The organism is Clostridium sp. BJN0013 (assembly GCF_040939125.1).
Lineage (GTDB): Bacteria > Bacillota > Clostridia > Clostridiales > Clostridiaceae > Clostridium_B.
Genome location: NZ_CP162495.1, coordinates 3,279,954 through 3,395,296 on the forward strand (window position 1 = coordinate 3,279,954; position 115,343 = coordinate 3,395,296).

Here is a 115,343-nt window from a genome sequence, read left to right on the forward strand (position 1 = left end):
TGACTACAGAACTACTTTGTCCGTTGTTCTAATTTCTCATTACTTGCACTATAAATTGATCTCAAAGGTATAACTTTATAGAATCTTGAAGCGTTACACCCAATTATTCTATACCTACTTTATTCTTTCATAAATATCTAGAGTCCTTTATTAATAAGAGGGTGATTTTCTTTAAGTTTATAGCGATGAAGTACTGCTCCTATCGTTTTCAATCGCACTAGCTGTCTCCATTATAGATTTTTTCTGAAGCTTTACAGGCAAACTTATCTATTTTATTATAACCAAAAGCTACATTTTTAAATTGACATTATGCTACAACTTACCTCACTATATCTGGTATTTAAAATTTAAACACTCTCTTAAAATCTACAATTTTATCATATTCCTTTTTTCATATGATTCAATCGCTTCCCTAACAAGCTCAGCATTTAATTTAGCATTATACTTACTTTCAAGTTCGTCTGCTATTTCAATTAATTGCTGTTTTGTAGATTTATGAGGTTTTAAAGCATTATAAATTTCTACCACCCTATCATCTGGAACTACGGTAAGTTCAGCTGCTCTCATAAGATTTGCTGCAAGTTGAATATTACCTACAGATTCCGCTATTTGAGCCTGATATAAAAGTGTTTTTTTATTTATCTTAACATCATCTAAAGTTATTTTTCCACTTAACACATTTTCTAAGCTTATATCATTTATAGCTTTACCTGTACTTGTCTTTATAAGATCCGGTCTCTTTTTACCTAGGGGATAATCTTTTTTATTTACAACTTCACAAGATTTTCTACCACCATGAATTTCTTCAGATTTATATTTCTGTTGATTATTTTGAATAGATTCCATACTTTTCAAAACTTCTTTAACTATTTGTTCTATTAAATCATTACTGCTCATAGCTCCACTCCTATTCAAAATTTACTCATAATGTTTTTCAATCTGAAAATTTTTGTATACTTAATGGCTACTTGTGAAAATAGTTTTAAAACTATAACATAAATTAAGATAAATAATTAATATTTTTAAATCTTATGGGGTTCTAAAGCAAAATTTACATTCTTCAATTCATCCCATTTTTTTGCTTCTACCCTATAACCAGTTCCAGGTCCCATATAATCGTTTCTATCATTTATTGCACTTATAACATTATATTGTTCATCAAATATCGAAGACTGATGCAAATAATCTCCTATCAATCTCTGTTTAAACATGTTAAGTATACTTTCAGCAACATCAGCAAAGCCTCCATTATAAAGTCCCTTAACTATATCTAATATTGTAACGCCTTTATCTAACAATTTTTCAATTGCCTTCAAATCTTCTTCTACATTTCTAGCTGGCATATCTCTACTACCATGAGCATAAGTTGCAGCTTCCACTTCTTCATCAGTTATAGATGGCAATCCTAATTCCTTGAACAAAGCCTGAATTGCTCTAGCAGACTTATTCCTAACTGCTATAACTTCTTCTTCCTTAACAGGCTTAAGTCCCCCATCAATTCTTAAATCTCTTTGCAAAATTAACCAGTCATCATAATTTTCTGCATTCCAATTTGAATGTGTAAACACATTATCGTAACTTGGAGTAGAATTATACCCCGGAGATACAAAATCAGCTCCAGGTAGAAATTGCAACATAGCTTTTGAAGTTTTTCTGATTTCAGAATTTGTAAAAACTTGCTCATTACCTGATACAACCTCTAAACCAAGCATTTCAGTTATAAGGCTCTTTCCTAGAATTGCTTTTATACCTTCTGGTACTGCTGCTGAAACACCAGCAGCATTCACTAACCCATTTTGCAATCCTTGAACTCCTGTACCTTTAGCCATCATTATACACCTTGCTTCTAAATAAAGCATTGATTTTCCCTCTGAATATCCCATTTGAACTTCAGAACCAATGCTTGAAGAAAATCTCATTTTAAATCCTCTCGAAGTATATGCTGAAGCTAAGAAAGAATTAGACCAAGGAGTATCATCACCCTCTACAAATGCACTTTCTGTACCATATACAGATATAGTTTCTACATAAGAAGCAAAACCAAGCATACCTAATTTAATTTTCGTAGCATCTTCCAGTAAACATTGCGTTAATACCCCAGGCCTTCCTATCTGAGAACCTATTAAGATTGAAATCGCATTAAAAAGGGTATATCTTAACATTCCTGCTCTTGTTTCCATTTCTGCAAAACCTCTAAGGGCTCCCTCCGCTGAATCTGCTGCAATTTGAACAGGATTATCCCGCAAATTAGTCACACATGCTTGGTTTGCAGGTGTCCTTCTGGCCTTCATTTTCTGAAGAGCCATCATCATTTCCACTACATTTAAGTTACTAATTACTTCTACCAATTTTGCTGCTGTAAGTGAATTAGTTATATTCATAATTTCATCTCTGGAAATATTTATATCCACCAACATTCTAGCAATATCCAGTGAATCCATTGCCATAGCTTTTTCTGTATTTTTTACATTGATTGAATGATCTGCAAGAAAGATATCTATAAAATCAAACTCTTCTCTCCTCTTTCCATCCATCTCAATTATTTTTCCATCTTCCACTTTAACACTTGGAATAGGATCATTAGGACTTTCTATGGCCACAAGTCCTATTTCGGGCCATTCTTTCACAAAGCCATCCTTATGAATTGACCTTTGCTCTAATACCTCAAATCTTTCAGATCTCCTCATTAACTTACACCACCCTCTTAGATATAAAAGTTAGTAGTAGAAACAGAACTTTGTCCCAATAACTTTAAAACATACCACATCTGTCTCTTACTTCTTGGGCGGCAATTACTGATTGTGTAACAGTACTTAAAATTCCACTCAACACTATACTTTTAATTCTTGTTCAAGTGGTTCTTCTACTGCCCTTTTTCATCAGATACATCTTTAGCAGTTACTTATAAATGATTAACAACCTCATGTTTAGCTTTAACCTCTGTAATTTTTCATATTCAACACCTACAGCTTTTTCTGCAAATCCAATTATTATTAACGGAGCCCTTATAAACTAAATTCATTTCTTTAATGTATCACTCAAATTTCATAGGTCAAAATTTTTCAAATTATGCTTTCATTAAACTGACTTAAAACCTTTTCGATTAAATCATCACCTAGTATAACTGCCTTTATTAATAATCAGACTTGATTTATTAACCAATTTTAGGTAATATTTTTTCAACATCTGTATGAGGTCTTGGAATAACATGTACTGATACAAGTTCTCCTACTCTCTGAGCTGAAGCAGCTCCTGCATCTGTAGCAGCTTTTACTGCACCTACATCTCCTCTTACCATAACGGTTACAAGTCCTGAACCTATTTGTTCTTTTCCTATTAATTGAACATTTGCTGCCTTTACCATTGAATCAGCTGCCTCAATAGCTCCAACTAATCCTTTTGTTTCAATCATACCTAATGCTTCTTGTCCCATAAGAACACCTCCATGAAATTTAAAATTATTTTATTAATATTTTTACATTTTCTATTGTATATTATTTTTACATACTTATCTTGCAAAATATTGTTTAGTTTAATACCTATATTAACTATTTAAAATTGTATTTTTTATATATATTTATGTACTTTCTTTACATCTTCATATACTAACATAATAATGAAGAAATTTTGGAAAATACATAAACAACTTTAGTAATACAACAGCAACAACATAAAGTAAATTAAAGATTGTATCTGATAAATAAAATTATACATCATTTTATAAATAAAATCATTAAATTTTTATAGATTATTTACTAATATCATTAACAAATAAAAAAGACTTTTCCACATTTGTTTAAAAATTAAAAAATTAATTATAATACACATATGCATTTATTTATCCTTTATTTTATGTGAATTTTTATTAATTTGAATCTTAAATATTATAAAGTAGTGTTTTTTCTGGATTTATATTTTGTATGCAACAACTCATGAGATTTATGTCCTAAAGGTTCCCCTAAAAATTCACTATATAATTTTTGTATACTTGGATTCTCATGAGACTTTCTATAAGAAAGATTAGAATCATGATTATAAAGTCCTTTTTTCCTAGCATCATAGGCTACAGACTTATCTGCTTCAAATATAATTTTAGGCTGCCCTCCTCCACTTACACAACCTTCAGGACATGTCATAACTTCTATAAAATGCATATCGCATTTTCCCTTTTTTATCGCATCCAATACCTTTTTTACATGCTTCAACCCTGAAACTACTCCTACCTTTAATTTAAAATCTGCTAATTTCACTTCTGCAGTCCTAAATCCCTCTCCCCCTCTGATATCAGTAAGTTCTATGCTAGGAATGGGCTTCTTAGTATATAATTCATATCCTGTTCTAAGGACCGCTTCCATTACTCCCCCAGTAGAGCCGAATATGGTTCCTGCTCCAGTATACATTCCTAGTATATCATCAAATTTATCATTGGAAAGAGTACTGAAGTCAATACCAGCATCTTTTATTAAATGTGCTAACTCTCTTGTAGTTATAACTACATCTACATTCTTATATTCATGATAATTCATCTCCTCTCTTTCACTTTCAAATTCCTTACAGGTACAGGGCATAACAGCTACATTATATATCTTAGCTGGATTTACTTTATTTATCTCAGCTCCATAGCTCTTAAAAATAGCACCAGCCATCTGTTGCGGAGATTTACAACTGGAAAGATGATCTAAAAGTTCTGGATAAGTTTGCTCCATATATTTTACCCATGCAGGACAACAGGAAGTAAACATAGGTAAGGTTCCTCCTTTTGTTATCCTATCTAATAGTTCACTACCCTCTTCCATTATAGTAAGATCTGCGCCAAAATTTGTATCATACACCTTATCAAATCCAATTTTTTTAAGCATAGCTGCCATTTTTCCCTCACTTAAAATTCCAAATGGCAATCCAAATTCCTCTCCTATAGCAACTCTTACAGCAGGTGCACACTGTACAATTTTGAATACATCTGTGTTCCCTAGTATTTCCTTAACATTTTTAATTTTGCTTGTACTATATGCTGCAAAAAGAGGTTCATCTACATTGTCCAGTAATCCCCTATCAAATAGTTTTTTACTCATAGGGGTAGCAACATCGTCATATATAGAATAATATCCTTTACATATTTGAATACATTGTCCGCACATAATACATTTTTCTACATCTATCACTTGTGGTTCACCTTGTTTGCCTTCTATAGCATCCACCGGACATACATTAGCACATCGCCTACAACCTGTACATAATTCTCTATCTATATTTATCATGGAAGTATTAGTCCACATATCTAACATTCCTTTCTTTATCAAATTTTTATAACCTATAAATTAAATCTTTTTATTTCATTTGCTTATGAGGTTTTTTAATATTGCAATCTCCATTATAGTCCTTATTTTCTTCCCATTTTACTAATTTCAAAGCTTCCTCTAGACATTCTTCAATGCAGGTAGGTTTTTTGCCTTCTTCTATGCATAAGTCACATTTATAAGCTACAGCACTAACTTTAGGTTTAATCCTTCCTTTAGTCACCTGACTTTCAATTCTTGGTAATAAATTCACAGCCCCTACTGTACACACCAACATACAATTTTTACATCCTATACATTTGTCTTCTTGCACAAATATAATTCCATCATTTTCAACTATAGCCTTTACAGGACAAACATTCACACAAAGAGCTTCTGTGCAATGTCTACATTGTACAGGCATTGTAAAATGCTCCCCTTTCACAAGAAATAATCTTGGAACTACCTCATTATTCATAGTTCCAATAGTACCTCCTGAATTATTTTTTCTATGCTTTGCAGCACAAGCAATTTCACAGGCTCTACATCCTATACATTTATCTGGGTCTGCAATTACAAAAGAATTTATATACTCTTTCACTCAACTTACCACCTTTCCTATTTTAAGACATATAACTTTAAATACTTTCAAATACATTGTTTATAGACCTAACTGCATGTTTTCTTTTACACTTACTGCAATAAATTTTTTCCGGTTGCCCTATTCCTAACTTATCGTAGGCATATTTAATATGATCCTCCGTGGCAAAATATTCTCCACAGCAATCACATTTAACCATTTTAAACTTATTGCCCCATATTTTTCTTTGTTCATTTTTATCTATAATTTTTATGGCATTAGTTGGACATACATTAGCACAGGAACCACACCCTATACACTTTTGGGAAGCTTTATCCAAAATATTCAATTTCTTATATATACCCTTATTAACTAAAGAAAGTACTCCTATCCCCACTGCTTTACAGGCCTTTACACAAAGTCCACACAAAACGCAGTCTTCTCCTTTGCTTAACTTAAATCTATTTACTTTTCTCTTCTCCACTTTAAAAGCTTTAGCAAACTTTTCTATTTCCTTATTATCAGGACATCTAGCTTGAAGTAACATAGCTATAGTTCTCCTCATCCTCTTTATCTTATTTGAATCAGTCATAACTTCTATTTCTTTATTTGCAGGATTTGCAGGAGATATACAAGAAGCTACAATTTTAGATTCTTCTCCATCCACGATCTCTACTATACAGAGTCTGCAGCTTGCTAAGCCTGGCAAAGCATCACTGTGGCATAAGGTAGGTATATATATGTTATTTCTTCTAGCTACTTTTAATATAGTATCTCCTTTTTCAGTTTCATAATCTTTACCATTTATTACAATTTTCATTTTAAATTCACCTCTTTATAAAATCTTAATAGCATCGAACCTACATATATCTATGCAGTTACCACATCTAATACATTTACTCTCATCTATTTCATGAGGCCTTTTAAATTCTCCTACAATACAATTATTATCACAGTTTTTTTTACACAAGTTACAACCCATACACTTGTCTTTATCTATATAAAAAGTAGTAAGATTTTTACATATTCCTTGTCTACATCTTTTATTTTTTAAATGTTCTTCAAATTCGTCTCTAAAATATCTAATAGCAATCATTATCGGATTTTGTGCACGTTTACCAAGATTACATAAAGAAGCTTGACTAATAACATAAGACATTTGAAGCATATTCTCTATATCTCTTTCCTTTGCAGTGCCTTCACAAATATCAGTAGCCATCTCCAGCATCCTCTTTACCCCTTCTCTACAGGGCATACATTTTCCACAAAACTCTTTACTTAAAAAACTTAAGTAATCTTTAACCACATCTACCATACAATTTCTATCACCCATAACAATTTCTGGTTTCATTTCAAGTATTACTTCCTTTAAAGCTTCATATCCACCTTTTTCAATATATTGATCTATAGTAGTTGGATCTATATCATCTACATTTTTAAGTGCTACTTTATACTGTCTTTTATAAAATCCACTTTCATGATAATCTTTTAGTTTTTCCTTCATAGACGGAGTAGCTTTTATCAATCTGCTAACAATTTCATCATTTATAACTGTCCTTTGAATTATTTCTTCAACATCTTTAATCTTAACTCCATAGTAGGTTATATTAGGATAGATTTTAACCACAGGGCCCTTATCACATATTCCACTGCATACACTAGATGTCAGTTTAGCTGACACCTCAGCATCAATTTCCATCTGTTGTATTCTATCTCTGAATTCTTCAAAAATTGACATGCTATTTTTAGCTATACATCCTGTTCCACAGCATACATAAATTTTCTTTTTATTGCCCATAATTTTTCACCTCTATAATTTATCAATATTATTAATTAATTCCACTTAATACTCTCACTGATATACTCAATTAGCTATCTGTAAGTTTTAGTTTATATTATTTTAAAACTAGCATCACTATTTGTAAACGACTTCATTTTTATAACAATTACCACACTTAATAAAAATTAAAATATTAACAATAGATATAATTTTTATATAGTATATATGAAAATTATCCCTATTATACCTACTAAATTTATACCTATTAATATACTCCCCTTTCACATATTAAATTTTTTGTAAATACCTGATTTTTATATTTATATACTTATATACATTGTTAATATGTAAACAATCTATTCGACTTCAGTATAACATGTTTTAAAACCAAATAAAAGAATAATCAAGTAATTCAGAGGTTCAGATGAAATTTATTATCAGAAATATCTCTTCTCTATCTGGATCTAAAAAGAACTTATAAAAGGACGTATATCAGTACTTATCCCCATTTCAAAAAAGATAGATAATAGATTCCAGACAAATAAAAAAGCTTGATACAGAATCCTACATCAAACTTAAATTTCATATTACTAAATTACTATTCTTAATATGGTATATAAGACATACACTTTTACATTAATCCTCTGAAAATTGCACAGTAAATATTATTTGGTCAAGCCCTCGACCTATTAGTATCAGTCAGCTTAACATGTTGCCATGCTTACACCCCTGACCTATCTCCTCCTCTTCTCGGAGGGGTCTTACTGGCTTTCGCCATGGGAAATCTCGTCTTGGGGTGGGCTTCACACTTAGATGCTTTCAGCGTTTATCCCTTCCCGACTTAGCTACCCAGCTGTGCTCCTGGCGGAACAACTGGTTCACCAGCGGTCAGTCCATCCCGGTCCTCTCGTACTAGGGACAGCTCCCCTCAAATTTCCTACGCCCGCGACGGATAGGGACCGAACTGTCTCACGACGTTCTGAACCCAGCTCGCGTGCCGCTTTAATGGGCGAACAGCCCAACCCTTGGGACCTACTCCAGCCCCAGGATGCGACGAGCCGACATCGAGGTGCCAAACCTCCCCGTCGATGTGAACTCTTGGGGGAGATCAGCCTGTTATCCCCGAGGTAGCTTTTATCCGTTGAGCGATGGCCCTCCCACGAGGTACCACCGGATCACTAAGCCCGACTTTCGTCCCTGCTCCACCTGTTTGTGTCGCAGTCAAGCTCCCTTTTGCCTTTGCACTCTCCGAAGAATTTCCAACCCTTCTGAGGGAACCTTTGTACGCCTCCGTTACTCTTTTGGAGGCGACCGCCCCAGTCAAACTGCCCGCCTATCATTGTCCCGTGTCCAGTTTCATGCACTCCGGTTAGAATTTCAGTACTGCCAGGGTGGTATCCCAACGTTGGCTCCACAAATGCTGGCGCACTTCTTTCCCTGCCTCCCACCTATCCTGTACAGGCAATACCAAAATTCAGTGATAAACTGCAGTAAAGCTCTACGGGGTCTTTCCGTCCAATCGCGGGTAGCAAGCATCTTCACTTGCACTTCAATTTCGCCGGATTTGTTGTTGAGACAGTGCCCAAATCATTACGCCATTCGTGCGGGTCGGAACTTACCCGACAAGGAATTTCGCTACCTTAGGACCGTTATAGTTACGGCCGCCGTTTACTGGGGCTTAAGTTCTTGCCTTCGCTTTCGCTGAGCAGTCCCCTTAACCTTCCAGCACCGGGCAGGCGTCAGCCCCTATACTTCAGCTTTCGCTTTAGCAGAGACCTGTGTTTTTGATAAACAGTTGCTTGGGCCTTTTCTCTGCGGCCACTTCCGTGGCACTCCTTTTCCCTAAGTTACGGAGTCAATTTGCCGAGTTCCTTAACAACAATTCTTCCGATGGTCTTAGGATTCTCTCCTCACCTACCTGTGTCGGTTTGCGGTACGGGCACATTCCTGCTCCATAGAGACTTTTCTTGGCAGTGTGAAATCAGATACTCGCCCTTGCGGACTCCCCTTCAAAGCTCAGGATTACCGGACATATGGTTTTTCCTCTATCTCCTCCCTCACTCCTTGGACACACATCCATTCGTGTGCACATCCTATCCTTCTGCGTCATCCCTTCTGTTCTTTTTCGCAAAAATGTGGTACCGGAATTTCAACCGGTTGTCCATCGCCTACGCCTCTCGGCCTCGGCTTAGGTCCCGACTTACCCCGGGCGGACGAACCTTCCCCGGGAACCCTTAGGTTTTCGACCAATAAGATTCTCACTTATTTCTCGCTACTTATGCCAGCATTCTCTCTCCTGCACCGTCCACCACTCCTTCCGGTATGGCTTCTGCCTGTGCAGCATGCTCCCCTACCGCCCTTTCAGGCCCATAGCTTCGGTGGTAAGTTTTAGCCCCGGACATCTTCGGCGCATGACCTCTTGACTAGTGAGCTATTACGCACTCTTTAAATGTATGGCTGCTTCTAAGCCAACATCCTAGTTGTCTTCGATATCACACATCCTTTTCCACTTAACTTACACTTCGGGACCTTAGCTGGTGGTCTGGGCTTTTTCCCTTTTGACTACGGATCTTATCATTCGCAGTCTGACTGCCGGGATTCAAGTATATGGCATTCGGAGTTTGATAAGGTTCGGTAACTGTTGTCAGCCCCTACCCCATTCAGTGCTCTACCTCCATTACTCACTCCCGACGCTAGCCCTAAAGCTATTTCGGGGAGAACCAGCTATCTCCGAGTTCGATTGGAATTTCTCCGCTATCCACAGCTCATCCCATGGTTTTTCAACACCAACGTGGTTCGGTCCTCCACGGAATTTTACTTCCGCTTCAACCTGGCCATGGATAGGTCACCCGGTTTCGGGTCTACAGCATACAACTCCCCGCCCTTTTCAGACTCGGTTTCCCTTCGGCTCCATACCTTAAGTATTTAACCTTGCTGCATGCCGTAACTCGCTGGCTCGTTCTACAAAAAGCACGCCGTCGTACTTTAACGTACTTCGACTGTTTGTGGACACACGGTTTCAGGTTCTCTTTCACTCCCCTCCCGGGGTTCTTTTCACCTTTCCCTCACGGTACTCCTCCTCTATCGGTCACCAGGTAGTATTTAGCCTTGGGAGGTGGTCCTCCCTGCTTCCCACAAGGTTTCTCGTGTCTCGTGGTACTCCGGTACAGGTTATTTCGTTTCTGCTTTTCACTTACAGGGCTTTTACCTTCTGCGGCTCATCTTTCCAGTTGTATTCAGTTAAGCTTCCACAATTTTTTTTACCTGACCTCTACCCCGGAAACAAGTTTCCGGTTTGGGCTCTTTCCCTTTCGCTCGCCGCTACTTAGAAAATCGATTTTTCTTTCTCTTCCTCCGGGTACTTAGATGTTTCAGTTCCCCGGGTTTCCCTCTGCAGACCTATATATTCACCCTGCAGTACCTATTGTTTTTTAGGTGGGTTTCCCCATTCGGATATCTCTGGTTCTCTGGCTATTTGCGCCTACCCAGAGCTTTTCGCAGCTTATCACGTCCTTCTTCGGCTCCTGGTGCCAAGGCATCCTCCATGCGCCCTTTGTAGCTTGACCTGATAATTTAGTCCAAATCTTTGATTTGGTTCCTAAATTGCACTCCTCAGCCTTAGCTGAGTGAGTTTCATTAAAAAATTGCTACTAACTTCGTACAGCTGCGTCAAATGCCTCACTGCGGTGCTCATTTACATAAGTAAATTCCGCTCCTCATTCGGCCTTTTCCTTGCTGCACTCGTTATTACCAATTTTTATCCTTAGTTATTTATTACAATGTAAACATAACTTTAATTATACTTACTACTACAAAGGTTATTTCTAACCTTAGTTTTACTTCTTTTATTTACTGTGCAATTTTCAAAGGACAAAATTCTTTCAATTCACAGTGCACAATTTACTATTACTGCTTACACCGTACAATTGGAATGGGAATCTAACTGTCAATTGTCAACTCTTAATTGTCAACTGACTATGATCCCTCAAAATTAAACAGAATAAATGGTAACTTACTTATCTATATTCCCCAGCTTTTAAGACAAGCTTTCCCTGCCTTTCGACTCCTTAGAAAGGAGGTGATCCAGCCGCAGGTTCTCCTACGGCTACCTTGTTACGACTTCACCCCAATCACTAACCCCACCTTCGGCCGCGTCCTCCTTGGTTAGACTACGGACTTCGGGTGTTGCCAGCTCTCATGGTGTGACGGGCGGTGTGTACAAGACCCGGGAACGTATTCACCGCGACATGCTGATTCGCGATTACTAGCAACTCCAACTTCATGCAGGCGGGTTTCAGCCTGCAATCCGAACTGGGAGCAGTTTTTGAGATTTGCTCCTCCTCGCGGTATTGCTTCTCTCTGTTCTGCCCATTGTAGCACGTGTGTCGCCCTGGACATTAGGGGCATGATGATTTGACGTCATCCCCACCTTCCTCCACGTTAACCGCGGCAGTCTTGTTAGAGTGCCCACCTTTCTGTGATGGCAACTAACAACAGGGGTTGCGCTCGTTGCAGGACTTAACCTAACATCTCACGACACGAGCTGACGACAACCATGCACCACCTGTCTCCCTGCCCCAAAGGGCTTCCTCCATTACAAGTTATTCAGGGGATGTCAAGTCCAGGTAAGGTTCTTCGCGTTGCTTCGAATTAAACCACATGCTCCGCTGCTTGTGCGGGTCCCCGTCAATTCCTTTGAGTTTTAATCTTGCGATCGTACTTCCCAGGCGGAGTACTTATTGTGTTTACTGCGGCACAGGAGGGGTCGATACCCCCTACACCTAGTACTCATCGTTTACGGCGTGGACTACCAGGGTATCTAATCCTGTTTGCTACCCACGCTTTCGTGCCTCAGCGTCAGTTACAGTCCAGAGAACCGCCTTCGCCACTGGTGTTCTTCCTAATCTCTACGCATTTCACCGCTACACTAGGAATTCCGTTCTCCTCTCCTGCACTCTAGATATCCAGTTTGAAATGCACTGCCCGGGTTAAGCCCGGGTCTTTCACATCTCACTTAAATATCCGCCTGCACACCCTTTACGCCCAGTAATTCCGGACAACGCTCGCCACCTACGTATTACCGCGGCTGCTGGCACGTAGTTAGCCGTGGCTTCCTCTTCCGGTACCGTCATTATCGTCCCGGATGACAGAGCTTTACGATCCGAAAACCTTCTTCACTCACGCGGCGTTGCTGCATCAGGCTTTCGCCCATTGTGCAATATTCCCCACTGCTGCCTCCCGTAGGAGTCTGGACCGTTTCTCAGTTCCAATGTGGCCGTTCACCCTCTCAGGTCGGCTACGCATCGTCGCCTTGGGGGGCTTTTATCCCTCCAACTAGCTAATGCGACGCGGGCCCATCTCAAAGCGGATTTCTCCTTTAAGGTATCCTCCATGCGGTTTTTACCTTCTATGCGGTATTAATCTCCCTTTCGGGAGGCTATCCCCCTCTTTGAGGCAGGTTACCCACGTGTTACTCACCCGTCCGCCGCTATTCCACCCCCGAAAGGGCTTCCTCGCTCGACTTGCATGTGTTAGGCACGCCGCCAGCGTTCGTCCTGAGCCAGGATCAAACTCTTATTTTAAAAGTTTTATTGACTCTGTTAAAAAATTAATACTAACTTCATATTTCTGCGTCAAGCCTTTCGCTGCGGTACTCATTTACCTAAAGTAAACTCTGTTCCTCACTCAAGTCTTTCCTTGAACTATTCATCATTATTAATTTTTTGAAAATTACTATTAGCTTCGCCCAGCTTCGTCAAATGCCTCATTCCGGTGCTCAATTACACAAGTAAGTTCCGCTCCTCATTCAGCCTTTTCCTCGCTGTACTCGCTACTAGTAATTTTAGTATATCTCTTTCAGCAAAATACTAAGTAAATATACTTAATTACGAAATTACTTCCTCTACTGCTCTCGCAGCTCAAAAGAATTGCTGGTTTATTCTTAATAAATAAGTTTACCTATGTTCTTCATTCTGTTTAATTTTCAAGGATCACATCTAATCTTTACTGCCGCCTGTTTTCCCAGACAGCTTTTATAGTATATCATCTCATTTTCCCTTTGTCAACATCTTCTGTGACTTTTTTGTTTTATAAAATTTATCCATTTAATTTTATCCAAAGGCGGTAATTAGTCAAAGCCTCTAATTTTCTTCAAAATGAAGGATGAGTATTGCTACATACCCGGATAAATTCCTCTAAGATTCAGATGGAGAAAAGCATTTTTCATAAGTAAATTTCACCTGATCCTTAGAATCACTTAATAATCTATAATAAAAAATCATTGCACTAATATGTCCTTGATTATATATTATGTACTTTTATATAAATTTATATGCATAGCTTCTACTTTCAATATATATAAATAAACTTTACATTTAAAAGTACTGTTTACATATCATATTGAAAACTATCATCATGTTCTTTACTCTTATTATATTGAATATATATCAACTCATCTAATTCCTGACTTAACTTCAACACTTCTCCTCTATATAATATATCACTTTTAGCAACTAGTTCATTCAACTTTTCTCTAAGCTGCTCTATTTGTTTCATAAATTCCTCACTCCATTTATTAATTTTTTACAACCTTTTTTATTGTATTACTTTATTCTGTACATTGCAATAATTAACATAATACATTTATTTACTTTAAAATATAAATTATACTATGAAGTATTACATTTAGACAAATAATATATCAATATAAATTAAGCCCTGTTTATTCAAACATTGAAATTAGCTAACGCCTGAACCTCTAAATCACTTGATTGTAAATGTATACTAATAATGGTACTATATTATCAAGTTCTTCTAAAAAACTATTAGATAAAATTTATATTAATAAAATATTTTTATCACATTAAATGAGGAGTGATATAATGGATTTTAATAAAATACTCAAGCTTATTCCTAAGACAGATCTGCACTGTCACCTAGATGGTAGTTTAAGACCAGAAACTATTTTAGATATTGCCTGTAAGGAGAACATACCTCTTCCAAATAAAAAACTAGCTAACTTCCAAGAGGAAATTAAAGTTATTGGAAAATGTACTTCTTTAAAAGAATACTTAAATAAGTTCAACCTTCCCATACAAATCATGCAGAAGGAAGAACATATATATAGGGTAACTTTAGAACTATTAGAAGATGCTTTAAAACAAAATATAAAATATATAGAAATACGTTTTGCTCCTTTTAATCATTTAAAAGATGGGTTAACCTTAGATCAAGTTATAAATACTGTACTAACTGCTATGAATTACGGAAGAATTCATTTAAATATTATGTCTAACTTAATTTTATGTATACTGAGACAAGAACCTATAGAAAAAGGAATAGAGCTTGTAAATACAGCCCAAAAATATATTGGCAAAGGCGTAGTTGCTATAGATCTTGCGGGAAATGAATCGGACTTCCCTCCTGAAATTCATGAAGAAGCTTTTACACTAGCCAGAGAATACGGGCTTCATCGAACAGTACACGCTGGAGAAACAGGTTTACCAGAAAATATAATAAAATCTATAAATATTTTAGGTGCGGAAAGAATAGGACACGGCACTTATGCATACAAAGACAGAGAAATAACAAACTACCTAAAAGAAAATAGAATTCCCCTAGAAGTATGTATAACCAGTAATGTAAATACTTCAGCTGTAACTTCTTACCAAGAACATCCTATAAAAAAATATTTAGATGAAGATCTAGTCATTACAGTAAATACCGATAATACAACTGTATCAAATACCAATTTAATTGAGGAATTCAATTATCTTATAAAATATCAAAACTTTAACTTCAATGATATGAAAAAAGTTATAAAAAATGGAATAGAATCTTCCTTTGCATCAAAAGAAGATATAAATAAACTGCGTGAAGAATATCTATCCACCATAAATGTGATAGAGTTAGCCAATCCTATTTTATAGTTCACTTTTACTTAAAAATCTCCTGCCTAAGATACTTACTTTGGGTAGGAGATTTATTTTCTAAACTACTTTTCTATTTTTTATAGCTTCTTCTAAAGTATGCCATGCAAGCACTGCACATTTTACCCTACCAGGCAAGGTAGATATATTTTTAAGGGCAATGGCATCTTCTAGTTTTTCTAATTCTTTCTCATCAGTAACTTCTTTCTTTATCATTCCTATAAAGAGATTTACATAATCTATGGCTTCATCAATAGTTTTACCTTTTACCAAATCTATCATCATAGATGTAGAAGCCTGAGATATGGCACATCCACTACCTTCATAAGCCAAATCACTTATTACATCTCCATTAAATTTTAATAAAAGAGTTATATCATCTCCACAACTGGGATTATGTCCTCTCTCTTTTACATCTGCATCTTTTATATATCTTTTATTTGTAGTATCTTGATTATGTTCTGTTATTATTTCCGAGTATATCATACTAAGATCGTCCATATCCTAACCACTTCCTTACCTGCCTAAGACCCTCTATAAATTTATCTATTTCTTCATAGGTATTATAGAAATAAAAACTAGCTCTTGAAGATGACTGTATACCTAAATATTCCATAAGGGGCTGTGCACAGTGATGCCCTGCTCTTATTGCCACTCCATAAGTATTTAATATTGTTGACACATCATGAGGATGCACATCTTTTACATTGAAGGAAATAATTCCTCCCCTATGTTCTGTATCTTTAGCTCCGTATACTGTAACATATTCTATTTCACTAATTTTTTTAAGTACATATTCTGTAAGTTCCCTTTCATATACTTCAATCTTATCAAGTCCTATTGAATTTAAATAATCAATAGCTGCTCCAATAGACACAGCTCCTTCTACATTTTGAGTCCCTGCTTCAAATTTATATGGAAGTTCTGCAAAAGTAGATTCCTGTTCTGTGACATATTCTATCATATCTCCTCCTCTTAAAAAAGGCGGCATTTTTAACAGAAGTTCTTCTTTTCCATAAAGCACTCCAATTCCCATGGAAGACAGCATTTTGTGACCTGAAAATACAAAAAAATCCGCATCAATATCACACACATCTACTTTCATATGGGGGACACTCTGGGCTCCATCCACTATAACTACAGCTCCTTTTTTATGAGCATATTTTGCGATTTCTTTAACTGGATATTTTGTTCCAAGTACATTGGACATCTGCGCAATAGAAACTAGCTTTGTTCTATCTGTAATCTTACTTTTATATTCCTCTTCATTTAATCTTCCATTTTTATCAGTATACATATATTTAAGTACTGCACCTTTGGCTTTTGATATCATTTGCCAGGGGAGTATGTTACTATGATGTTCTGATATAGGAATTACTATTTCATCTCCTTTATTTATAAAATTTACACCATAGGTATAAGCTATTAAATTAAGAGACTCTGTAGCATTTCTTGTAAATATTATTTCAGAGCACTTTTTTGCTCCTATAAATTCTCTTACTTTTTCACGAGCTCCCTCATAAGCCTCTGTAGATGTAATTCCTAAATAATGAGCACCTCTGTGAGGATTTCCATTATAATTTTCATTATAATTTTGCACTGCCTTTATAACAGATATTGGTTTTTGAGTTGTGGCGCCATTATCTAGATATACTAAATCATTTCCATTTACTTTTATAGATAGTATAGGAAAGTCTTTCCTTATTTTTTTTACATTTATATTTGTTATTTTGGCATCTAAACCATTCATCATATAATCCTCCTATTAAGTTCTTCAGATAAAAGTTCTCTCAAATCCTCTGCAGGAATTCTATCAAAAATAGGATTGAATCTGGCTTCTATTACAAGTTTTTGTGCTTCACTATAATTAAAACCTCTGCTCATTAAATAAAAAAGTTCATCTTCGTCTATTTTACCAATACTGGCTGCATGTGCTCCATCTACATTCTCTTCTCTGCAAAGAAGCATTGGAACAGAATCTGTTTTCACTTCAGGATCTAAAAGAAGTACTTCTTCCATCTGAGATCCTTTAGATTCATAACATCCTTTTTTAAAATCTATGTTGCCTTTAAATACCTTTTTAGCTCTATCTTTTAATACCCCTTCTACCCACATATTGCTGATACTCTTTTTACCAAAATGATTATTAGTATAGTAAATATCCTGTTTTCTATCTCCATCTACCATATATGCTGAATAAATATTAACCTCACTATGTTCTCCTATTAAATCAGAATTATAATTTGTAACACTTATACTACTTCCAATTTCTATAGTTATCCAATTTATCTTGGCACTTCTCTCTACAAGTGCCATATTCCAATCAAAATGAAACGATTTATCATTCATCCTTTGAATTTTTACAACATTTACCTCGGACCCATCTTTTGCAATTATTTTAGTTATCCCATTATGAAAAGCATTTATCTCCTCATTATCTGTATGATAATCTACTATAAAAGTAATTTTGCTGTTAGCCTCAGCCACAATTATATTATGATCTATAACCATAGTATTATCTTTATCCAAATTAAAATTAAGCCTTATATTTGAGTTCACAATCTTATTCGGAGGAACTTTTACAAATACACCTGAATTAAATCCTTCTTCTCCAAGTTTTACAAAATCTCCACACACAAAAGATGCTTCTTTAAAATTAGGGTAATTATAGAAATACTCACTTTTTCTTTCTTTGTTTATAGGCACTACCTCCGCCTCTTTAAAATCTTCAACTTTAAAATTTATATAATCCTTATCATAAGGATTTATTTTTGAAAGTCTACAGTCTTTAATAGGAAAATTATTTAATCCCAAACATTTCCATGTGGGAACATAGGTTGAGTTTACTTTAAAGTCCCTTTTACTTTCAAATATAACTTTCATATCTTTATTTTCATTGAAATTTTCTTCATTTAACATTATGCTATCCTACCTCCTTATCCTATAGTTCCCTTCAGCTCTAATTTAATCAAGTTATTCATCTCCACAGCATATTCAAGTGGAAGCTCTTTTGCTATAGGTTCTACAAAACCTGTAACTATCATACCTTTTGCTTCTTCCTCTGTAAGTCCTCTGCTCATAAGATAAAAAATGGCATCCTCGCTTATTCTGCCTATCTTAGCTTCATGTCCTATATCTACATTGTTATTACATACACTTATAACAGGTATGGTATCTGATCTGGATTCGTTATCCAACATAAGTGATTCACAGGACACACTTGATTTTGAGTGAACTGCATTCTTTGTGGAACTTAAAAGTCCTCTATAAATAGCAACTCCTCCATCTTTAGATATTGATTTTGAATTTACAGTAGATGTAGTATTTGGTGCTGCATGAATTACTTTTGAACCTGTATCTAAATACTGATTGGCACCTGCAAAAGTTACCCCTGTAAAATCACATTTTGCTCCTTCCCCTTTTAATATACTCATGGGGTACAGCATTGATACTTTAGAGCCAAAAGACCCTGTTACCCATTCTATATGACCATTTTTATCTACAACTGCTCTCTTTGTATTTAAATTATACATATTTCTAGACCAATTCTCTATAGTACTGTATTTTAATGAAGCTCCTTCTCTTATATAAACTTCCACACAACCTGCATGCAAGTTATTTACATAATATTTAGGTGCAGAACATCCCTCTATATAATGAATTTTTGCTCCTTTTTCAACTATTATAAGGGTATGTTCAAATTGTCCCGCTCCTGGAGCATTTAATCTAAAATAAGATTGAATTGGAATATCAACCTGAACTCCCTCTGGAACATATACAAAGGATCCTCCAGACCATACTGCTCCATGAAGTGCAGCAAATTTATGATCCGTTGGAGGTACAAGTTTCATAAAATGAGGTCTCACTAATTCTTCATAGTCCCTTATGGCCGTTTCCATATCCATATATAGTACACCCTGTTTTTTCAGATCTTCACTTACATTATGGTAAACAACTTCAGAATCATATTGAGCACCTACTCCTGCTAGTGATTTTTGCTCTGCTTTAGGTATACCCAACAAATCAAAAGTATTTTTTATATCTTTAGGAACATCTCTCCAATTATGTTTTATGTCAGTATCTGGTCTTACATAGGTCACTATATTATCCATATTTAGATCTGTTAAATCAGGTCCCCATGAAGGCATTGGCATATTATCATATATTTCTAAGGCCTTAAGCCTAAACTCTTTCATCCAGGCCGGATCATTTTTTTCATAAGATATTTCCTCTATTATTTCTTTTGTAAGTCCTCTATCAGTTTTATAAATAGATTCATCTTTATTTTTTACATCATAAATACTTCTTATTATATCTTTTATATAAGTTTTATTTTTTTTCAACAGGAACACCTCTCTTATTAAACAGTATATTATACCAGAGCCTTAAATTTATCATATCCGCTTTTCTCTATTTCTTCAGCTAAAGATGCATCCCCAGTCTCAACTATTTTTCCATCTACAAGTATATGGACATAATCCGGTTTTAAATACTCTAAAATACTATTATGATGGGTAATTATAAGTATAGAATTCTCCTTTGTTCTAAGCTTGCTTACTCCTTCTGATACTATTTTAACTGCATCTATATCAAGTCCTGAATCTGTCTCATCTAGCATAGCAAGTTTTGGTTCAAGCACCGCCATCTGAAGTATTTCATTTTTTTTCTTTTCTCCACCAGAAAACCCCACATTTAAGTACCTTTTAGTATAGCTTTCATCTATTTTTAGAAGTTCTAATTTTTCTTTTAAAATTTTTCTAAATGCCAAAATACCTATTTTCTTTTTAGAAACTGAAATTTTTGCGCTTCTTAAGAAATTTTCCACAGTTATACCTGGTATCTCCTGTGGATATTGAAAAGACATAAAGATTCCACATCTGGCCCTTTCATTTACTTTTAAGTCACTGACAGACTTTCCTTCAAATATTATATCTCCTGCTGTCATATTATATTTAGGGTGCCCCATAATAGTATTTACAAGTGTAGATTTTCCTGCACCATTTGGTCCCATTATGGCATGAACTTCACCTTTACCAACTTCCAAATTCACTCCTTTTAATATTTCTTTATCGCCAACTTTTGCTATTAAATTGTTTATTTTTAATAATTTATTTGACATCGTATCTCTCCTTTAAATCCGAGTATTTAACTCATATTTAAATATAAAAAAAATCAGCTACAAAGTTACTTCAATAATTAAGCAGGATGATATCCGACTTAAACACTCAACATTGTCTCTGATTATATTTTACTCTTTATTTAAAAGATAATCAATAATAAACTCTCTATTTAAGTCTTATTTTTTCATTAGTTTCCACTTGAATTACTATTCCATCTTGAATTACCAAAGTTATTGATCCGTAGCTTATATTCTTTAATGATTCAACTATTTTTTTTATATATTCTTCTGAAATCTGATTTTTTCTTTCAATTCTTCTCTCCATTTTTATATTATACCCCCTTTTATAAAATCTTACTAATATAAAAATTAAAAACCCTCTTCCAAACAAGAAGAGGGTTTTATATCATTCCTAAGATACAAAAGAATCAACCTTAAAGGTATTTTCTTTACCTCATCTTCCAGAACTATGTTCTGATGGACTTAGCACCTTACATAAAATTTAAATGTGGTTGCTGAAACTTCATCGGGCCATTCCCTAAGTTTCTCTTGATAAGGATATTCATTAAATTTTTGAATTATTACTTTTATTAAGTTTCATTATATTATATTAAACTTTACAATGTCAATAAAATTGAAATAATTTTTTAATAAATCATATTTGTGCTACAGAAATTTTTATATACTATTATTTATAAGTCTCCAGTATATTACTATATATATCTTCTGTCAAAGTTAGCCCGCCATTATATCCCACATAAGTTCTATTGAGCACTAACCTGTGTTTGACCGGTAGTGATATATTTATTCCAAATCCATTTAATTCTGACACTATATCTCTATCCCATGAACTTCCCAAAATCAGAGGAGTATGATTGCCATGTCCATATTTTCTCAAGCTTTGATGTATTTTTCCTCCATCTATTTCAAATATTACTTTAGCAGAAGTGCTATTTGAGAGATGTTCAAATTCATACTCTATGCTTTTTCTATATTGTTCAGGAGTATCATCTGTAATATATTGTTCTCCTGGAACAATCCCCAGTTCATTGGTTAAAAACTTACTAATCCCAAGGGCATAAAAAGAATCTGTTATATTAAAAAATCTATCTGCCACACTATATCTGAATTCTATAAAAAAGTCTATTGATCTATCAATATAATAATAAAATCTCTCTTCTTCTTCATTTATAAAAGTTTCCACCTTTTCTTTATTAAGCTTAGCAAAATCCCCCACAGTTCTTAAAAATTTACTGGTTTCTTTTGCACCTATGGGCAAAATTGGATAATGCAAATAAGGAGTACCATACTTTTTCTTCAATAATTCAGCAGTACTTAAACCTACCCAAGGTGATAAAACTAAATTAAATTGTGCTTGTGGAATTGTTTTCCATTCATCAGCACCACCAGATTCTGTACCAAAAAGTATATTCACTTTTAATCCTATTCCTTCAAGTAACTTTTTTATCTCACCTAAATTCCCAGACCAAAATGTATCCTGATAGGGAATCACAGACCATACATTTACCAATCCCACTTCTTTTTTTATTGATTTTTCACTTACAAACTGATTTATAATAGCTTCAATAACTAATTCATGACCTTTAAAATTGCTTCCTTTAAAACCTGCTGTCTCTGCATAAACTATGGGAATGCCTTTATCTTTATATTCACTTACTACTTGCCCTACATCATCCCCTATTATATCAGAAGTACATCCTGTTAAAACTACAAATAAATCTCCTTTTAAAACCTTAAGGGTTCCATCTATCACCTGTTTTAATCTCTGCTCTCCCCCAAATACTACTTCTCTTTCTGTAGTATTGGTACATGGTACAGAACTTCCACCAGAATAACCTACTCCTTGATATCCTGAATCAACACTAAGCCCATCAAAAAGTTTAATTCCGCAGCCTGGTCCTGAATGAAGTATAGGAATAGCTCCTTTTATAGCTAATACTGATTGTTGTGCACCTAATGCACAATAATGTCTAGGTTGCTCTATTATTTCATCCATCAAATATCACCTCCTAGAAAAGTATAAGGATCCTGTTTAAGCCACCAATCAGTATATGGCAGCTTGGAGTGTGCTGCAATATTAGTTACAAACTCTTTAGTTAAAAGTACATCTATGATTTTATCACCATAATTAAGCAATCCTTGATATCCTAATCCAAATTGTTCATCTCCCATTAAAAACGTAGGTATTCCAAGCTTTGGACCCCATGCAGACATACCTCCATGCCTTGCTATAAACAGATCTGGTTTCAGCTTGTTTAGTACATTTACTAACTCAAAAGGTTGTTTATTGCAGACGTTAAAATTCTTAACATCTCCATAATTCTTCACTACATGAGGCAGACTTTCACTTCTAGGATCTTTATTATCACAGCAAGGATCATGATGAAATATTGCTGCACCTACCACTTCCATATGAAGTTCCTTTAAAAGTGCTATTAAACTATGTCCATGAGCTGCACCTGCAGTAATATATACTCTTTTTCCCTTTAATTTACTTCTCAGTTCCTTAAGCTTAGGGGCAATTCTTTCTCTTTCAGATTTTATCAATTCTTCAACTTCCTTTTCTTTTCCCGTTACTCTGCCAAGTTCCCTAAACCAGAGATCTGTACCTTTAAGTCCATAAGCAGGTGGTGCTTTTACTTCTGGTACTCCGTACTCCTGCTCCAATCCTGCTGCTAAATATGTTCCCAGTGTAGGACATATTTGTACTGTAGCTGCAGCTTCAGATATCTTTTCCAACTGCCCTATAGTAGAAAATGGCACAATATAATTAGGCTTTAACCCAATTCGTCCAAATAATTCTGTAAATATATCAGTTCCCCAAAAATTGATTACATTTACTAAATCTTTTCTTTTATTAACAGGAGGTTTAACAATTTTTTTTAAAATAGCATGATATGCTGCATCAAAACCTGTTGTCCAAATTCTTGATCTAAAACCTTCACAAGCTACAAAAACTATAGGTATTCCCAATTCCTTTTCTGCTTCATTAGTTACTACTTCTACATCATCTCCTATAATTCCCGAGGCACAGGAAGTAGTTACAAAAATTGCTTTAGGCTTAAACCTTTCATAAGCCTCTTTTATAGTTTTTCTTAGTTTTTCTTCTCCTCCGTATATAGTATCCTTTTCCTTTAAATTTGTGTTCAATAGTCTTGCATTCCTTAATGGAAGATTTCTCTTAATCTGTCCTACTCTGTTGGTAAAATTAAAATCAGGTAAATCCGCACAACACCCTATGGGAGCATGATTTATTACCACAGAATCCTGTATCATAATAAGCTGACACAGTGAATAACCTGAATTACATCCTAAACATTGACTAAAAGAGCGCCTTCTTTCACATAATCTTTTCCCCTTAGATTTATTACAAAGCTCTCTAGCAGTTCCTGCAAAGCCAGTAATAGAACCTAATCTAGATTCTCTAATTTCAACTTCCGGGGACTTTATATTAATACCCAAAAATATACCTCCTTTATAATTATCATTTAACTTTTTATCAACTATACAATATGAAACTTTTTATATAAATCCAGATATAATGAGGTGATTTTACTTTGCAAAACATAAAGTTTAGTCTCCAGTATACTGGTCAACTAAACATTTAAATTATACATACTCTTTAAACAATATATTCTCTACTCATAAATTGCATTGATACATAGAATATGAAAAAATATAAATTCTTTTCAAGCTACATCTCCCTTTCTAATTATTCTAAAAAGCCGGTACTACTGCAACTCCATATTTGCTCTTTATAAAGTTTTTTACATCCTCTGAATTCAGCTTTGCCACTATGGTCTTAATTTCTTTTTTATTTTCATCACCCTTTCTTACAACAATTACATTTGCATAAGGTGAATTGCTGTCTTCTCTAAATAGTGCTTTATTTGGATCCATTTTAGCTTCTAATACAAGATTTGTATTTATTATGGAGCCATCTACATCCGGCAATACCCTTGGAAGCTGAGCTGCATCAACTTCTACAAATTGAAGATTTTTAGGATTATCTGCAATATCTGAAGGCGTAGCATTATAATTAGATATTCCAGATTTTAATTTAATAAGTTTTTGGGCTTCAAGAAGAGCTAAAGCTCTGTATTCATTTGAAGGATTATTGGGTATAGCAATCTTGGCGCCATCTTTAAGTTCATCTTTAGATTTAATTTTATCAGAATAAAAACCTATGGGTTCCACATGAACTTTTCCAGCCACTGCAAAATTATATCCTTTTTCTTTAGTTACAGACTCTAAATAAGGTACATGTTGAAAATAATTGGCATCTATTTGTTTTTCCTGTAAAGCTGGATTTAACTCATCTTCGCTATCTAAAACAATAACTTGTAAATCTATCCCCTCTTTTGCCAGTGCAGGTTTTATATGATTCAATATTTCTGCATGTGGCACTGCCGCTGCTCCTATTTTCACCACAACCTTGTCATTTTTACTGTCTGCACTTTTTGAGTCATTCCCATTGCTGCAACCTGAAAATAATCCTACAACCAACGCCAAAACTAAAAATATTATACTTTTTCTCTTCATATTGATTTATCCCCCTTAAAAATAATCAATCAAATTTATATCTCTTTTTATTTACATGTTTAGAAATGCGATCTCCTGAAAACTGTATAAACTGTACTAAAAAAATTAATAATATTACTGTAGCTATCATTATATCCTCACGAAATCTCTGATAACCAAAACGTATTGCCAGACTTCCTAATCCCCCTGCACCTATGACCCCAGCTATAGTGGTAAATTCAATAATAGATATAATTGAAATTGTAATTCCCTTTATAAGGGAAGGAAGTGCCTCCGGTATTAAGACCTTTGATATAATCTGAAATGGTTTTGCTCCCATAGATAATGCTGCTTCAATTTTTCCCCATTCTACTTGTTCTATGGATGTCTCAATAATTCTAGCCAAAAGAGGTGATATTCCTATGGATATAGGTACAATAGCCGCCTTCATACCAAGTGTAGTCCCTACAATTGACCTAGATAAGGGCAGTAAAACTACAATTAATATTATAGAAGGAAGAGATCTTATTGCATTTACTATAGTAGCTAATATCTTATTTAACCTTTCATTCTCCAAAATATGTCCTTTTTTAGTAACAACAAGAATAATTCCAAGTGGCATCCCTATAAGTAAAGCTATACTGCCAGCTATAATCACCATTTCTATAGTTTCTGATAATCCCTTTAGAACAAATATTTTAAAATCATCAGTCATATTACCTCCCCTCCAACACATTCCGAATTCACACTGAGATTTGCCATTATTTTAACAAATTTTTTTGCAGTGTTACTTTTAGGATTTAAAAATACTGAATTTGTGCTTCCTGCTTCTACGATACTACCATCTTCAATTACTGCCATATTATTGCATATATATTTAATAACATCTAATTCATGAGTTATAAGTAATATAGTTAAATTCAGTTTCTTATTTATATCTCTTAAAAGTTCCAATATAGAATAAGTGGTTTGTGGATCTAGGGCAGAAGTAGCTTCATCACTTAACAAAACATCTGGTTCATTGGCTAGAGCCCTTGCTATACCTACTCTTTGCTTTTGACCTCCACTTAGTTGTGCAGGATAAAAGTCCACTTTATCACTTAGTTCCACTAAATTCAATATTTCATACACTCTATTTTTTATTTTTTCTTCAGAATAACCAGCTATTTTTAAAGGAAAAGCTACATTTTTATATACATTCATTGAATCAAATAAATTAAAATCTTGAAATATCATTCCAATTTTTTTTCTGGCTTCTCTAAGCTCAGCTTTATTCATAGCTGTAATATCATTATTTCCAATAAATATACTTCCAGAAGTAGGTTCTTCAAGTCTGTTCAAATATCGTATCATAGTAGACTTTCCAGCTCCGCTAAATCCTATGATGCCAAAAATATCTCCTTTTTCAACTTTAAGATTTATATCCTTCAAAACTTCAACTTTACCCCTAGGTGTATTAAATGTTTTATTTAAATTTCTTATATCTATCATATAATTGGTCTTTACCCCCTTACCCAGCATTTACCTATATACTTCTTATTTTAATTTAAATAAATATATCAAAACAAAAAAGACTAAATCTTATACTTATAAAGTTAAGATTTAGTCTCCAGTTTTTCTGGTCAACTTTTAGATTGATTAAATTATAAAAACTCAGGGGGGTAAATCCCTGAGTTTACATCCTCAATGATTACCTCATCTTTCAGCTACAATGCTGCAGGATTTAGCACCAATGCATTACATAATGCTGGTTGCCGGGCTTCATAGGGCCTTTCCCTCCGCCTCTCTTAATAAGTTATGATATTTAATTATTTAATATTGTAGTAATTAGTATATCAGTGCTCAGGTATATTGTCAATATTTTTATAATATAAAATTTAACAACTTTTAATTTACTGAAAATAGAATAATTTTATTTATCTTTGGGCAGAAAAAATTAAATTCAATACATTAAAATCGCTAACTGCAATCCATCTGCATTGGGGCTATTTGGACTTGCTGTTGTAACTTTAGTAGCTTCCTCTCAGAAACTTGGCATCACTGAAGGCACTTCTTTCGTAATTCCCTGAGCAATATTTTTAGGTGGTTTTGCTCAACTATTTGCTTGTATTAATGATTCTAAAAGACAAAATACATCCCTTTTAAATATATTCTTCTATTTTCTCTGTTTCCAAATTGAATCCATCTATAATCATATCCTCTTTAAGTTCTATCAGCAAACACTTCTTTCCAAATTTGTTAACTACCTGCTTTACAGCACTTAAATCTTTTGGACTTATGGTTATATTGGTATTTTCATTTTCTATCTTTATAGATTTACTCTTAAAATCTGGCATTACATTTCTAACCTTAAATTCATAATCTCCTCCACACACTTCCTCAAAAGCACTCTTAACTACTCCTGTATTTTCCACTCCGCTTTCCTCTAATACTCTAGTTACTTCATTTATATCTAAAATAAGTTCTTCTTCCTTCTGACTTTCAAATTTTTCGTTTATTCTTTCATATATATCCTGAACTATGTCAGGTTTTATTTTTCCTCCCAATGCAGTTCCTAAAATAACATTAAAGTTTTCCTTTTCTTCTAAAGCTGTAGGTTTAATATTACACTCTAATATCTCTTCTACAAAAATATTATTTATGTTCTTTGATTTTGAAGAATAATAAATTATCTTATTTACATCTACATACTGAAATGTAAAACTTGGAAACATAAATCCCTCTAAGGGCGAATTTAAATTTATAACCATGTCTAATGCAGAATTAGGTTTAAATTTCATTTCCGTATAATCAAATTTTAACATCTTCTTAGGTATTTCAACCTTATTTACACTACATAATATAATTTCTATAGTTCGTATATATTCATCTAAAGATTCCTTTTTCCCTTTATCAGAACTGTAGTATTCTGCTTTTGCAAAACTTATAACTATATCTGTATCATAAGTATAGTTTTCAGAAATTTTATTTACTATTTTATCCGCATATTCATTTATTCTTTCCTTTGAATTTAAAGCTTCATATAATATATGCTGTGTATTTTTCTCTAATTTTTCCTCACCTACATTTTTAAAATCCAATTCAAATATTTTAGAATCCAAAGTTCCCGTAAGCACTTTCTTGAAATTATTTAAATAAAGTTCTCTCTTTTCCACTTCCATCATTTCAAAATATTCCAGTTCTCCTGTTATTATTTCTCCAATATCCTTTTTTAAATAAACACTATAAATTTCTTTAATCTTAAGCATATAACTTCCTAACTTAAATTCTTTTCTTATGTCTGATAAATCTTTTTTATTCATAAACTATCTCCCCACTCTACTTAAATAAAATAATATCTATTTTAACCTTTGTATTTTTATACATATTTTACTATATAACAATTTATTTTACCAATACATTTTATCATAATATTACATTAAAAATACAATATAATAAACATTATTGTAAAGAATTACTATAGTCCAAACATAGAATTTTTGGTACAATATACATACACTAGATAAAATTTTATATATTAATACAAAATTTAAGGAGAATAATACTATGTTTTGTTATAATTGTAAAATGGAGGTATCTGATAACGCTATTTTTTGTGAAAAATGCGGTGCTAAATTAAAAAAAGAAGATTCTATAGGAAATTCAGACAGTGATACCATTCAAGTTTATAAAATTAATCAAATTTTAAAAAATACCGTAGAAAAGGACCAAGTAAAAACTTTAACCCCTGCTAAAACTACTTTGAAAAAAACTGACTCTAAAAATGGTAATAAAACATATACCAAATTTTCTTTTTATAAAAACCGAAATATAATGATTCCTCTTGTATCAACAATACTTACGATATTTATAACTATAGGTTATTATCTCTATGAAATAACTGTTTCAAAGAATACAGAAAAAAATAGAGTAAATGCCGAAAATATGGCTCTTCAAGGTAATATATCAGAAGCCTATGCCAAAGTAGACAAAGCTTTGAGTTTACGCCCAAATAATAAGACTTTACAGGCAGATAAAAAAATTTTACAAGATGGTGAAAATGTAAATTTACATATAAGTATAGTGGACAACTATATTAAAAAGAAAAACTACATACAAGCTTTTAATGAATTAGATAAAGCTAACGATTTAATATATAATAAACAGGGAGCTTTTTACTCTCTATTAAACAAAACTATAGAAAATAAAAGAATGGCTGTAACTGTAATTCAAATAAAAAGTGAGATGAATAATAAAAGCAGTATAGACGATTTGGCAAATCTGCTTACTAAAATATCAAATTACACTATAGAAGAAGCAAAAGATACTGCAAAAGAACTGAGAAATAGAATAAGTAGTGTAGCTTATGATACTGCAAATGAATATCTTAAAAAAAATAATTTTACTTCTGCTCTTGATACCGTAAACAAGGGAATAACCTATAATCCAAAAGATGAAAAATTACTTAATTTTAAAGAAACCATAGTGGCTAAAAAAAATTCCTTTGAAAAAGCTGAGCAAAATAGAATCCAACAAGCACTGACTTCAGCTGCTACGGAAGATAAAAATAATAAAACCAATGCCGTAGAAGTAACTTCTACCTCTAACAATATAAATAAGTATGGTGATTTTGTTATCAAAGGAACTGTTAAAAATATAGCTACCAGACCTATAAGTTCCATAAAAATATACTACAACATATTTGATTCAAATAACAAAAATCTTGGCAGCGGTTCTACTTATGTATACCCTAATTATTTGGATATAGGTGCCACAGGAAAATTTGAAAATACAGAATATGATATGTTAAAAGGACATCATATTAAAATTACAAATATAGCCTGGTTTTTACAATAGGAGGTTAACATGAAAAAAGATAAAAACTTTGTAATCTCTCTCATTATAACAATTATTGTTATATGTTGCGGGATAACATTATGTTTTTTAATACATAAAAATATAAGTCTTAAAACATCTTCAAATCCTTCTAAACTGGCAGATATACAAGATGTTGTAAGTATCCCTAAATCTAAAGACTTAAAGACAACAATACATGAAAATCAAAAACTGGTTGTATCTCTTGAAATAGAAAAAAGTGCTGGAAAAGTTGCAGGTTCTGGATTTTTATATAATACTAAAGGAGATATAATAACCAATGCCCATGTAGTAGAAGGAGCTTCTTCTATAACAGTAAAAATGTCTGATACTACTACCTATAAAGGTATTCTTATAGGTAAAAGTAACGTTACAGATGTGGCTTTGGTCCGAGTTGACAAATTAAAAGGAAAAACTCCTATGAAAATTTCAAAAACCGGCAATGTAGATATAGGAGATGAAATAATAGCGCTAGGAAGTCCTTTAGGTCTTCAAAACACAGCTACCATAGGTATAATAAGTGGTCTAAACAGAGATTTTAATATAGAAAATTATGAATATAAAGGAGCATATCAAATTTCTGCTCCTATATCCTCTGGCAACAGTGGTGGCCCTCTTTTAAATAAAGCTACAGGTGAAGTCATAGGTATAAATTCTGCAAAATCAGGAAATGAATCCATAGGTTTTAGTATACCAATAACTCAAGTTCTTCCTCTTGTAAATACTTGGGCTAATAATCCTATTACATATACAACTTCCTCCGATAATACAGATGACTCTTATACCGATGAACACTTAAACTTATCTACAGAAGATGCAGCTTACTTAATTTCCTATTTCTACAACAATATTAATTCACAAGATTATGTAACTGCCTATTCACTGCTGAGTTCCAGTTGGCAGGAAAGTATACCATATGATAATTTCAGAAAAGATTATATAGAAACCATATCTGTAAAAATAGATACTATGACCTGCGGTAAGCTAGATAATGGAAATATACAGGTATCTACCATAATACAGGCCACCCAGGGAACCAAATCAAGTCCCAATGTAAATACCTACAATATTACCTATACTGTAGGATATGAAAATAACATACTTAAAATTTTAAGTGGAAAAACCAATAACACTGAATGACAAGTGTTTAAATGCTTAAAAATGCAGCTATAAATAGGCTGCATTTTCTTATTGAAATTTATATTAATAAAAATTCAGTACTACTAATGGCTTCTTCTACCAAAGTGTTTATATCTAAGATCTCTTCCGATTTTTTTATTTCCTGAGGTCTTGGTTTAGTTTTAGGATGTTTTGGAACAAATATAGTGCAGCAATCTTCATAAGGCAATATGGAAGTTTCATATGTACCAATTTCTCTTGCAATTTCCATTATATCTGTTTTATCCATGGCAATTAAAGGCCTAAACACAGGTCTATCTGCTACCTGATTACTTACAATTAAACCCTCCATAGTTTGACTTGCAACTTGCCCTATACTTTCACCTGTAGTTACAGAATTTATATTATATTTATCAGCTATGCTGCAGGATATTCTCATCATAAATCTTCTCATTATTATGGTTAATTCATCTTTTCTGCATTTCTCAATTATCTGCATCTGTATTTCTGTAAAAGGTGTTATATAAAGATTTATATTCCCTGTATATCCTTTTAATATTCTGGCTAATTCTTTAACTTTTTCTTTCGCCCTTTCACTAGTATAGGGATGACTGTGAAAATATATACAATTTAATTGAACTCCCCTCCTTGCCATCATATATCCTGCCACCGGTGAATCTATTCCTCCTGAGAGCATAAGCATGGTATTTCCATTAGTACCATAGGGCATTCCTCCTACTGCTTTTATTTTTTTTGAATATATATAGGCCCTATTTCTTATTTCTATATTGATAAAAAAATCCGGATTTTTTATATCTACAGTTAAATTTTCAGTATTTTGTAAAATATAAGCCCCTATTTCTCTACTTATATCCATGGATGTTCCTGGAAAACTTTTATCAGCCCTTTTAGTAAGTACCTTAAAAGTGCTGCCCTTACTTTCAAAGACACTTTTAAGTGCCTGCTCCTTTATTTTTTCCATATCAGCTTCCACTTCATCTACTATACAAATTTCTGATACTCCAAATACTGATTTTAATTTTTGTATACCTTTTTCAATATCATCACATTCTATAAACCATCTACCTTGATCCACTACAAAATTATACTGTATACCTTTTAGAACAGTTTTTATATTATCTTTTAACTTCTTTTCAAATTTACCTTTATTTAGTCCCTTTAAAAATATTTCTGATGCATACTTTACCAGCAACAATCTTCTCATTTATCAACTCTCCTCAAAAATTTAAAAGATCTAATTAATACATCTAAAGTATAATCTATCTCCTCTAGTGAATTATCTTCTGTAAAACTAAACCTTATAGTTCCATCTAGTTCTTCTTTTTTCAATCCTATAGCCTTCAATACATGACTATCTTTATTACTTCTTGCAGAACATGCAGATCCTGTAGAAACATATATATTTTCTTCTTCTAACAGATGAAGCAGTACCTCTCCCTTAATTCCTATAAAAGATACACTAAGCACATAAGGAGAATAGTTATCTCCTTCACTATTTATCTTAACTTTAGGCATATCCTTTAGCTTATCTATAAAATATTTTTTCAAATTATTTACTTTATTGAAATTTTTTTCTCTATTCTTATATACTTTTTCAGCTGCTTTTGTAAATCCTACAATAGATGCCAGATTTTCAGTACCTGATCTAAAACCTTTTTCCTGTCCCCCTCCACATATTAAAGGCACCGGAACAAGTCCTTTTCTAACATAAGCAATGCCAATTCCCCGGGGACCATGTATTTTATGTCCACTGGCAGATAACAAATCTATATTGCTTTTTTTTACATCTATATTATACTTTCCATATCCTTGAACTGCATCTACATGGAACTTTATTCTACTATTTCTTTCTTTTATATACTTGCCTATATATTCAATATCTTGAACAATTCCAATTTCATTATTAGTATGCATTATACTTACTATTTGAGTTTCCCTGGTAATACTTGCAGCCAGTTCTTCCAAATTTATTTCTCCCCTGTTATTTACATTTAAATAGGTAACCTTTACCCCTTGATTTTCTAACTGTCTACAGGTATTTAAAAGGCTGGGATGCTCTATTTTAGTTGTTATAAGGTGTTTACCAGGTTTTATAAAACCTTTTATTAAAAAATTATTACTTTCACTTCCTCCAGAAGTAAATATTATTTCATCCCTGCTGCAATTTATAGTACGAGCTATTATATCTCTACTCTCATTCATCTTTAATTCTGCCTTTAAACCTAAAGAATATGCAGAAGAAGGGTTACCATAATATTTCCTCATAGTATCCGCTATAGAATCTATAACTTCATCATAAGGCTTAGTAGTAGCACTGTTGTCAAGATAAACTTCCACTGTTTTCACTCCCTTTTTATATGCCAAAATAATTAAACAATATAACATATATTATCATACTTATATAAAACATAGCAAAACCTATTTTTAAAGGTTTTTATTTAGACACTTATAAATTAAATATAAAAGTAAATACTAATAGGGACAAAATCCTAAAAGCAAAGGAGATATCTTTAAATGAAGATTAAACATTTTTTATTAACTACAATATGTATTTTTTTATACATTATGATATATTATACCTCTCCTGCAAAAGCCTTTTCAGAAGACTTATTATATACAGAAAATATAAACTCCACTTCCCCTAATAAAGTAATATATCTTACCTTTGATGATGGCCCCAGTAGTACAGTTACAGGTAAAATATTGGATATCTTGAAGGAACAAAATGTAAAAGCCTCTTTTTTTATAATAGGTTATAAAATTCAAGGTAGAGAAGATTTATTACAAAGAATGTATAATGAAGGTCACAGCATAGGCCTACATACATACACCCATAAATGTAATGTAATATATTCCAGTGAAAATTCTTTTTTAGATGAGATGATAAGAACTGAAAATGAAGTAAAAAATGTTTTAGGATTTTCTCCTAAAATAATACGCTTTCCCACAGGAAGCAAAAATCATCTTACTACTTCTCTTTTAGAAAAACTACACACTGAAGGATATAAAATATATGACTGGAATCTTTCTTTGTCAGATGGTATAAACTATAGGACATCAGTTGATAAACTTTACAATGAAGCTACAAAAAAATGTGTTAATCCTGGAAAAATATTTCTATTGGCACACTGTGATGGCACTAATGAAAATACCTGCAAGGTACTTCCTAAAATAATCAAATATTATAAAAATTGCGGTTATGAATTTAAAACAATTACAAAAAATACCCCAGAATATTATTTTAGAGTGTCAAAATAAGAAGAAATTTATTTCATATTTAAAGGTTTATCTATACATTCATTTATATAGCATTAGATAAACCTTTAGATCTGTAAATGCACAAGAGTTATAAAATTAATTAATAAAATAATAGCTCAATTATTACAAAAGTCAGCGTCATGCTCTTCCTTTTCATATCCTCATATGCATTTAATTATAGTCTTCTTTTTTAAATATACCGAATGGTTTTCCTATAGGTAAAAATTCTCTTTCAAAGTGAGGATTTAATACAGTAGCCGCAGAACCATAAAAGGCTACAAGAGATGCTATTAATTCAGAAAATCCTGCTAATTTAATAGAAAATTGAGGCGCAACTCCAAAAGAATTAAGCATCAATCCAATAAACAGAAAGTTTAAAAAGAAAAAAACCGCAAATAATACTCTGTTAGCTTCAGCCGCTCCTATTGTCATAAACACAGTAAATATTAAGTATGCTAGAAATGCCACTCCTAGCTGTTTTTGATCTACTGCTCCTGCAAGACCTTGTCCAAATGTACCTGCGTCAATCATCCATGATACACCTACTGCGAACCAGAAAAATGCAAATCCACCAAATGCTGTTGCACCAAAAGTATTCTGTCTTTTAGTATCATTGATACAAGCAAATAATTGAGCAAAACCTCCTAAAAATATTGCCCAGGGAAGCACAAAAGAAGTTCCTTCAGTGATACCAAGCTTCTGCGAAGAAGCTACCAACGTTACAACAGCAAGTCCAAATAATCCTATCGCAGACGGATCACAATTGGCAATTTTAATGCTTTGTGTTTCATTTGAATTCATGATAAGTCCTCCTTATAAGTTATATTTGTAAACCGGTTACATGTTATTACCATACCATAAAATATTAAATTTGTAAAGTAATTTAGACAATTTTCAGAAATTTAGCATATAAATTTCAATAAATTCTATTTAAGCCTGTAAAAAGTTTTATGTTATGTAAAGTGAACAAAAAGTTTAAAACCCGTGATGAAATTTTAGCACTATGAAGTAAACGTTTAAAGATATATTTTAAAAAGCATTAGAATTAGAAATGAACTCAACTTGGATATGACAAAAATGAAATCTCAAATATTACAAACTATGCTTTGCAGTCATACAGGATTGTAGATAGTATTCCCATACCTGTATGCAAGTTTGGGAGGGCACATTTTCATAAAACCCTTAGAGGTTTTGGAGCTGCTTATGGTAAATATGCTTCTAAAAAGGAAACCCATCTTGGCTACAAGCTGCACATGCTGACTACACTAAATGGATTGATTTATAACCGATTTTGTTCTTACTCCTGCCAATATAGATGTGATGGTATTTGGGACCTTTTAGATCCATTCTATCAGATTGCTTTAATTAGAGATAAAGAATTAAAGAACTGGTATTTGGTTAATTAATCCAAGTATATTTTATGCCAAGGATACTCTGAACATTTTCGTTACCATAATATCCCTGATAGCTAAAATTTTTATTTAGCACAACGGGTTAAGCTAAATATTATCATTATAATAACTTACTAATTCACTGGAATAAGTTTATTCTCTCCTAAATCCCACTCATATACCTGACCACTTTTCTTATTAACATAATACCATCCTGCTGTAGCAGAATGATCTTCCATACTGTCAAATACTTGTATAACATAATAAGTTTCGTTATCCCGTATATCTTCATGATCAAATACAAATTTAGTATTTTCATTTTTAGTCTTATAATATTTAGCTGTTAACTCCACTGCTTTTTCTTTAGTAATAGTGTTGCTTTCACTATTTAAATAATCACTATTTTTACGTTCAGTATTTTTCTTATCTGCAGTATCTTCTTCTTTATCCTTAAGCTGACTTTTCAAACTTTCATCTAGTTTTTTCCTAGCCTGTTTTATATTTTTTTTTACATTATCATTATTTTTATACTTAAGAGCTTCCTCATAGGTATCTACAGCTTTTTTATACTCACTGTTTTTCATATAGCTGTTAGCTTTATCTACAAGCCTATTATATATCTTATTATGATAATATCTATAGCCACCATAGCCTATAGAACATACCAAAATAAATAAAACAATCACACATATCTTAATATATTTTCTATTCAAAATATCATCTTCCCCTAAGTATTGCATTTTATCTGAAGACTATAAGTAACTAATACTCCCATCTCCTTCAAAATGGGAGATACGTACTCCTATGCCCCTAAATAAGTTCTTCTAAGGTTCAGAAAAAGCATTCCTCATGTGCAAACTCCACCTGAACCTAAGAATCACTTGATTAAAATATTATCAGACATAAAGCTTATTTACAATCATATTATTGAATATTTCAAAATTAAAAAGTGCTAAATTTTACTTTAATCTAACACTTTTCAATTCCTTACAAAGTGAGCTAAATAATTTTTCATTCTTATTATCCAAAGCTCCATCTATAAGAGTATATAAAATTTCAGTATAAAGTTTTTCCCTTTCTTTTTTCATTAAAGGCTCTATTATATAATTCATATAATAAATGGATGACTTGCCCACATTATCTAAATTCATATTTTTTAACATACCTATATAAAATTCCAATTCTGTTATTGATATACTGAAAAACAATCTAGTTGAATCTTTTTCCACAGATATTTTTATCATTTCTTTATTAAGAAAAGTCAATTCTATACTGTTAAAGTTTTCTACTTGAAATTTTTCACTTTTATTATTTGAAGTTTTAAAGTTAGTTAAAAACTTTATATAATTTAAAAAATCTTTCTCCTCAAGTTCAAAATCATTTAATATGGTTTTAAAACCACATCTCTTTTTAAAAGAAATTTTATATTTACTATGTCCATTTATATTTTTTCTAGCTAAAATTAAAATGCTGTCTACAAACTTATCCATGGCTCTTTTAGGAATCAGCTTTATTCCATACTTAAATCCATTATGCTCTTTTCTATCAGAAACAATAAAATCACTTATATCCATAAATTTATCTCCTTTTTAAGTAATATCCGTATTTTAAATCATACTTTTCTATTATAAACGAAAAAAATCGCTTTTTGCGTTTATGCACAATATTAAAAAAGTTTAAAAAATAATCCCTTAAAACTATATTATTCTACTTATATACTTTTTTTATATTCTTTTATATTATATAATTTACTTGTAAACTTTAAGTTAATAATATTTTAAATATAAGAAGGTGGCATTTTGAAAATAACTACTTTAATAGAAGATTCTTTAGAACATAATAAAAACTTGACAAGAGAACATGGACTTTCATTTTTTATACAATATTCAAAACTCAATATACTATTTGATACAGGTAAAAGTGAAAATTTTATAAAAAACGCTAAAGATATGGATATTGATTTAAATAAAACAAATTACATTATAATAAGTCACGCCCATTATGATCATGGTAATGGATTAAAAAGTTTCACCCAAAATTTTACTATAAGGCCTAAAATAATATTAAGCAAATATTTTTTCTCCAACGGCAAAAAATACTATTATAATAAAGATAGTGTTAAAAGTGATAAAAAACTTCACTATATAGGAGTAAATTTTGATGAAAAATTTTTAAAAGAAAATTCCTTTAAAGTACAATATATAACTTCAGATGAAACAGAAATAGAAAAAGGTATTTATGTGTTTACAAATTTTAAGTCCTACTATGATTTTGAAAAACTAAATTCCAATATGAGAGTAAAGACAGATGAAAATTTTCAGATTGATAACTTTAAAGATGAAATATGTATAGGGATGGATACTCCAAAAGGACTTTTAATACTTTTAGGCTGTTCTCACCCTGGAATATTAAATATGATAAAATCCATTGAAATTAAGTCAAATAAAAATATATTTGGAATAATTGGAGGAACTCATTTAATGGAAGCTTCCAGGGATAGAATAGAAAAAACTATAGAAGAATTTAAAAAAATGAATATAGAAATATTAGGAGCTTCCCACTGTACAGGTGCTGTTGCATATTCGCAATTAAAAACCTCATGTGACAACTTTTTTGTAAATTCTACCGGTTCTTCTCTATCAATTCCTTAATCACTTATGGAATTTACTATTTACATTCCAATTAAAAAAATCAAGGTATCTGCCTTGATTTTTTAACATAACTAACCTTCATATAAATAATCTCTAGTCATAGGGATATCATTATTAAGTCCCTTTGTAAATAAAAACTGATGTATATCCATTACTCCATAATGAAAAGAAGCGGAACAAGCATTCAGATAAAGTCTCCACATTCTTATGAAACTATCGTCTTTAAGTTTTTTAATTTCCTCTACCTTATTCTCAAAATTTTCAGCCCAACATTTTAATGTCTTAAAATAATGTAATCTTAAACTCTCTGCATCTATGAGATGTAGATCATTATCTGCCATTAAACTTACTAATTGTCTTATAGATGGTATATAACCCCCCGGAAATATGTATTTCTTAATCCATTGATTTACTTCTCCCTCTTTTTGTGCTGTAATACAGTGAAGAAGTGATATACCTCTTTCTTTTAACATGGCTTTTACATCTTCCATATAAGAAGATAAATTCTGCCTCCCTACATGTTCAATCATTCCTACACTAACTATTCTGTCAAATTTACATTTTTCTTTAACTAATTCTCTATAATCCACTAATTTTACTTGAACTTTTCTCTGCAAATTATTTTCTAATATTTCCTTATTTGTCTTTTCAAATTGTTTTTTACTTAAAGTTATACCTAACGCATCTACTCCATATTTTAGGGCAGCTGTAATAATTAATTTTCCCCAACCACAGCCTATATCTAAAAGCTTTTGACCTGGTTTCAATTGAAGTTTTTTCAATATATAATTTACCTTATTTACTTGAGCCTGATGAAGTGAATCTTCTTCACTCTTAAAATATGCACAGGAATAAGTCATGGTTTCATCTAGCCAGAGACTGTAAAAATCATCACCTAAATCATAATGATATTGTACATCTTCTTTGCTTTTTTTAACATTATTTGGAAGTACTTTGTAAAGCTTTGAAAATATTTCAGCTTTATGTAAGAAACTATCTTTATTCTTATATACCGATTCTATTACTTCTCTAATATTTCCTTCAAAATCAATTAGATTATTCATATAGGCTTCTCCTATTGCAAGGAAAGGATCCGTCAAAATATCTTTTTTAGAAATATGTCCATTTATATATATCTTAAATTTTGCTTTTCCATCTCCATATTTGTCTTCCGTACCATCCCAATACCTGACCTCTACTGTATCTGAAAAAGCATTTTGTAGAAATTTCTTGAAAAATACTTTGTCTAATGCCATATTACTCCTCCTATTCTAAATACGAACATGAAAATAAATCCAATATATTTATGATAAGTTATCTGAAAATTTATATCAATTTACAAAAACTCTTAAATTTCAAGAAAAATTAAATTATACTATAAAAATACGCCTATATACCACTTATATCTTACATAACCGTAAAAATTTAATTTTATTCATCTAATTCCTGGTTTTTCTTCCTATCAGATATGTATATTTTCAAAACTTCTATTCTCTTTTCATCTATCTTTTCTACTTTGAAAATTATATTTTCATACTCTACAGTATTCTCCTCACCTTCCTTTGGAATACTTCCCAGAAGCTCTATTACAAAACCACCTATAGTATCTGAATTATCTGATTTTAATTCTAAATCTAAGAACTCATTTACCTCATATATGGATAGAAGTCCACTAACCAAATAAGTATTTTCATCCAGCTTACTTATATACTGTTCATTATCATCATATTCGTCAAATATATTACCCATTACTTCCTCAATTAAATCTTCTATGGTTACAATACCTGAAAATCCGCCATATTCATCAATTAAAATTGCCATGTGATTTTTAGTACTTTGAAGTTCCTTAAAAAGTACACCTATATTTTTATTTTCCGGCACAAAATAAGGTGTTCTAAGCAAAGGTCTTATATCTATATTATCTATAGAAGTCTTCATAATCTCCACAAATAAGTCTTTAATATAAAGTATACCTATTATATTATCTGTATCATCTTTATAGACAGGTATTCTAGAATATTTTTCTTCCATTATATCTTTAACACTATGAGAAAACACATTATCTATATCCATGCCAAATACCTCTGTTCTGGGAGTCATCACTTCCTTAGCCACTTTATCATCAAATTCAAATATCCTTTCTATCATACGCAGCTCGGACTGATTAAAAATTCCATTTTCCTGTCCAAGTTCTATAATGGATCTTATTTCTTCTTCAGATACCTTATTTTCTACATTCTCTGTACTTAAACTAAATAATTTCATAATTAAATTGGTAGAACCTGAAAGTAATTTTACAAAAGGAATCATAATCTTGTTTACAAATAAAATAGGTTTTATGAATGCCATTGCTATTATTTCTGAATGCTGCAGTGCAATCCTTTTTGGAAATAATTCTCCAAGCACAAGAGTAATATAGGATAACAATATAGTTATGACAATTACAGCTACTTTACTGCTGTATGGAATATTTATCTTATCTAAATAAACTGCAAATCTTGTTGACAGGGTAGTAGCTGCATATGCACTGGCAAAAAATCCTGCGAGAGTTATACCCACTTGTATTGTGGCTAAAAAATTACTAGGGTCATCCAATAGATTCAATATTATACGTGCCTTCTTATTTCCTTCCTCTGCCAGATAGGAAATTCTTCTTTTATTTAAAGCAACTATAGCCATTTCTACTGCTGAAAAAAATGCATTGATTACTGTAAGAATTAATATTAAAATAAGTTCTAATATTACGTTATTTTGCCAGCTCATACCCATAAACTAATGTATAACTCCCTTCATTTATTTTTAAAGGTTACATTCTTCTATTATGCCTGTTAAGCTGTAAGTTATTCTTATAATTTTATAGATTTTCAATTCACACTGCTATCTACCAATCTCCACCTTCCAGCCCTGTTCTGTTCTTCCCAAAGATAGGCATACAGTTATGTTCCGCTGATAATGCTTTTGCCACGGTAGCAGCCAAAGCCCCGTTATTTCCGGTAAGAGAATAAGTAACAACTGCAATATTCATGGTAACCTCCAAATCGTTTAATCACTTAACTTCTGCCTGCTCCAGAGCGTTTTCCACCGCCTTAAGATGTGCATTGGATGTCAGGGTCGCACCGCTGATTACGTCCACTTTTAAAGACTGGGATTTAATTACTCTGTTAAACAAATCATTAATGGAAAGCCCGTTTCTTACCTCAGATGTCTGTTTTTCATCGGCCAATGCGCCCTCAGTTACCTTGATTTTCGTAACAGCTCCCGAGGCTACGGTTACCTCAACCGCGGCGTTTCTGAAGCTGTCTTTCGTTCCGTGGTAAGCACCCGTATAGACACCGTCGCGCAGCTTTTTAAAATCTACATCAGTGATGGCCATATTTTGAAGCTCATTGCGCCCTGGAGCCGTCAAGACAACTGCTGCACCCAGTCCCAATGCAATCACACCGACAATTGACAGTATTACAATCCACACTCTAATCTTCCCCTTTCTCTTTTTGACAGTTTTCATGATATAATCTTTCCTTTCCTAAATATAGTTTACATTAATTTCGACAGAAGCCTGGAAACGCTGCCGCAATCCCTGCGTGACATATACTCTCAGCTTTTCGTCCACTAAAACTGCCTCTGCTCCCGAATATTTTTTTATCAGGGCAGTCCCTCTCTCCAGGCCGGCAACAAAGATGGCAGTGGACAATGCATCGGCGGTCATAGCACTGTTTGCCACTACTGTTACACTGACAAGTCCGGACTCTGCCGGATACCCGGTAATCGGATTCAAGATATGATGGAACCGTCTGCCTTCCTTGTCGATAAAATACCGTTCATAGTCTCCAGAAGTAACCACAGCCTTTTCGGTTACTTCGACCGCACCGAGCAGACCATTCAAACGAGGATGCCGAATACCAACAAGCCATGGCGAACCGTCAGGCTTATTGCCTAATGTTGAAACATTCCCTCCGATATTGGAAAAGGCAGATGTGACGCCATATTCTTTGAATATCTCCATGAAACGATCGCTGGCAAAGCCTTTGCCGATACCGCCCAAATCAACAGACTGTCCGGACTTTTTCAACCCTGTCGTTTTTTGAACAGTATTTAATTCCAAATCTTTGTAATTGACAAGGGGGAGAGCCATCTCTATCTTATTATTTGCAGGAGGCTCCAACGCATGCTTATAGTCCCACAAGTCCACCAGCGGGCCGACGGTAACATCGAATAACCCCTGAGAAATAACAGAACATTCAATTGCATGTAAAAGAATTTCATAAGTTTCAGGGCTGACATTTTCACATTTTATGCCTGCAGAACGGTTGATGCGGCTGATATCGCTTTCCTGCTGAAAACGGCTGAGCAAACGTTCCAGCCTTTGAGACTCATTTTGGACAGCTTTTAATGCTTCAATTGCATGCCTACCAAAAGCCTTGTGAGCCATTTCCGTGCCCATGCCTGTATGCGCGGCTTCAACCGCAGCACTTTTATCCACGAACTATCCCTCCTTCTTAAGGCTGTTACTTTCACATGTAAAGCTCAGCTTTTTGTTTATGACAATCGATAAGCTTTCTTGAAATACAAATAAGAAAGTACACATACAGGAGTAAAATAGGCACACCAAATTTCTAATACCATAACACCTAATAAATCACCGCCTGTCATATCTGCATTAAACAACCCCAGTATTGGAATTATCACGCAAGATACTGCAAAAATACCATGAATCATTAAAAGTGCTTTTAACCATTTATCCATTTTTGTTGTTACACGAATAGTAAATGCAATAAAAAATGTAGCCAAAGCCATAAAAACGTATCCTAACAAATCATAACTGAAAAACAGCCCGAAATTCTTATAATCCAATATTTGAGATGCCTGTTGGCTAAGCTGTGAAAGACGAACAGCAGTCAGCTGTGCAAAATACACCACCATGATCAATACAGCATAAACGGAAGCAAAAGCGATTGCTGAATAACTCAAGGCTTTTGTTTTTTTCTCACTATATGAGGCAAAGGAGCAGATCATCGGTACAAATCCCCAAGCTATAAACATGCTTGAAATATAGCTGCCGAAATCGCTACCGATCATCATTGACAGCGCAAATCCAAGCACAGCAGCTAACGTAATAATGGACGAGTATAGTCCTAATTTCCTGTTCAAAGATTATCTCCCTTCATATTACAAAATGAATTATTCTACTTTTAAATCACTGCATTATTTTTTACAATCGGTCAGACTTCTAATTGTAAACTCCGTGAGGTAATCCAAAACCTGCGGAAAATACTGCAGTCCGATTTCCTCTTTATGGGTTTCAACAGTAATGATTGCCGTGAAAATGGCCATAATCAACTCACAGTCAATATCACTCCTCATTTTTCCTTCAGCCTGCCATTTTTTTATTATCTCCAAAAAATCGCTATACATGAAATCAAGACGCTCCAGCCCTTTTTCTTCACGGAAATGCTGCTCTATTTTACTGAACACGTCCTTGTTATACCATTCCTTCAGGATCGGATTTGAATTCATGCCTTGTAAATTCAATGACATTATTTCTTTCACTAAACTCAGCGGATCTTGATTTAGATTAATTGATTTTAAAATACTTTTCTTAAGCTTTTCGTTTTCTTCCATGTATATCGCCATGAATAATTCCTCTTTAGAGGAGTAGTAATTATAAAACGTGCCTGTACCTATTCCCGCAGCTTTTGTAATATCGGATACATTGGTATCCTTGAAGCCTTTTGTACTGAACAGTTTCTTCCCACAATCAAATAAATCCTTTTTCGTATTTTTCAATGAATAATCCTCCAGTATGTTCTTCTATTAGTTAACGCCATTTTGCTAATTCTGTCTGGACATCAAGCGCCCCAAAAAGTCAAAAATCCGGCCTGCCAGCTTTTTAACGGGGTTCAGGGATACATTGTAATAATAATGGGACTCAAACCAGCCTTTTTCTTCGTAATGCCGATAGTCGCAATATTCATCATTGAGCATTGCTTTCATGCTTGTCCGGGACATTCTGAACATCATCAGTCTGAAAAAAGAAGGGGATGGAGGGGCTGTACGCATAAGCTCTCTGTAAAACCTTGCGGCGGTCTTTTTGATTTCATGTGAATTCTTTTCCTGCGCAGCTTTTGTGATCGGTTCCAACGTCTTTAGAACGCAGCCTTTCGTAACGCTGAATCCAAAATTTTCTCCCATACTGTCAAGGTACTTCACAATAGAGCTTCCACCGAAAATACCCTGAGTGACAATGGACGTGAAAGCCTTGCCGAAAAAACGCGGCCGATGAAAAACAAACGCAAGCCGGTCTAACAGGTTCTTCATTGACGCTGAAATATGAAAGGAATAATTAGGGGTGGCGAAAATGACTCCGTCGGAATTAGTAATTTTATCAATCAGCAAATCCCGGTCGTCCTGTATAGGACAAAATTCTTCTCCTTTATCAAAACACAGCTTGCAGCCCCTGCAGTAATCAAGCCGACAGTCCTTTAAGAAAACATACTCGAAGTTGATTTCCATGTACGCTTTCAAATTTTTCTCAAATTCACATACTGCTTCGTAAGTTGCCTGCTTACGAGCACTTCCGATAAATGCGGTAACCTTTCTCATCGCAGGCCTCCTTCCTAATCAGCAATAAGATAAACGAATATTTTATTATTCATTCATATTTTAGCATCACCTTGTTTGCCCGTCAAGCTCTATTAGGAGTTTTTAAATAACACAATTATTGATGAAAGAAGTAGACTAACATAGCTTGTATAACGTTGTTCAGAGAACTTAAAGCGTTACAAGTAGTTATACTCAAAAGAGATAGATCCAGAATGGTCAATCAGGATTTGGTTCAGCGAATTTCTAACATGCTTTACATCAAAAGTATTCATGCCAAGCTTTTTGCAAATCAACTGAATCATATCATGCTCAGTAACCGATGGAGAATGTGCACAGATTCCGTGCTCCACTCTGTTTGCGCAGCGCCACACTACTTCACCGGTTGGCCGCGTAATTCTACGATAATTGGCACCGCACCCCGCACAAACCAAAAGGCCGCTTAGTACATTTTGGAAATTGTACCGGGCAGCCTTTCTCTGTGTGGTTCCGTCGTTATTCAGTTGTTGATTTGAGCGCGCTGCTTTTTCAAACTGGACATCGGTATATTGCTCCAAGCTAATGATGTATGGAACATACTTTGAACGAGACAATATCTTGTCAATCGCTGAGCACCCCCATTTAGCATTTCCTGTTGGGGAGGATATCTGCTTGCTTTCCAGCATTTTTGCCAGCCCTCCTAAACTATTACCAGCGAGATATTCACTGAAAATCATTTGGATAACATTGGCTTGGACATTTTCTATAATAATCCTACCAGAGCTATCTGCTATATAACCATAAGGAATTTTCATTGATGATATCCTCCTTTTAAATATTATCTGTGGGATTATAATTGTTAAATTTTTGCTTGGTAGGCCAAACTCCTACGGTAAAGCAAATTCTAAACTGAATTTTCAAAGTTTAATTTTTATCTATAGTTCTCTGTAAGAGTTATACATTATAGGCGTAAAAAAGACAAACCTACTTTTAACTATGCTAAAAATAGGTTTGTCTACTATGGTGCAGGTGAAGGGAGTCGAACCCCCACGCCATAGGCGCTAGATCCTAAGTCTAGTGCGTCTGCCAATTCCGCCACACCTGCATATATAAAAACAAATATTAGCCTTTCTAATTTATTATACACCATAGTTCATTAAAAATCTACAATATTCTTTCAAATTGGTGGCTTACCGGGGAATCGAACCCCGGACACCATGATTAAAAGTCATGTGCTCTACCAACTGAGCTAGTAAACCATTATCTTGGCTGGGATGGCAGGATTTGAACCTACGAATGGTGGAGTCAAAGTTCACTGCCTTACCACTTGGCTACACCCCAATATAAATACTATCAACTATAAATGTAACCTTTTTATTTAAACAAATTATCCCCTACCTATAAAAAATAGGGGACTTTTACAACTGTAAAATAAATTATAGGACAGAACACTTATAATGTCAACATTTCCTTTCATTTTAAGAATTATATTACAGATTGTTTTTTAAATAAAGTTTCTATATGTTCTGAAGGCATAGGTTTTCCAAAGTAATATCCTTGAATTTTATTACAATTTTTCCCTTGTAAAGATTGTATTTGTTCCTCTCCCTCTACACCTTCTGCTACTACTTCTAGCTCCATCCTATGGGCTAATTTTATTATTTCTTCGGTTATAATATCTTTATAAGAATCTTTACATATTCCATCTATAAACGTTTTATCAATCTTAAGAGTATTTATGGGAATACTCTTTAAATAATTTAAAGAAGAATATCCACTTCCAAAATCATCTAGTGCTACTCTTATGCCCATACTTTTAAGTTCATTTATAACTTTTAAATTTACCTCAAGAGATTCCATCATAACACTTTCAGTTATCTCTATTTCCAAATGTTGTGACTCTAACTGAGTCTCTTCTAGAATCTTCTTTACTATACTTAAAAAATTTTTATCCTTCAATTGTATAGGAGAAACATTTATGGATATAAAATCATAGGGGTATCCTTTACTCTTCCACACTTTATTTTGTATACATGCAGTTTTAAGAACCCATTCTCCTATAGGTACTATAAGTCCTGTTTCTTCAGCTAGACTTATAAAGTCTAAGGGCATAACCCATCCTAACTTTGGATTTTTCCACCTGATTAAAGCTTCAAAGCTTACGGCCTTTCTGGTCTTTAAGTCTACCTGGGGTTGATAGTATAAAATAAATTCATTATTCTGTACTGCTTTTCTTAATTCTTTTTCCATTTCTGCCTTTTTTAAAATTTCATCATACATGGATTTTTCAAATAGCTTATATGAATTTTTCCCTAGTAATTTAGTTTTATTTAAAGCTATATCTGTATTTCTAATCAATGTAGTAAACTTATCTCCATGCTTGGGATAAACTGTTATACCTATACTAACTGATATCAATACTTCATTTCCATCTAAATTCCAAAATCCACTTATGGCGTTCAAAATATACTGGGCTGTATTATTTAAACTCTCTACACTTTCACGTCTATCCTTTAAAATCAAAAATTCATTTCCAGAGGATCTTGAAACTATTCCCATATGTAATGAATTTAAAGTATTTCCTATTTCCCTTAGTAATTTATCTCCACATTCATATCCAAATATATCATTTACATTTTTAAAATTATCTAAATCTATTTGAAATATAGAGAAGCCTTTCTTAGGATTTTCTTTAATTCTATTTTCAACTTCTATACCGAAAAAATTCCAATTTGGTAGTCCTGTTAACTGATCATAATAGGCTATCTTTTCAATTTCGTCATATTGAGATCTTAATTCATTTTGTGCTATACTCAACCGTTTATATACATTTGAAAGCTTTCTATAACTTTGATTTAGCATTTCATTTTTATCTAAATCCTTAATAAGCCTATCTCCTATTTTGCCTAATATTAAAGAAGAACTGCAAAAAAATTTAATAATTTTTTTTAACTTTCTCCATCCTATAACAGGTATTTTTTCTATATTCACTAGATACTCTTGTTTACTAAAATTATTGAGTTTTAGTTGTTTTTTAAAAGATTTTTTATGACTTTCTTTAAAAAATACGGGACTTAAAAATATGGTTCCAACGTGTTTTTTTATCATAAATATAGGTATGCCTATATAGACTAATCCATTATTACATTTATAAACTGCTACCTTTTTTCCCATACTAATTTGTTCAAGTATATTTAAATGACACTTATTACTTTCTAAGTTATCAAACATATCATACTGGGAGACCACATTTATTATTTCTCCTTGAAGGTCTTTAATAACACATGCTACCCCTGTTATGTCATAGATACTTTCCATAAAATCTTTAAGTTCAGATATATTTAGCATATCTGAAACTCTATAATCCATATTAACACCAACTTTCATCTATCACTACACTTTTTTCTATTCAATAATACATATAAAACTATATATCTTACAACATTTTATTACATAATTATTCACTTATTATTCATCTATTCTAAATTTTTTATTCTAAACTTTAAGCATTAATATTTATCATAGATTATATAATTAATTTGAAAAAGTCAAGTATCCTTTTAATTAAATTTCATATCTTTTAATTTATCTTTAAATAAATCCCCTAATGTAATTTTATCATCATCTTTATCTAAATATTCTTTATATTCTTTAGAATTTTTGAGGAATTTATCTTTAGCTTCTTTTATGCTCAATGATATTCTATTAGCTTTTGCATCTATACTAAGTATTTTAACCTTTACCTTATCTCCTACTTTTAATACTTCTTCAGGTGTAGTAACATGTTCTCGTGATATTTCAGATATGTGGACCAAACCCTCAAGTCCTGGTTCAATTTCTACAAAAGCACCTATATTTATAATTTTACTTACTATTCCATCTACTATATTATTTAATTTATACTTTTCACCTATGTTTTTCCAAGGACTATTTAAAATTCTCTTTATGGAAAGAGAAATTCTGTTTCTATCTTGATTTAAATTTAATACATAAACCTTTACTTTGTCTCCTACAGCCACAACTTCTGAAGGATTTTTTATTCTTTTCCAGGACAATTCAGATATATGCACAAGCCCTTCTACACCACCCAAATCTACAAAAACTCCAAAATTTGCTATTCTACTTACTATACCTTCTATTTTATCTCCTTTTGATATAGTGCTCCAAAATTTTTTAGACATTTGTTCAAGTTCTAATTTTTCCACCTCTTTTGCTGATAATACAATTTTGTTTTTACCTTTATCTAACTGTATCAACTTCACCCTTAAAGTTTTACCAATAAATTTTTGCAAGTCATCTGTATATTTTACCGAAATATGAGAAGCAGGTATAAAAGCCTTAAAACCATATAAATCTGTTATAACGCCTCCTTTAACTACCTCTTTTATAATTACTTCAAAAATACCTTCATTTTTAAATTCATTTTCAAGTTTACTCCATACAGACTTTGTATCAGTTTCATTTATTATTCCATCTACTGAATTTATCTGATCATTATTTATCAAAAATCCCATCTCCTTTTATCTATATTAATGCAATTATAAGTTATATTTTATCATAAATATAGGGTTTCCTGTTCAAAAGTTAACTTATATACATTTTTTGTTTTCCATCAGCAATATTTAGCTAAAAAGTTACAATTAAAAGTTACAAAATATAGTACAAATTAAATATCTTTACAACTTTTATAACCTAAAATAGATTCAGAATTTTTTACAGCATTTATAATAGCTGTTTCCATAACTTGTGCAGATAAAAAACCCACCACACTCAAATCTGCTTCTATTTTTCCTGTAGACATAGAAAAAATAGTATCTCCGTCAAATATAGAATGGGCAGGTCTCATGGCTCTCGCATAGCCGTTATGTGCCATGGAGGCAATTTTATTCATTTCTGATTTTGTAAATTTTCCGTTATTTACAATAATTCCAATAGTAGTATTTCTGTTAAATAAATTTTTCTTTTCATAATACGTTTCAAGCATTATATTTTCTGTATTTGCAAAAGATTTTCCATCTTCATTTAAAACTCCTGCTATTATATTTCCAGTTTTACTATCTACCACATCTCCAAGACAATTTACCGCCACCACAGCTCCAACTTTCAAATCTCCTACTTGAACTGCGAAGGATCCAAGTCCTCCTTTCATTGAATATTTACTCCCCTTTATTTTCCCCACAGTTGCTCCAGCACCAGCTCCAATATTACCATTTTCACACAAATTTAATTCAGAATTCTTACAAGCTTCATATCCCATAATTTTATCTGGTCTTATAGTAAAATCTCCTATAGTAAGATCAAATAAAACAGCTCCACAAACTATGGGAACTTTTGTAACCGTTACATCAAATCCTATATTTCTTTCTTCTAAATACTGCATTACACCACTTGATGCATCCAACCCAAAGGCACTTCCTCCCGCAAGAACTACTGCATGAATTTTATCCACTAGATTTACCGGATTTAAAAGATCTGTTTCTCTGGTGCCTGGCGAACCTCCTCTTACATCAACTCCAGCTGTTGCCCCCTCTTCGCATATAACCACAGTGCATCCTGTAGGTCCATCTAAATTTTGTGCATTACCCATTTTAATTCCTTCTATACTGTTAAATAAAATATTCTTCATTTTTACCTCCTACTATTAAAACCCTAAGCCTATTCAGACTTAGGGTAATTTTTTTTAACCTAACTTTCAATTTAATCATAAACTACTTAATTATTTATGTCTAATCTTATTGACTGCAGTAATAACGGATACCGTAATAATTACAGATAAGATCATCTCCGGTATACCATTAGTAAAAGCTACCGCCAATATACCTTTTTTGGCAGCACTTAAACTTATATTTAAAGCCTTGGAATAAGGTTCTAAATATATAAGGTATATCATTCCTAAAACCCCTACAGTATTTACTAGGGAACCAACTGCCGCAGCTATTCCCATAGGTATAATTCTTCTATTTTTACTGCTAATAGCCTTATATAAATAATAAGATACTAGTCCTATTAATATCCTTGGTAAAACTGATACCAATGGATTTATAAAGACAAAAGAAACTGGTGTTGGTGCTGTTATAGACTGAATTATACTAAATATACCAAAAATAAGTCCAACCATAGCCCCTACTAAAGGGCCTTCTAAAATAGCTCCTATTATTACAGGAACATGCATTATAGTAGCCTTAATTGGAGGAATAGGTATAAAACCCAATCCAGTTAACCCAAGTACAATAGAAATTGAAGACAACATACCAATTACTGTAATCTGCTTAATATTAAACTTTAATCTTGTTCTTATTTGTCTTTCCATCAGTTTTCTCCGTTGTTATTCTCTTTGAGATACAACACGGAACCTCCTTCATAAATTTAGTTCAGTTTTTCTAGAAATACTGACAATTTTATTTTATCACTTTTAAAAAAAAGTTCAATATATTAGTTAAAAAAAACACAATTATTTTATATGTAAAGTCATAATTATCTATATTTTTTACTTTATTAGGGAGTGAAATCGTTATTATTTTTTAATTAAAGCATTACATATTATTGATGGAAACAATATATTTGTGTATTAATTAACAATTTCCTTTAAGTATCAATCTAATCCATATCATCTAATCTCTTTTTATGGGAAATCCTTCCTTAAAATAATCTTTAGGATATAGTACTTCTATTACTTTCTCCCTGCTTACCTTTCCATCTTTCATAAATATATCTGGTATTCCTTTAAGGCATACTCTTATATTTTTTTCTGAAAATATGTCAAATACATTCTTTATACATTCTACTACAGAGTTATTTCTTGATCTTCTCATGTATTTATATATATTTTGTCCTATCAGCCAGTCTTCTCCTTTATATTTTTCATCATAATTTATTACAGTACATTTTAATTTGTTTTTGTCATTTCCAGATATGGAAGACATAAAAAATGTTTTAACCATTATATCATCCAAAGGTAAACTATATCCTGCAAATACTATATGTTTTGCATTTTTCATAAGTAGTCCCATCTCAGTTTTTAATTCTTCCAAAGCCGCCACATTTCTTTGCCTTGAGAGACTCTGTATTATAAGTGTCATATCATAGGGATAAGTTATCTGTCCACAATAAGGGCATTCTATGGCACCTTTCCTATATTTATTCTCCTTATATGTCTTATATTTCCAATTTTTCTGTAAATCTTGTAGAATAGAAGGTCCAAAAATTTCTGTGGATAACCTATCCCATTTTTCTTCAAAGGTGATTATAGATTTACCGCACTCCGGGCAAATTCTAGAGCCAAACATACCATGTGGAAATAATACTTTGCCTATTCTGGCTATTCTAGACGGATAATTATAATCATTAATACTTCTACATTGAGATTCATCTGAAGTATACCATATCTCAGATTCATCTCCATCTAAATAGTTCGAGGCTACTTTCGTGCCAAAATCATCATATAATTGTAGTTCCAACCCATCTTTAAGACATATAGGATTTTTATTTTTTTCTTTATGTACATTAAATATATTCCAGAGTATCAAAGGATCCCAGTTAAATGATATTATGGCATAGGAATAAAGATAAAATCTTCTGGTATCTCTTTTATATCCCCTATCTTCAAAAGCCCTTGCTTCTTCCACCATAAGTTCTGTGAGAATTTTAGCAAATTCATAATAAGGTTCTATTTTATTTTTGTCTACATATCCTGGTATTTTCTGTATACTTAATCTTTCCAATTCTTCAATAAGCAATATAAGACATCTCTTCGCAGCTTTTACCCTTTCTACCCTTAAAAATTGTCTCTTACCATTACAAAATGCATTGAATCCCATATTATTCTCAATAAGTTGATCTAACATAGTAAAAAGATCATGCATATTAAATTTATCATTAGTACTTATTATAATATCAAGTGCCTTTAAATCGTATATTCTAGAAAGCATTGGATCTTTTATTAAGTCTTCTGTTACCAATCTTTTAAATGCATCAGCTAATTTTTTATCTTTATCTTTTAAAAATGAAAAATCATTATTGCTAATATTTAAAATTAATTTTATCAATTCTTTTGTTGCATGAAGTCCTAAATTTTTAGTAGCACCAGCTCCCCAAAGTATAACTGTTTCAGGCCAATATTTTTCAGGCATAATCATATTCTCCTTCCAATAATAAAGTTTGTATCTATTTAATATATAATAAATATATTTTATATATATGTAAATATATATATATATAAATTAAGACCAGGTGTTAAATTCCACCCAGCCATTTTTATCATAATAATTATATTACTTTAAATCACGTTCATAAGCCTCTATCATCTTTTTACCATCTGTCCTCGGAGTCTGCTTCCTTTGATGTAATATCTCCATTATAGCCCTCTTTTAAGTTTACTCCAACTTTTTGCTGATTTCATTTTAGATCTATCTATAGTTACTTTTAATCCTGGAACTAATACTCTATTTCTTCCTCTTGCCATTATTAATCACTCTTAATAATTAGATAGATTTTGTTTAATTATTTGTACTTGTACAAATAAAGTTTATGCAGTTTGAAAATTAATACTCTATAAAATTAATGCCAGAAAAATTAACATAAATCGAATAAATTATAATTATACCTGTTTAATAGCTCCTCTTTTTAAAGCTAAATTTATAATGTTAAATAAAATTGAACCTACTATAGTATTTATAACTGCTGCTGGTAAAACCACCGAGAAAAACATTACACTAAAGCCAGCGCTAAGTCCTACTGTAAGTAGAACTACCGTTAAAAATACAGAGCCGCTAATTATAGTTCCAAGGGCAGTAACTATTATAATATTTATTTGATTGTTCAATTTATCTCTAAATGGTTTAAAAAGCAGAAACATTACATTTATAGTTATAATTTTATCTATTACATTGGCAAATTGTCCACCTGGAAGAGTTGTTGTTGCTGCAGCTAAAATGCCAGCTACAATACCCGCGGCAAGGCAAGTTTTATATTCTTTATTAAATATAAGTATTACAAAAAGCATTGCCAATGAAATATCTGGTTTCATTCCTAGTACAATAGGTGGCACAATCTGATGTAATATAGCCCCTATAGCAAGTAATATAGAATTTATAATCATCCTTTTTAAATTCATAAATAACACTCTCCTTAAATTATAATCTTAAATACAAATTTTCTTAAATCAATATGATTATTTATATTATAGCTACCATGATGCTTTCATAACATAATGGGCACCCCCCTATATACTGCTTTTTAATAGTGAAAGAGATTAAGCTAAAGTTTTTTTTATTAAACCACAGATTAAATTTAAATAAAATAAAAAATCCCCATCCTAAAAACTAGGACGGAGACATTACCCGCGGTACCACCTAAATTGTGTTCTTTAAAACACCTCTTTTTCAGACACTAACATGTCCTATCCGTTATAACATACGGCTAACGTTAACCACTACTCTCTATATACATAGATTTCAATTTACTCCTCTTAGGCCCATTCACTACATGCTGTAATATTGAGATTCCACCATCCTCAACTCTCTAAAACTCAACAACATAGCTACTATTCCTCGTCAAAGGATTTACTAATTAAATTATTTACATAATATCACTTAAATATCATGCTGTCAATAAATATAACTGATTAAATTAAAAATATTTATCTTACATTTCCAATAAAATTACAATTTTTATTAAACAACTCCCTGTAACAATAATTTATTATATCACTTCGTTTGATAATTCCTATGAAAACATCATTGTCATCTATCACTGGTACAAAATTTTGATTCACAGCTAAAGATACCAAGTCCTCCATGTTGGAATTAATTCTGACAGGTTTGTTATTCATATGCCTCGGTATTTCTTTTAACAATATCTTACTTGTATTTTTAAAATTAAACTCTGGAGTATTTTTTAGCTTCCACAATAAATCTCCTTCTGTGAGAGTCCCCACATACTTACCTTTATTATCAATAAGCGGAATAGCTGTATATCTGTACTTCTCCATCCTCTCAAGTGCTTGTCTCATGGATGAATTAGGAGTTTCACAAACTACATCCTCTTTAGGTGTGAGAAAAAATGCTATATTCATATATTTTCTACTCCTTAATATTACATAATTTTATATATTTAAGGCTAAATATTTTATTTAACCTATCTCAACAAATAAAATATACCCTTAAAATTAGAAAATTATTCATTAAATACATAACTTAAGCTCCATCAACCAGACCAATTATTTACTTTAAATTATAAATCAAGAACTTTAATTAACCCAGTCCTCAATATTACCTGGAGCATTCAGCCTCTACTTGAAGTAATTTTCTAAGTACGTCTTCTATATTATCTTCCAATTCTTCATCAATGTTTAAATTGTCTTCATTGACAGCCTCTATTGCAAGTTTTAAACCCTTAGTTATATTACTTATTTCCTCTAGTGTTAACAACATAAGTATATTCTCTTTCATGTTAATAACCCCCTTATCTAACTTAATCTTTTAGAAAGTGACCTGTATTCATTATCCCTTTTATTACATTTCGTAAAATTTAAGTTAATATAGAGTGCCTATTCAGAGATAATTTTATTAAATAGTACTGATAGTCATAAATTTTATAATAACCAACCCCTCTAAAAGGGATTATTTGTTATTTATATTCAAGCTCTACTTAATAATAATATAACAATTTATAAAATAAATTTTCAAAGAACTGTTTAAAAATTAGCTGTAAAATCATAATATTCTTCCATCATATATTCTGCGTATGTCTTATTACCCATAAGCCTATATATAACATCAATACTTTTATATCCTTCTTTATACAGCTTATAATCCTTTAAAAGCTTTTTTAACATTCTTTTATTAATTTGGAGAAGGGTAGTTAACTCATCCAGCCTGTAAAACTTCTTACAAAGTAATTTTTGAAGCTGCTTTTGCATTTCTAGCTTATATTCCAAATCTATTTTTTTATTTTTATGAGGTCCGTTTTTCCCTCTATGGTGTTCTGAACAAAGATATTTAAAATTCAAAGGAAAATCTAACCCTCCCTGACTTCTATAAACTATATGATGTTTGTCTGCCGGTTTCCCACATGTTTGGCATTTTAGCAATTTTTCCCCTCCCAATTTATATTGGATTTTCATTATAATTTATATTATTATTATATCACAGCTTTTGCTCTATTACACTTATAAAAAATCATGAATTTTATTTAAATTTTTATAAAAATTTATGATAATTTTACACTTTATAGCAATTATTTTTCACTAACATTATATTATAAAGTTTATATCTCTAATATTTCATTAAAACTACTATTAATTTTATATTAATAGTGTATATTATTAATTAGATGACAATATATTAAATTCTTAATATATTATAAATACAATCAAGTAATTTTTAGATTTAGATGGATTTTACTATAATTAACACTTTAATACTTTTCTTCACCTAAATCTTAGAAGAACTTATCTAGGCTCATAGCAGTTCTTATCCCCTATTTTAAAAAAGCTGGGATATTAGCAGAGTGATAGCCTTTGGATAAAAACCAATATAGATATTTTTTTATAGTATTTATTCAAATTTAAAATAGCCTGTTTTCTAGAAAGAGGTGATAAAAATATGAGAAATATCTTCTATTTTGTAATTATAATAAATGCCCTATTGTCTGTAACAGTTATAATTTTAGAGAGAAAAAATCCTGAAAAAACAATTGCATGGTTGTCGGTTTTTATAGTACTGCCAGTTTTGGGATTAATAATTTATATATTTTTAGGTCGTAATTGGAAAAAACATAAACTCCATGAAGAAACAAATATAAATATAGAAGAATTAATATATGAAGCCATAAAAGACATAAAGGACAACACCTACACTCCTTTAATTGAACTTCTTTCTAAAAATAGCGAATCTCCTTTATTTACAAATAATTCTATAAAAATATTCAAAAATGGAATAGAAAAATTCAAATACCTGAAAGAAGAACTTTTAAAGGCACAGCATCATATTCATATAGAATACTTTATAATTAAAAATGATAATATAGGAAATGAAATAAAAGATATTTTAATAGAAAAGTCTTTAGGTGGTGTAAGTATAAGACTTATTTTGGACAGAGTAGGTTGTATAAGATTAGGTAGAAAATATATAAAGGATTTAAAAGACGCAGGGGTAGACGTAGTTCAATATTCCTACTTTTTAGCTCCAATTTTAAGACATATAAATACCCAAATAAATTATAGAAATCATAGAAAAACAGTAGTAATTGACGGTAAAATAGGATTTGTTGGAGGAATAAACATAGGAGATGAATACCTTGGTCATAGCAAATATGGATACTGGCGTGATACACATATAATGGTAGAAGGTGATTTTGTCTTTGGACTGCAGGCAGTTTTTATAGATGACTTTGCCACTATAAAATCCGCCAATAAAGACTACTTCTTCTATGATGGAAATTTTGAGGAGTTTTTTCCTCAACTATCAAATAATACTACAGGAAATAAATTAATGCAGCTTGTAAAAAGCGGCCCTGATTCTCAATTTCCTGCTATTGAACAGGCAGTTTTAAAAATGATAAGTATGGCAAAAGACCATATTTATATAACAACACCTTATTTTGTACCTACGGAAAGTATATTAAATGCACTTAAAATTTCATCTTTAAGCGGCGTGGATGTGCGTATTATATTTCCTGGCAGATTTGACCACATACTGGTATATTATGCTTCCCGAACTTATTTAGAAGAGGTACTCAAAAATGGAGTAAAAGTTTACTTTTATGATAAAAATTGCTTTATACATTCTAAAACCACCTCCATAGATGGTAAGGTGTGTACCATTGGTACCGCCAACATGGATATAAGAAGCTATGAATTAAATTATGAAATAAATGCAATGATTTATGATGAAGAAACTACAGAAGAACTTGAAAATTTATTTTTTGAGGATATTCGAAACAGCAAAAGAATTACTCAGGAATATTTTGATAATTTATCACCTTTTGTTAAATTCTTTGAAGCTTTTTGCAGGATATTTTCTTCACTACTATAATAGATCAAAAGTGGTAAAATTATTCTTTTTGAAAAATTATAATTTTACCACTGACTACAGGATCATATTTTATAACTTTTTATTCCGATTCATTATTGTCTTCCTTAATTAATCCCTTTCTATAGGCAATTAAAAGTTTTTCAAGATCAGCTACCTGTCTTCTGATTTTCGCCCCCACATCTGTATCCATTACCCTCTTTCTTCTGGCAGCATGTTCTAAAATTATTGTAGAAGATAATATATCCTTGTCCTCCTCTATAGCATTTTTTATAGCAGAAAAAGGTTCATGGGAGGTAAGTAGCAATCCATAGGAATTATATATAAGAGTATATCCCGCAATACCCGTTTCAGGTTGATATGCCTTACAAAATCCTCCATCTATTACAAGCAGCCTTCCATTTGCTTTTATAGGACTTTCTCCCTCTTTAGTCTTTACAGGAATATGACCATTTATAATATGGGAACTATCTGGAGATAGATTGAATTCTTTTAATATATTTCTGCAAACTTTTTCATCATCTCTATATTTATAATAATAATTTTTTTGTTCATAATGTGAGGCTTTGTCACTAATAAAATACCTTTCAAAAGTTGTCATTCTTATTTTGCCAAATACAGGTGAGTCTTCTCCACACCACATATACCACATCATATCCATTCCATATTTCTTATTATAGGTATTATGTTTAAAGAAAAATGCGTCTCTAGCCACACGATCATATCTATCAAGAAGTTCTTTTCCGCTATAATTTATTTTTCCTATTTTAACTTCTTTAAGACTTCCATCTTCATTTAATGGTATACAGCCATGATATAAAAGATTGGAATTATAGACCAAATACATACTTCCTTTACTATATAAAAATCTAATATGTCTTTGAAGCTTTTCACTGTTTACAAAAGAATTAGTCAACTTATCAATAATCTCTTCTTCCCTAGCTGTAAGTTTGTAAGGATCATTCCAATCTATTGTAGGAAAATTGATATCATTCAATTTATAAGTATTTCCATATACATTTATTTCCCACTTTTCCACATCTATTTTATCTAATAAAAGCCTGTCTTCCATTTTAAATTCAGGTCGTCTTTTTATTATCTGACCCTCTAATTTAAATTGAATTATAGCTATAGCCTTGTGCATTTTTGCCAGTAGATACAGTTCATTTTCATTTACTTCTTTATCTAAGGTTTTAGGAATAAATCTTTTACAAGGATCATCCTGATAAAATTCTAAAGCAAAAGTTGCGAGAGGCAACAAATTTATTCCATACCCATCTTCAATAGTCTTTAAATTAGCATATCTTAATGATATTCTCAGTACATTAGCCACACAAGCTTCACATCCAGAAGCTGCTCCCATCCAGAGCACATCATGGTTTCCCCATTGTATATCTACAGAATGATGTTTCATAAGGGCATCCATTATAATTTCCGCACCTGGTCCCCTGTCATATATATCTCCAATAATATGAAGTCTGTCTACCACCAACCTTCGTATTACATTTGACATAGCTATAATAACTTCAGGTGCCCTATCTATCTCTATTATAGTTTTTATTATTCCACTATAATAGGCTTGTTTATCTGATCTATCATCCTGTTTATTGAGCAGTTCTTCTATTATATAAGAAAAGTCCTTTGGAAAAGCTTTTCTCACTTTAGATCTAGTATATTTAGATGCTACATCTCTACATACTTCAATTAACTGATACAAAGTTATCCTATACCAATCCTCTAAATTTTCTTCTTTTTCTTTAATAATTTCTATTTTTTTCTCTGGATAATATATTAATGTAGCTAAAGCAGCCTTTTGTTCTTCTCTAAGTGAATCTCCAAATACATCATCTATTTTTCTTTTTATCACTCCAGATGCATTTCTTAACATATGGGTAAAAGATCCATATTCCCCATGAACATCACTTATGAAATGTTCCGTAGCCTTAGGTAAATTTAATATAGCCTGAAGATTTATAATTTCCGTACTTGCACTAGATATTGTAGAATATTCTTTAGATAATAATTTAAGATATCTCAAATCTTTTTCTATTACATCTAAATTATTCTCATCATAGAAAATCATTCTCATTTTCTCCTTTTTATTTTTATAAATATAAGTGATATACTATAATATATTATAGTATATCATTATTAGCCTGTATAGTATAATATGTATAAATTAATATACCATGTATCTACATAATAAAACAATTTTATTCTTCAATGAACTTAGATATATATACAAATGTTCTACTTGATTTCAATGGGTCTTAAACCTGTAATATCAAGCTCTTTATAATCTATTAAAAAAGATTTTAACTTATCTATAACTATATTTGAAGAACCTGATAAATCACATTCGATATTTAAACACAGCACAGGTTCATGAAGAGATAACCTAAGTAAAAACCAACCGGCTCCTCTGGATTCACAGCAATTTACCCTGACATAATTACGAGATGCTATAGACCATCCTTCAACTTTTTTTATATATAATTTTAATTCTTCCAATATTTTATTCCCATACTCTTTAAAGTTTCCATTTAAAATATTGAATCTAAATTCCAAACTTTCAACAGGTGTTTTCATATTTTGTATTAGATTTTCTATACTTTTGCCTTCTAAATTCAGCCTAGCCATTTTTATTAACACCTTAGCTATTAAATAAGCTCCATCATCTAAGAAATAATTTTCTTTAAAGGCTGCATGTCCCGAAGTTTCCATTGCCAAATAACATTCTTCATTTTGATTATTTAATCTTATTCCTTCATTTATTACATTTCTATATCCTCTTTTAAATCTATGATGTTTTCCTCCCAATTCTTCAATAAATTCACTTAATCCATTAGAAGTTACTGAATCCGTTACTATAGTAGTATTTGGATGTTCTTCTAAAACTATTGCAGAAATTAAGGCTATCAGTGCATTTCTATTTATTTCTCTTCCTCTGCCATCTACAATAGCTGCCCTATCTACATCCGCATCAAATATTATGCCAAGATCAGCTTTATTTTTAACAACCGCCTCTTTAATAGAATACATAGCTTCTTTAGCTTCAGGATTTGGAACATGATTTGGAAATCTGCCATCAGGAACAATAAACTGACTTCCCTCAGTTTCTGCTCCTAAAGGTTCTAAAACCTTATTTGTAAAGAAATCTCCCACTCCATTTCCTGCATCTACAATAATCTTAAACCCTAAAAACGGTTTATTGTAATTTACCTTGGAATTTATACCTTCTCTAATTTTTTTAACCAATATACCAGAGTATTCATCAATAAAATCTATCTTATAAATATTTCCTCTACTATGTGCGCTTTCATCCCATTTATCCAAAGCTCCATTTAATATATATTTTATATCTTCTTTTTCACATCCCCCACTTTCAGTAAAAAACTTTAATCCATTATAGTAATAAGGCAAGTGACTACCTGTTACCATAATAGCTCCATGACACCTGTAATTCCCGGTCACTGTAGTCATAAACATAGCTGGAGTTGTGCAAAGCCCACAATCGTATACATAACATCCTAAATTTAAAAGTTCCTCACAAATACATTGCTTGAATTCAGGCCCTGATAACCTAGAATCCATGCCTATGGCAATTTTTATTTTGTTGTTTTCCAAATTTTTTTTATTCTTAATCTATTTTATAAAACCTCTAGTTATAAGCCTTACTCTTTCCACGGTTAAATTAACCTCTTTTTCTGGATTTTTAGTTGCAACTCCCCTTATATCCGTACCATTTTGTAATTTATATAATTGCTCTACCATATTATCTTCTCCTATATTTTAATTTTCATATATATTATACACCTAAATAAAAATTAGGCCGGTAATAAATTACCGACCCAATTCCATTCATTAAAACTCTACATCTGCCTGGCAAGTACCGGCTAAACACATATTAGGCTTTTTCTATGCCTTTCACTTCATACCCTGCTTCTTTAATAACTTCTTCTATATTGGAATCAGAAATTTCAGTAGAAGATTTTATTACAGCAGTGTTACTATCTAAATTCACATTAACATTTGAAACTCCCTTTATAGACTCCAAAGCTGACTTAACATGGCTAACACAATGCTGGCAAGTCATTCCCTCTACATGTATTACTTTTTTTATTTTTCCTTTGAATAACATGTTCAATACACTCCTTATATTTTATTTAAAATTGATTTAAAACAATTTAGTAATCAATTATTACCCCTTAATCACTTGATATGCTGGGCTTGAATCTTTTTAATCTAAGTGCATTTAAAAGAACTGACACTGAACTAAAACTCATAGCAAGAGCCGCCAGCATAGGATTTAGAAGAGGGCCTCCAAATATGAAAAGTACTCCCATAGCCACTGGTATACCAAGTGAATTATATCCAAAAGCCCAGAAAAGATTTTCTTTTATATTCTTTATTGTTTTCCTGCTTAAATCTATTGCGGTAACCACATCCATCAAATCACTTTTCATAAGTACAATATCTGCTGACTCCATGGCCACATCTGTTCCAGACCCTATTGCAATTCCAACATCTGCCTGTGCCAGGGCCGGTGCATCATTTATTCCATCCCCTACCATGGCAACTTTTTTATTTTCCCCTTGAAGCTTTTTTATTTCATTGGCTTTATCCTGTGGAAGAACTTCCGCAAGTACTCTATGAATTCCCACCTGAGATGCTATAGCCTCAGCTGTGTTTTTATTATCGCCAGTTATCATGGCCACTTCTATGCCTAAAGAATTAAGTCTTCTTATAGCTTTTTTGCTGCTTTCTTTCACTGTATCCGCCACAGCTATTATACCTATCAATTTATTCTGAAGTGCTATATACATAGGAGTTTTACCTTCATTAGAAAGCGTATGTGATATATCCTCCACACTTTTCAAGGAAATATTTTTTTCAATCATTAATTTTTTATTTCCTAAAAACACTTTACTATCTTTTATAGATACTTCAATACCCTGTCCTGGTATAGCCATGAAGGAGTCTATCTTTAAAAACTGAATACTCTTATTTTCAGCTTCTCTTACAATAGCTTCTCCCAATGAATGTTCTGAGGATTTTTCTGCAGATGCAGCTATTTGAAGTAAATAGTTTTCTTCTATATCCCCTGATACTATTATGTCCGTAACCTTAGGTTTTCCTTCAGTTATAGTACCCGTCTTATCGAAAACTATAGTTTGTATCTTATGGGAAATTTCTAAAGCTACTCCACTTTTTATAAGAACACCATATTCCGCTCCTTTTCCAGTACCTACCATTATAGCAGTAGGTGTAGCCAGTCCCAATGCACATGGGCAGGCTATCACAAGTACGGATATAAATATGGTCACTGCAAATACCAAGGATTGACCAGACACATACCATCCCACTGATGCTATTAAAGCCAATATTATAACTACAGGTACAAAATACCCTGCTATTATATCTGCCATCTTTGCTATAGGAGCCTTTGAACCTTGAGCTTCTTCAACTAATTTTATTATACGTGAAAGTACAGTATCTTTTCCTACTTTAGTAGCTTTATATTTTATAGAACCATTCTTATTTATAGTAGCACCAATAATTTTACTGCCAACAGTCTTTTCCACAGGTATGCTTTCTCCTGTAAGCATGGATTCGTCCACAGAAGTAAGTCCTTCTATAACTTCTCCATCTACAGGAATTTTTTCTCCAGGCTTTACTACAACCACATCTCCTACTTCCACTTCATCGATTGCGATTTCAACCTGTTTTCCATTCTTTACTATGTTGGCAGTTTTAGGTGTAAGATTCATAAGCTTTTTTATGGCTTCACAGGTCTTTCCTTTAGCTATACTCTCAAGATATTTACCTAAAGTTATAAGAGTAAGTATAACTCCCGCAGATTCAAAATATAGATGATAATGATAATGGCTTTCATTATAGAACATACTTACTATGGAAGAAAAACTGTACAAAAATGCTGCAGAGGTTCCTATGGCTATAAGAGAATCCATATTAGGATTTTTTCTAAATAAAGATTTGAAACCTATTATAAAATAACTTCTTCCTATTATCATTACAGGTAGTACCAACAACAACTGAATTATTGCAAATATTTTTTGATGTACCATGGGATCTATAATAGAAGGAGGCATTGTATTCAACTGCTGAGCTATCATAGGTCCCATGGCTACGATAAGCAGTGGAACTGTAAATACAGCAGATATTACAACTCGCTGTTTTAATTTCTGAATTTCTTTCTGTTTACTTTCCTCATGAACATCCAAACTTTCAATTTCACCCAATGCTTTATATCCTGCCTTTTCTACGGCAGTTTTTATATCTGAAAGTGTGGTTTTTGATTGATCAAAACTTACAGTTAACTTTTCAGTAGCAAAGTTAACACCTGCACTTTCAACTCCATCCACTTTTTTTACTGCCCTTTCTACCGCTCTTACACAAGCCGCACAGCTCATTCCTTCTATCTTTAATATTTCATCCTTCATTCTTTACCCTCCTATCCATTTTTATCTAATAATTTTCCTAATAAGTCAACTATTTCTTCCACTTTTTCTTCTCCAGTATTTTGTAGAAAAGCTTCTTTTACGCAGTGATTTAAATGTTGTTTTAATATAAGCAAATTAGCTCTTTTTAAAAGCGCCTGAGCCGCTATTATTTGATTTGATATGTCAATACAGTACCTTCCATTTTCTATCATTTTCATTATGCCTTCAATCTGACCTTTTGAAGTCTTTAATGCCTGAAATGCTTTCTTTTTTTCTTCATTCATATTTACCTCCCCCCACCCTGGTGGGGTGGGTATTTTATAAAAATATAAAATTTAAACATTTAATATTACGTTTAAATTTTATTGTATCTTTTATTACTATACATTCATTATAAACCCTATAAGAAACTTTTCATAGTATTTTTTAAAAATTAAACTGGAAAAATATTTAATTACAAATACTTGTTGGACTATTATGCAAACTTACTTTTTGAATATCTTCTGTATGAGGATTTATGAGAGCTACGGACTTCTCCTTACTTAAAGTTACCATTATATTTCCATTATCCTTGTTTAATAAAATATCTGTAGGATACCTTCCTACCCTTATTTTTTTTATACTTTTAAATATTGTCATATCCAATACACTTACAGTATCTTCCCCAGTATTTGCCACATAGCAATAATTACCATCTTTTGATATACAAAATCCCTGTGGTTCTCTCCCCACTGCTATAGACTGCAGTATTGTATAATTTTTACCATCAATTAAAGATATATTATTACTTTCAGTATTACTCACCATTATATATTTTTTATTAGTAGTGAATGCAACCCGAGATGGATGTTTCCCAACCTGGATTTTTCTTATAAATTTGCTGTCTTTGATATTATAAAATAGAATATACCCTTCATCATTTTCATCTTTAGCATTTAACACAATTACCACTAATGTACTTCCATCTGCTGAAACTTTTATATCCTGTGGCTGACCTTCTACTTTGATTTCATTTACAATTTGATTGGTAACTGAATCCATCTTATAAATAGTATCTTTTCCTCCTATTATAAAATAATAGCTTCTGGAATCATTTGCATCTTTAGCCAGTGATCTAGTTCTATATTCCATAGTTATAAATGCTCCGCTGAAAAATAGTATAAATAAAACCAATATAAATGAGACTCTATATAATTTATGCTTTATCATAAGCACCACCTTTTTTAAATATTCTTCTTTTTTTATTTTGTGCCTTTTTTACCGTATATATTCTTATTTTCATACATAAATAAAAAATTTTACAAATCAAAATTACTTATATATTTGTACAAGAGTCTTAACAAAGACATACTGTTTTAATATATCCATATCATTATCTGATAGGGCAATACAGCCATAGGTCCAATTATATTCTGCACCCCCTCCATGTATACCTATGGTTCCTCCAAGAGGAGTATTCCAGGGTGGTTGCTCCTTATTCTCTATAGCCTTTTTAATTCTTTCAAAGGTATTTTTATCTATGATACCTTCATTTAACCCCCTTCGTGCATCCTCAATATTAGGATAACTTATTCCTAAAAAATAATTATACTTAGTTTCGGAATTTATATAGCATATGTAATAATTCCCTTCAGGAGTCTTATTATCTCCTTCTTTTTGCTTTTTACCTTCAGGAACCCTTCCCAATGCCATTTTAAATCTCCCTATTAACTCATTATCACCGTAAAGTTCCATTACTCTTCTCTCTTTATATATTTTTATTGAAGTTGTACCTGGAAACTTTTCAGGTTTTTTAAAAAATAACTTTTTCTCATCATTATTTTCTTCTGCTTTTTCCTTTAAAAGAACATTTTTAAAATTATTTTCACTTTTACTCTGTTTAATATATCTTTTTACAGATACTAAAGATATAGTTAATATTAGAATTATACCAAAAATTAAAAATACAAAAGGAAAAAATCTGTTTTTATCTTTCATATGCCCACTTCACTTTTTATTTATATTTTTATCAATCTATTCCAATTAGTGTTTTAAACCATTTTATTATATTTTCATTTTTTTGTTTCATTTTCTCATACTGCTCATGTCCTTCATCATACTTTTTTACTTTTTCACTATATTCATTTATTTTCTTATTATATTCATTTAATTTACTATTATATTCTATCACCAAATCATTCCATTCATCTCCTCCACTTGACTTTACATTATTCATTTTATACTTTAAATTTTTTAGCTCCTCACCCTTCTTTTTTATATCATCCCCTAAATAAGTTATTTCTTTTTTTTGCTGTTCAAGGCTAGTATACATATCTCCTACTGCCTCTGAAGTTGAATTAGAATCTTTTAACCTAAAATCCACAAGAGCTGCTATAGATATAATAAATAATATGACAATTATAACTACAATCTCAGTTAAAATACCCTTTAACTTTTCCATAAATATCCTCTCCTAGTTCAAACCCTTAACTGTTCAAGTGACTTTTATCCTCCTCATAACAATATTATATATTATCATATTACTCTTTTTATAAAAATTATGATAAAAAGCCAACAACAAAATTTATTGTCATTAGCTTTTATCTATACCTACATACAATTTTTATAAATTTCCACTATATCATCTGCAACTTTTTCAATATCACATATATTATCTACTGAAAAGTCACAGCAACTATTGTATATTTCATATCTATCTTTAAAAAGTTTTTCTATTTCCCCCGTACCATTTTTCAAGAGAGGTCTAGTTGAAATATCCACATCATTAACTATATTTTCTAAAGGCCTATCCACAAAAAACACAACCCCATTTTTTTTAAGATTTACAATATTTTTCTGCCTTTTTATTACTCCTCCACCGGTAGATATTACCATATCCTCTTCCATGCTGACTTCTCCTACCACTTCCGATTCTATATTTCTAAAATGTTCTTCTCCCTTTTGAAAAATTTCTGGAATAGTACATTCTGCCTTATCTACTATATAATCATCTAAATCTACAAACTTTTTATTTAACTTAGATGATATCAACTTTCCAATTGTGGTTTTGCCACAACCTGGCATCCCTATAATAACTATATTTTTAATTTGTTTTTTCATAAAATAAGCTCCTCCTCAATTCTAAATCATAAAATTTATCGAATTTTCAAAAACAAGTTAATTATTTTAATATTCTGATTCATCACTGTATATTTAATAATTTATAATATATCTCGTCTAAAGTTTCCAGGGATACCTCTCTACCCTGCCAAATCTGTTGGGCAGCCACTGCCTGAGCTACCAGCATATATAATCCATTGGCTGCCTTCAGACCTAACTTTTTTCCTATTTTCAAAAACATAGTTTCCTGTGGATTGTACACTAAATCCACAGCTGTATTAAACTTACTTAAAATTTCTCTATCTACAGCACAAGTATCTATCTGGGGATACATTCCACAGGGAGTAGAATTTATTATAATGTCTCCATCTTTTATGTGATGCAACTGTTCATAAGAAATAACATCTACTTCAGCATTGGATATATTCTTAGGTTTTCTGCTTACATATATAATAGATTTTGCACCCTTATCCATGCTATATCTTAGTACAGCTTTAGAAGCCCCACCCGTTCCCAATATCACTACATCTTTATTAAACACATTTATTTTATATCTTTTTAAAGTCATTCCAAATCCATAATAATCTGTATTGTATGCCTTTAACTTATTATCTACAAATTGTACAGTGTTTACTGATCCTATCTTTAATGCTTCTTCAGATACATAATCCATGTACTTCATAATTTTAATTTTATAAGGTATAGTTATATTTATACCCCTGCATCCCAGAATCTTTAGTGCTGCAATTGCTCCTCCTAAATTCTGTGATTCTATTTCGAACAAATTATATTTACCCTGTAAATTTATTTTATTTAATATCATTTCGTGTATTAACGGAGAGAAACTATGCCCTAACTTGGCACCTATAAGTCCATAAAAATTACTCATATTAAAACACCGCCTAATTTAAAATACAATATTAGATTATACAATCTCCTTTATACTTACCCAATAATTTAAAATAAACACTTTCATTTTCTATTCCTCTTAAAGCTTCTTGAGTATTTTGCTCTAAAATATTGCCATAGAAATCAATATAGAAAAAATACTGCCATGATCTATCTACCATAGGTCTAGACTCAATTTTAGTCATGTTCAGATTGTTTTCTTCAAAATATTTAAGCACTTTATATAGACTTCCAGGTTCATGAGGCAAAGTAATCAATATACTAATTTTGTTTTCATTCTTATTACATTCTTCATTTCTACTTATTATTATGAATCTGGTATAATTGTTAGTATTATAATTTATATTTTCACTTAATATTTCTAAGCCATAAAGTTCAGCTGCTTTCTTACTGGCTATAGATGCCCTACTTTTATCATTTTCTTCACTTACATATTTAGCACTTCTAGCTGTATTAAGATAAGGTATGAGACGCCAGTTTTTATGTTTATCCAAAAATCTACTGCTTTGCATAAAAGCTTGACTATGGGAATAAACCTCTTTTATATCATTAAGAGAAGCTCCTTTTACTCCCAATAAATTATGATTAACCTTAATACATTTTTCTCCTACTATATAAAATCCATAATCACGGAGTAAATCATATACCTCTAAAATTCCTCCCGTAGAAGAATTCTCGATAGGTAGCACACCATAATTTATTTTTCCATCCTTTAATCCTTGAAATACATCTTTAAAGGTGTCAAAATTTAAAGCTTCAGCTTCATGTCCGAAATAGTCAATTAGAGCCTCATGACTAAATGAAGCCAATACCCCTTGAAATCCTACTTTACATGATTTATCATATTTTTTTACATTTAAACATTCCTTATTTGTATAACATGAACTTCCAAAACTTTTCTTTTGAAAATTTCTACTTATTTTCATAATTTCTTTTAGAAAAATTTTCGTTTCTTTTTCTATGGATTTATTCTCAAGCCTTTTTAATTGAGTTTGTATTACATTTTCTTCCCGACTTTTGTCCATTATATCCATATCATTCTTTTTTTTATACTCTGCTACTTTACAGACTATATCCATTCTTTCCTGAAAAAGCTTAATCATTTCACCATCAATCTTATCTATTTTATCTCTCAAATAATCTAAACTTTCCAAAATACTACCTCCATAAATAATGTAAAATTCAATATTCCATTAAACTCAATATTCCTATAGCCGCCACTGCTTCAACCACAGGTACAGCCCTAGGTACAATACATGGATCATGCCTTCCTTCTATTTTTAGAAATGTATTTTGTTTTTTATTTATATCTACAGTTTTTTGGGTTTTTGATATAGAAGGAGTGGGCTTTATAGCTGTTCTAAATATAACAGGCATTCCATTTGTAATTCCCCCTAAAATTCCCCCGTTATTATTTGTGTAAGTTTTCATTATATCATCTTCTGACAGGTAATATTCATCATTAGCTTCAGAACCTTTCATAGTAGTTATGTTAAAACCCTCACCAAATTCTACCCCTTTAACTGCAGGAACAGAAAATAACAAATGTGCAATACTGCTCTCTACAGAATCGAAAAAGGGCTCTCCTATACCTGCTGGTAAATTTACTACTGCAGTTTCTATAACTCCTCCTACAGAATCTCCTTCCTCTTTTACTTTTAAAATGCACTTTTCCATCTCTTTGCCTTTTACTCCATCCAATACAGGAAATTTACTCTTTGAAAGTTTAACAATGCTCTCCTCACTTATAGAAACAGGATTAAAATAACTTCCATCTTCAATTGTACCTATGCTTTTTATATGGCTCCCTATTAATATTCCCTTATCTTCCAGTATTTTTTTACATATGGCACCTGCAAAAACCAAAGGTGCTGTTATTCTTCCTGAAAAATGTCCTCCACCTCTATAGTCATTAAACCCTCTATACCTTACATTACCAGTAAAATCTGCATGACCAGGTCTTAAAAGACTTGCAGTTTTTTCATAATCACGAGAGCGGGTATTATTATTTAATATAATTGCTGAAAGTGGTGTACCTGTAGTTCTTCCATTAAAATAGCCACTTAAGATATCAAATTTATCCGTTTCTCTTCTCGGGGTAGAAAGAGGACTATCTCCTGGAGCTCTTCTCTTCATTTCATTTTTTATATATTCCATATCAATTTCAATTCCTGGTTTTAGTCCATCTATAACTATTCCTATAGCTTTTCCATGTGATTCTCCAAAAATAGATAATTTTATTTTACTTCCCCACACTCCACTCATCTATTTCCCCTCCTAAACTTCTAAAATCTTCCCAAAAACCCGGATAGGACTTTTTCACACATTCAGCTCCCTCTATTACTAAAGGCTCTGTACATTTTGATGACACCGCTGCCAGTGCCATGGCTATCCTATGATCTTTCCAGCTGTTAACATTTCCCCCTTTAAGCTTTTCTTTTCCATGTATTATAAGGCAATCCTCTTCTTCTATTACTTCTGCCCCAATTTTATTCAATTCAGAAGTTATTGCCTTTAGTCTATCTGATTCTTTAATCCTAAGTCTTGCTGCATTTATAATTTCAGTAGTTCCATGGCTTACAGAAGCTAATGCTGCAAGAACAGGTACAAGATCCGGACATTGGGAAACATCAATAACAACACCTGAAGTCTTAGAAGGTTTAACCTCTATACAATTTTCCTTTTCCTCAATTTCTACTCCCATATTCTTCAGTATATGTACTATAATTCTATCTCCTTGAAGAGAATCCATATCAAGCCCCCTACATGTGATTCCCTTGCCAAGGGCACCCATAACAAGCCAAAATGCTACTTGAGAAAAATCTCCTTCTATATTACAATCTACTCCTTTATAAGTTTGATTGCCTTTAATTATAAATTCTCTATAACTGCTTCCGTCTATGTAAATTCCAAATTTATCTAGCATATCAATAGTAATATCCACATAGGATTTAGACTCCAATTCTGTAGTTATCTCTATTTTTGAATCTCCTTCTAAAAGAGGAAGTGCAAAGAGAAGACCTGTTATAAATTGGGAGCTTACATCCCCACTGACTTTATAATTTCCTGGTTTTAACCTTCCATTTATAGTTAAAGGCAGCTTTCCGTCCTCTGTTTTATAATAAATTTTTTGACTTTCAAATATATCGTAGTACACATTTAAAGGCCTTTCTACTAACTTTCCGTCCCCTGTAAAAGTTATTTCTTTACCTAGAGTTGCAGCCAAAGGTATTAAAAATCTTAATGTAGAGCCAGACTGAAAACAGTGTATATTAGGTTCTTTTACATATAAACTTGGATTTCCCTTTATGGTTAACGAACTACTGCCTTTTTCTATAATTACACCTAAACTTTTTAAAGCATTACAAGTAGCTTCTATATCTTCCGAAAAATCTACATTAGTTATATTACTTATACCATTGCTCAAAGAAGCACATATTAAAGCCCTATGGCATACACTTTTTGAAGGTGGAACCCTTACCTGGCCCTCTAATTTAGTTGGATTTATTGATATATATTTCATAGATTGTCCCCTTTTTATCTATTTTTAACTAAAAATTGTCCTATATAATATCTCCAGAAAATAGAAATTCATATACATCTGATAATTTTATTTTCATTATTTTACATTTTCCTGCTTCTTCTATAACTATGATATTTATTTTATCTCCCGAAGACTTTTTATCGAGAGCTATAGAGTTAACAAGAGTTTGTTTATCCATATCCGGCATATCTATTGGAAGTCCATATTTCTTCAATATACCTTTCATATAGTCATAAGTTCCTTTTTTGGTTATATTCATTTTTTCAGTCCTATTTGTTATATATGCCATACCTATAGCAACAGCTTCTCCATGACTATATTTGCCATAATCATAATATTTTTCTATGCCATGTGCCAGCGTATGACCAAAATTTAGCATCATCCTTTCTCCTAAATCTCTCTCATCTTTTTCTACCAACTCTTTCTTTATGTTACAGCACTTATATATTATATCCTCAATATATTCTAAAATTTCATCCTTATTCTTACAGAAATCTAGTCGTTTTAAAATACCCTTATCTTTTATAAATCCGTATTTTATAACTTCCCCCATTCCATCACTGAAAAATTTATCATTTAAAGATAGAAGTACATTTGGATCTATAAATACAGCATCTGGATGATAAAAACTTCCTACCAAATTCTTACCCCAGGGTAAGTCCACAGCCACTTTTCCACCTATACTACTATCTACCTGTGCCAAAAGAGAAGTAGGTACTTGAATATAATTTATACCTCTTAAGTAAGTTGAAGCAGCAAAACCTGAAAGATCTCCCACTACTCCACCTCCTAGAGAAATTATTATATCTTTTCTCCTTATCTGAAATTTACACAGTTCTCCATATACCCTTTCCAGTGTAGCTAAATTTTTACTCTTTTCTCCTGGTTCTATAGATATAATTTTCACTGTAAATCCGCTGTCTAAAAGAGACTTTTTTAATATTTTCATATACAGTTTTTCTACATTTGTATCAGTAATTATCGCTATACTTTTACCCTGATAAATAGGTCTTAATTTTTCTCCAATGGAACTTAATACATCTTTTTTTATATATATCCTATAATTTTTTTCTTTAACATTAATATCAATAGCCTTCATGCAAATCACTGTCCTTTAACTAATTCTTTTCTTTTTGACATGGACTTTTCAAAAATACATTTCATAGTACTTACATCTTTAGTCATTATAGCTTTCTTCAATATCTCCATGCTTCTTTGAAAACTTTCTATTTCCTCTATGAGATTATCTGAATTCATAATAAATAATTCAGTCCATAATTTAGAATTAATCTGTGCTACTCTAGTAGCATCTTTAAAGCTTCCCCCGGTGAATAATTCTATATTATCTTTATAATCTTCCCTATGTGAATTCATAAGAGATACAGCTATAACATGGGGAAGTTGACTTGTAAAAGTAACTATCCTGTCGTGCTCCTCTGGACTTACATAGGTCACATTACTACAGCCTATAGCTCTTGCCATTTTATCTATTTTCTGAAGCCCCCGGGAAGTATTTTTTCCCCCGGGAGTTATTATATAATTGGCCCCTTTAAAAATATCTTTAGATGCCCACTTTATACCCATAGATTCCTTTCCTGCCATAGGATGTCCAGGAATAAATTCTAAATATTCAGGCAAAAATGAATTTACACTCTCTACTATATTTTGCTTTATACCGGAAGTGTCTGTTATAAGCGTGCCTTTTTTTAAATACTGTAAATTATTTTTTATGAATTCAATTGTATCTTTAGGGTAAAGGGCTATTATAACAAGATCCATTTGCTTAAGAAAATCTCCTCCACTTTCATAAACCCTATCTACAATTCCATCATTTAAAGCACTTTTTAAAGCATATTTATCCTTATCTATTCCAATAATACATTTAGGCTTCAAGTCTCTGAGAGCCATAGCATAAGAGCCTCCAATAAGTCCCATACCTACAACAGCTATATTAATATTAAAGTCACAATCTTCCACTTATATTTCCTCCTTCAGCATATACTCTATAGTTTTATAACATCTATCATTTTATTTATGTCTTTCATAATATTTCGAAACACTTTTGGTTTTATAGATTGCTGTCCATCACATTTTGCATTGGCAGGATCATTATGAACTTCAATCATAAGTCCATCTGCACCTACCGCCACTGCGGCCTTTGCAAGGGGTTCTACCATCCACCAAAGTCCTGCAGCATGACTTGGATCAACTATTATAGGAAGGTGACTTAATTTTTTTATAGCAGGAATAGCACTTAAGTCTAAAGTATTTCTAGTATAGGTTTCAAAAGTTCTTATTCCTCTCTCACAGAGTATTACATTTTCATTTCCCTCAGACATTATATATTCTGCAGACATTAAAAGTTCTTCAATTGTAGAAGACAATCCCCTTTTTAAAAGAATCGGCTTTTTAGTTTTTCCTAGTTGTTTTAAGAGTTCAAAATTCTGCATATTTCTTGCACCTACTTGTATTACATCTACATCTTCTACAAACTTATCTATCATATCTTCAGACATAATTTCTGTAACTATGGGAAGTCCTGTTTCCTGCCTTGCTATTTTTAAGAGTTCCAATCCTTCGTTTCCAAGTCCTTGAAAGCTGTAAGGTGATGTCCTTGGCTTGAAAGCACCTCCTCTTAAAAATTTAGCACCGCTTTCTTTTACATCCTTTGCAATTTCCACTATTTGTTCTTCACTTTCTACAGAGCAAGGGCCTGCTATAACTGCCAGTTTTTCTCCACCTATAGATGCATCTTTTACCTTAATTACAGTATCTTCTGGATGAAACAATCTGTTAACTAATTTGTAAGGTTGTTGAACCTTTTCTACATTTTCTACAAACTCATTGGCTCTTATTTTACTTGCATCAACTTTTGTAGTATCCCCAATCAGTCCCATTATACAATATTCTTTTCCCTGTATTACATTTATAGAAACATTATTTTCTGATTCAATTTTTTGTTTTAATATGATTATTTCTTCTGTCGGTGTTTTTGGACTCATAATTACTATCATCTCAGTTCCTCCTTAAATTTTTGAACACTTTAAAATTATAGGATAACTTCTATGCTAGCTTTAGAAGTTATTTTTAAAATAAAAAACAAGGCTCTAATGAGCCTTGTTTGAATTAACTAAATACACACTGTATATAAAATTTATTTAATCATGCATTTTTATAATTATCCTAACTCATCAGAAGGAGATTTTAATTTTTTAGGGAAGCAAACATAACCAGCGCTAAAATAAAAATAGCCCCAGCTAAAAGTAAAGTTAAAATAATATGAATTATTATTTACTACTGCTTCTTTTTCCCTTCCAATGATATTTTCCATTGCACCTAACCTCCATAAACAATTACCATTACAATAAGTTTATAAAACATCTAAAAAACACTTAAACAAAACATTCACAAGAGTTTTAATTTAATCCTGTAAAGTGATATATTCTATTTGTTCTTAATTATAACATTTTTTATCTCTATGTCAACAGTAAATTTTTATATTTTGTAATTTTATAAAAATACAATTTTTTATAAAATTACAAAATAAATTAAAAAAATTTCAACTATAACATGGAATAATATAAAAAAAAATGGTATAATTACATTAAATGTTCTTTGTTAAACTACGATAATTATTAAAAGTTTATCTATTTATTAAATTTTATTTTAGTTTATATTATATTTTTCAGGGGGTACACAAGCATGAATAGATCTAAAAAACTAGTATTTGCTTTTTTTATTTCAACAGCTATCATGAGTAGCAAGAATGTAGTAAATACTGTACATGCTGCTGGAGATTTACCAAATATACAAAGCAGTGCATATACTGCATCTGGAAATATATTTGCCAAATGTGGATATACAGGTCAATGCACCTGGTTTACTTATGGACGTGTTCTTGAAAAATTGGGAATTGCACTTCCTTCAGAATTTTATGGTAATGCAGTGGATTGGTGGTATGTTAATGCTAAAGATAACGTATACTCCTATGGTTCAGAACCAAAGGCAAATTCCATAATTGTATGGGGAGGTGGCTCCGTAGGTTATGGACATGTTGGATTTGTGGAAAAAGTAGATGGAGATACTATATATTTTAACGAAGGTAACTTTAGTGTAAGAGGAAGCTATGATGGAAATGTAAAAACTATTTCAAAAGAAGCTATAAAGAACAGAGGAAATTTATATCTTAAAGGATACATATATGTAGGTGAAGGTACTACATCTTCCGGTTCTAATTCTAATCAAAGCAGCGGTTCTCCTACAAATACATACCAACCTGTAAGTAATGGTACTTACCAAAGTGGAGTGGTAAATATATCAAATAGTAGTTCAGTTTTAAATATAAGAAATGGAGCAGGTACTTCTTTTTCAATATTAAACTATTTAAAAAAAGGAGAAACAGTTCAAATAGTAGGGACTGTTGGTGATTGGTATAAAATCAAATTAAATTCTTCTTACGGATACGTTAGTTCTAATTATATAAGTTTAGGTACCAGTACTACTAACAATGCAAGTCAACAGCTTTCTTCTAACTCATCAACACAGACTTCTGGGAGCAGTACTTCTATAAGTTCAGGATATGTTAAATTAAGCACTGCCTCTTCTACATTAAACTTGAGAAGTGCACCTCAGGGCAATATAATATCTTCCCTTCCTAACGGGACAGCTGTAAATATTTTAGAATCCAATGGAAGCTGGTATAAAGTATCTGTAAATGGTACTACAGGATATGTATATTCAAGTTATATAAGCACTTCACAAACTGTAACTACATCTAATATGGCAGCTACAAATACCTCTACAAGCCAATCATCAACTAGCAGCCAAACTGGAACGGTAACTTTAAGTAACAGTTCTTCTGTATTAAATTTGAGAAATAATCCTTGGACAGGCCGTGTCCTTACTACACTACATAATGGAAGTAATGTTACAATTTTAGGTACTGAAGGTCAATGGTATAAAGTACAATGGGGCTCTACAGTTGGATATGTCCATTCAGACTATATCAAAATATAATATTATTTTGATTAAAAAAGAATCTCCTTAAATCTATTAAATAGAGATTCTTTTTTAATTCACTTTCAATTCCTAAGCATTTCTACTTTCATTTTAACAGTTAATTTATCTAGTAATTGTTGTTTGTCTTCACCATCTTCTGGAAATACTACAAAACTAAACTGAAGTACGTATTCACTATATCTTTTATCCATTGCTTTTAATTTAGTATAAATCACTTTCATATTATTTATAATTGAAAGGACTTTTTCCTTATCACAATCAGGAAGTACTCCTACAAAAGTTGACAAGCCGTATTTTTCAAATAAATCTGGTACTTTAAAAATAACTTTTAGTCGATTATAAAGAAAATCTATTAAAATAAGATAACTATCTCTTACATCTATCTTTTCATCTAATTCCGTAAAATGTTCTTTTATTAAGCTTACCATAATAACTGAAAATTTTTTGTTCTCAGCTTTACATTTAACAATTTGTCTAACAATATACTGTTGAAAGTTTAAATATATTATTTCCTCTGATTTATTTGAATTTTCATGACATACTACAAGCTTGGATATTCTATCAATTAACATTTTATTATTAAAAGGTTTTAATATATAATCTGAAGTACCTTCTTTTATACATTTTATAAAAGAACTTCTGTCATTTAATTTAGTAAGTACCATTATAGGTATATTTAAATTTCTACCTCTTATTTTTCTAAGTATACTAAAACCATCTTCACTACTGAGTCCTACTTCCAATATTATTAAATTTAATTCTTTTTTATTATCATATAATTTATTAAAAAAATCAAAAGAAGTTCCTGAATCACATACTTCCATACCTATATTTTCTAAAATATCCTTTACCCTATACCTAACGTAAACCATATCATCCAACATTATAATCTTATACATAATTTTTCATCCTATAATATTTAAATTTTTAAACTAATACCTATAATTTATTTTATTTATCGTTTAATATAAATATTACTTTATGAAATTCTAGTCCTATATTAATTAAATCATTCCCCCATCTACGGTTATTATCTGTCCTGTTATATACTGAGATGATTCTCCTGCTAAAAAACATACAATTTTTCCTATATCGTCACTTTTTCCAAACCTACCTATAGGTATTTCATCTATTAAACTTTTTCTTTCTTCTTCTCGAAGCCATGAATTCATCTCTGTATCGATAACCCCTGGTGCCACAGCGTTTATTCTTATATTAGAAGGTCCCATTTCCTTGGCAATGGATTTTGTAAAAAGATTTACAGCCCCTTTAGATGCAGAATAAATAGATTCACAAGATGCTCCTACTTTTCCCCACATGGAAGATATATTTATTATGGAACCTGATTTTTTTGAAATCATATGGTCTAATACACAATGGGTACAGTTAAGTACTCCTTTAAAGTTAACATTTATTATTTCCTCCCATTCATTTTCTTTCATATCCATAAAAAGGCCTACTTTGGATATGCCTGCATTATTTACTAATATATCTATCTTGCCCATATTGCTTAGAATATTTCCCATTATTTTTTTAGCACTATTATATGAGGCCACATCTCCTTGTACTAACATTCCAGTAGAACCTGCCTGTTTTACCATATCTAAAGTTTTATAGGCTTCCTTTTCATTTTGAATATAATTTATTGCTACTAAAGCGCCACATTTAGCTAAATTTACTGCAATACTTCTGCCTATGCCTCTGGATGCTCCAGTAACCACTGCTACCTTTCCAGATAAATTCTCCATATACATCACTCCCTCATATAATAAGTTTATAGTCAGTTTATCAACATCTAGTATACACCATAAATCTTAAGTAAATTTGCAATTTCTATAACTGTTAGTATGAAATTACTGCAAAGTTATTTGACATAAAAAAGGGGCTTACATAAACATTTCGTAAACCCCTTTTTAACCTACATCCGTATATTCAAGTGTTCAATCAAATGGTAGTGTTCGGATAAAATACAATTGAAAATAAGCCAAAATTTATATCTTTCTATTCACTTTTTGGCACCCAGCTATTAACCAATTCTTCATTATTTTTCATCCATTCTCTTGCAACATCTATAGGATCTTTACTAGCATTGTCTTTGATATCTCCCATTAAACTTCCTAGCTGCTGATCGTTCATTTTGAAGTTCTTTAGAAATTGTGCAACTTCTGGCATATCTTTTTCAAATCCAGTTCTGGTTATAGTATAAATATTTTCTGTTTCACCAAACACTCCTTTAGGATCATCAAGAAATTTAAGATCCCAAGTGGCAAATTTCCAGTGAGGCTTCCATCCTGTAACCACAATAGGTTCTTTTTTATCTTCTGCCTTCTTCAGCATAGCAGTCATGGTGGCTCCACTACCTTCAAGAAGTTCATAGTTTAAGTTATATTCTTTTATGGCTTTATTAGTGGCTTTCATTATACCTGCACCTGCATCTATTCCCACTATTTTACCACCTAATTCGTCTTTAATGCCATTTAATTCTTCAATACTATTTATGTTCATATAGCTTGGAACAACCAATCCGATTTTTGCGTTCTCAAAATTAACACCTAGATTATCCAATTTTCCTTTATACTTGTCCATATAATCCTTGTGGGTAACCGGAAGCCATCCATCTAAAAATACATCCATGTCACCACTAGACAGAGAAGTAAATACCATTCCAACATCCCCTTGTTTCATGTCAACTTTATATCCCATTTTATCCTGTAATATGGCACTTACCAGATTTGTCATGGCAATTCCTTCCGCCCAGTTCACATATACTAATTTAACCGTTCTTTTTGATTCCTTATCATTGGCATCACCTGTAGTATTACCACAACCAGATAATGCACCTATAATTAATATAATTGAAAAAGCTGATACAACAAGTTTTTTTAATTTTTTGTTCATCATTTATTATACCCCCTAAGAATTTATTTCTTTTTATGGCCTAATGATTGAGTTATTCTATCTAATACCATTGCCAGAATTACAACAGCAATACCACTTTCAAAGCCACTGCCTATTTCCATCTGAGTTATACCATTATAAACTTCCCTTCCAAGTCCACCTGCCCCTATCATGGCTGAAATAACAACCATTGAAAGAGAAAGCATTATTGTTTGATTTACTCCCGCCAATATTGTAGGTAACGCTATGGGAATTTGTACTTTATAAAGCATCTGACTCTTAGTGGAACCAAAAGACCTAGCTGCTTCTATAACATCCTCAGGTACTTGTCTAATTCCTAAATTGGTAAGTCTTACTGCAGGCGGCATAGAAAATATTACAGTTGAAATTGCTCCTGGCACTTTTCCCATTCCAAAGAATAAAACCGCCGGTATCAAATATACAAAAGCCGGCATTGTCTGCATGAAATCTAATATTGGTCGTATCACTCTATTAAAACCTTCACTCCTTGATGCCAGTATTCCAAGAGGTATGCCAATTATTAGAGATATTAACGTTGAAACAATAACCAATGCAAGTGTTTCCATTGTCTGAGGCCATAATTCTATACAATCTATAAATAATAACCCAATGGCAGTAAATACAGCTACTTTTTTACCTGATAATTTTAAAGCCAATAAAGAAAACACTATTATAACAATTATACTTGGAACAGATAAAAGTACAGTTTCCAATCCCTCTATAAGTGTACTGTTAATTAACTTTATTAAGTGAAAAAACGGTTCCATATTATCTGTTAGCCAATTAACGATAAATTCAAAAAATGGTCCTACGTGAAATGTAAACAAATCAGTCCTCCTCTCTTGCTATTCCCGCTATAATAGTAGACCTTTTTATAATTCCCAACATGATGTGGTCTTCGTCTACCACTGCTATTGGATATATTGCATCTTTTGCAACAGACAATAGATCCGATATGGACGTATCTGGTAATGTTGTGGGAACTTCAGTTATAAGTATACTTTCTATATTAGAAACTCCCTGCTCTACCAGTTCTATGGTATCGTCTATTCGTACTATTCCTTTTAATTTTCTATACTTATCTGTTACATAAATACTGGATATGCCTTCATCTTTCATAAGTCTTGCTGCTGATTTAGGGCCATCCTTAGAAAGAATAATTGCCTTGGATTTTTCCATTATAGCCGACGCAGTGATTATTTTGGTCCTATCCACATCCTGTACAAACCTCTTTACATACTTGTTAGCAGGATGGGTCAATATATTTTCTGATGTACCAATTTGCTCTATACTTCCGTCTTTCATTATAGCAATTCTATCACCTAATCTTAGTGCCTCATCCAAATCATGAGTTATAAATATCACAGTTTTATGCATTCTTGATTGCAACTGCAGCATCTCTTCTTGCATCTCTTTGCGTATCAACGGATCTAATGCACTAAATGCTTCATCCATTAACAGTATACCTGCATCTGTTGCTAAAGCTCTAGCAAGTCCAACTCTCTGTTTCATACCTCCACTCAATTCATCAGGCATATTTTCCTCATATCCTTTTAGCCCCACCAATTCTAAAGCCTTATATGCCTTCTCTTTTCTTACTTTTAAGTCAATTCCCTGTATTTCTAATCCATATTCTACATTACTGCATATGGTTCTGTGGGGAAAAAGAGCAAAATTTTGAAATACCATGGCTATTTTTTTTCGCCTGATTTCACGAAGTTCATCTTCACTGCACTTTAATATATCTTCTCCATCAATTAATATCATGCCACTTGTCGCATCTATTAATCTATTCAGGCATCTTATTAAAGTAGACTTACCACTTCCTGATAGACCCATAATTACAAAAAATTCACCTTTGTTTACTTGAAAACTAACATTGTTTACTCCTACAGCATTTCCTGTCCTATTATGTATTTCATTTTTTGTCATTCCTTTTTCTAAAAGTGGAATTACCCTCTTAGGATTTTTTCCGAAAATCTTATATACATTTTTTACTTCTATTTGCGACATAATATTCTCCCTATCAAATTTAGAATGATAACTAAAACCTTCTAAACTAACAACTTTGAATATATTCAAAAGTTGTAACTAAAGATCGCTTCATTCTAACATATAACTTGTCTTTTTGTCAACATTCTGCCAATTTACAATTGATTTGAATTGACTGTTTAAACGTGTTATAATTATTTTATCAATTTAATAAGAATGGATGAAGATAATGGGAGTAACTTTGTAAACCGTTATTGGACGAACCTCTGGAGAGACTCTTTAAGAGCACCGAAGGGGAAAGCCAAAATTTTGGTGAAACTCTCAGGTAAAAAGGACAGGGGATTTCATGTTTTAAGTTTCTATCTATTTTTTATGGATGCATACTTAAAATCTGTTTTCCAGAGACTAATTTTATTTTTAGTCTCATTTTATTTTTTCTGGGTAAATTATTAATACTATAATAACTATTAAGGAGATGTGGATAATGAAAGCATTCATAACTGTAATTGGCAAGGATAAAACAGGTATTATTTATAATGTAACCTCTGTTTTATATGAAAATAATATAAATATTTTAGACATAAACCAAACTCTCATAAAAGATTACTTCACTATGGTAATGTTTGTAGATCTATCACAAATGAAGATAACTTTTAGTAATTTAAAAACTGCCCTTGAAGATAAGGCAGAAAAAATTGATGTGGTTATCAAAATTCAACGAGAAGATATATTTACTTCCATGCATGAAATTTAAACTGAGGAGTTGAATAAAATGATCAATACTAAGAATATATTGGAAACAATTAATATGATTCATAGAGAAAATTTAGATATAAGAACTATAACCATGGGAATATCCCTTTTAGATTGCATAGATAGTGACGGTAAAAAAGCTCGTACAAAAATATATGATAAAATAACCACCTGCGCTGAAAATTTAGTTAAAACTGCCCAAGAAATCGAAGTAGAATATGGTATTCCTATAATAAATAAAAGAATATCTGTAACTCCTATTTCCCTCATTGCTCAGGCAAGTTCCGATAGAGATTATGTAGAATATGCAAAAATTTTAGATAAGGTAACTCAAACACTGGGTATTGATTTTATTGGAGGTTTCTCATGTCTTGTACATAAAGGCTATTCTAAAGGTGATAGGATATTAATTGAATCCCTGCCAGAGGCACTATCTGTTACTGAAAAAGTATGTTCTTCTGTAAATGTAGCTACTACAAAAGCAGGAATAAACATGGACGCTGTAAAAGATATGGGACGTATAATAAAACAAACTGCCTATCTTACAAGAAAAAAGGAAAGTATAGGCTGTGCTAAACTTGTAGTATTTTCAAATGCCATTGAAGATAACCCCTTCATGGCAGGGGCATTTCATGGAATAGGAGAAGCTGACTGCATAATAAATGTGGGAGTAAGCGGTCCCGGTGTTGTAAAATGTGCACTGGAAGAAATAAAAGGAGAAAATTTTAATGTAGTAGCAGAGACAATAAAGAAGACTGCTTTTAAAATAACAAGGATGGGTCAATTAGTTGCCGCAGAGGCTTCAAGAAGATTAAAAGTTCCCTTTGGTATAGTAGATTTATCCCTAGCACCTACTCCTGCGGTAGGAGACAGTGTGGCTAGAGTTTTAGAAGAAATGGGACTTGAAGGCTGTGGTTGTCCTGGAACTACTGCAGCTCTGGCACTTTTAAATGATGCAGTAAAAAAAGGTGGCATAATGGCTGCTTCTCAAGTGGGGGGATTAAGTGGTGCATTTATACCTGTAAGTGAAGATGAGGGAATGATAAATGCGGTAAATGCAGGTTCTTTAAACCTTGAAAAACTGGAAGCCATGACCTGCGTATGTTCCGTGGGACTGGATATGATAGGAATACCGGGTGATACTCCTGAATCCACCCTATCTGCCATAATTGCAGATGAAGCTGCCATTGGAATGATAAACAATAAAACTACTGCCATAAGGATAATTCCGGTATATGGTAAAAAAGTCGGAGAGGAAGCTAATTTTGGTGGACTTCTGGGTAAGGCTCCTATAATGTCTGTAAGTAAGTTTTCCAGTGAAGCTTTTGTAGCAAGGGGGGGAAGAATTCCTGCTCCTGTTCACAGCTTTAAAAACTAGTTTATACTATTATATTTAACTAAACAATGGGTCAGATATGCCGGTTATACTTTCACAAATACATTATTTCAATGAATTACTATTTAGAAAGTATTATGTAAAATCAGCTGGCATACTGACTGGTTATTACACTCTATGAAGTGGAAATGTCATACAGTGCGGCCCCCCTCCACTTTTAAGTATTTCACTTATATCCAGATCTATTACATTAATTCCATAAGATTTTAATTGTTCATTCACTTCTTTATTTGATTTAAGTGATATTACTCTCCCATTACCTAAAGATTGAAGATTTCCATAATGTTTAAAAACATCCCTCTGTGAAATATCAATTAAAGAAAATCCTTTTTGTTCCAACATTTTAATGAAGCTGTCAGGTAGAGCTTCCCTACACACTACTGCTAGCTTTTCTTCTACAATATTAAAACACATGTCTAAATGTAAATTATCCTCTTCACACTTTACGGGAATTATATTATATTCAAATTTATTAAGCTGCTGTTTAATCTCTCTTATGGCAGTTTCATTAGTTCTGTCAATAACTCCTATAGCTAATGTACTGTGATCCAAAAACCAAAAATCTCCGCCTTCAAAAAAACCTTCGGAAACTTTGGCAACACATGGAATGCCCAGCTCTTTCATCTTATTGCTATAAGCTTCTGTTTCTCCCTTTCTAATTACTTCCTTAAAATTTCCTAAAATATATCCTTCCCTTATACATGCGCCAAAATCTCTTGCAAACACTTCATTGGTGAGTTTTACATCCGGTTCCATTAAAACTACTTCTATACCATTTTCCTTATATGCCTGTATTAATTCTTCATGTTCCTTAATACAACGCTCTATATTTAGTTTAATACCTTTTCTAATCCACTCTTCAGATATAACATTAATAGAGTAAAGCTTTATATAATCAGCTGGGCAAAGTAATACTTTCTTTAAAACACCCGTTGAATTTTTTACAAAACAATTACCCATAAATATACTCCTTTCAACATAATAATATCCATTTTATTAATATGTACCTTTAATCTGTTTTTTATCCTACAGCTACCATTTTTAATGCTCTCTACTTTTATAAATAATGAAACAAAACACTAAAGATTGAATCTTAAACAACTAGAAAAAGCTCATTAAATTTTCATTCCTTAACAATTATAGATAAAAGATATATACTTAAATGTATGGAATATTGTCATTATTACTATATACATATTATATGAAATGATTAAAAGGACAGTTTTAACAAAGAAGGTAGGAGACATTTTCATGAATCATAAAAAAAATCTATTATATCTTCAATAACTTTAGGCTTAGTAGCTTTACTTTGGGGAACAAGCTATGCAATTATAAAGGATATACTAAGTGATATAAGACCATTTACATTAATGAGTTTAAGATTTGGTATTTCTACAATTTTTTTATGTGTCATATTTCCAACCAAACTGAAAAGCATAAGAAAAAAAGACATGTTACATGGGAGTATAATTGGTATATTTCTTTTTTTAGCATTTTTGAATTTAGTTACAGGCATATTTTACACTACTGCATCAAAACAATCCTTTTTGGTGGGAGCCTATGTACTTATAGTTCCTTTTTTAGGATGGATAGTATATAAAAAACCACCAAATATTCACTCCGTTTTTGGTGCAGTACTTGCAGTATTGGGCATAGGATTACTTACATTGAACGGCTCTTTTTATATTAATAAAGGAGACTTGATCTCCATATTGTGTTCACTCTCCTTTGCCTGTCATATGATTGCCATTGAGTATTTCAACAAAGATTCAGATCCAATTGTATCAACTATAATACAGTTTTTAGTTACCTCCATTTTATTTATTATACTTACAGGAATTTTTGAATCTTTTACCATACACTTAAGTCCAAAGGTATTAAAATCAATAGCTTATTTAACAATCTTTACAACAGTAATACCTTTTGTAGTTCAAAATATTGCCCAAAAGTATATATCCTCTACAAGTACCGCCCTTATATTAACTCTAGAATCAGCATTTGGAGGAATATTTGCAGTAATTCTTTTAAATGAAATTTTAAGTTTTCAGATGTTAATAGGATGCGTTCTTATTTTTGCTGGAATTGTTATACAAACTACTAAATTAGCTTTTCTTAAAAAGATAAGAGTCTTTTGTAAAAACTAGACTAAGTGAAATGAAAATAGCAAATATGACCGTGCCTTAAGATATTTCTTCTTTTTAGCACGGATATTTGTTCTAATTGGGACAGCAATTATTCGCTTAATATTTTCTTTGCTGCATCGTCGTCAACATCAGTCATAAACTTGATTCCCGTTTCTAATTCTGTTTCTCTATTTGCAGCAAATATGTCATTTCTTGATATTTCAGAAATATTGAATTTTCTAACTCCTGCCATTAATTGTTGAAGCCCTGCTTTTAGCTTATCTGCAAGAGTCCAAAATGCTATTGCACCTAATGGGATATTCTTCATATAATCTGCTCCAACTTTTTCTTTTACATCAAAATATCCAGCAAATATTTCTTCTGGTGAAGAACCAAATTCATCAACAATATGCTTGGGAAGTGCATTCCAGTTTCCATTTCTTAATTCTTTTCTGTCAGGATATAATACACCTTCAATATTAGCACCTAAGAATGCAGGAATCATTAATGCTCTACCCATACAGACAAGTTTTGTAAATGGTGCACCTAGTGATAATGCCTTAAATATATGATCTTCTCTTGCAAGACCACCGGCAAATGCCATATCAACAACATCATATCCTTTATCCTTTAATATTTTTGCATACTCATAAGCTTTAGAGTGTAGGAATATTGAAGGTATTCCCCAAGATTCCATCATGTTCCAGGGACTCATACCTGTTCCGCCGCCAGAACCGTCAATAGTTAATAAATCAAGCTTAGCTTCAGTAGCATATTTAATAGCCATAGCCAATGCTTCCATTCCATAAGAACCTGTCTTTAAAGTAATTCTCTTATATCCTAAATTTCTTAAGTACTCTATAGATTTCATGAAATCTTCTTTTACATCTGAAGCAGAATTTAAGTTTGTATATCCTAATCTACTATGTCTTGCAAAGGTTTTAATTGCACCAGCTTTGTAGGCTTCCTGCACTTCTGGCTTTGTTGGATCTGGATCTACAATGTACCCTCTATTTTTTAAGAAAATAGCATAATCTAATGAATCAACCTGTATTTCTCCACCTATATTTTTAGCACCTTGTCCCCATTTTAACTCTATAATTACATCATCACCATATTTATTAATTACATATTCCGCTACACCATTTCTTGTATCTTCTACATTCATCTGGATAATTATAGCTCCATATCCATTATGATGACTTAAGTATTGCTTTATTCTTCTATCCAATTCAGGTGCCTTTATGATTTTACCCTTTTCGATAACAGCATCTTTATCAACACCAACAACATTTTCACCAACAACTATAGGAATCCCGACTAAGGCCGCACCTATTGCAAAAGACTCCCAATATTTTTGTGCAATAAATGTTGACCCCAAAGCTCCTGTCATTATTGGCAGCTTGGATTTTGTTTTAACAGCTTTCCCAAACTCTAATTCAACGTTTACATTTGGAAAAATGCAGTCGTCAGCATCACATGTTAAATTGGATGGCATACCATTTGCACCATAATTATATCCTTGAACTCTTAGATTATTATAGCATACACCAACATGATTTATATTTGAACTTCCAGCGGTAACTGTACCAAAATCTCTTGGATAGAGTAATTTTCTCCCTTTCATACTTGACATCCATGTTTCACATTTCCCCTGGCAGTCCGCTCTACATAGAGTACAAAGACCTGATTCCGCAGGATTCCCCCTATTTACAGTACTTAAAACATCATTATTTTTTAGATATTGAGACATTTTTATACCTCCTACTTAAATAATTTTAATATATCTCGAATAATTAAATATAAATATATAAAACAGTTTATATAACTGTTTTATGATAAATTGATAAAGTGACATAGAAGATTTAATTATATAGCGGCAAGTTTAGATTAGAAAGTTATACCCCTTCCACTTTTGTTATTACACTATATATCTTCAATATGCCATTTCTTTAAATAATAGCTAATATATATATCTTATGCTATATTTTTTAATACAAATGTTAGTATAACATTAAAATATAAGTTATAAAAGTATTTTTAACAAAATTTTTATTATGCTGCATTATTTATGTAAAAATTTGCAATAGAAAAATCTGCACATAAAGTAGTGCAGATTTTTAAGTTTACATATAGCTGGATAGTATTCAATTTACTTATTTTTTAAAGCATTCTTAAATAATAAAACAATCATTGTCTTTGTATACAACTGCAGCACCACTGTCAAAGGAAGCGGGGTAATCATATATCAATAGATGACTTAATGAATTCAATAATATTATTTATTTACTTTTAACAGTTCAACTTTCAATAAAATCCATCAATTCCTTATTGAACTTATCACGCTGATCGTAGAATAGTCCATGTCTACTGTATGCAAAAGGTATAAGTATAGAACTTTTAATGCCCTTTTGTTGTGCTTCTGCCAGAGGAAATAAACAAACCTTATCATGAATGCCATGGAGAATCAAGGTAGGAACCGTTATTTTTTTCATATCGGAAAATAACTCCTCCTCACCCAGCCATGTCTTTGCTACAGCTGCAGTAGCCCAGCCTGCCCCCTGAAGCCCTAGCTGAAAAAACCAATCTGAAAAGGGCTTGGTAACATACTTGAAAAAAAACATATCACCAAATCCCATCAGCATTTTAGGACGGTCATTATATGTTTCTTTAATTATTTCCTCTACGGTTTGTTTTGTTAAACCATAGGGAAAATATGGCCTTCTGATGAGACTAGGCACAGCAGCTGCAAAAAGAGCAAGCTTTGCCACTCCATATTCATTATGTCTTGCCATATACCTAACAGCTATTGCCCCTCCTGTAGAATGACCTCCTAGAGTAAAATCTTTTAATTTAAGTGCTTCTACCACATTTCGGACATCATCTGATAATCTATCATAGTCATACCCTGTAAAAGGCCTATCCGATTGCCCAAAACCTCTTTGATCCACGCCAATACACCTATATCCTCTTTTGGGAAGTTCATCAAACTGATATTCAAATAGATCATGACTTCCAGGCCATCCATGGAGAAATAAAATAGTGTGCTTTCCCTTTGGATTAAGATCTTCTACATAAACTTTCACATTTGACTCTACTTTAATATAATATCCCATAAAATACCCTTCTATAATAAACTATTTCCATTAACCAGTTTATTATTTAAAATATAAAATAGAACAAATTGATACTTTACATTTTAAGTTTATTGAGTTTTATATATGCTCTCCAGTGCATTGATATTATGTGTAAGAGTTTCTTCATAACTAAAATCCCCATTGTAAATTTGAAGCTTTACAGCAGATATATTATATTTTTTCAATAATACTTCATTATTTTTAACAGCGGAGTCATCATTATAAAGAATTATCAAATTACCACTATTTGATTTCTGTTGTAGATTTTCCCGCTGTGATGAACTCAATGTAATTATATTATTTTCTCCCAACCCCACGTCCACCAGTTTTAAATTGTTATATTTCACAAAATAATTCAACTCATCTTCAACTATGATGAACTCATAATTACTTAGTTCATTATCCACTGATTTCAGCTTTTCTTTATAGGTTTCTAACACTTTTAAAGTTTCAGAAAAGTTTTTTTCATAAAAATCTCTATTTCTAGGATCCTTATCTTGAACTGCATTTCTTATATTCATAAGAGCTGTCATATAATTGTCGATGTTAGTAAAATAATAGGGATTATCCTTTAATGTGGTATCATTATATTTTACTATTTTATTATAGGATAATAATCCTACACCTCTTGAAACATTTATAACACCAACTTTATTTTTATCCAATTTGTCTACAAAAGCATCTATCCATGGTTCAAAACTTGCTCCCATATAAAAAAATAAGTCTTTTTTGGATATGTTATTTATACTATCCTCAGTAAATCTAAAATTTATCTCACTTTCTCTATTATTAAACATATATTCTACTATATGCCTATCCTTTACTATGGATTTCACCATATTGTATAAAAGTTTATCTGTAGCCATTATATTTAATTGAACATCTTTTCTTACTTCTAATTTATTAGTATAAGTTGAATCTTTATAATCTTTCTTATCTCCACAGGCAGTAAAAAATACTATGAAAGAAAGCATAACCAAAGTTAATATTTTCCTCAATTCTCTCGCCTCCATATGTAAAATAATACATAACTATCACATTATGTTTATACTTACTATATACTAATTCATAACACATATATTTTACATAATGTAATTTAACAATGCAAACACTGATCTATTTTATTTTTTACATATACTTAAAATATAATAGTTTATCAGTTCATTTTATTGTGTTAAAATTAGGTATAAAGCATAAATATAAGGTGTTTTTGAAATAATTAATAAATTTTTCTTTGAAAATGTACAACCACTATTAAAGGGAGGTTTAGCCATGAAAATTAGTATGGATAAAACCATAAGAGCTATGTCAATAGCATTAGACCTAGCCCAAACAAGCTCTAAATGCAGTAATTGGGATCACAATGTCGTAATTGAAGATATAACTAATGTAAATTATTCAGACCATAGATTTATGCATCATTCATTACGAACTACCTATATAGCATTAGAAATTTCCAATCAATTGAATTTAAATGAAGAAAGTAAAAAACAAGTCTATATATCAGCCCTACTACATGATATAGGCGCTGCGAATTGTCTCTGTGAAAGTCATTCTGCCAATTCATTTATAAAAAATCATTGTGAAACTGGTACTAATATAACTAAATCTTTTCCTTATTTTTGTGATTTATCAAATATAATATTATATCATCATGAAAATTTTGACGGCAGTGGTGCTATGAATTTAGAAAAAGATAATATTCCAATAGAAAGTCAAATAATAAGAATAGCTGATTTGATAGAGATACTATATGATGAAAATGTATCAAACTTTAGACAAAGAGATAGAATTATAAAATGGGTTAAAGATAATTGCAATAAAATATTCTCTGAAAAAATTGTAACTGCTTTTTTAAAAAATGCTTCCAGAGATATTTTCTGGCTTAATATTGAAAATATCTCTTTTGCTGAATTTATATTAGATAAAATTCAACCTGAATTAAATATATTTATGGATATAAGAGAATTTGAACAAATATCTGAAATATTTGCAAATATAATAGATAATAAAAGCAAATTTACTGCAATTCACTCTAAAGGCATAGCAAACCTGGCCTATACAGTTTCAAAATTCCGGGGATATACAGATGAAAAATGTTGTGAAATGAAAATTGCAGGATTATTACATGATATTGGGAAACTGGCTATTCCTCTTAATATACTTGATAAAAATGGCCCTTTAACTTCAAAGAAATTTGATATAATAAAATCTCATGCTTATTACACTAAGATTATCTTAGATAAAATAGAGGATATACCTAATATAAGCGAATGGGCATCCAATCATCATGAAAAATTAAATGGGCAAGGATATCCTCGAGGTTTAAAAGCAAACAAACTCTCCGAAGAATCTCGAATCATGGCAGTATGTGATATATATCAAGCACTTACAGAAAACAGACCCATATCGCAAAGGATTGAATATGGAGAATGTATTTAATATAATGGATGAGATGGTATCCGGTGGTTTTATATGTGACGTTGCACTAGGATATTTAAAACGAACCATATATTCTTTAAATTCTTCTAGACAATATACTACAGCTGCCAATACCATGAAAGTATAGTTTAATTTTATGCTTTAGACAAAATATTTCGAGGTGAATTAATGTGCAATTTACTTTAAACAGTGTTGAAGACACTATAGAACTAGGTGAAAAATTAGGTAATCTATTGAATCCTGGTGATATAATTTGTCTTACTGGTGACTTAGGTACAGGAAAAACCTATTTTACCAAAGGAATAGCCAAAGGACTTGGCATAAAGGGCCCTATAACAAGTCCTACTTTTACAATAGTAAATGAATACAAAGGAAGACTAAAACTCCACCATTTTGATGTATATAGAGTTAACGATATAGATGAATTGCTCTCCCTAGGATTTGAGGAGTATATTTATAGTGATGCTGTAAATATTATAGAATGGGCCAATTATATTGATGAACTAATACCTGAGGAACATATATACATAAATATCTATAAATTACCCGAAGAAAATCTCAATTGGAGAAAAATAACAATAAAATACCATGGCAGCAGATATAATTATATAAAGGAGTTAAAATAATAATATGAAAATACTGAGTTTAGATTCTTCTACTGAATCAGCAACTTGTGCTGTATTAGACGATTATAAATTATTAGGCGAAATTACTTTAAACTGTAAAAAACAACATTCAACAATTCTTATGCCTTCAATAGATATACTTTTAAAAAATTTAAATATAGATATTAATTCTCTGGATGGTTTTGTAGTGTCTAAAGGTCCCGGTTCTTTTACCGGTCTTAGAATTGGGGCATCTGTTATTAAAGGACTAAGCCAGGGTACCGGTAAACCCTTTGTGGGGGTTTCTTCTCTAGATGCTCTGGCATACAACTTATGCTATACTTCAGGTATTATATGCCCTATATTGGATGCATTAAGAGAAAATGTATATACTGCGCTCTATAGATTTGTCCATAACAAATTGGATATTATAACTGATTATATGGCTATATCCATTAATGATTTAATTGAACTTGTAAATCAACACCACCAGCCTGTATGCTTTATAGGAGATGCTGTTCCAAAATTCAAGAATACATTAATTTCAAAAATAGAAAATCTCAGCTTTGCCCCTATAAATTTAAACGTGGTAAGGGCTTCTTCATTGGGTGAATTAGGTTTACATCTACTAAACTCGGGTATAGAAGATAGCATATACGATTTTGCTCCTTTTTACTTAAGGAAGTCACAGGCTGAAAGAGAATACGAAAAAAAATTGGAGTCCTGTAAAAATGAATGACATAGAAATATCTTCTTTAAAATTAGAACATATTGATAGAATCCTTTTGATAGATAATTTATGTTTTCCCACACCCTGGAGCCGGGAATCCTTTAATAAAGAAATTGAAGGCAATACTCTGGCAAGATATATTATAGCTAAAAAATCCAAAACCATTATCGGTTATGCCGGTATGTGGATCATATTAGACGAAGGACATATAACCACTATAGCCGTTCACCCAAAATACAGAGGAATAGGTGCAGGAAATCTGCTCCTTGAATCCCTGGTAGAGATATGTAAAATTGAATCTATAAATAATATGACCTTAGAAGTTAGAAAATCCAATATAGTAGCCCAGAATCTTTATAAAAAGTATGGATTTGTAGAATCCGGTATAAGAAGATCCTATTATGCAGATAACAAAGAAGATGCCATAATAATGTGGAAATATTATATTTAAAATACAAGGCTGTTTTTATACCTTTTACCTTAATGCTACAATTAGATAATATACCAACTTCTCAAGGAAGGGTACGCACCTGCATGAGTTCCTCTAAGGTGCAAATAGGAAAAATAATTCCTTATGAACAAACTTCACCTAAACCTCTGAATCACTTGATTATAAAAACAGCCTTATGGATTTTTAAATATTCAATTATCTTATTTAATTATAATTCTATTATAATTTTTCTTACCTCTCCTTATAAGCAATTCTCCATTTTTAAAATGATCTCTTGTAACCTTTAGCTCTGAATCTGTTACCTTTTCACCATTTATAGTAAGCCCATTTTGCTTTATAAGTCTTCTTGCTTCACTTTTTGATGGTAATAAGTGATTATCAACCAATAATTCAACTATAGAACACCCTAAACTACTTTCACCTAATTCTATGGTTGGTACATTATTTAGATTTTCTCCTCCAGAGAATAAAGCCTCTGCAGCTTCTTTAGCCTTTTGTGCCTCTTCCTTCCCGTGTATAATTTTAGTAACCTCATACGCAAGCACTTTTTTAGCCTCATTTATTTTTTCTCCTGAAAGAGAGGATAGTCTCTTTACCTCATCCATAGGAAGAAAAGTTAAAAGCAACAGACATTTTTCCACATCTGCATCATCTACATTTCTCCAGTACTGGTAGAAATTATACGGGGATGTTTTTTTCTTATCCAGCCATATAGCTCCTCCTTCAGTTTTTCCCATCTTCTTGCCGTCACTCTTGGTTAAAAGTGTAAAAGTCATTCCGAAAGCAGGTTTTCTCTCCTTTTTTCTAATCAGATTTACCCCTGCTATTATATTTGCCCACTGGTCATCTCCTCCCATTTGTAATGTACATCCGTATCTTCTATTTAATTCTAAAAAGTCATACCCTTGCATTAACATATAATTAAATTCAAGAAAAGTTAATCCTTTTTCCATTCTTTGTTTAAAACATTCTGCTGTAAGCATCTTATTCACAGAAAAATGTACTCCTATTTCTCTCAGAAAGTTAACATAATTTAAATTCATAAGCCAATCTGCATTATTTGCCATTATAGCTTTTTCATCTTCAAAATCTATAAACTTAGAAAACTGTTTTTTAAAACAATCAGCATTGTGCCGTATCTGTTCTTGTGATAACATCTTTCTCATATCAGTCTTTCCTGTGGGGTCACCAATCATTGCAGTACCTCCCCCAAGCAAAGCTATAGGTCTATGTCCTGCTTTTTGCATATAAGACATAACCATCATCTGCAGGAAATGTCCTATATGCAAGCTATCTGCTGTAGGATCAAATCCTATATAAAATGTTACCTTTTCCTTCCCTAACAATTCTCTTACTTCATCTTCATGAGTAATTTGTTTTATGTAACCACGTTCTAATAATATGTCATAAACGTTAGCCAACTTGTATCCCTACCTTTCAATAACTAGCACAGTTGTTATAAGTTATAGTATATATTTAAACCTTCTTTTTATCAACCTATAATTGCCTTTACTAAAATTACATATGAAGCAAAATTTTAAGACTGGAAAGGTTTCCAGTCTTAAATATATAAAATCACCATTATTTTCTAATTGATACTATAATTAACTATGTCAGCATTAATTATGCTGCCACATACTTCATAATAAATTGAGGCATTTTTCCTTCATCCTCATTTACACTTATATAAAAATCCACATTATATTCCTCTGCTAATTTTTCAATATTATAAAATAAGTGTGACACATTTTCAAGATTTTCATCTATAATATTGAGTAATCCATCTACAAAAATTGTATCAATATCATAATCTTTTGAAAGTATGCCACACAAAAAACCATAAAAGCTTTCCATTTTTCTTAATTTGAAATCACTTGTCACTATAAACCTGATTTCCCTGTTCAATTGACACATAGGTCCTTTATCATCATCTATATATACAACATGCCCCCTTCCTATCATTGCCTTTTCATTGGCCAAATTAATCAATTCTTTAGTCTTTCCTGAACCTCTTTTGCTGCAGAATACATTAATCATTTTTACCACCCCTTTAATTTATATACTTAGGTGCCATTCTCATAATCAAATTATATTTAAATTATATAATGTTCAGAATATTTTTTCAACATATAAATCAGAAATTCTTTTTAAAAAAGCATTACATATTTTTACATTTTTCTCATAGAATAAACTTCCCCTATTTGAATTTCTTGATTCCAGGATAAATGATTTTAAAATCATTATTTTTTATAGAATTTATAAATTTAACTGTATTTTTATTTTTAAATGCCTTTTTCATCTTATTGAATCCCCCTGAAGCTTTTATAAGTCTTTTTTTTGTATCTAATGCAATTATTTTTTCATATATCCACATATTTCTTCTTGCATAGCTAAATTCATTTTTATTTTTCTTATGTGCCAAAATACCTGGACCTGTGACTACTATACTATTAAGATCTATAATAACCTCTATACCTCTATAAAAATCAGAATAATCTCTATATATTATTGCATCTCTTATTCCTTCATTCACAAATTCCAAAGGATAAGATTTTGCAGTCACAATTTTTCTTATCATATCTTCTGTTTTATCCATTATTGATATAAGGTCACCTTGAATTATACTCACTGGATTCAAATTATTATTAACCTTATTAATTATTTTTATCATATTATGGGGTATATATACATTATTGTTCTTAGAAAAAATTAATAGTCCTCCTAAAGTAGCCATATATTTTCCTGAATCCTTATCCATATATACTATTGAAGCACTTTCCATTAATTCTAATCTATTTTCATCTGTCACATTTATTCCTTGAGATGAAAAATATTTATTTACCAGTTTACTATCCAGGCAATTCAAATTACTACGGGGTATGGGACACAACTCTATACTTATGCTAAGATTTTCTTCAAGTGCAGAAACTATTTCTTGCTTGCGCATAGTATCATTTGTAGATCCCCTTCTTATGTAAAAAGATCCATTATCCCTCATTTGATAAGGTTTCTGAGGACCATCATATATAATTATAATAGCTATTTTTTTACCCTCATATTTTAAAATTTCCAAGGAAATCGGTATAGGAGGATCTATTCTAGAACTTATTATCTGCTGTATTTTTTCTTCATCAAAGTTTGCTTCACCTATGCCAAATATTTTTTTGGTCTTATCTTCAATTCCTATTATAAGATAGCCTCTTCCCCCTCTGGAATTAGCTATGGCACATACATCTTTAGCTAACTCTTTCTTTCCACTATCGTTATCTATATTTATACACTGCTTAAAGTCTAATTTAGGTCCTTCTATTTTTTTTAATAAATTAAGAAATTTCTTAGTATCCATAAAAATAACCTCAATATTTATTTTATATGTATGTATACTTTTAATTATACTCTATAAAAGTTAATTTAATTATACTCTATAAAAGTTAATTTAATTATGATCTATTGTTATTATTTAATAGATTTTTCATGATATTTTAATTTACATATGTAAAAAATAAGCCTATTTACTTTACTTATTATCCATTTTCAAAACATATTATTATGTAAATTTGGATATTCCACTTCATCCAGCTATATCAAGTTATTGCGAAAAACAATATTTTTCTAAAACATTGTTTTTTTATTAGAATATGGTATAATTAGCATAGAGTTTTACTCTAACTATAAACATTTTTTATATAATGTTAGGTCAAATTTTTTCAAGGTACTATATTCTCCTTAATCCTGGAGGTAGATTATCAAGAATAAAATTAGTCCTAGGTTTAAGGAGGTTTTTTTATGACAGACAAAACAATTGTATGCAAAGATTGTGGAAAAGAATTCATATTTACAGAAGGAGAGCAGCAGTTCTACAAAGAAAAAGGATTTGAAAATGATCCTGTAAGATGTATAGACTGCAGAAGAAAAAGAAAAGCTGAAAAGAATAGAATAAGACCTAGATAATAATCTTAGGAGGGAATCTATCCCTCCTAGTTATGTTTATGAACAAATTTCGTCTGAATCTAAGAATCATTTGATTTTTACATTGCTAAATTTTTCTTTTTAATATCTTACTTAAAGGAAGTGCTATAGCTATACCTACCAAGCTTTGAGCTATATTTCCTGGAATTTCTGCAGTAGATAACACAAATGCTTTAACTAAATCTATATTAGCTATAAAATGCATCATTAACGCACCTGCCACATAATATGCTAGTATCATCCAAATACATGCTATAATAAATGCGAATACATTATTTCCAAATTTTTCTCCATTATTTCCCTTTCTATAAGCAATGGCAGCAGCAATCCATGCCATGATTCCTTTTATAAAAAAGGTAAAGGGAGCCCAAATAGCATAGGGTGAAAGAACGTCAAATAAACACATTCCCACCGCAGCTGAAAAAAATCCCTTCCTTTTTCCTAGCAATATGGCTCCTAAGAGTACCATACTATCCCCAAGATGTACAACCCCTTTAAACATACCCCCCGTAGGTATATTAATTATAGCTGTAAAAATATAAACTATTGCAGCCATAAGTGATACTTGAACCATATCCCTCACTTTCAAATTGTTAAGTACTAATTTTTTTTGTTCTATCAAAATATAGTGCCTCCTTTTTATAGATTAATACTATTATATTTTTTTTCGCAAAAAAATCAAATGTACCCATACAATTTTTAAAATCAATTTTTATTTTAATAACTTTATAGATTAAAGGTAATACTATACTATATAACACTTCAGATATATTTAAATAACTCTCCATCAGACAGTTACTTTAAAATACATCTGAATTATAGGATAACCAAATACTAAACTATTAAGGAGACTTAATATGATATTTTTTAAATGGCTCTGCAGCCTTATACTAATATTCCTATTTGTAGGTATAATACTCAAAGTAGGAGCTATATTTATAGATATCCTACTTTTAATATGTACCTTCATTTTTATGATAGATATATTATTTATAAAAAAAAAGGAGCTCTAACTGTAAAATACACTTTTTTCATTTAAAATATTTTCATTATACTTTCCTTTTTGCTAATGATATAATTTATTCTGTGCATAAGGGAGGTATATTTTTATGTATCAAGTAATTCTTAGTTTCATGATTTTTCCCTGTAATAATAAATACGATTTATTGACAGATTATTTGTATGCAAGTAATATGTAAGTAAGGACGATTATATTTATGGAAGGATGATTAGAATGAGTAAGATTTTAGGCAATACTCTTCCTGCTGAAGTTATAGATCTATTTAATAAAGAACTAACTACAGCTATAATATCAACAGTTACAGAAGAGGGTTTCCCTCATGCTATGCCTGTACATTTAATGTTTGCACCAAATCATTCAACTATTAGACTGGCTTTGATGAGAATACATAAAACTGTAGCAAACATTAAAAATAATTCAAAGGCATTTATAACAATTTTAGAAGGACATGATATAGCGCTTGGAATAAAAGGAAGTGCTAAAGTAATAAGAGAACCTATGAACAATAATTCCGCTATGTGTATGGTTGAATTTAAAGTAGAAGAGATAAAAAGTGATACAACCCCTACAGTAATAGTTGTAGAAGGTATTCGTAATGTTCATAGAACTGAAAAGACTAAACCTTTCTTTAGAGGAATGTTTGACGAATTATATAAAGGTTAAAATTTAGTTATAGAGAAACACTGAGTATTAATAAAATTAGATAATACTTAGTGTTTTTTAATTGTATTTTAAAGTATTTAAAATTTATCTGGGTAAGTGATTCTCAGATTCAGATAAAGTTTACTATGCTGAAAAAAACATTGTAAGTTGACATTAACATATAATAAAGTTAAAATCAGTGATGAAACTAATAAAAGAAGGAGCGAAAAGGTAGTGGCAGACTTAAAAAAAGAGATAGAAAAAAGAAGAACATTTGCAATAATATCTCATCCTGATGCAGGTAAAACAACTCTTACTGAAAAATTACTATTATATGGAGGTGCCATAAGACTTGCAGGTTCAGTTAAGGCCAGGAGAGCATCCAAACATGCAGTATCCGATTGGATGGATATAGAAAAACAAAGAGGCATTTCTGTAACTTCATCAGTAATGCAGTTCAATTATAATAATTATTGTATAAATATATTAGATACACCAGGTCACCAAGACTTTAGTGAAGATACATATAGAACTTTAATGGCAGCAGATAGTGCTGTTATGGTAATAGATGGAGCAAAAGGAGTAGAATCACAAACAAAAAAACTTTTTAATGTGTGCAGCTTAAGAGGAATTCCCATATTTACATTTATAAATAAAATGGATAGAGAAAGTAAAGATCCTTTTGAATTAATGGAAGATTTAGAAGATGTATTAGGAATAAAATCTTATCCTATGAACTGGCCTATAGGATCTGGAAAAGATTTCAAAGGCGTATATGATAGAAAAAAAAGTTTGATAGAAATATTTAATGGGGGTAATCATGGTCAAACTGCAGTAGAATCCATGGAAGGTAATGTAGAAGACAGTATATTTAAAGACTTACTTGGAGAAAATTTGCACCAAAAGCTCCAAGAGGATATAGAACTTTTAGATATAGCTGGGGACCAATTTGATTTGGATAAAGTCAGAACAGGTTATCTTACACCTGTATTTTTTGGTAGTGCCCTTACTAATTTTGGAGTAGAACCTTTTTTAGAAGAATTTTTAAACTTGACTACATCTCCTCTGCCAAGAAAATCAGATGCTGGAGAAATCGATCCTTTTGATCCTAAATTTTCAGCTTTTGTATTTAAAATACAAGCCAATATGAATCCATCTCATAGAGATAGGATTGCATTTATGAGAATATGTTCTGGTAAATTTAAAAAAGGAATGGAAGTATATCACATGCAGGGGGGAAATAAAGTCAAACTTTCTCAACCCCAACAATTTCTAGCCCAGGATAGAGAAATTATTGAAGAAGCCTATGCAGGGGATATAATAGGCGTATTCGATCCAGGTATTTATAGTATAGGAGATAGTTTATGTTCTCCAAATAAAAAGTTTAAATTTGAAAGTATTCCTGCCTTTGCCCCTGAACATTTTGCAAGAGTCAAAACTGTAGATACCATGCGAAGAAAACAATTCATAAAAGGTATTAGTGAAATCTCTCAGGAAGGTGCCATTCAGGTATTTAAAGAGCTTCATATAGGTATTGAAGAAATTATCATAGGAGTAGTTGGTATACTTCAACTAGAAGTATTGGAATATAGAATGAAAAATGAATACAATACAGATATAAAAATAGACATATTGCCTTATAAGTTTATAAGATGGATAGAACATTCCGATATAAATTTGAAAAATCTAATTTTAACAAGCGATACTAAAAAAGTAATGGATTTAAAAGGTAGAAATATTTTGATATTTCAAAGCGAATGGTCCATTAGCTGGGCTTTAGAGCATAATAAAAATATAAAATTATCTGATATAGGCATAATGGAATAAAAAATTATTTTATACTCTCATCTAATAACCTTAAAAATTATCTTTTTATAATACTGCAATTTGTAATTTAAAATAAATATCAAACTTTTAAATACACAATAAATATTAAATATTATTTTTAAAACTACTTTTAGTATAAAATATTCACATTTTATATATAAATCACATATTATGAATTGCAGTTATAAAGAATCATTCCATAAATACGCTTTTTTACTTCACTAAATCTCTCTATAATCACCATATCTTTATTATTCCTTGAAAATAGATACTTATAGATTATTTTAATTCATAGAAGTAATAAAACAAAAAGGAGGTTAATACTATGACATCAAGGGATACTAATTACAATATACCTCTAATTGGAGATTATGCCCCAGAGTTTAAAGCAAAGACTACTCAGGGAGATATTATTTTCCCAGAAGATTTTAAAGGTAAGTGGGTGATTTTATTTTCTCATCCTGCAGATTTCACGCCCGTTTGTACAACTGAATTTATGACCCTTTCAACTATGATTAAGGAATTTAAAGATTTGAATACGGAATTAATAGGCCTTTCTGTAGACTCACTATACTCACATATAGCTTGGATTAGAAAAATTCAAGAACTGGAATATAAAAATATGAAAGATGTAGAGGTTACATTTCCTTTAATTGAAGACACCAGAATGGAAATATCACATAAATATGGAATGATCCAGCTAGGTCAATCAAGTACCCAGACAGTAAGATCTGTATTTATCATAGATACTGAATCAAAAATAAGATGTATACTTCATTATCCATTTTCCACAGGTAGAAACTTTTACGAAATTAAACGTATAATTTTAGCTCTTCAAAAAACTGATATAGAGGGCGTTGCTACTCCTGCAGATTGGAAACCAGGTGATGATGTTATTCTTCCCACTCCAAATTCTTATGATACTGCAAAAAGGAGAATAGAAAATCAAAATGAAGATACCTATTGTCTAGATTGGTTTATATGTTTTAAACGAGAAAAAAAATAATATTTTACATTGCGTAATTCCTATCTATTTTAAAACAGATAGGAATTATTAATTAATTATATTTTTAAGTATAATTTTCAATATAAATAAATTTTTTTTTAAAATAAAGGCTAAATTTTCTTTAAGTATATTTAGAAATATTAAAACAATACGATAAATTAACTAGAGTTTTATGAATTATTAATGCAATTAATTGTAATGAGGTGAAGTACGTGTTATGGAAGAAAAAGTTATTACAACTTAATGAATTGAAACCGGGAATGATATTAGCAAGTGATATAATTTTTGAAAATAAGGTTCTTCTGGGCAAAAATATGCCTATTACGGAATCATCTTTAACTCAGCTAAAACGTAATTATATTGTAGATAAAGTAGAGGTCTATCTAGAAGATAACTCTGTTGAACCTTTACATTTTAAAATAAAACCTATAGAAGAAGTGGAAAATACTTTCAATGAATTTTCTTCTAATTTAGAAGAGATATTTGACAAAATATCTCATTTAAAAGTTAACGAAATAGATGAGATAAGAGTTTTCTCAAAAAAAATACAAGAGGAATTTAACTCAACAGGTATAGTTATTAGGAATATAATCTTTTATGGCAGCGGAAAAAATAATATTTACAGACATAGTGTAAATGTAGCAGCTATTAGTTTTATATTGGGTAAATGGTTGGGACTTAATGAAAGAGAAATAAACCTTTTAACCTATTCTGCTGTGCTACATGATTTTGGCAAAATGAAACTAGATAAAGAAATATTAAATAAAGAAACCGAACTTACCTCTGAAGAGTATAAGATCTTTAAGACTCACCCCGTCATAGGTTATAATTTTGTTAAAGAAATACCTTATTTAGATAGTTCTGTATCAAAAGGTATATTGATGCATCACGAGCGAATAAATGGTTCTGGATATCCATTGGGTATTAAAGGAGATAAAATTCATAAATTTGCTAAAATAATAGCTATTGCAGATCTATTTGATAGAGTAAATTCTAATACCTACTCCAAAAAGATTAATGGTCCTTTTGAAGCATTAAAAGTTATTCAAGAAGAAAGTTTCGAAAAATTTGATCACGCATATTGTAGTATGTTTTTAAATCATGTAATAAATTACTTTATGGGAGAAAACGTTATGTTAAATAATAAACATCGTTGTAAAGTTATTCAAGTTCATATAAACGATTTGACAAAGCCTCTTTTACTTGGAGAAAATGGATTTCTTGACTTAAAAAAAGAAAAAGATTTATATGTTACCAAACTTACTATAGATAATAAATAGAGTTAAAGAATACATTTATCTTTAACTCTATATTTTTATCTAATAATGTGATTTACTGAAATTTTAAACTTATATCCAATGCTTTTACAGAGTGAGTAAGACTACCCATAGATATTATATCCACTCCAGTAGATGCAATATCTGCTACGTTGTTCTCATTCACATTTCCCGAAGCCTCCAAAATAACCCTTTTATCTACAAATTCCACTGCTTTTTTCATATGCTCTATATCCATATTGTCTAACATAATTACATCCACTTTTGCACTAAGCGCTTCCTTAAGCTGATCAAAGTTTTCTACTTCCACTTCAATTTTAGTAGTAAAAGGAATTTTGCTTTTTATTCTTTCTACTGCTTCTTTTATAGACCCTGCTGCCTTAATATGATTGTCTTTAATCATTACAAAATCCGATAAATTCATCCTATGATTATATCCCCCTCCCATTCTCACAGAATACTTATCTAAAAGTCTGAATCCAGGCAAGGTTTTTCTGGTATCTACTATTTTAACATCATAATCTTTTACAATTTGAACTATGTTAAAAGTTTTAGTAGCAATGCCACACATTCTCTGAAATATATTCAAGGCAACTCTTTCACCCTTTAGTATACTATTGGAACTACCTTCTATGTAGGCTATATTATCTCCACTTTTTACCTCATGTCCATCTTTTAGACATTTTTTAAATACTATATTACTATCTAAGATTTTAAATACCCTCTCTGCTACCTCAATACCAGCTATAATTCCCTGCTCTTTTGCAATAAACTTTCCCTTTGAAATCTCCCCACCCTGGAATAAATTATCTGTAGTCACATCTCCATAATTTATATCTTCTATAAGCCCATTTCTAATTAACTTATCAATTATCAAATAATTCAAATTATATCACCTCAAATTTGCTGTACTAGACTACGTTCAGAATATTCTTCTACATAATTACTCCCTATAGAAGCCTTGCTATTTAAAATTGATGTAATAATAACACCTGATACTTGATACATGTTATAAACTTCCATAGAATATATATCACTAAGATTATAATTCTCAATTTTACATAAAGCATCATTTATATAATTTGAAACCTTTTTAAGCTTATCTACACTTCTAATTATACCTGCAGTATCTTCCATCAAATTTTTTAAATTTTCTCTCAATAAGAAAAAATCATTATCAACGCACTCAGTTTTTAAGCCATTCAATGAACTTTTTCTATCTATTTCATATATATCTTTATAATTTAAATCCTTATCATAGTTCATTTTACAGGAGATATCCTCTGCAGCTCTTTTTCCAAAAACCAATGCTTCCATAAGAGAATTACTGGCCAGTCGATTAGCTCCATGGACTCCTGTACAGGCACATTCTCCTACTGCATAAAAACCTTCAATATTAGTCCTCCCATACAAGTCTACTTTTATTCCTCCCATAAAATAATGTTCTGCAGGAGTTACAGGAATATAGTCCTTATTCATTTCTATTCCTTTACTTTTACACTCAGAATAAATGGTATTAAATCTATTTTTTAGAAAATCCTTATCATACATGGTCACATCCAGGTAAACATAATCGGATTTAGTTTTATCCATTTGATCTTTAATAGCCCTTGCTACAATATCTCTAGGTGCCAATTCCATCCTGTTATCATACTCACCCATAAATCTTTCCTCATTTATGTTTCTAAGCACAGCTCCTTCCCCTCTTACTGCTTCTGATATTAAAAATAACTTATCTTTAACATCTTTAGAATAAAAAGCCGTTGGATGAAACTGTATATACTCCATATTGTCCAAATTTACACCTGCTCTAAATGCCATGGCAATGCCATCTCCTGTAAGTACGTCTACATTTGTAGTCTTGGAAAATAATTGTCCAATTCCTCCTGATGCCATTACACAAAATTTAGTCTTAAAATAAAGAAATTTGTTATTATAATAAGCAGTTATACCTTTATACTTTTCTTCACTATCAACTATATCCATAGCAAAAATATCAGTTATAACAGTTATATTTGAAGAATCTTTAACATGCTTTATAAGTATATCCATTATTCCTTTTCCTGTAGAATCTCCATTTACATGAAGTATTCTCGGTAAAGAATGATTTCCCTCTAGGGATCTATAGAAATTTCCCAAAGAATCTTTATCAAAATCTACTCCCAGTTCTATTAAACTGTCAATTGCCTCTTGTGACTCATTTATAAGCACATTAACCGCATCTAAATTGTTTACATAGCATCCCGCATTTATGGTATCTTTTACATGAAGCTCCCTATTATCATTTTTTATACTGGCAGCAATTCCTCCCTGAGCTAAATAAGAATCACAATCATGCATATCTTTTTTACTTAAAATTACTATTTTTAAATCCTGTGGTAACATTAATGCTGTATATAATCCTGCTATTCCTGCTCCAATTATGGCTACATCAAAATTTTCATTAATAACAAACTCTTCATTATAATCAACTAGATATCTTTTCAATTTATATCCCTACCTTATATAATATAAATTTATTCAATACTTATCATTTTTTCAAGAGAACCTAAAGCCTTTATTCTTGTGTCTTCTGGAACAAAAACTTCGTATTGCATATTCATTAAAGAATTATACACGTCCACAAGCCTTGTCATCTTCATATTTTCACATACAAGTCTTGGACTAAGTAAATAAAATTGTTTTTCAGGATTATCCTTCTTCATCTTGTGTAATACACCTATCTCAGTACCTATAACAAATTCTTTACTATCAGAATTTTTTGCATAATTGATTATAGCGGAAGTACTTCCCACAAAATCTGCATTTTCCCTTATTTCCTCAGAAACCTCAGGATGTACCAGCATTTCAGCTTCCGGATGTTCTTCTTGTGCTTTGATAACATCCTCTACAGTTATCCTTGCATGAGTAATACAATGTCCTGCCCAAGGTATAATCTCCTTGTCAGGAACCTGTTCTGCTACATATCCTGCCAAGTTTTCATCTGGCACAAATAATACTTGATTGGATTTTGAACTTTGCACTACCTTAACTGCATTGGAAGAAGTACAACTCACATCGCTTACTGCCTTAACCTCTGCCGAAGAATTTACATAGCATATAACTTCCGCTTCCGGATATTTTTTCTTTTCTACTTCTAGTTGTTCCTTAGTTATAGAATCTGCTAAAGGGCATCCCGCATATTTTGAAGGAAGCAAAACCATTTTATCCGGAGATAAAATTTTTGCACTTTCTGCCATAAATTTTACCCCACAGAAAACTATAACTTTATTAGTAGTTTGTGCTGCTGCCCTACTAAGTGCAAGAGAATCCCCCACAATATCTGCTACGTCTTGAACTTTTGGCAGCTGATAATTATGTGCCAATATACAGGCATCTCTTTCTATTTTTAGTCTATTTATTTCATTTACCAAAAATAAGTCATCCATTGTTTACACCTCTGAATCCATATTTTATACATATAATTAAGTAGTTAACCCTTAAAATAATTAAATATTTTAATTATAAGATTTACCGTTCTTCTGTATATACATCAGTATATACTATTTTTCCTTTTTTAACAATACATACAATGAACATAAAAATAATAATATTATTATCCCATCTATTTTGATATGTATACTGAAAAATTGTTCTTAATTTGATTAAGTAAATTATCAATAATTTGTCCACATTATCCACAATAACTAACTTTTAAACAAATAAAAATAAGTACCTGAAGATAAAGGTACTTATTTTTTAATATATACAATAATTTTTGGATTAGGTATTGTTCTAAAATTATACCATACTTTTGTAACATTTTCCATATACTTTAAAATTATGTCTATTTTTTTAATAATTGAGTCTATTTTTAAGTAATTTTGTAAAAAATAATAGGTGATTTTTAACATCTCATCCTATTGCTGAAATGAGTTTTCTATAACAAAATTAAATGGCTATTATTTATTTTTTCTTTTATATGTTATATTTCTTTTTAAAATTTCAAGGGCGTCAAAATACTTTGTAGATTTGACATGTGGAAATGCCTTAATAAGCCTTGTATAAAATCTATTACTTTTCTTTATAAGATTTGTGTATCTTTTCTTAAGCTCAATTGTTTCTTTCGAAAAATTTTCATATCTTTTCTTAAATTCAATAGCTTCCTCGGATATATCTTCACCTAATGCATCTGATTTTTCCTTTATTTTAGTACCTATTTCTTGAATCTTTTCTAATATTATATTAAGTTTTAGTATAATGTTAACTGAAGTTATTAAATCAATAATAAATAAAATTATAATAATTACAACACAAATCTGTATTAAAAGATATGGAATTAGATCAACAATACTTGAAATAACAGGATGAAAAATTTTAATAAGAAAAATACAGGCAATACCCCATGCAAGTGAAAACTTTAAACATATATAACCTTTAATATTAAAGGGCACATTGGAATAATCCCACCATTTATTATAAAATACTTTCTCAAGTATAAGCCCTGTTATGTACTCAAGTAATGAAGTTGCAAAAACAGAACCTACAAATAATAAAAATAAATTATTTTTAAAAGGATCAAAACAAACTACAATTATGATAGCTCCAAAACCATATATAGGACAAATAGGCCCATTAAAAAATCCTCTATTTATAAATCTTCCTGTATTAACAGCTGTATAAACTACTTCAAGGCACCATCCCAAAAATCCATATATAGCAATATAAAATACTATCTCATATAATGAAAACCCTAAAACCATTAAGTTCTGCATAAATACTCCTTTAAATATATAATCCTAAAATATACAACCTAAAATATACTATAGAAAAATTAATATTATCTATAGTATATTTTAGATTAATTTTTATAGATTATACGCACTTTCAAATCCTGTTTCCATAGCATTTCGTATTCTTCCAGGCTTTTTTGCATCTCCTATTACCCTTACTGTATAGAAGTTTGACTTTATTTCATCTATAAGCTCTTTATTAGGATTTGTCCCTAATGATATGATTATATAATTAAAATTATATTCTTTTATTTCTCCATAAAGAAGCATTTCAAATACAGCTGCATTATTTTTTATGCTGATTAATTTATGCTTTGTAATCATTTTTACATTATGATCTTTTAACCTTCCCTGAATATCTGTTAAATTTTGAAAAAACACATCAGGACCTATAGTATCTCCCATCTCAAATACGGTTACATCATTATCTTTCGATGCTAAAAATTCTGCAGTTTCAAGGCCTGTCATTCCAGAACCTATTACTGCTACTTTTTTATTATAAATTTCTGTTTTGCCGGACAATATATCTACAATAGTAAATACATTTTTCCCATGGATACCACTTATCGACTCTGGTACTATAGGACTTGAGCCTTCTGCCACAAATACTGCATAAGGATTTAATTGTTTAATTTCATCAATAGTAGGGGCCTTATTAAGCCTTATTTCCACTCCCAGCTTATGGACTTGTAGTTGCAAATAATTTATAAGCCATGATATTTTTGCTTTCTTAGGAGGCTTATTTGCCAAATTAAGTTGGCCCCCTATTTTATCTGATTTTTCAAATATTATAGGCTTAAATTTCCTCATAGCAAGTACTCTTGCAGCTTCAAGTCCTGATGGACCTGCTCCTAATATTATTACAACTCTTCCATCTCCATTTTTTTTCATATTGCAATATTGAAATTCTTTTCCTGCCTGAATATTTATACTACACTCTACAGGATTACCGGTGGCTACTCCACTAAATAAGGTTTCTATACAATGAAGGCAGGATATACATAATCTGGATTCATAAGCGCGATTTTCTCTTGCTTTATTAGACCACTCCGGATCTGCAAAATGAAGTCTTGCTGAACCTACAAAATCTGTACGGCCTTCTCCTATTATTTTATCTGCATAAGCTGCTTCTCTAATTACCGCTGCTGATATTACAGGAATATTAATTGATTTTTTTATTTCTTCTGCAAGGTATAACTTCCATCCTTGTGGAAAGGATATAGGTTCCCAGGATACATTCATGGTCTCATAAATACCAGCACTTACATCTATTGCATTAACCCCTATTTTCTCTAGATGTTTTGCAATCTTAATTCCATCTTTCAGAAGTATTCCATCTTCAACGCCGTTAGTTCTCAAAAATTCATCTACGGACAACCTTGCTATAACCGGATAATCTTGTCCACATTTTTCCCTTATTCCTATAACTATTTCTTCGATAAATCTCATTCTATTTTCAAAACTTCCACCGTATTTATCAGTTCTTTTATTTGTATAAGGACTTAAAAATTGATTAATCAAATATCCATGAGCGCCGTGTATTTCAACCCCGTCAATACCAGCTGCTTTAACTCTACAGGCTGCATTTATAAAATCCTGTACTAATCCCTCTGCTTCTTTTGTAGTCATTTCTCTAGTTTCCTGATGTACCACATTACACTGTATTTCACTTGGTGCCATCATCGGCTTGTTACCGTTTACTTCACAAAAGCCCTGTCTTCCCGGATGGTGAAGCTGAATAAATATTTTACCGCCATTTTCATGTACATTATCAGCCAGTTTTTTAAGTCCAGGTATATATTTATCATGAGCCGCAGATAATTGTTGTCTGTCAGCTACTCCATTTTCATCATTTACTCTTGTTACCTCTGTAATTATAAGCCCAATGCCACCTTTTGCCCTTTCAGCATAAAAAGCAATTATCTCGTCTGACACAGTAGCATCTTTATTATTTAAACAATTTTCCATAGGAGTCATTACTATTCTGTTTTTTAATTCTAAACTACCAATTTTACCTTTGGAAAATAAGTTTTTATATATACTTTGTTCCTCAGAATTTTGCATATCTTTCATTATGTTTTTTACTATATCTTGAATTTTATTCATATAAAAATCATCCATAAAATTATCTCCTTTATTAATTAAGTAATTTAACTAAAAAAATATTCTAACTAATCACATTTTACTATTTTGTCAAGTTCCTGTCTATGTATACATTTTTACATAAACAGTTCTTAAATGCCTATTACGCAATTAGTATTGAAACAAACTTATTTTCTTTAATTATATCACACTAAGTTTTTCTGTTAAATGTACAACTTTTATTATAAAAAAAATAAAAATTGTACATTTATAACCAAATTAAAAAAATGAAATACTATTTTAGCTAAAACAAGAATACTAATAAATAAAGAGTATATTTATTGAAGGGATTTTATGAAAAAAAATAATTTTTATAAGTTTCGATCTAATAAACACTTAAGATCTAAAATAATCACAATAATAATTATAATTATTTTAATAGGTGCTATAATAACGTTTTTTCCCCATTTTTTTAGAAATACTTATGTAGTAACTATTGCAAGTAAACAAATAAAAAATCAGGATAAAAAAGATATAAGATACATGATATATACACAAATGGAAGATGGTACCATTAGAGCCTTTCAAAATAATAACAGCATACTAGAATTTAAATTTAACTCTGAGGATCTATATAGAGGCCTAAGAATCAATAGAAAATATGAAATCAAAACTTATGGATTTAGAATAATACCTCTAGCATCTTATGAAAATATTATAACAGCTAAACAAATCAAGTAAATCCTAGAAAAAAGACGCCAAAACTAGCGTCTTTTTTCTTTGTCTAATCATTTAATACTTAAATACATATCATATATCATTAATAGGAGATTTATATTTTGATGGGTTTATCTTAAACCATTCCTTGTATATATCATATTACTATTTTAATAAAAAATCAACATGTTTCATAATAATTTTATAAAATTATTATGTTTTAATTGAAAAAAATGAATTATTCTCTACTTTCTAGTATAAGTCTCTATTTATTTTAACAATTAAGAGCAATTTCATTGGCGCTCCAGATTGCATTCATTATATTTGCAGTCTCATTTGCATCACCTACAAGATATAAATCTACTACCTTATCTCTCAGTTTATTATACAGTTCCCTATCCGCTTTAAATCCAACGGCAATTACAACGGTATCTGCATCTATATTCTGCTTTTTGAATTTATTATCAATAATAATAGCTCCCCTATCAGTTACCTCAAGTAAAAAAGTTTCTGTAATAATATTTACTCCACTATTTTTAAGGAGATCGATAAGCATAATTTTATTCATATGAGGAACTGGTTTACCAGCATTTAATATGGTATCCTTTGCCTCAATAATTGTAACTTTTTTACCCTGTTTTGCAAGATAAAGAGCTGTTTCACACCCTGCTAGTCCGCCACCTACCATAAGTACATTTTCTCCAGCTTGTTTATTGCCTTTTAAAATTTCAACTACCGTAGCAACCTTATCTTTCTCTATACCAGGTAAATTTAATTTAATCTCTTTGGCACCTGTAGCTATAATAACTATATCAGGTTTTTCTTTTTCTATAGTTTCTTCTGTTACCTTTGTATCTAAAACCAATTTAACTTTAAGTTCTTTTATCTCATTCCTGTACCAATCAAGCAATCTTCTGTCATCCACTTTAAAATCAGGAACTGAAGCTGGAATAACTTGACCTCCAAGTTCTTTTGTACCTTCATACATAGTAACCTTATGGCCTCTCATAGCCGTGATCCTAGCTGCCTCCATTCCTGCTACTCCTCCTCCTACAATCATAACCTTTTTGGATACGGCTGCAGGCTTCACTTCATAATATCTTTCTCTTCCTGCTGCAGGATTTACTGTACAACTCAAAGGTTTTCCCTCAAATCCTCTTCCCATACATCCAGTATGGCATCCAATACAAGGTCTAATTCTCTCAGTTTGATCCATGAGTACCTTTTTAGGCCAATATGCATCACAGAGAAGAGGTCTTCCCAATGTAATCATATCAGCTGATCCATCTTCAAGAGCTTTCTGTGCAATTTCCGGCATACCCATTTTTCCTGCAACCATAACAGGTACTTTTACAACTTTTTTAAGTTCTTTAGTATATGGAAGATATAATCCGTCTTTTTGATAAAGAGGTGGATGTGCCCAATACCAAGCATCATAAGTTCCTAAATCTGCATTAAATGCATCATAACCTGCTGCTTCGAGAATTTTTGCAGCTTCAAGACCTTCTTCCAGGTCACGCCCTTTTTCTACATAATCCTCTTCAGCAAGTCCTCCCTGTCCCCAATCTTTTATACAACTTTTCACGCTATATCTCAGTCCTACAGGAAAATCATTTCCAACTTCAGCCTTTATTGCCTGAACTATTTCTATAGGAAGTTGAAGCCTTCCCCTTAAGTCTCCGCCATATTTATCTGTTCTTCTATTAAATATTGACAATGTAAATTGATCAAGTAAATATCCTTCATGCACTGCATGTATTTCAACTCCATCAAACCCAGCCTTATGTGCAATTTTAGCACCTTCAGCAAATTTTTCAACTATCCATTCTACCTCTGAGGTAGTGAGTGCTCTACAGGTAACAGTTGGATCCCAGTAATTTGGAACAGCTGATGCCGAAACAGGTTGTGAGGTTAAAAGTCCTCCTGGTGCACCACTTCTCCCAAATCCCATTGACAATTGGAGAAATATTTTTGAACCATAAGCATGAATTCTTTCTGTCATCTCTGAGGATGTCATAATAAATTTTGCTGGATTTATTGAAGTGATTGGCAATACTCCTGTTAAAACCTTATCCAGTTCATTTTCTACTTTTACTACACTAGTTATAATAAGTCCTGTACCACCTTTAGCTCTTTCTACATAATAGTCAACAGCTCTTTGATTAAAACAGCATTCATTATCTACAAGTCCAAAAGCTCCCATAGGTGCCATTGATATTTTGTTTTTCACTTCCATTTTACCTATTTTAATAGGTTCAAATAAAGATTTGTTTTTCATAATAACTACCTCCTGTATATCTTAATTTTAAATACTTGTAAAGCTTTATAGATGTTAATTTACCTAAATCTAAGGATTACTTAGTATTTTTCCTCCATTTAGCTTAAATATACTCCAGCATATTATTTGTACAACTATTTATATTATTAATGAGAATTACTTGAGGAAGTTTTATCCTATTTTTAATTTTATTATACAATACATACTTATGTATGTCAATTATTTTTCTGAATATTTAAAACATACAATATATTTAAAATATATTGTATGTTTTAAATAGTCCAAATAATTCTTCTCACTTAAAAATTCAACATTAATATCTATTGTGTTTAAAACAAACCTTATAATATTGTAAATAAAAATACTCATAGATTACATCAATCCATGAGTCAAATAACTTACTTTATATTTAATTTACAAATATCCTGGGCCCATTTTTTAGCCTTCTCTACATTTTCTCCTCTGTCATTTTTAAGAGGCTCCTTAAATTCAATTTCACCTAAAAATTCATTTCCCCCAAGTTCTGCTTTCATATTTTCAAAAGTTTTTCCGTTAGCTCCTCCATTACAACTAAATAGTGCTATCTTTTTATCCTTCAAATTTGTGTTAGCAAAAAAACTTCTTATGGCAGGTGCAAAAGTCCACGCCCAAACCGGAGTTCCTATAAATAAAATATCATAATTTTCAACATTTACATCATAATGTACAAGTTCCGGTTTCTCTTTAGTTATAGATTGCTTTCCTCCTATAAGATATTTCATCTTACTTTCGGGATCTATATCCTTTTTAGGTTTTATCTCTAAAATATCTGATGACAACTCTTCTGAAACAGCCTCAGCTATCAGTTTTGTATTTCCTTCAAGAGAATAGTACACAACTAAAATTTTATTTTCCATAAACATATCACCTCATATTTTAAATTTTATTCTACATTTACATCTTTTACATAGGGTATTCTCAAAATATTTACCATAATATCTTTCCTTTGACTCTGATTTACACTATACATTCTAAACATAATTTTAACTTCAGAATCCTTATTATTTTTATTGTAATGTCTATTAACTTGAATGTTAGATATTCTTACTTTAGAATTTTTTAATATATCAAGTACCGGATTAATTCCGTCTAGAGATAAAATTACTTTTCCTAAACAATGAGTAGAACTTTTTTGTACTCTGTTAAATATCTCAAGTCCTATTACTATAAGTATAGTAGCCCCAACGCCAGGTATATACATACCTGCTCCAATTGCTATACCAATTCCTGCGGTAGCCCATAGTCCAGCAGCAGTAGTCAGTCCTCTTACAAATTGATGTTCCACAATTATAGTACCAGCCCCAAGAAAACCAACTCCACTTACCACCTGGGCCGCTATTCTACTTGGATCAATCGAAACGGAAGGGATCTCTAAAAAATCCTGAAAGCCATATTTAGATACCAGCATAATGAGTGCACTTCCCACTGCTACAACAAAGTGAGTTCTAAGTCCTGCTTGTTTAAAACGACTTCTTCTTTCAAATCCAATTAAAGCTCCAAGCACTCCAGAAAGTACCAATTTAAAAATCATTTCCCATTGATCCATAGTTATCCCTCCTGTCATGATGTTATAGATTTTATTATAATATATATCTTCACTAAAATACATATATTTGTGGAAATAACTTGAATATATATAATTTATCTTACAACTTGATTTAAAAGTCAAATTTCATATATCTTTTCTTTACTTGTAATAATTCAACCATTATATGAAAAAACATTAACGAATTATTATAACACATAATTTGATTGTATATATGGAAGAACCCACAATACAGTTTAAGATGAAAATAAAAGACATTTATAGGGATACCTTTATAGGTGTCTTTTTCTTTTTTATGCAAGTCTACACTGCTAACATTTTTCAAATACATACCAGTGCTTATACCCCGTTTTAAAAAATATGGGAGTATTAGCAATGGTAGCGTTCGGATAAAATACAAAATAGTCTAACTATGATTTTAACAGGGTTAGACTATTTTGTCTTATTTGTTTGCAGTA

Annotated in this window: 102 protein-coding genes, 3 tRNA genes, 2 rRNA genes, 3 pseudogenes, 3 riboswitches and 1 other annotated feature (1 of these 114 only partly in view); of the genes and pseudogenes, 22 read left to right on the plus strand and 88 right to left on the minus strand. The window is 31.4% G+C overall.

From position 1 onward, the window contains the following. Positions 1–366: 366 nt before the first annotated feature. The 10 genes from AB3K27_RS17050 to AB3K27_RS17095 form a co-directional block, all read right to left on the minus strand. On the minus strand, positions 367–897 hold the full coding sequence (locus AB3K27_RS17050) for a diol dehydratase small subunit (RefSeq protein ID WP_368488560.1): 531 nt from the start codon (positions 895–897) through the stop codon (positions 367–369). A gap of 125 nt (positions 898–1,022) precedes the next feature. After that, positions 1,023–2,687, minus strand: coding sequence for a propanediol/glycerol family dehydratase large subunit (locus AB3K27_RS17055; protein WP_368488561.1), 1,665 nt, complete (start codon positions 2,685–2,687; stop codon positions 1,023–1,025). Between the two features lie 467 nt (positions 2,688–3,154). Continuing rightward, on the minus strand, positions 3,155–3,433 hold the full coding sequence (gene eutM / locus AB3K27_RS17060) for an ethanolamine utilization microcompartment protein EutM (RefSeq protein WP_073537908.1): 279 nt from the start codon (positions 3,431–3,433) through the stop codon (positions 3,155–3,157). 451 nt (positions 3,434–3,884) lie between these two features. Beyond that, positions 3,885–5,258 (minus strand): [FeFe] hydrogenase, group A, encoded by a 1,374-nt coding sequence (locus AB3K27_RS17065; protein ID WP_368491269.1) that lies wholly within the window; start codon positions 5,256–5,258, stop codon positions 3,885–3,887. A gap of 70 nt (positions 5,259–5,328) precedes the next feature. Continuing rightward, the gene (locus AB3K27_RS17070) at positions 5,329–5,877 is read right to left on the minus strand and encodes a 4Fe-4S dicluster domain-containing protein (RefSeq protein WP_368488562.1); all 549 of its coding nucleotides are present in this window, start codon (positions 5,875–5,877) and stop codon (positions 5,329–5,331) included. A gap of 37 nt (positions 5,878–5,914) precedes the next feature. Then, positions 5,915–6,676 (minus strand): 2Fe-2S iron-sulfur cluster-binding protein, encoded by a 762-nt coding sequence (locus tag AB3K27_RS17075; RefSeq protein WP_368488563.1) that lies wholly within the window; start codon positions 6,674–6,676, stop codon positions 5,915–5,917. A 15-nt stretch (positions 6,677–6,691) separates the two neighbouring features. Continuing rightward, entirely contained in the window at positions 6,692–7,654 is a 963-nt protein-coding gene (locus tag AB3K27_RS17080; protein WP_368488564.1) for an NADH-ubiquinone oxidoreductase-F iron-sulfur binding region domain-containing protein, read from the minus strand. Between the two features lie 651 nt (positions 7,655–8,305). After that, positions 8,306–11,202, minus strand: a 23S ribosomal RNA gene (locus AB3K27_RS17085). Positions 11,203–11,707: 505 nt separating this feature from the next. Beyond that, positions 11,708–13,218 (minus strand): 16S ribosomal RNA (locus AB3K27_RS17090). Together the 16S and 23S rRNA genes form the textbook arrangement of a ribosomal RNA operon. Before the next feature lie 805 nt (positions 13,219–14,023). Further along, the gene (locus AB3K27_RS17095; protein ID WP_368488565.1) at positions 14,024–14,191 is read right to left on the minus strand and encodes an aspartyl-phosphate phosphatase Spo0E family protein; all 168 of its coding nucleotides are present in this window, start codon (positions 14,189–14,191) and stop codon (positions 14,024–14,026) included. A gap of 326 nt (positions 14,192–14,517) precedes the next feature. On the opposite strand from AB3K27_RS17095, the gene add reads away from it, so the two are divergent. Next, positions 14,518–15,564, plus strand: a complete 1,047-nt coding sequence (add, locus tag AB3K27_RS17100) for an adenosine deaminase (protein ID WP_368488566.1) — start codon at positions 14,518–14,520, stop codon at positions 15,562–15,564. Positions 15,565–15,624: 60 nt separating this feature from the next. On the opposite strand, the gene sufU is transcribed toward add, so the two are convergent. From sufU to AB3K27_RS17155, 11 genes are all read right to left on the minus strand, one after another. Beyond that, on the minus strand, positions 15,625–16,065 hold the full coding sequence (sufU, locus tag AB3K27_RS17105) for a Fe-S cluster assembly sulfur transfer protein SufU (RefSeq protein WP_073537902.1): 441 nt from the start codon (positions 16,063–16,065) through the stop codon (positions 15,625–15,627). Next, positions 16,052–17,314, minus strand: a complete 1,263-nt coding sequence (locus AB3K27_RS17110; protein ID WP_368491270.1) for a cysteine desulfurase — start codon at positions 17,312–17,314, stop codon at positions 16,052–16,054. Before AB3K27_RS17110 ends, sufU begins: the two co-directional genes overlap by 14 nt. Then, the gene (gene sufD / locus AB3K27_RS17115; protein WP_368488567.1) at positions 17,314–18,483 is read right to left on the minus strand and encodes a Fe-S cluster assembly protein SufD; all 1,170 of its coding nucleotides are present in this window, start codon (positions 18,481–18,483) and stop codon (positions 17,314–17,316) included. The genes AB3K27_RS17110 and sufD overlap by 1 nt, the downstream gene beginning before the upstream one ends. Before the next feature lie 17 nt (positions 18,484–18,500). Next, on the minus strand, positions 18,501–19,907 hold the full coding sequence (sufB, locus tag AB3K27_RS17120; protein ID WP_368488568.1) for a Fe-S cluster assembly protein SufB: 1,407 nt from the start codon (positions 19,905–19,907) through the stop codon (positions 18,501–18,503). A 29-nt stretch (positions 19,908–19,936) separates the two neighbouring features. Then, a complete protein-coding gene (sufC, locus tag AB3K27_RS17125; RefSeq protein WP_368488569.1) occupies positions 19,937–20,683 on the minus strand; it encodes a Fe-S cluster assembly ATPase SufC in 747 nt (248 codons plus the stop codon). 166 nt (positions 20,684–20,849) lie between these two features. Then, positions 20,850–21,008, minus strand: a complete 159-nt coding sequence (locus tag AB3K27_RS17130) for a DUF2292 domain-containing protein (protein ID WP_368488570.1) — start codon at positions 21,006–21,008, stop codon at positions 20,850–20,852. A 126-nt stretch (positions 21,009–21,134) separates the two neighbouring features. Beyond that, a riboswitch (SAM riboswitch) is annotated at positions 21,135–21,242 on the minus strand. Positions 21,243–21,371: 129 nt separating this feature from the next. Beyond that, positions 21,372–22,700, minus strand: coding sequence for a nitrogenase component 1 (locus AB3K27_RS17135; protein WP_368488571.1), 1,329 nt, complete (start codon positions 22,698–22,700; stop codon positions 21,372–21,374). After that, a complete protein-coding gene (locus tag AB3K27_RS17140) occupies positions 22,700–24,166 on the minus strand; it encodes a nitrogenase component 1 (protein ID WP_368488572.1) in 1,467 nt (488 codons plus the stop codon). Before AB3K27_RS17140 ends, AB3K27_RS17135 begins: the two co-directional genes overlap by 1 nt. Before the next feature lie 255 nt (positions 24,167–24,421). Next, complete coding sequence (locus AB3K27_RS17145) at positions 24,422–25,246, minus strand: MetQ/NlpA family ABC transporter substrate-binding protein (protein WP_368488573.1); 825 nt, start codon at positions 25,244–25,246, stop codon at positions 24,422–24,424. Positions 25,247–25,271: 25 nt separating this feature from the next. Beyond that, a complete protein-coding gene (locus tag AB3K27_RS17150; RefSeq protein ID WP_368488574.1) occupies positions 25,272–25,940 on the minus strand; it encodes a methionine ABC transporter permease in 669 nt (222 codons plus the stop codon). Continuing rightward, the gene (locus AB3K27_RS17155; protein ID WP_368488575.1) at positions 25,937–26,716 is read right to left on the minus strand and encodes a methionine ABC transporter ATP-binding protein; all 780 of its coding nucleotides are present in this window, start codon (positions 26,714–26,716) and stop codon (positions 25,937–25,939) included. The genes AB3K27_RS17150 and AB3K27_RS17155 overlap by 4 nt, the downstream gene beginning before the upstream one ends. A gap of 201 nt (positions 26,717–26,917) precedes the next feature. Then, positions 26,918–27,022, minus strand: a riboswitch (SAM riboswitch). 143 nt (positions 27,023–27,165) lie between these two features. On the opposite strand from AB3K27_RS17155, the pseudogene AB3K27_RS17160 reads away from it, so the two are divergent. Continuing rightward, a pseudogene (locus tag AB3K27_RS17160) lies at positions 27,166–27,360 on the plus strand (GPR1/FUN34/YaaH family transporter); the annotation flags it as partial. Positions 27,361–27,366: 6 nt separating this feature from the next. On the opposite strand, the gene AB3K27_RS17165 reads toward AB3K27_RS17160, so the two are convergent. After that, positions 27,367–28,527 carry a DUF4317 domain-containing protein gene (locus AB3K27_RS17165; protein WP_368488576.1) on the minus strand — a complete coding sequence of 387 codons (1,161 nt, stop codon included), beginning with the start codon at positions 28,525–28,527 and terminating at the stop codon, positions 27,367–27,369. A gap of 244 nt (positions 28,528–28,771) precedes the next feature. On the opposite strand from AB3K27_RS17165, the gene AB3K27_RS17170 reads away from it, so the two are divergent. Next, positions 28,772–30,061 (plus strand): FxLYD domain-containing protein, encoded by a 1,290-nt coding sequence (locus AB3K27_RS17170; RefSeq protein ID WP_368488577.1) that lies wholly within the window; start codon positions 28,772–28,774, stop codon positions 30,059–30,061. A 9-nt stretch (positions 30,062–30,070) separates the two neighbouring features. After that, the gene (locus AB3K27_RS17175) at positions 30,071–31,219 is read left to right on the plus strand and encodes a S1C family serine protease (RefSeq protein ID WP_368488578.1); all 1,149 of its coding nucleotides are present in this window, start codon (positions 30,071–30,073) and stop codon (positions 31,217–31,219) included. 58 nt (positions 31,220–31,277) lie between these two features. Here AB3K27_RS17175 and thiI read toward each other — a convergent pair whose 3' ends face one another. Together thiI and AB3K27_RS17185 are read right to left on the minus strand one after the other, a co-directional pair. After that, positions 31,278–32,423 carry a tRNA uracil 4-sulfurtransferase ThiI gene (gene thiI / locus AB3K27_RS17180; RefSeq protein ID WP_368488579.1) on the minus strand — a complete coding sequence of 382 codons (1,146 nt, stop codon included), beginning with the start codon at positions 32,421–32,423 and terminating at the stop codon, positions 31,278–31,280. Then, positions 32,420–33,556: a cysteine desulfurase family protein gene (locus tag AB3K27_RS17185; protein ID WP_368488580.1), complete on the minus strand. Its 1,137-nt coding sequence runs from the start codon at positions 33,554–33,556 to the stop codon at positions 32,420–32,422. Before AB3K27_RS17185 ends, thiI begins: the two co-directional genes overlap by 4 nt. Before the next feature lie 177 nt (positions 33,557–33,733). Here AB3K27_RS17185 and AB3K27_RS17190 point away from each other — a divergent pair, with 177 nt between their 5' ends. Further along, positions 33,734–34,477: a polysaccharide deacetylase family protein gene (locus AB3K27_RS17190; protein WP_368488581.1), complete on the plus strand. Its 744-nt coding sequence runs from the start codon at positions 33,734–33,736 to the stop codon at positions 34,475–34,477. 171 nt (positions 34,478–34,648) lie between these two features. Here AB3K27_RS17190 and AB3K27_RS17195 read toward each other — a convergent pair whose 3' ends face one another. After that, positions 34,649–35,278 carry an acetate uptake transporter gene (locus AB3K27_RS17195; RefSeq protein WP_368488582.1) on the minus strand — a complete coding sequence of 210 codons (630 nt, stop codon included), beginning with the start codon at positions 35,276–35,278 and terminating at the stop codon, positions 34,649–34,651. Positions 35,279–35,550: 272 nt separating this feature from the next. On the opposite strand from AB3K27_RS17195, the pseudogene AB3K27_RS17200 reads away from it, so the two are divergent. Further along, a pseudogene (locus AB3K27_RS17200) lies at positions 35,551–35,853 on the plus strand (transposase); the annotation flags it as partial. Positions 35,854–36,002: 149 nt separating this feature from the next. Here AB3K27_RS17200 and AB3K27_RS17205 read toward each other — a convergent pair. Together AB3K27_RS17205 and AB3K27_RS17210 are read right to left on the minus strand one after the other, a co-directional pair. Further along, positions 36,003–36,608 carry a hypothetical protein gene (locus AB3K27_RS17205; protein WP_368488583.1) on the minus strand — a complete coding sequence of 202 codons (606 nt, stop codon included), beginning with the start codon at positions 36,606–36,608 and terminating at the stop codon, positions 36,003–36,005. 219 nt (positions 36,609–36,827) lie between these two features. Next, complete coding sequence (locus tag AB3K27_RS17210; protein WP_368488584.1) at positions 36,828–37,442, minus strand: IDEAL domain-containing protein; 615 nt, start codon at positions 37,440–37,442, stop codon at positions 36,828–36,830. Between the two features lie 225 nt (positions 37,443–37,667). Between AB3K27_RS17210 and AB3K27_RS17215 the strand changes: the two genes are divergently transcribed. Beyond that, positions 37,668–38,519 carry an MBL fold metallo-hydrolase gene (locus AB3K27_RS17215; protein WP_368488585.1) on the plus strand — a complete coding sequence of 284 codons (852 nt, stop codon included), beginning with the start codon at positions 37,668–37,670 and terminating at the stop codon, positions 38,517–38,519. A 71-nt stretch (positions 38,520–38,590) separates the two neighbouring features. On the opposite strand, the gene AB3K27_RS17220 is transcribed toward AB3K27_RS17215, so the two are convergent. The 21 genes from AB3K27_RS17220 to AB3K27_RS17320 all read right to left on the minus strand — a co-directional run bounded on the left by AB3K27_RS17220 (position 38,591) and on the right by AB3K27_RS17320 (position 56,184). Next, complete coding sequence (locus AB3K27_RS17220) at positions 38,591–39,775, minus strand: class I SAM-dependent methyltransferase (RefSeq protein WP_368488586.1); 1,185 nt, start codon at positions 39,773–39,775, stop codon at positions 38,591–38,593. A gap of 175 nt (positions 39,776–39,950) precedes the next feature. Then, positions 39,951–41,288 carry a hemolysin family protein gene (locus AB3K27_RS17225; RefSeq protein ID WP_368488587.1) on the minus strand — a complete coding sequence of 446 codons (1,338 nt, stop codon included), beginning with the start codon at positions 41,286–41,288 and terminating at the stop codon, positions 39,951–39,953. A 112-nt stretch (positions 41,289–41,400) separates the two neighbouring features. Next, positions 41,401–41,544, minus strand: coding sequence for a hypothetical protein (locus AB3K27_RS17230; protein ID WP_368488588.1), 144 nt, complete (start codon positions 41,542–41,544; stop codon positions 41,401–41,403). 21 nt (positions 41,545–41,565) lie between these two features. Continuing rightward, positions 41,566–42,024: an FMN-binding protein gene (locus AB3K27_RS17235; RefSeq protein WP_368488589.1), complete on the minus strand. Its 459-nt coding sequence runs from the start codon at positions 42,022–42,024 to the stop codon at positions 41,566–41,568. Between the two features lie 18 nt (positions 42,025–42,042). Beyond that, positions 42,043–42,999: an FAD:protein FMN transferase gene (locus tag AB3K27_RS17240; protein WP_368488590.1), complete on the minus strand. Its 957-nt coding sequence runs from the start codon at positions 42,997–42,999 to the stop codon at positions 42,043–42,045. Positions 43,000–43,055: 56 nt separating this feature from the next. Further along, positions 43,056–43,667 (minus strand): hypothetical protein, encoded by a 612-nt coding sequence (locus tag AB3K27_RS17245; protein ID WP_368488591.1) that lies wholly within the window; start codon positions 43,665–43,667, stop codon positions 43,056–43,058. A gap of 54 nt (positions 43,668–43,721) precedes the next feature. Further along, entirely contained in the window at positions 43,722–44,303 is a 582-nt protein-coding gene (locus tag AB3K27_RS17250) for a TetR/AcrR family transcriptional regulator (protein ID WP_368488592.1), read from the minus strand. A 45-nt stretch (positions 44,304–44,348) separates the two neighbouring features. Next, a complete protein-coding gene (locus tag AB3K27_RS17255) occupies positions 44,349–45,119 on the minus strand; it encodes a flavodoxin family protein (protein ID WP_368488593.1) in 771 nt (256 codons plus the stop codon). 176 nt (positions 45,120–45,295) lie between these two features. Beyond that, the gene (locus AB3K27_RS17260; protein ID WP_368488594.1) at positions 45,296–45,910 is read right to left on the minus strand and encodes a recombinase zinc beta ribbon domain-containing protein; all 615 of its coding nucleotides are present in this window, start codon (positions 45,908–45,910) and stop codon (positions 45,296–45,298) included. 206 nt (positions 45,911–46,116) lie between these two features. Continuing rightward, positions 46,117–46,200: transfer RNA gene (locus tag AB3K27_RS17265), tRNA-Leu, on the minus strand. A 78-nt stretch (positions 46,201–46,278) separates the two neighbouring features. Then, positions 46,279–46,354, minus strand: a tRNA-Lys gene (locus tag AB3K27_RS17270). 7 nt (positions 46,355–46,361) lie between these two features. Next, positions 46,362–46,436: transfer RNA gene (locus tag AB3K27_RS17275), tRNA-Gln, on the minus strand. Between the two features lie 144 nt (positions 46,437–46,580). Then, positions 46,581–48,482 carry an EAL domain-containing protein gene (locus AB3K27_RS17280; RefSeq protein WP_368488595.1) on the minus strand — a complete coding sequence of 634 codons (1,902 nt, stop codon included), beginning with the start codon at positions 48,480–48,482 and terminating at the stop codon, positions 46,581–46,583. Between the two features lie 173 nt (positions 48,483–48,655). After that, positions 48,656–49,609 carry a 30S ribosomal protein S1 gene (gene rpsA, locus AB3K27_RS17285; protein WP_368488596.1) on the minus strand — a complete coding sequence of 318 codons (954 nt, stop codon included), beginning with the start codon at positions 49,607–49,609 and terminating at the stop codon, positions 48,656–48,658. Between the two features lie 152 nt (positions 49,610–49,761). Further along, complete coding sequence (locus AB3K27_RS17290) at positions 49,762–50,721, minus strand: P1 family peptidase (protein ID WP_368488597.1); 960 nt, start codon at positions 50,719–50,721, stop codon at positions 49,762–49,764. A 90-nt stretch (positions 50,722–50,811) separates the two neighbouring features. Further along, positions 50,812–51,405 (minus strand): ECF transporter S component, encoded by a 594-nt coding sequence (locus tag AB3K27_RS17295; protein WP_368488598.1) that lies wholly within the window; start codon positions 51,403–51,405, stop codon positions 50,812–50,814. 301 nt (positions 51,406–51,706) lie between these two features. Beyond that, complete coding sequence (locus AB3K27_RS17300; protein ID WP_368488599.1) at positions 51,707–53,224, minus strand: hypothetical protein; 1,518 nt, start codon at positions 53,222–53,224, stop codon at positions 51,707–51,709. Positions 53,225–53,691: 467 nt separating this feature from the next. Next, positions 53,692–54,207: a tryptophan transporter gene (locus tag AB3K27_RS17305; protein WP_368488600.1), complete on the minus strand. Its 516-nt coding sequence runs from the start codon at positions 54,205–54,207 to the stop codon at positions 53,692–53,694. Positions 54,208–54,413: 206 nt separating this feature from the next. Beyond that, positions 54,414–54,659 (minus strand) — a binding site (T-box leader). 73 nt (positions 54,660–54,732) lie between these two features. Continuing rightward, positions 54,733–55,167 (minus strand): CBS domain-containing protein, encoded by a 435-nt coding sequence (locus AB3K27_RS17310; RefSeq protein WP_368488601.1) that lies wholly within the window; start codon positions 55,165–55,167, stop codon positions 54,733–54,735. Positions 55,168–55,363: 196 nt separating this feature from the next. Then, complete coding sequence (locus AB3K27_RS17315) at positions 55,364–55,543, minus strand: hypothetical protein (RefSeq protein ID WP_368488602.1); 180 nt, start codon at positions 55,541–55,543, stop codon at positions 55,364–55,366. 245 nt (positions 55,544–55,788) lie between these two features. Continuing rightward, a complete protein-coding gene (locus AB3K27_RS17320; protein WP_368488603.1) occupies positions 55,789–56,184 on the minus strand; it encodes an HNH endonuclease in 396 nt (131 codons plus the stop codon). Positions 56,185–56,698: 514 nt separating this feature from the next. Between AB3K27_RS17320 and cls the strand changes: the two genes are divergently transcribed. Beyond that, on the plus strand, positions 56,699–58,129 hold the full coding sequence (gene cls, locus AB3K27_RS17325) for a cardiolipin synthase (protein ID WP_368488604.1): 1,431 nt from the start codon (positions 56,699–56,701) through the stop codon (positions 58,127–58,129). A gap of 79 nt (positions 58,130–58,208) precedes the next feature. Here the strand turns inward: cls and AB3K27_RS17330 are convergent, their stop codons facing one another. The 18 genes from AB3K27_RS17330 to AB3K27_RS17415 form a co-directional block, all read right to left on the minus strand. Further along, the gene (locus AB3K27_RS17330; RefSeq protein WP_368488605.1) at positions 58,209–60,209 is read right to left on the minus strand and encodes a fructose-1,6-bisphosphatase; all 2,001 of its coding nucleotides are present in this window, start codon (positions 60,207–60,209) and stop codon (positions 58,209–58,211) included. Positions 60,210–60,376: 167 nt separating this feature from the next. Then, on the minus strand, positions 60,377–61,753 hold the full coding sequence (locus AB3K27_RS17335; RefSeq protein WP_368488606.1) for a phosphomannomutase/phosphoglucomutase: 1,377 nt from the start codon (positions 61,751–61,753) through the stop codon (positions 60,377–60,379). A gap of 18 nt (positions 61,754–61,771) precedes the next feature. Continuing rightward, complete coding sequence (locus AB3K27_RS17340) at positions 61,772–61,900, minus strand: hypothetical protein (RefSeq protein ID WP_368488607.1); 129 nt, start codon at positions 61,898–61,900, stop codon at positions 61,772–61,774. A 133-nt stretch (positions 61,901–62,033) separates the two neighbouring features. Next, positions 62,034–62,267, minus strand: a complete 234-nt coding sequence (locus AB3K27_RS17345; protein ID WP_368488608.1) for a heavy-metal-associated domain-containing protein — start codon at positions 62,265–62,267, stop codon at positions 62,034–62,036. Between the two features lie 67 nt (positions 62,268–62,334). Beyond that, entirely contained in the window at positions 62,335–64,590 is a 2,256-nt protein-coding gene (locus AB3K27_RS17350) for a heavy metal translocating P-type ATPase (RefSeq protein ID WP_368488609.1), read from the minus strand. A gap of 11 nt (positions 64,591–64,601) precedes the next feature. Continuing rightward, positions 64,602–64,874: a metal-sensing transcriptional repressor gene (locus AB3K27_RS17355; protein ID WP_011989363.1), complete on the minus strand. Its 273-nt coding sequence runs from the start codon at positions 64,872–64,874 to the stop codon at positions 64,602–64,604. 166 nt (positions 64,875–65,040) lie between these two features. Continuing rightward, on the minus strand, positions 65,041–65,799 hold the full coding sequence (locus AB3K27_RS17360) for a YncE family protein (RefSeq protein ID WP_368488610.1): 759 nt from the start codon (positions 65,797–65,799) through the stop codon (positions 65,041–65,043). A 102-nt stretch (positions 65,800–65,901) separates the two neighbouring features. Further along, entirely contained in the window at positions 65,902–66,567 is a 666-nt protein-coding gene (locus tag AB3K27_RS17365; protein WP_368488611.1) for a murein L,D-transpeptidase family protein, read from the minus strand. Between the two features lie 31 nt (positions 66,568–66,598). Next, entirely contained in the window at positions 66,599–67,030 is a 432-nt protein-coding gene (locus AB3K27_RS17370; RefSeq protein WP_368488612.1) for a hypothetical protein, read from the minus strand. Between the two features lie 149 nt (positions 67,031–67,179). Then, on the minus strand, positions 67,180–67,689 hold the full coding sequence (locus AB3K27_RS17375; protein ID WP_368488613.1) for a shikimate kinase: 510 nt from the start codon (positions 67,687–67,689) through the stop codon (positions 67,180–67,182). An 82-nt stretch (positions 67,690–67,771) separates the two neighbouring features. Further along, a complete protein-coding gene (gene aroE, locus AB3K27_RS17380) occupies positions 67,772–68,578 on the minus strand; it encodes a shikimate dehydrogenase (RefSeq protein ID WP_368488614.1) in 807 nt (268 codons plus the stop codon). 31 nt (positions 68,579–68,609) lie between these two features. Further along, the gene (gene pheA / locus AB3K27_RS17385; RefSeq protein ID WP_368488615.1) at positions 68,610–69,752 is read right to left on the minus strand and encodes a prephenate dehydratase; all 1,143 of its coding nucleotides are present in this window, start codon (positions 69,750–69,752) and stop codon (positions 68,610–68,612) included. Between the two features lie 28 nt (positions 69,753–69,780). Continuing rightward, entirely contained in the window at positions 69,781–70,863 is a 1,083-nt protein-coding gene (gene aroC / locus AB3K27_RS17390) for a chorismate synthase (RefSeq protein ID WP_368488616.1), read from the minus strand. Continuing rightward, positions 70,841–72,121 carry a 3-phosphoshikimate 1-carboxyvinyltransferase gene (gene aroA, locus AB3K27_RS17395; protein ID WP_368488617.1) on the minus strand — a complete coding sequence of 427 codons (1,281 nt, stop codon included), beginning with the start codon at positions 72,119–72,121 and terminating at the stop codon, positions 70,841–70,843. The genes aroC and aroA overlap by 23 nt, the downstream gene beginning before the upstream one ends. A 40-nt stretch (positions 72,122–72,161) precedes the next feature. Beyond that, a complete protein-coding gene (gene aroB / locus AB3K27_RS17400; RefSeq protein WP_368488618.1) occupies positions 72,162–73,241 on the minus strand; it encodes a 3-dehydroquinate synthase in 1,080 nt (359 codons plus the stop codon). Positions 73,242–73,246: 5 nt separating this feature from the next. Then, positions 73,247–74,119: a prephenate dehydrogenase gene (locus tag AB3K27_RS17405; protein WP_368488619.1), complete on the minus strand. Its 873-nt coding sequence runs from the start codon at positions 74,117–74,119 to the stop codon at positions 73,247–73,249. A 26-nt stretch (positions 74,120–74,145) separates the two neighbouring features. Continuing rightward, positions 74,146–75,156: a 3-deoxy-7-phosphoheptulonate synthase gene (gene aroF / locus AB3K27_RS17410; RefSeq protein ID WP_368488620.1), complete on the minus strand. Its 1,011-nt coding sequence runs from the start codon at positions 75,154–75,156 to the stop codon at positions 74,146–74,148. Positions 75,157–75,320: 164 nt separating this feature from the next. Beyond that, the gene (locus AB3K27_RS17415; RefSeq protein ID WP_368488621.1) at positions 75,321–75,473 is read right to left on the minus strand and encodes a hypothetical protein; all 153 of its coding nucleotides are present in this window, start codon (positions 75,471–75,473) and stop codon (positions 75,321–75,323) included. Between the two features lie 371 nt (positions 75,474–75,844). Between AB3K27_RS17415 and AB3K27_RS17420 the strand changes: the two genes are divergently transcribed. Next, complete coding sequence (locus AB3K27_RS17420; protein ID WP_368488622.1) at positions 75,845–77,158, plus strand: SH3 domain-containing protein; 1,314 nt, start codon at positions 75,845–75,847, stop codon at positions 77,156–77,158. 65 nt (positions 77,159–77,223) lie between these two features. On the opposite strand, the gene AB3K27_RS17425 is transcribed toward AB3K27_RS17420, so the two are convergent. From AB3K27_RS17425 to AB3K27_RS17445, 5 genes are all read right to left on the minus strand, one after another. Continuing rightward, the gene (locus tag AB3K27_RS17425) at positions 77,224–78,060 is read right to left on the minus strand and encodes a response regulator (RefSeq protein ID WP_368488623.1); all 837 of its coding nucleotides are present in this window, start codon (positions 78,058–78,060) and stop codon (positions 77,224–77,226) included. 105 nt (positions 78,061–78,165) lie between these two features. Then, positions 78,166–78,909 (minus strand): SDR family oxidoreductase, encoded by a 744-nt coding sequence (locus AB3K27_RS17430; RefSeq protein WP_368488624.1) that lies wholly within the window; start codon positions 78,907–78,909, stop codon positions 78,166–78,168. A 253-nt stretch (positions 78,910–79,162) separates the two neighbouring features. Continuing rightward, positions 79,163–80,059: a glycine betaine ABC transporter substrate-binding protein gene (locus AB3K27_RS17435; protein ID WP_368491271.1), complete on the minus strand. Its 897-nt coding sequence runs from the start codon at positions 80,057–80,059 to the stop codon at positions 79,163–79,165. Positions 80,060–80,082: 23 nt separating this feature from the next. Beyond that, complete coding sequence (locus tag AB3K27_RS17440; RefSeq protein ID WP_368488625.1) at positions 80,083–80,907, minus strand: ABC transporter permease; 825 nt, start codon at positions 80,905–80,907, stop codon at positions 80,083–80,085. A 1-nt stretch (position 80,908) separates the two neighbouring features. Next, positions 80,909–82,093, minus strand: coding sequence for a glycine betaine/L-proline ABC transporter ATP-binding protein (locus AB3K27_RS17445; RefSeq protein WP_368488626.1), 1,185 nt, complete (start codon positions 82,091–82,093; stop codon positions 80,909–80,911). Between the two features lie 235 nt (positions 82,094–82,328). Further along, positions 82,329–82,420, plus strand: a riboswitch (glycine riboswitch). A gap of 136 nt (positions 82,421–82,556) precedes the next feature. Here AB3K27_RS17445 and AB3K27_RS17450 point away from each other — a divergent pair. Together AB3K27_RS17450 and AB3K27_RS17455 are read left to right on the plus strand one after the other, a co-directional pair. Then, a complete protein-coding gene (locus tag AB3K27_RS17450) occupies positions 82,557–82,826 on the plus strand; it encodes an ACT domain-containing protein (RefSeq protein WP_368488627.1) in 270 nt (89 codons plus the stop codon). Positions 82,827–82,844: 18 nt separating this feature from the next. Beyond that, positions 82,845–84,203, plus strand: coding sequence for a PFL family protein (locus AB3K27_RS17455; RefSeq protein ID WP_368488628.1), 1,359 nt, complete (start codon positions 82,845–82,847; stop codon positions 84,201–84,203). Positions 84,204–84,329: 126 nt separating this feature from the next. Here AB3K27_RS17455 and AB3K27_RS17460 read toward each other — a convergent pair whose 3' ends face one another. Next, complete coding sequence (locus AB3K27_RS17460; RefSeq protein WP_368488629.1) at positions 84,330–85,181, minus strand: dimethylarginine dimethylaminohydrolase family protein; 852 nt, start codon at positions 85,179–85,181, stop codon at positions 84,330–84,332. A 323-nt stretch (positions 85,182–85,504) separates the two neighbouring features. Between AB3K27_RS17460 and AB3K27_RS17465 the strand changes: the two genes are divergently transcribed. After that, positions 85,505–86,365, plus strand: a complete 861-nt coding sequence (locus AB3K27_RS17465; RefSeq protein WP_368491272.1) for a DMT family transporter — start codon at positions 85,505–85,507, stop codon at positions 86,363–86,365. 88 nt (positions 86,366–86,453) lie between these two features. On the opposite strand, the gene AB3K27_RS17470 is transcribed toward AB3K27_RS17465, so the two are convergent. From AB3K27_RS17470 to AB3K27_RS17480, 3 genes are all read right to left on the minus strand, one after another. After that, positions 86,454–88,097, minus strand: a complete 1,644-nt coding sequence (locus tag AB3K27_RS17470; RefSeq protein ID WP_368488630.1) for a glutamate synthase-related protein — start codon at positions 88,095–88,097, stop codon at positions 86,454–86,456. A gap of 547 nt (positions 88,098–88,644) precedes the next feature. Next, entirely contained in the window at positions 88,645–89,460 is an 816-nt protein-coding gene (locus AB3K27_RS17475; RefSeq protein ID WP_368488631.1) for an alpha/beta fold hydrolase, read from the minus strand. A gap of 89 nt (positions 89,461–89,549) precedes the next feature. After that, positions 89,550–90,479 carry a metal ABC transporter substrate-binding protein gene (locus AB3K27_RS17480; RefSeq protein ID WP_368488632.1) on the minus strand — a complete coding sequence of 310 codons (930 nt, stop codon included), beginning with the start codon at positions 90,477–90,479 and terminating at the stop codon, positions 89,550–89,552. A gap of 274 nt (positions 90,480–90,753) precedes the next feature. Between AB3K27_RS17480 and AB3K27_RS17485 the strand changes: the two are divergent. The 4 genes and pseudogenes from AB3K27_RS17485 to rimI all read left to right on the plus strand — a co-directional run bounded on the left by AB3K27_RS17485 (position 90,754) and on the right by rimI (position 93,709). Continuing rightward, positions 90,754–92,050, plus strand: a pseudogene (locus tag AB3K27_RS17485) (HD-GYP domain-containing protein). Between the two features lie 43 nt (positions 92,051–92,093). Further along, a complete protein-coding gene (tsaE, locus tag AB3K27_RS17490; protein WP_368488633.1) occupies positions 92,094–92,549 on the plus strand; it encodes a tRNA (adenosine(37)-N6)-threonylcarbamoyltransferase complex ATPase subunit type 1 TsaE in 456 nt (151 codons plus the stop codon). Between the two features lie 4 nt (positions 92,550–92,553). Then, positions 92,554–93,267, plus strand: coding sequence for a tRNA (adenosine(37)-N6)-threonylcarbamoyltransferase complex dimerization subunit type 1 TsaB (gene tsaB / locus AB3K27_RS17495; RefSeq protein ID WP_368488634.1), 714 nt, complete (start codon positions 92,554–92,556; stop codon positions 93,265–93,267). Continuing rightward, entirely contained in the window at positions 93,260–93,709 is a 450-nt protein-coding gene (gene rimI, locus AB3K27_RS17500; protein ID WP_368488635.1) for a ribosomal protein S18-alanine N-acetyltransferase, read from the plus strand. The genes tsaB and rimI overlap by 8 nt, the downstream gene beginning before the upstream one ends. A 200-nt stretch (positions 93,710–93,909) precedes the next feature. Here the strand turns inward: rimI and tyrS are convergent, their stop codons facing one another. The 3 genes from tyrS to AB3K27_RS17515 all read right to left on the minus strand — a co-directional run bounded on the left by tyrS (position 93,910) and on the right by AB3K27_RS17515 (position 97,055). Then, entirely contained in the window at positions 93,910–95,130 is a 1,221-nt protein-coding gene (tyrS, locus tag AB3K27_RS17505) for a tyrosine--tRNA ligase (RefSeq protein WP_368488636.1), read from the minus strand. Positions 95,131–95,332: 202 nt separating this feature from the next. Next, on the minus strand, positions 95,333–95,746 hold the full coding sequence (locus AB3K27_RS17510; protein WP_333859383.1) for a hypothetical protein: 414 nt from the start codon (positions 95,744–95,746) through the stop codon (positions 95,333–95,335). Between the two features lie 160 nt (positions 95,747–95,906). Next, positions 95,907–97,055 carry a helix-turn-helix domain-containing protein gene (locus AB3K27_RS17515; protein WP_368488637.1) on the minus strand — a complete coding sequence of 383 codons (1,149 nt, stop codon included), beginning with the start codon at positions 97,053–97,055 and terminating at the stop codon, positions 95,907–95,909. A gap of 440 nt (positions 97,056–97,495) precedes the next feature. Between AB3K27_RS17515 and AB3K27_RS17520 the strand changes: the two genes are divergently transcribed. Beyond that, positions 97,496–97,660, plus strand: a complete 165-nt coding sequence (locus AB3K27_RS17520) for a zinc-ribbon domain-containing protein (protein WP_368488638.1) — start codon at positions 97,496–97,498, stop codon at positions 97,658–97,660. Between the two features lie 85 nt (positions 97,661–97,745). Here the strand turns inward: AB3K27_RS17520 and AB3K27_RS17525 are convergent, their stop codons facing one another. After that, entirely contained in the window at positions 97,746–98,297 is a 552-nt protein-coding gene (locus AB3K27_RS17525; RefSeq protein WP_368491273.1) for an ECF transporter S component, read from the minus strand. 615 nt (positions 98,298–98,912) lie between these two features. On the opposite strand from AB3K27_RS17525, the gene AB3K27_RS17530 reads away from it, so the two are divergent. From AB3K27_RS17530 to AB3K27_RS17545, 4 genes are all read left to right on the plus strand, one after another. Further along, positions 98,913–99,362 carry a pyridoxamine 5'-phosphate oxidase family protein gene (locus AB3K27_RS17530; RefSeq protein ID WP_368488639.1) on the plus strand — a complete coding sequence of 150 codons (450 nt, stop codon included), beginning with the start codon at positions 98,913–98,915 and terminating at the stop codon, positions 99,360–99,362. A gap of 213 nt (positions 99,363–99,575) precedes the next feature. Beyond that, positions 99,576–101,168, plus strand: a complete 1,593-nt coding sequence (locus tag AB3K27_RS17535; protein ID WP_368488640.1) for a peptide chain release factor 3 — start codon at positions 99,576–99,578, stop codon at positions 101,166–101,168. A gap of 325 nt (positions 101,169–101,493) precedes the next feature. Then, on the plus strand, positions 101,494–102,174 hold the full coding sequence (locus AB3K27_RS17540; RefSeq protein ID WP_368488641.1) for a peroxiredoxin: 681 nt from the start codon (positions 101,494–101,496) through the stop codon (positions 102,172–102,174). A gap of 212 nt (positions 102,175–102,386) precedes the next feature. Continuing rightward, positions 102,387–103,454, plus strand: coding sequence for an HD-GYP domain-containing protein (locus AB3K27_RS17545; RefSeq protein ID WP_368488642.1), 1,068 nt, complete (start codon positions 102,387–102,389; stop codon positions 103,452–103,454). 52 nt (positions 103,455–103,506) lie between these two features. On the opposite strand, the gene nadC is transcribed toward AB3K27_RS17545, so the two are convergent. The 5 genes from nadC to AB3K27_RS17570 all read right to left on the minus strand — a co-directional run bounded on the left by nadC (position 103,507) and on the right by AB3K27_RS17570 (position 110,344). Further along, entirely contained in the window at positions 103,507–104,337 is an 831-nt protein-coding gene (gene nadC, locus AB3K27_RS17550) for a carboxylating nicotinate-nucleotide diphosphorylase (protein ID WP_368488643.1), read from the minus strand. 11 nt (positions 104,338–104,348) lie between these two features. After that, on the minus strand, positions 104,349–105,938 hold the full coding sequence (nadB, locus tag AB3K27_RS17555; RefSeq protein WP_368488644.1) for an L-aspartate oxidase: 1,590 nt from the start codon (positions 105,936–105,938) through the stop codon (positions 104,349–104,351). 29 nt (positions 105,939–105,967) lie between these two features. Beyond that, complete coding sequence (nadA, locus tag AB3K27_RS17560) at positions 105,968–106,879, minus strand: quinolinate synthase NadA (protein ID WP_368488645.1); 912 nt, start codon at positions 106,877–106,879, stop codon at positions 105,968–105,970. A gap of 513 nt (positions 106,880–107,392) precedes the next feature. Beyond that, the gene (locus AB3K27_RS17565; protein WP_368488646.1) at positions 107,393–108,205 is read right to left on the minus strand and encodes a putative ABC transporter permease; all 813 of its coding nucleotides are present in this window, start codon (positions 108,203–108,205) and stop codon (positions 107,393–107,395) included. Between the two features lie 93 nt (positions 108,206–108,298). After that, positions 108,299–110,344 carry an FAD-dependent oxidoreductase gene (locus AB3K27_RS17570; protein WP_368488647.1) on the minus strand — a complete coding sequence of 682 codons (2,046 nt, stop codon included), beginning with the start codon at positions 110,342–110,344 and terminating at the stop codon, positions 108,299–108,301. 315 nt (positions 110,345–110,659) lie between these two features. On the opposite strand from AB3K27_RS17570, the gene AB3K27_RS17575 reads away from it, so the two are divergent. Beyond that, positions 110,660–111,046, plus strand: coding sequence for a DUF1523 family protein (locus AB3K27_RS17575; protein WP_368488648.1), 387 nt, complete (start codon positions 110,660–110,662; stop codon positions 111,044–111,046). Positions 111,047–111,296: 250 nt separating this feature from the next. Here AB3K27_RS17575 and AB3K27_RS17580 read toward each other — a convergent pair whose 3' ends face one another. From AB3K27_RS17580 to AB3K27_RS17595, 4 genes are all read right to left on the minus strand, one after another. Further along, on the minus strand, positions 111,297–113,300 hold the full coding sequence (locus AB3K27_RS17580; protein WP_368488649.1) for an FAD-dependent oxidoreductase: 2,004 nt from the start codon (positions 113,298–113,300) through the stop codon (positions 111,297–111,299). A gap of 398 nt (positions 113,301–113,698) precedes the next feature. Next, on the minus strand, positions 113,699–114,196 hold the full coding sequence (locus AB3K27_RS17585; RefSeq protein ID WP_368488650.1) for a flavodoxin family protein: 498 nt from the start codon (positions 114,194–114,196) through the stop codon (positions 113,699–113,701). A gap of 26 nt (positions 114,197–114,222) precedes the next feature. Then, positions 114,223–114,885 carry an MgtC/SapB family protein gene (locus AB3K27_RS17590; protein ID WP_368488651.1) on the minus strand — a complete coding sequence of 221 codons (663 nt, stop codon included), beginning with the start codon at positions 114,883–114,885 and terminating at the stop codon, positions 114,223–114,225. 432 nt (positions 114,886–115,317) lie between these two features. Continuing rightward, on the minus strand, positions 115,318–115,343 hold the 3' portion of the coding sequence (locus AB3K27_RS17595; RefSeq protein WP_368488652.1) for a winged helix-turn-helix transcriptional regulator. Its footprint extends 376 nt past the window's final position; the window shows 26 of its 402 coding nt (coding positions 377–402); its start codon lies beyond the right edge, outside the window — the gene reads right to left on this strand; it ends in the stop codon at positions 115,318–115,320.

Excerpts from the sequence above, each read along its gene's own strand:
- AB3K27_RS17350 (WP_368488609.1), bottom strand. The coding sequence starts at position 64,590 with ATGAAGGATGAAATATTAAAGATAGAAGGAATGAGCTGTGCGGCTTGT.
- AB3K27_RS17345 (WP_368488608.1), bottom strand. The coding sequence starts at position 62,267 with ATGTTATTCAAAGGAAAAATAAAAAAAGTAATACATGTAGAGGGAATG.
- AB3K27_RS17295 (WP_368488598.1), bottom strand. The coding sequence starts at position 51,405 with ATGGAAAGACAAATAAGAACAAGATTAAAGTTTAATATTAAGCAGATT.
- AB3K27_RS17190 (WP_368488581.1), top strand. The coding sequence starts at position 33,734 with ATGAAGATTAAACATTTTTTATTAACTACAATATGTATTTTTTTATAC.
- sufU (WP_073537902.1), bottom strand. The coding sequence starts at position 16,065 with ATGGACGATCTTAGTATGATATACTCGGAAATAATAACAGAACATAAT.
- AB3K27_RS17155 (WP_368488575.1), bottom strand. The coding sequence starts at position 26,716 with ATGATAGATATAAGAAATTTAAATAAAACATTTAATACACCTAGGGGT.
- AB3K27_RS17300 (WP_368488599.1), bottom strand. The coding sequence starts at position 53,224 with ATGCCTGAAAAATATTGGCCTGAAACAGTTATACTTTGGGGAGCTGGT.
- sufD (WP_368488567.1), bottom strand. The coding sequence starts at position 18,483 with ATGTTAAATGAAGAAAATTTCAATGAAAATAAAGATATGAAAGTTATA.
- aroE (WP_368488614.1), bottom strand. The coding sequence starts at position 68,578 with ATGAGTAATTTTTATGGACTTATAGGTGCCAAGTTAGGGCATAGTTTC.
- AB3K27_RS17520 (WP_368488638.1), top strand. The coding sequence starts at position 97,496 with ATGACAGACAAAACAATTGTATGCAAAGATTGTGGAAAAGAATTCATA.
- AB3K27_RS17565 (WP_368488646.1), bottom strand. The coding sequence starts at position 108,205 with ATGCAGAACTTAATGGTTTTAGGGTTTTCATTATATGAGATAGTATTT.
- rimI (WP_368488635.1), top strand. The coding sequence starts at position 93,260 with ATGAATGACATAGAAATATCTTCTTTAAAATTAGAACATATTGATAGA.
- AB3K27_RS17445 (WP_368488626.1), bottom strand. The coding sequence starts at position 82,093 with ATGTCGCAAATAGAAGTAAAAAATGTATATAAGATTTTCGGAAAAAAT.
- AB3K27_RS17570 (WP_368488647.1), bottom strand. The coding sequence starts at position 110,344 with ATGGATGATTTTTATATGAATAAAATTCAAGATATAGTAAAAAACATA.
- AB3K27_RS17590 (WP_368488651.1), bottom strand. The coding sequence starts at position 114,885 with ATGGATCAATGGGAAATGATTTTTAAATTGGTACTTTCTGGAGTGCTT.
- AB3K27_RS17050 (WP_368488560.1), bottom strand. The coding sequence starts at position 897 with ATGAGCAGTAATGATTTAATAGAACAAATAGTTAAAGAAGTTTTGAAA.
- AB3K27_RS17355 (WP_011989363.1), bottom strand. The coding sequence starts at position 64,874 with ATGAATGAAGAAAAAAAGAAAGCATTTCAGGCATTAAAGACTTCAAAA.
- AB3K27_RS17280 (WP_368488595.1), bottom strand. The coding sequence starts at position 48,482 with ATGAAAGTTGGTGTTAATATGGATTATAGAGTTTCAGATATGCTAAAT.
- AB3K27_RS17365 (WP_368488611.1), bottom strand. The coding sequence starts at position 66,567 with ATGAAAGATAAAAACAGATTTTTTCCTTTTGTATTTTTAATTTTTGGT.
- AB3K27_RS17420 (WP_368488622.1), top strand. The coding sequence starts at position 75,845 with ATGAATAGATCTAAAAAACTAGTATTTGCTTTTTTTATTTCAACAGCT.
- AB3K27_RS17170 (WP_368488577.1), top strand. The coding sequence starts at position 28,772 with ATGTTTTGTTATAATTGTAAAATGGAGGTATCTGATAACGCTATTTTT.
- AB3K27_RS17375 (WP_368488613.1), bottom strand. The coding sequence starts at position 67,689 with ATGAAAAAACAAATTAAAAATATAGTTATTATAGGGATGCCAGGTTGT.
- AB3K27_RS17315 (WP_368488602.1), bottom strand. The coding sequence starts at position 55,543 with ATGAAAGAGAATATACTTATGTTGTTAACACTAGAGGAAATAAGTAAT.
- AB3K27_RS17540 (WP_368488641.1), top strand. The coding sequence starts at position 101,494 with ATGACATCAAGGGATACTAATTACAATATACCTCTAATTGGAGATTAT.
- AB3K27_RS17130 (WP_368488570.1), bottom strand. The coding sequence starts at position 21,008 with ATGGAGAGAAGAATTGAAAGAAAAAATCAGATTTCAGAAGAATATATA.
- AB3K27_RS17530 (WP_368488639.1), top strand. The coding sequence starts at position 98,913 with ATGAGTAAGATTTTAGGCAATACTCTTCCTGCTGAAGTTATAGATCTA.
- AB3K27_RS17095 (WP_368488565.1), bottom strand. The coding sequence starts at position 14,191 with ATGAAACAAATAGAGCAGCTTAGAGAAAAGTTGAATGAACTAGTTGCT.
- AB3K27_RS17450 (WP_368488627.1), top strand. The coding sequence starts at position 82,557 with ATGAAAGCATTCATAACTGTAATTGGCAAGGATAAAACAGGTATTATT.
- AB3K27_RS17430 (WP_368488624.1), bottom strand. The coding sequence starts at position 78,909 with ATGGAGAATTTATCTGGAAAGGTAGCAGTGGTTACTGGAGCATCCAGA.
- AB3K27_RS17110 (WP_368491270.1), bottom strand. The coding sequence starts at position 17,314 with ATGAATGGTTTAGATGCCAAAATAACAAATATAAATGTAAAAAAAATA.
- AB3K27_RS17065 (WP_368491269.1), bottom strand. The coding sequence starts at position 5,258 with ATGATAAATATAGATAGAGAATTATGTACAGGTTGTAGGCGATGTGCT.
- AB3K27_RS17305 (WP_368488600.1), bottom strand. The coding sequence starts at position 54,207 with ATGAATTTAAAAAGGATGATTATAAATTCTATATTACTTGCTATAGGG.
- sufC (WP_368488569.1), bottom strand. The coding sequence starts at position 20,683 with ATGTCAAATAAATTATTAAAAATAAACAATTTAATAGCAAAAGTTGGC.
- AB3K27_RS17220 (WP_368488586.1), bottom strand. The coding sequence starts at position 39,775 with ATGGCATTAGACAAAGTATTTTTCAAGAAATTTCTACAAAATGCTTTT.
- AB3K27_RS17425 (WP_368488623.1), bottom strand. The coding sequence starts at position 78,060 with ATGTATAAGATTATAATGTTGGATGATATGGTTTACGTTAGGTATAGG.
- AB3K27_RS17510 (WP_333859383.1), bottom strand. The coding sequence starts at position 95,746 with ATGATTAATGTATTCTGCAGCAAAAGAGGTTCAGGAAAGACTAAAGAA.
- nadA (WP_368488645.1), bottom strand. The coding sequence starts at position 106,879 with ATGGATGACTTATTTTTGGTAAATGAAATAAATAGACTAAAAATAGAA.
- AB3K27_RS17175 (WP_368488578.1), top strand. The coding sequence starts at position 30,071 with ATGAAAAAAGATAAAAACTTTGTAATCTCTCTCATTATAACAATTATT.
- AB3K27_RS17310 (WP_368488601.1), bottom strand. The coding sequence starts at position 55,167 with ATGAATATAGCATTTTTTCTCACACCTAAAGAGGATGTAGTTTGTGAA.
- AB3K27_RS17455 (WP_368488628.1), top strand. The coding sequence starts at position 82,845 with ATGATCAATACTAAGAATATATTGGAAACAATTAATATGATTCATAGA.
- cls (WP_368488604.1), top strand. The coding sequence starts at position 56,699 with ATGAGAAATATCTTCTATTTTGTAATTATAATAAATGCCCTATTGTCT.
- AB3K27_RS17580 (WP_368488649.1), bottom strand. The coding sequence starts at position 113,300 with ATGAAAAACAAATCTTTATTTGAACCTATTAAAATAGGTAAAATGGAA.
- AB3K27_RS17230 (WP_368488588.1), bottom strand. The coding sequence starts at position 41,544 with ATGAATATTGCAGTTGTTACTTATTCTCTTACCGGAAATAACGGGGCT.
- rpsA (WP_368488596.1), bottom strand. The coding sequence starts at position 49,609 with ATGGGATTTTTGATAAATAATGATCAGATAAATTCAGTAGATGGAATA.
- AB3K27_RS17470 (WP_368488630.1), bottom strand. The coding sequence starts at position 88,097 with ATGTCTCAATATCTAAAAAATAATGATGTTTTAAGTACTGTAAATAGG.
- tsaB (WP_368488634.1), top strand. The coding sequence starts at position 92,554 with ATGAAAATACTGAGTTTAGATTCTTCTACTGAATCAGCAACTTGTGCT.
- eutM (WP_073537908.1), bottom strand. The coding sequence starts at position 3,433 with ATGGGACAAGAAGCATTAGGTATGATTGAAACAAAAGGATTAGTTGGA.
- AB3K27_RS17075 (WP_368488563.1), bottom strand. The coding sequence starts at position 6,676 with ATGAAAATTGTAATAAATGGTAAAGATTATGAAACTGAAAAAGGAGAT.
- aroB (WP_368488618.1), bottom strand. The coding sequence starts at position 73,241 with ATGAAGGCTATTGATATTAATGTTAAAGAAAAAAATTATAGGATATAT.
- AB3K27_RS17330 (WP_368488605.1), bottom strand. The coding sequence starts at position 60,209 with ATGATTTTCTATGATGAGAATAATTTAGATGTAATAGAAAAAGATTTG.
- AB3K27_RS17290 (WP_368488597.1), bottom strand. The coding sequence starts at position 50,721 with ATGAAGAATATTTTATTTAACAGTATAGAAGGAATTAAAATGGGTAAT.
- AB3K27_RS17575 (WP_368488648.1), top strand. The coding sequence starts at position 110,660 with ATGAAAAAAAATAATTTTTATAAGTTTCGATCTAATAAACACTTAAGA.
- AB3K27_RS17210 (WP_368488584.1), bottom strand. The coding sequence starts at position 37,442 with ATGGATATAAGTGATTTTATTGTTTCTGATAGAAAAGAGCATAATGGA.
- AB3K27_RS17055 (WP_368488561.1), bottom strand. The coding sequence starts at position 2,687 with ATGAGGAGATCTGAAAGATTTGAGGTATTAGAGCAAAGGTCAATTCAT.
- AB3K27_RS17460 (WP_368488629.1), bottom strand. The coding sequence starts at position 85,181 with ATGGGTAATTGTTTTGTAAAAAATTCAACGGGTGTTTTAAAGAAAGTA.
- AB3K27_RS17235 (WP_368488589.1), bottom strand. The coding sequence starts at position 42,024 with ATGAAAACTGTCAAAAAGAGAAAGGGGAAGATTAGAGTGTGGATTGTA.
- AB3K27_RS17225 (WP_368488587.1), bottom strand. The coding sequence starts at position 41,288 with ATGGGTATGAGCTGGCAAAATAACGTAATATTAGAACTTATTTTAATA.
- AB3K27_RS17585 (WP_368488650.1), bottom strand. The coding sequence starts at position 114,196 with ATGGAAAATAAAATTTTAGTTGTGTACTATTCTCTTGAAGGAAATACA.
- AB3K27_RS17205 (WP_368488583.1), bottom strand. The coding sequence starts at position 36,608 with ATGCAATACTTAGGGGAAGATGATATTTTGAATAGAAAATATATTAAG.
- AB3K27_RS17515 (WP_368488637.1), bottom strand. The coding sequence starts at position 97,055 with ATGGATACTAAGAAATTTCTTAATTTATTAAAAAAAATAGAAGGACCT.
- AB3K27_RS17135 (WP_368488571.1), bottom strand. The coding sequence starts at position 22,700 with ATGGATGAAATAATAGAGCAACCTAGACATTATTGTGCATTAGGTGCA.
- AB3K27_RS17370 (WP_368488612.1), bottom strand. The coding sequence starts at position 67,030 with ATGGAAAAGTTAAAGGGTATTTTAACTGAGATTGTAGTTATAATTGTC.
- AB3K27_RS17165 (WP_368488576.1), bottom strand. The coding sequence starts at position 28,527 with ATGAATAAAAAAGATTTATCAGACATAAGAAAAGAATTTAAGTTAGGA.
- AB3K27_RS17360 (WP_368488610.1), bottom strand. The coding sequence starts at position 65,799 with ATGATAAAGCATAAATTATATAGAGTCTCATTTATATTGGTTTTATTT.
- aroC (WP_368488616.1), bottom strand. The coding sequence starts at position 70,863 with ATGAGTGGAGTGTGGGGAAGTAAAATAAAATTATCTATTTTTGGAGAA.
- aroF (WP_368488620.1), bottom strand. The coding sequence starts at position 75,156 with ATGATAGTAATTATGAGTCCAAAAACACCGACAGAAGAAATAATCATA.
- AB3K27_RS17415 (WP_368488621.1), bottom strand. The coding sequence starts at position 75,473 with ATGGAAAATATCATTGGAAGGGAAAAAGAAGCAGTAGTAAATAATAAT.
- AB3K27_RS17435 (WP_368491271.1), bottom strand. The coding sequence starts at position 80,059 with ATGAACAAAAAATTAAAAAAACTTGTTGTATCAGCTTTTTCAATTATA.
- AB3K27_RS17195 (WP_368488582.1), bottom strand. The coding sequence starts at position 35,278 with ATGAATTCAAATGAAACACAAAGCATTAAAATTGCCAATTGTGATCCG.
- AB3K27_RS17260 (WP_368488594.1), bottom strand. The coding sequence starts at position 45,910 with ATGAAAATTCCTTATGGTTATATAGCAGATAGCTCTGGTAGGATTATT.
- aroA (WP_368488617.1), bottom strand. The coding sequence starts at position 72,121 with ATGAAATATATATCAATAAATCCAACTAAATTAGAGGGCCAGGTAAGG.
- AB3K27_RS17080 (WP_368488564.1), bottom strand. The coding sequence starts at position 7,654 with ATGGGCAATAAAAAGAAAATTTATGTATGCTGTGGAACAGGATGTATA.
- AB3K27_RS17255 (WP_368488593.1), bottom strand. The coding sequence starts at position 45,119 with ATGAGAAAGGTTACCGCATTTATCGGAAGTGCTCGTAAGCAGGCAACT.
- thiI (WP_368488579.1), bottom strand. The coding sequence starts at position 32,423 with ATGAGAAGATTGTTGCTGGTAAAGTATGCATCAGAAATATTTTTAAAG.
- AB3K27_RS17145 (WP_368488573.1), bottom strand. The coding sequence starts at position 25,246 with ATGAAGAGAAAAAGTATAATATTTTTAGTTTTGGCGTTGGTTGTAGGA.
- AB3K27_RS17340 (WP_368488607.1), bottom strand. The coding sequence starts at position 61,900 with ATGGTAGAGCAATTATATAAATTACAAAATGGTACGGATATAAGGGGA.
- AB3K27_RS17475 (WP_368488631.1), bottom strand. The coding sequence starts at position 89,460 with ATGGGATATTATATTAAAGTAGAGTCAAATGTGAAAGTTTATGTAGAA.
- add (WP_368488566.1), top strand. The coding sequence starts at position 14,518 with ATGGATTTTAATAAAATACTCAAGCTTATTCCTAAGACAGATCTGCAC.
- AB3K27_RS17150 (WP_368488574.1), bottom strand. The coding sequence starts at position 25,940 with ATGACTGATGATTTTAAAATATTTGTTCTAAAGGGATTATCAGAAACT.